Source organism: Kitasatospora sp. NPDC043950, assembly GCF_056435345.1.
This window is the reverse complement of record NZ_JBWKER010000002.1, coordinates 93,500-208,842: the sequence shown is the minus strand read 5'-3', so window position 1 is coordinate 208,842 and position 115,343 is coordinate 93,500. Positions and strand designations below refer to the sequence as shown.

Genomic DNA, 115,343 nt, shown 5'->3' with positions numbered 1-115,343 from the left:
GGTGCAGGCGCTGCCGGACACCCTGCGCAAGCTGGCCGACGCCCTCGGCGCCACGCGCAGCACGTTCGAGAGGGCCGACGAGCACGCCACGGAACTCGCCTGGACGTTCCCGGGGCCCGGTAGCGGCGGCGCGTGATGGCGGTCGACGCCCCCAATGCCTCGCTGCCGGACGGGTTGCAGAACCTGCTGATGATCCTGGTGGGCAACAAGTGGCCCACCGGGAACGAGAGCGCGCTGCGGGCCGAGGCGGATGCCTGGGCCGAGGCGGCGAAGTCGATCCGTGCCTGCGTCCTGGACCTGGCGGACGCCAAGTCCCAGCTCGACCAGGGCCTGAGCGGCGCCAGCAAGGACGCGTTCGACGCCTATCTGGCCAGGCTCGCCGTCGCCGACGACGCCGCGCTGCCGCTCATCGCCCAGTGCTGCGACTCCGCCGCCGACGCGCTGCACAACCTGGCGAACCAGATCGAGACCCTGCGCATCGAGATCATCGGTGCGCTGGTGGTCCTGGCGGTTCAACTGGCCATCGACGCCGTGATGTTCCTCTTCGGCGGGGCCGAGGCGGCGCCCGTGGAGATCGCCTTCACCAGGGCCCTGGTGTGGGCCTTCCTGCGCAAGGCGCTGATCAGCGCGGTGACCCGGGTCGCCGAGTCGGTGCTGGCCCAGGTGGGCTTCGACCTGCTGGCCCAGGTGATCGAGCTGGGCCAGGGCCACCGCACGTCGATCGACGGCGGTGAGCTGGGCACGGCCGCCATCAACGGGGCGGTGGGCGGCGCGGTCGGTGTCGGTGCCGGGTGGCTCGGCAAGGGTCTGGGCAAGGGCCTGGGAAAGGGGCTCGGGAAGGGCTTCACGTCGCTGACCGGCAAGGAGGCCGGCGCGTTCGCCAAGGGCGCGGCCGGGTTGGTCTGGAACACCGGCTACGGGGCGCTGACCGGGATGGCCGAAGGCGCGGCGCAGGACGCGGTGTTCGGGCTGTCGGGTGACTACGTCTCCGGCGCGGCCAACGGCGCGTTCGCCGGGGCGTGGGGGTGGCGGCACGGGGCGATGAATCCCGGGAACAAGTTCTCCATCTCGCCGGGCGATCACATCGAGGGCTGGCTGAACGGCAGGCTGGAGGGCCCGCGCCCACCGCGCGGCGGTACGACGGGGGGCGGTACGACGGGGGACGGTACGCCAGGGGGCGGCCCGTCGGAGATCGAGCTCGTCCCGGTGGGGGACCTGCCCCATGAGCTGCCGCCGCTGCCGCCGCAGGACACGGACCTCTCGGGCCTGTTCCACGAGATGGGCCACTTCCCGGCCCCCGTCGGCGACTTCAGATCGACGCACGGCGGCACCCCGGCTCCGCAGCGCCCGCTGCCGCGGACTGTCTCCGACGCCATCCTGGAGGAGCTCAATCCGGGCGTGCACCAGCCCTCCTGATGGAGCGTCAGGAGGGCTGGCGTCGGTGCGGGGGAGGGGGCTGGGGGGGGGTGTTACTGGCTGCCCGCCGGGGCGAGGGGGGCCAGGGTGCCGGGGTAGAGGTACTCCTTCGCGGGGAGTGTGGTGCCGTGGGCCCAGGCGTCGAAGAAGCCCTTGAGGTCCTTGCCCGAGACCTTGGCGGCGAGGGCCTCGAACTGGGGGAAGGAGGCGTTGCCGTAGGCGTGGTCCGCGGTCCAGCGCTTGAGGGTGGCGAAGAACGCGTCGTCGCCGACGGTGCGCCGCAGGGCGTGCATCATCAGGGAGCCCTTGAAGTAGAGGGCCGAGGCGAGTTCCTGGCCCTGCCCGGGGTCGTACAGCTTGGTGGACCAGAACTCCGGCTTGTTCCGGTTCTCCTCGACGGTGGGGGTGTAGAAGCCGGTGTCGAGGTTGCTGCCCTGGTGCTCGTCCCACAGCTGGTTGGCGTACTGGGCGACGCATTCGGCGATGCAGCCGTCGCGCCAGTCGGTGAACGAGACGCTGTCGCCGAACCACTGGTGGGTGATCTCGTGGACCGCCGCGGAGTCCCAGAAGTAGTTGGTGTAGGTGGGCCGGCTCTGGGTCTCCAGGTCCGGCGCGCCGGTGCCCGTCTCCTTGGTCCAGCTGCGGACGATGGCGCCCGCGGAGGAGAACGGGTAGGGGCCGAACTTGGAGGCCAGGAAGGCGATGATCTCGGGCTGCTGGGCCTCGGTCGCCTTGGCCATGTCGTCGATCGGCACGTCCGGGCCGTAGGCGGTGATGACCGGCGTCCCGTCGGGCAGCGCCGAGCGGTGGACGGTGAACTTGTCGATGGCGACGGTGCTGAGGTAGGTCGCCATCGGCTTGTCCTCGCGCCAGCGGAAGGTCGTCGAGCCGTCCTTGCTGGTGGTCTGGCCGGGCCGGCCGTTGCCGATGGCGGTCCAGCCGTCGGGGACGGTCGCGGCGAGCGAGAAGGTGGCCTTGTCGGACGGGTGGTCGTTGGACGGGAACCAGGAGGTCGCCGAGTGCGGCTCGCCCATCGCGTTGACGCCGCCGGACACCAGTTGGTGCCAGCCCTCGGGGTCGGGCTTGCCCGCGTACACCACCCGCACCGCGAAGGTGGCGCCGCCGGCCACCCGGCGGGCGGGCACGATGTCCAGCTTGTGCGTGCCGGAGCGGGAGAACGACTTGGCCGGGGTGCCGTTCACGGTGACGGAGGCGACCTGGAAGCCCTTGAGGTCCAGGGAGAGGCGGTCGAGCGACTGCAGGGCCCGGGCGGTGACGGTCGTGTCGCCGTTCAACTGGTCGGGGTGAGCCGGGTCGTAGGCGATCCGGACGTCGTAGTTCGCCACGTCGTAGCCGACGTTGCCGTCCTCGGGGAAGTACGGGTCCCCGATCCCGGTCGCTCCCGCGGGGGCGGCGGTCAGGGCGACTCCGAGGGCGGTGGCGGCGGCCACCAGGGTGACGGCCTTGCGGCGGTGGCGACTCGGCGGTGTGCGCATCTGTGGCTCCTGGGGACGGGCGGTCAGGACCGGGGGGCGGCGGGGACGGTGGCCGGGGCGGTGGTGGCCGGAACGGCGGGGGCGGCGGGCTTGGCGGCTGCGGGCTTGGCGGTGGCGAACTGCCACACCACGCCGATCATGGCGTTGGTGCTGGTCGCCTGCGTCGCGGGGTCGACGTTGGCGAGGTTGTCGCACGCGCTGTGGAGGCAGTCCGAGACGCCGCTGCTGAAGCCGGACGACGGGATGCCCGCGTCCCCGAACGGCTGGCTGTCGGAGCTGTCCAGCGGGATGTCGAAGGTGGCCAGGCCCCGGTCGGTGAACCACTTCTCGAAGGCCTGGAAGGCCGCGGTCTCGTTGTTCTTCGCGTCCTTCACCAGGAGGTACTGCTGGAGGTTCTTGCTGCCCGCCTGGTCGAGGTTGAGGTACAGGTCGATGGCCTTGCGGTCGCCGGCGGACAGGTTCTTGACGTAGTCCGCCGAGCCGACCATCCCCAGCTCCTCCGCCCCCCACCAGGCGAAGCGCAGGTGCCGCTCGGGCTTCAGCTTGGCCTTGGCCACCTGGAGGGCGGTGGTCAGGACGGCCGCCGAGCCGGAGCCGTTGTCGTTGATCCCCGGGCCCATCGGGACGCTGTCCAGGTGGGCGCCGGTGAGCAGCACGTGGTCGGGGTCGCCGCCCTGCCAGTCGGCGATCAGGTTGTAGCCGTCCTTGCCGTCGTGGGAGAAGCGGCGCAGCTGCGTCTGGAAGCCGGCCCGGTCCAGCGCGTGCTTCACGTACGCCACCGACTCCGCGTACCCCTTGGTGCCGTGCGCGCGGTTGCCGCCGTTGCGGTCCGCGATCCGCTGCAGGGCCTGGAGGTGCGGCATCACCTCGGCCGCCTCGACGGTGGGCGCGGCCGGGGCGGGCCTGTGCTCGGCGGCCGTGGCCGCGGCGGCGGGGACGGTGGACAGCAGCAGGGCGGTCCCGATGACGTGGGCGGCGAGGGACACCAGGCGGCGGGAGGGCATCACACGGGAGCCTTTCGGAGGCGGGGCCGGGGGGCTTCCCCCGGCGGACTCCGTCCACCCTGGTCCGTCGATGTCAGGAACTTGTCGAGAGGCTGTCGGGAACCGGTAGGGGTGCTTCCGGAGGGCGACTTACGATCATCCTCATGTGCGCACATGTCGTGGTCGCCGAGGACGATCCCAAGCAGGCCGACCTGGCCCGCCTGTACCTGGAGCGGGAAGGGCATCGCGTGGTCGTCGTCCACGACGGCCGGGCCGCGCTGGAGCAGGCCCGGCGCGGCCCGGCGGACCTCCTGGTCCTCGACGTGATGATGCCCGTCATGGACGGGCTCGACGTCTGCCGTGCCCTGCGTGCCGAATCCGCCCTGCCGGTGCTGATGCTGACGGCCCGCACCGCCGAGGAGGACCTGCTGCTCGGCCTCGACCTCGGCGCCGACGACTACCTCACCAAGCCGTACAGCCCGCGCGAGCTCGTGGCCCGGGTCCGGGCCCTGCTGCGCCGCGGGTCCCGGCCGCTGACCCCGGGTGCTCCCGCGCCGCCGGCCGCGCCCACCCTGCCGCCGACCGCGCCGCCCGCCGCCGCGCCCCCGGCCGTACTGACCGCCGGGGCCCTCACCGTCGACCCCCTGCGCCACGAGGTCACCGCCGACGGACGGCCCGTCAGCTGCACGCCCGGCGAGTTCCGGCTGCTCCAGGTGCTGGCCGCCCAGCCCGGCCGGGTCTTCACCCGGGCCCAGCTGCTGGAGCACCTGCACGGCATCGACCGGTACATCACCACCCGGACCGTCGACACCCACGTGATGAACCTGCGCCGCAAGATCGAGCCCCAACCGCGCCGCCCCACCCGCCTGCTGACGGTCTACGGCATCGGCTACAAGCTCGCGGAGGGGCCGCGCGGTGCGTCGTGACGCCCCGCCGCGCCGCAGCCTGCTGATCCGGCTGCTCGCCCTCTCCGCCCTGGTCTCGCTCTGTTCGATCGCCGCGACGGCCTGGCTGACCGCCCGCACCACGACGGGCGCGATCAGGCAGGAGCAGCGCCAGGTCCTCGCGGACCAGGCCCGGATCTACCACGAACTGCTCGGCTACGCCGCGACCCACCCCGACTGGACGGGTGCGGAGAGCACCGTGCGGCGGCTCGCCGCCGACACCGGGCAGCGCATCCTGCTGACGACTCCGCGCTTCGAGCCGGTCGTCGACTCCGCGGCCACCGCACCCGGGTCACCGGCCGCCACCTCCGGGACCCCCGCCACCGCCCCCGGGTCACCGCCCCCGGCCGCCACGCCGTCGGCACCGCCCCCGGGCGCCGCCGACCGGACGGTGCTGCCCCGGACGCCCACCACCACGGTCGACCCGCTCTCCGTCGACCTCGCCATGCTGCCCGACGCCCCGGCCGACCGGATCGACGCCCGTGCCGTGGGCCCGTTCCGGCTGACGACCGCCGAGCGCGCGGCCATGGAGGAGGCCGCGCGGAACCGGGCCGGCTGCCTGCGGTCGGAACTGGGCGTCGAGGCGACCGTCACCGACGACGCCGCCGGCCGCCCCGTGGTGAGCGTCCCCGGCGGCCGGCCGCTCGGCGTGCGCTGCGCGCCCCCGCTGGTGCTGGACGCCCCGACCCGCACCGAGAGCGCCGCCCTCGCCGACCTCACCGCGCTCGTCAACGCCTGCCTGGAGCGCCAGCAGATCCGGCCCGTGACGCTGTCCCTGGGGTTGCAGTGGGCCCCGGCCCGCGACCGGGAGCAGGAGCAGGTGATCTCCGCCTGCCTCGCCAACTCCCGCCGGCAGCAGCTCGTCCGGTACGTGGCGCCGCCCGTGCTGCTGTTCGTCGGCGCGCCCGCCGGCGCGGCGGACCAGGCCCCCGTGCTGTCCGCCCCGCACCGCGGGCGGGTCGCCGAGGTCGCCGCGCTGGTGCTGGCGGTCACCGTGGCGATCACCACGATCGTCGGCCTGCGGCTCTCCCGGCCGCTGAACGCGCTCACCCGCGCCGCCCGGCGGATGACCGACGGGGACCTCTCCGCCCGGGTGACCGCGACCGGTCGCGACGAGATCGCCGGACTCGCCGCCGCCTTCAACGCCATGGCGCAGCGCCGCGAACAGCTGGAGGAGATGCGCCGGGCGATGGTCGGCGACATCGCGCACGAGCTGCGCACCCCGCTCAGCAACATCCGCGGCTGGCTGGAGGCCGTCGAGGACGGCGTCGTCACCGCCGACGGCGCCTTGACGAGTTCGCTGCTGGAGGAGGCCCTGCAACTCCAGCACCTGATCGACGACCTGCGGGACCTCGCCGCCGCCGACGCCGGTGAACTGGCCCTGCACCGCGAGCCCGTGGACGTCGAGGACCTGCTGGCCCAGGTCGCCACCGCGCACGGCGCCCGGGCGCAGGCGTCGGGCGTGGCCCTGGTCGTCGAGGCGGTCGCGGACCGGACGGGGCCCGAGACGGCCGGCGCCCCGGCCGGGTACGAGACGGCCGGGTACGAGACGGCCGGGTACGAGACGGCCGGGTACGAGACCGCCGGGTACGAGGTGTTCGCCGACCCGGTGCGCCTGCGCCAGCTGGTGGGCAACCTGGTCGCCAACGCCGTCCGGCACACCCCGGCGGGCGGCACGGTCACCCTGCGGACCCGGACGGAGTCCGACGCCCTGCTCATCGAGGTCGCCGACACCGGCGGCGGCATCGCCGAGGCGGACCTGCCGTTGGTGTTCGAGCGCTTCTGGCGGGCCGACAAGTCCCGCAACCGGCAGAGCGGCGGCAGCGGTCTGGGCCTCGCCATCGTCCGCAAGCTCGCCGAGCTCCACGGCGGCGGCGTTCACGCGGCCAGCAGCCCCGGCGCGGGCTCGGTGTTCACCGTGCGCCTGCCCGCTCCGACGGCCGCCGGGTACGGGGGTGGAGCGGGCCGATAGCTAAATCATCGACATATGTTTGCCATTGATCTATGCTCACGGCCATGGCTAACCGTCAACTACAGGAGCCGACCCGGCTCGTGCTCACCGCGCTCGCCGATGCCCCGCGGCACGGCTACGCGATCGTCCAGGAAGTCCTGGCCATCTCCGACGGCCGGACCAAGCTGCTCACCGGCACCCTCTACACCGCGCTGGACCGGCTCCTCCAGCAGGGGCTGATCCGGATCGACCACGAGGAGGTCGTCGGCGGCCGGATGCGGCGCACCTTCGCCCTCACCGAGGACGGCCGGGACGTCCTGGGCGCGGAGACGGAACGGCTGCGGGCCGGAGTCGTCGAGGCCGAGCGCAGGCTCGCGCTCGGGCGGGGGCCGCGTCTCGGGGCGCTCCGGTTGAGCGGCGGTGCGGCATGACCGCGCAGCAGGCCGGGGCGCTGCCCGGCAGGCTCCCGCTGATCGGCATCTACCCCGCCGCCTACCGGGCCTCGCACGGCGAGGAGATCGCCGCCGTCTTCGCCGAGTCCGTCGAGGGCGCCGACCGGCGCACCGTGCTGCGCGAGTGGGTCACCCTGGCCGCGCACGCCGCCCGGCTGCGGACCCGGCTCAGCTCCGGAGACCCCGCGGGCCGGGCGCTCGCCGGCGCCGCGCCGTACCTGCTGGCCGGAGGGGCGGCGCTGGCCTTCGTCCAGCTGGTGATGACCTTCTTCGTCGCGGACACGCGCTTCGAGCTGATGGGCCTGCACACCACGGCCGCGACCGCGGTGGGCGCGGTGCAGGCCGCCCCCTGGGTCCTCGCGCTGCTCGGCGCCGGCCTCGGGCACTGGGGCGCCGCCCGCCTCCTGGTGCTGGTCGGCGTCCTCGCCCGGATCGGCGCCGCGGTCGGCTACGCCGTCCACCCGGCCGGGGTGCTCTTCCTGTCCCTCCACCAGCTGCCCCTCTGGCTCCTGCTCGGGGTGCCGCTGCTCATCGCCCCGCCCGACGGCGTCGACCAGCGCGTCCGCGCCCGGGTCGGGACGGTCGTCGCGGCGGCCGTCATCGCGCTGCCGATGAGCGCGCTCGTCCTCGCCTGGCCCTGGCGCGACCTGGAGGACTACTCCGAGGTCATCTTCCCGCGCAGCACCCAGATGCTGCTCGACGCGTCGTCGGCCTGGCCCGCCGTGGTGATGGCGACCGCCTTCTTCGTCCACTTCGCCGCCCGCCGGCCCGACCGGCCGCGCGCCGTCGGCGTGGCGCTGGCCGCCCTCCCCTGGGCGGTCATGCTCCCCGCGCCCTACTACTTGGCACTGCCGCGCGACCTCGCCGACCTCGGGCGCAACCTCGCGGTCGTGGTCGGCCTGCTGGCCGTCGCCGCCGCCCTCGCCGCGTTCGGCCGCACCCTGGCCGCCTCCCGGAAACCGGAGCCGGTCGAGCCGGCCTGACCGCGGGGGCGGCGCCCCGAACCGACCGCCGGTGTCGGGCCGGCCGGTCCGAGGATCCCCGAGTCCCTTCTTCCGGAAGGGGCTCGGGGATCCTTCGTCGATGGTGCGGCGGCCCGGCGCGGTGTGGCGTGGATCACGGCAACGGGTGGCGGCGGCGGGACAGGAGCTGGTGTGGAGAATTCGATACGCGCCCGGGTGCGCGCTGGGGACGCGGCGGCGTTCGGGCTGGTCTTCGAGGACCACGCCCAGGCGGTGTACCGGCACGCCGTGCGGATGACCGGGGACTGGGCCGTCGCCGAGGACGTGGTCTCGCTGACGTTCCTGGAGGCGTGGCGGCTGCGCGCGCGGGTCGATCCCGAGGGGGAGAGCCTGCGGCCGTGGTTGCTGGGGATCGCGGGCAACGTCATCCGCAACACCCGTCGGGCCGCGCGGCGCCACCAGCGGGCGCTGGCCAAGCTGCCGCCGCGCGAGGCGGTGCCGGACTTCGCCGGGGAGCTGGCGGGTCGGATCGCCGACGCCGAGGAACTGGCCGCCGCGAAGGCCGCGCTGGAACGGCTGCGGCCGGCGGAGCGCGAGGTGTTCGCGCTGTGCGTGTGGGAGGGCCTGGACCACGCGGCCGTCGCCGAGGCGCTGGGCCGGCCGGTGGGGACGATCCGCTCGCGGTTGTCGCGGGCCCGGGCCCGGCTGCGGGAGTTGACGGCGAAGGAGCTCGCCGCGTCACGGTCCGCGGGCTCGGGAAGAGGTGCGCAACGCCCGGGCGCCGGCGGACAGGTAGCAGGTGACCGCGACCTCGCGGTCCGGCCGTACAAGGAGACGACCCGATGAACGCCACCCCCCGGGACCGGTCCGAGCAGACCGAGCGGGAGGAACTGGTCCGGCTGCTGCCGGCCCCGGCGGCCCCGGAGCTCCCCCCGGGCCGCCACCTCCTGCTGAAGGAACACCTGATGGACACCGTCACCGACAACTCCCGGCGCACGGCCCGGCGGCGCAGCCTGGCGCTGCGCCTGGCCCTCCCGGCGGGCCTGGCCGCCGCTCTGGTCGGCGCCCTCCTCGCCACAGGCCCCGGCCGCCCCGCCCCGGACGCCCGGCACCAGGACGCCCAGCACCAGGACGCCCAGCACCCGGCCGACGGCACCGGCCACGCGCTGGGCCGCGTCGACAACGCCGCGTACACCCTCGAAGGCGGTGACGACCTCGTCAAACTCACCATCCTGGAGCAGTACAAGCCGGTGGACCCGGACCAACTGCAGCGCGACCTGGACCGGTTCGGGATCCCCGCCCGGGTCTACGCCGGCCAGCCCGGCTGCCGCGCCTCCGAGCCGGAGACCCCGGACAACCAGGAGGGCCAGGACAGTTGGGACATGCATACGGAGGGCGCCGGCCCGCTCGTCCTCACCGTCCGCCCCCGCGCCGTCCCGGCCGGCCTCAAGCTCTTCATCTACCTGCCCTTCGCCGGGACCGACCCCGCCCACAGCTCGCGCGAGATGCACACCGGCCTCATGCGGAGCCCGGGCCCGGCCTGCATGCCGTCCAAGGTCTACTTCAACCCCCTGGCGAGCCTGATCCCGACCCCGCCGCACTGAGCGGCTGACGGCTGACGGCTGACGACCGGCGGCTGACGACCGACGGGTGCGCGGCGGCAGCGGTAGCCGGCCGAGGCAGGCGATGGCAGGGGTGTCCGCCCGGGGCCTGCCGGGGGGCGTCGCCGGGCGGGCCGGCGGGTGCGGGGCTGCGGTCCGGGATGCGCCGGCGCGGTGCGCCGGAGGACGCACGGGGCGCGGGGGCCGCGGCTGGGGAAGCGCTGTGCACCGCTTGACCGGGGGGCGCCGGGGAGGGCGAGGGGCGCCGGGGAAGGGGCGCCGGGGGCGCCCTGGGAGAGGGGCGCCGGGGAAGGCGGGGCGGATCAGGTGGTCGAGCCTCTTCGGAGGTGCTGGAGGCAGTCGGCGATCTCGGCGGGGGTGGAGGGTCCGAGGGCGTCGGCGAGGCGGCCGTGGTGGAGGAAGACGACGCTGTCCGCGTACGCGGCGGCTTCCGGGTCGGTGGTGACGAGGACCGCCGTGAGGTCGAGGGCGCGGACCGCGCGGCGGAGTGAGGCGCCGATGGCGCGGGCGAGTTCGGGCGAGTCGTCGTGGCCGGGGGTGTCGACCAGCAGCAGGCGCGGGGAGCCGGCCAGCAGCCGGGCCAGCATGGCGTTGTGCTGCTGGACCCGGCCCAGCCTCCGGAGCGGCCGCCGCCAGAGCCACAGTCGGGTGATCCGACTGATCTGCCAGGCCTGGCGGCGGCCGAGTGCGGAAACGCCCGGATCGACGAATTCACGAACCGTCACATTTGGGTGGACGGGCTCGTGTTGGCCCCAGAGCGCGCCGACGGAACCCCGTTCACCGTCGGCCCAGTGGACCGTTCCGGTGGACGGGGTGGTGACGCCGGCCATGCACTCCAGGAGTGCCGTGGTGCTGGCGCGTTCGTCTCCCATGACGGCACAGAAGCGGCCTTTTCGTACGCCGAGTGAGAACTCGCGCAGGACCGCTGTGGGACCGTTCGTGCCCGGGTGGATTTTCGACACGTTTTCCAGCGTGACGGCACAGTCTGGGGCGGCTTCCCGCTCAGCTGGTCCACCTCCCATCATGAATCCGCTCCCAGGCTTCCGTAAATGATGCGTGCGGCGACAAGGCATCGTGCTTGCATGCCCAGAACCTACTCGCTCGTAATGGGTTTAGGCCATGCTGCCCGCATCCGTATGTATGGTGCACTTTCCTAGACCATCCGTGTCAGATCGAGATCGCTCCTCGGGGCGTGTTGCGGGTTCGTTACTTCGGGAATCGTCGGTATAGGGCGAATTGTCAGACCAGTGGATCCCCACGAAGAAGAGCCCCGCCCAGGGGGGTCAGGGTGTGGTGCACTTTGTTGAGCGAGCGCAGGGTGGTGATAAGTCCGGCCGCCCGCAGGACGGCGGTGTGCTGGCTCGCGGCGGCGGTGGAGATGCCCACCAGCTCGCCGACCTCGGTGGTGGTGCAGGTGGTCGTCAACACCTGGAGGACGGCCGCCCGGGTGCGTCCCAGCAGGGCCCCCAGGGCCTGGTCGCCGTCGGGTGCCGGGTCCCACAGGTTCTCCCGGTCGCGCGGGACGGGGATCGGGTAGAGCAGCAGCAGGGGCCGGTCGCCCTGCTGTTCGACCAGGATCGGCGATCGGGAGAACAGGAACAGCGACGGCGCTATCTCCAGGCCGGTCGACTCCAGTTTGATGTCGTGCCCCGTCCCGGGGACCTCCAGCACCGGGGGACGCCAGCGGATCGCCGGGTGCAGGGTGCTGAGCAACTGGTCGACGCCGCCGCTCATCATGATCTGGGCCCGGGCGTTCCGGTCGACTTCGAGCAGGGTCGACACCTGGCTCCAGTAGGGCTCCACGGCGATCCGGTGGAATGTCTCCAGATCGCGCAGAACCCGCGGTCGGAATTCGTTCCCGGATCCGGCCGCGGAGGAGTTTTCGAGAATTCGGTAGAGATCCGGGAAAGGTCGTACGGTGCGGGCGAGTTCGGCCAGTGCCCGGCCGTCCCGTTCACCCGCGACCCGTCGTCGCCAGGAATGGAAGACGGGGCCTCCGCCGCCCGTCGCGAAGGTTTCGAGGGCGCACAGCGCCTCTCGCATCGGATCCAGATGAGCGGCCGACGATACTTTGGCCAGGCTCGCCGGACTGAAGAATATGCGTCGCATTGCTGTTTTCCCCCTTGAAGTTCCGATGCTGTCGCGATCGGAGGTCATCGGTCTCAGGCCGGCATCGCTGCCGCTTCGATCACGCCCTCGGTCGCACAGTTCGGTCCGTCGGGGAGAATGGGGTAGAAGAGCGTCGGTCCGTCGGCAATGGTGTGGTCGTCCACCAGGACCGGGGAATCGGGTGCCAGGAAGTAGGACGGCGCAATGGTCAGCCCGACCTCCTCCAGTTGCACGTCCTCGTTCTGTCCGGGTATCTCCAGCGAGCAGGTGGAGAGCCGGACGGTCGGGTGAAGGGTGCTCAGCAGGCTGCGCGCGCCGCAGTCCTGGAGGATTTCCAGTCGCTTCTTCCGGTCGCTCTGGACGGTGAGGGAGATCACGTCCCAGTGCGGGGCGACCATGATGCGGTAGAAGGACTCCAGGTCCCGGAGCAGGCGCAGGTCGGCGCCGTTCCCGGAGTGCCGGGCGCGCCGGACCATAGTGTCCATGTCGGGGAACGGGCGGATGGTCCGGGCGAGTTCGACGAGCCGCTGGGTGGACCCGAGCCGGTGGGTGGGACCCAGCCGGCGGGCCGGCCCCACGGGGCGGGTTTTATGCCATCGGAGCCGGCGTTTCGCCTGGCGGTGCCGGGAAGAGAGCAGGTCCAGGGCGAAGAGTGATTCGCTGACCCAGTCCGGGGTCGGCATGATACGCGTTCTCAACAGGCTTGCCGACGTGAAGTGCAGACGTGGCACGAGTCCCCCATGAATGCCGTTGATGTAGGCGGGCCGGGAGCCGGGATCCACGGTGAGGTGGATGGTCGATCGTGCGTGACCGCATCTTCGACATGGCCATGCCCGTTCCCGTACCGACTACGCTACGTGGCGCTTTAGGGGGGTGACAGTCGAGTCTTCGCCAGTTCGAAGGTGCAGTTCTCTGCACCTGATCCGGATAGCGGACTCGACTCGGTTCGACCGCCCCCTGAGGGGTCATGTGACCCGTGGGGCGGTTGGGGAGAGAGGGGTCTGTTGGGGCCGGAGTCGCGCCGGACGTGGGTCCGCGCTCTCGGCCTACCTGCCAAGAGCGCGGAAGTTCCTCAGGCGCGGATTCGATCTGCTCGTCAGATCGTGATAAGCACGTTGATCAGAACGCCAACGGCGACCACCGCGAGGACGACCCAGGGCCACATCGGGCGTTCCTTAGTGGGCTTCCAGCCGGTCGAATCGGGCATGACTGCTCCTGGCTTGTATTGGTACGGGGAGATTTACGGCCGGGCCCCCCGGAAGACGGGGGACCCAACGAGGGGCCCGGCCAAGGGAATCGGCGGGGGAACTGTTAGTGCCCTGTTCACCGATTCCGGTCTGTGGTCACCGTGCGCGCTCTGGGAGGCTCAACGGTGACGCTGGTTCGGAAGCCCAGTCATCACGGGTAGTCGTGGTGGTCGAGGCAGGTCTGGCGCAGTTCCTTGATGCGGTCGTTCTGCTCACCGATGTAACCGACCACGGTGCGCACCGCACCCTTCTCGCGGATGTCGGCGTTGCGCATCTTGTCGGCGGTCGACTGGATCGCATTGCGGAGCTTGTCGTCCCCGGCCTGCTTGGCCAGCCCGTCGAGCTCGTCGGCCCGGTCGCGCATCTTCTTGCGGGCCTCCTCCACGTTGTCCGGGAACGGATCGGTGAAGGTCTTGCCGAAGATCTTCGCGCACAGCTCGATCCGGTCGGCGGCCTTGGTACTGACCTGGCAGGCGGATGTTCCGGCGCCGACCAGGAGGACGGCGGCCAGGGTCAGCACGACCGTCCTGCTCCGCCGGCGTCCGGGTTCGGCCCCGTGGCTCCTGCGCATCGGGTACATGCTTCCTCCCTGGGTCCCGTGGGATCCGATGATCTTCTGCCCGTCGTCCCGGCGTTGGTTCCGCCTTCGATGACTCCATCCTGAACCCGGGCGCCGCCGATTTCATGGGGGCTTACTTCCGATCCGAGGTGCAGTTCTCTGCACCTTTCTTCGTGCACGTGATCGCCTGTGCTGGGCGTTTTCGCACCGGCTTAAAGACGTGGTGGGCGGTGGGTGGCGCCATGGAGGCTGAGGTCCGTACGGCCGGGACGGCATGCGGTGGCCGGGGTTCCGCCCCAGGGCCGTGGCGCACGGACAGCGCAGGGGAGAGAGGGACGACGATGGGCCCAGCACGGACACTCGCGGAGAAGCTGTGGGAGCGCCACGTCGTGGCGTCCCGGCCCGGCGGACCGGACCTCCTCTACATCGACCTCCACCTCACCCACGAGGCCACCTCCCCGCAGGCCTTCGACGGGCTGCGGCTGGCCGGCCGCGGCGTCCGGCGGCCGGGGCTGACCCTGGCGCTGGAGGACCACAACGTCGCCACCACGGCGACCGCGGTGCTCGACCCGGTCAGCCTGGTCCAGTTGGACACGCTGCGCCGCAACTGCGCCGAACAGGGCGTCGAGCTCTACTCGGTCGGCCACCGGCGGCAGGGGATCGTGCACGTCGTCGGACCCGAACTCGGCCTGGTGCAGCCCGGGATGACGATCGTCTGCGGGGACAGCCACACCGCCACGCACGGCGCGTTCGGCGCGCTCGCCTTCGGCATCGGCACCAGCGACGTGGAGCACGTCCTGGCCACCCAGTGCCTGGAGATCGGCCGGCCGCGCACCCTGGCCGTCGAGTTCACCGGCCAACTCCCCCCGGAGGTCGGGGCGAAGGAGATGATCCTCGCGCTGATCGCCCGGATCGGGGCCAACGGGGCGCAGGGCCACCTCATCGAGTACCGGGGCGACGCGGTGCGCGGGCTCTCCATGGAGGCCCGGATGACGCTCTGCAACATGAGCATCGAGGCCGGCGCCCGGGCCGGGATCGTCGCACCCGACGAGACCACCCTGGAGTACCTGCGCGGCCGTCCGCACGCCCCCGCCGGGGCGGACTGGGACGCCGCCGTCGCCGACTGGTCCACCCTGGCCACCGACCCCGGCGCCGTGTTCGACCGGACGGTCGTGCTCGACGTGGGCGGGCTCACCCCGCTCGTCACCTGGGGCACCAACCCCGCGCAGACCGTGCCGCTCGCCGCCGCCGTGCCCGACCCGCAGACCTTCACCGACCCGCTCGAACGCGCCTCGGCGCAGAAGGCGCTGGCCTACATGGGCCTGCGGCCCGGGACCTCGATGCGGGACCTCGCGATCGACGTCGTCTTCGTCGGCTCCTGCACCAACGGCCGGATCGAGGACCTCCGCTCCGCGGCCGGGGTGCTGCGCGGGCGCACCGTCGCCGGCGGCACCCGGATGCTGGTCGTCCCCGGCTCGATGCAGGTGCGGGCCGAGGCCGAGGCGGAGGGGCTGCACGAGGTCTTCCTGGCCGCCGGCGCCGAGTGGCGGCTGCCCGGTTGCTCGATGTGCCTGGGGATGAACACCGACCGTCTCGAGGGTGTCGAGCGCTGCGCCTCCACCTCGAACCGTAACTTCGAAGGCCGCCAAGGGGCGCGGGCCCGCACCCACCTGGTGTCGCCCGCGGTCGCCGCCGCGACGGCGGTGGCCGGGCGGCTCGCGGCCCCGGCCGACCTGGCCTGACAGCGCCGGCCCGGCCGGAGAGAGGACAGCTGAGTATGGAACCCTTCGTCGAACACCACGGTCGCGCGGTCGCCCTGCGCCGCGACGACGTCGACACCGACCAGATCCTGCCCGCGGAGTACTGCAAGCGGGTCACCAAGAGCGGCTACGAGGACGCGCTGTTCGCCCGCTGGCGCGCCGAGGACGGCTTCGTCCTGGAGCAGCCGCGCCACGCGGGCGCGACGGTCCTGCTGGCCGGCCGGGACTTCGGCATCGGCAGCTCCCGCGAGCACGCCGTCTGGGCGCTGCGCGACTGGGGGTTCCGCGCCGTCGTCGCCACCGGCTTCGGCGACATCTTCCGCCGCAACGCCCTCAACAACGGCCTCGTCCCGGTCGACCTGCCGACCCCCGTGGTCGAGGAGCTGATGGACCTCGCGGAGTCCGCCGAGGGCCTGCGGCTCACCGTGGACCTGCGGGCCGGCCTGCTGCGCCGGCCGGGCGGCGAGCACCCGTTCACGGTCGACGCGCGGGCCCGGGCCCGGCTGCTCGAAGGGCAGGACGTGATCGCGGAGACCCTGCTCAGGAGCGGGGAGATCGAGGCGTACGAGGCGGGCCGCCCGTCCTGGCTGCCCGAGATCCCGCGCGGCGCCTTCGACCGGGCCGAACAGCGGCTCCGGGGCGAAGCGCCGCTCCAGACCGAACAGCGGCTCCGGACCGACGCCGCGGGAGTGAGCCGATGAGCGCCACCACGCACCATGACACCCCGGCCCGCCGCGCCCTGGGCGCCGAGCGGGTGGCCGGGCTGCCCGGCGGGGGGCTGGCCGCGCTGCTGCTGGAGGGGCTGCCGCCGGACACCGTCGACCTGGCGGTCGGCACCCCGGCCTACCCCGACACGCCGCCCGGGCTGGTCGAGGCGGCGGTCGCCGCGCTGCGCGCCGGCGTCCACCAGTACCAGGACCCGGCCGGGTTGGCGCTGCTGCGCGAGCGGATCGCCGCGGCCCTGCCCGGCGCCCCGGACCCGGGCTCCGAGATCACCGTCACCGTCGGCGGCAGCGAGGGGCTGGCCGTCGCCCTGCTCTCGTTCGTCGACCCCGGCGACGAGGTGATCGTGTTCGAGCCCTTCTACGAGAACTTCCTCAGCGCCATCGCCCTCACCGGCGCCCGCCCGCGCCCGGTCCGGCTGCGGGAGCCCGACTGGAGCGTCGACCCGGACGAGCTGGCCGCGGCCTTCGGACCGCGCACCCGCGCCGTCATCGTGAACAGCCCGGCCAACCCGACCGGCGTCGTCCTGGAGCGCGGCACCCTCGACCTGCTCGCCGAGCTGTGCCGGCGCTGGGGCGCCGTGGTGATCTCGGACGAGGTGTACGCCGGGTACGTCTACGAGTCGGCCGGCTACCGCTCGGTCGCCGAGATCGAGGGCCTGGCAGACCGCTCCGTGGTGGTCGGCAGCCTCTCCAAGAGCCATGCGATCAGCGGCTGGCGGCTCGGCTTCCTGCGCGCGGCGCCGGAGCTCACCGCCCTGCTGCGCAAGGTGCACGTGGCCACCACCGGCGGCGCGGCGGCCGCGCTCCAGCACGCCGCGGCCAACGCGGACCTGCTGCTGCCGGAGCGCTGGGACCACGCGGCGGGGATGCGTGAGCGGCGCGACCGGACGGTGACCCTGCTGCGGGACGCCGGATTCGACTTCACGCCCCCGGCCGGCGGCTGCTACGTGCTGGCCCGGATCGACGGGCTGACCGACGAGCCCAGCCCGCGCTTCGTCCGCACGCTGCTCGCCGAGACCGGTGTGCTGGTGGCGCCGGGCACCTCGTTCTTCGTCGATCCGGCCGATGGCGAGCGCTACGTCCGGATCGCCTTCAACCGTCCACTCCAGACCCTCGACACCGCTGCCGAGCGGCTTCGCGCCCGCAGCCCGCAGAAGGGAGTCACTCCGTGACAACCGCCATCAGCATCTCGACCGAAGCGCGGCACGACGGACTGGTCCTCGGGATCACCGCCGAGACCGCGGGCAACCGGCTGGTCGACCTCGGCAAGGAGCAGGGGGAGTTCATCCGCCAGCGGATCACCGAGCACGGCGCGGTCGTGCTCAGCGGCTTCGACTGGCAGGAGTGGCCGGAGCTGGACACCTTCGTCAACGCCGTCGTCGGCCGGCCGCTCGACTACACCGAGCGCTCCTCGCCGCGCACCGAGCTGCACCCCGGGGTGTTCACGGCCACCGACCACCCGGCGACCGAGGAGATCTTCCTCCACACCGAGCAGTCGTACAACCTGAACGTCCCGCGCTACCTGTTCTTCTTCTGCCGCCAGGAGTCGCCCGACGGCGGCGCCAGCCTGCTGGCCGACTGCCGCGCCCTGCACGCCGGGCTGCCCCGGGAGACCGCCGAGCGGTTCGAGCGCGAGGGCTACCTGCTCGTCCGCAACTTCCGCCCCGGCCTGGGCCTCTCCTGGCAGGAGGCGTTCGGCACCAGCGACCCGGACGAGGTCAAGGCCTACTGCGACGCCAACAGCATCGAGCTGGAGTGGCTGGAGCGCAACCACCTGAGGACCCGTCAGCTCCGCTGGGCCGTCTCCACCCACCCGGAGACCGGCGTCCGCTCCTGGTTCAACCACCTGACCTTCTTCCACGCCCGCACCCTGCGCGAGGACGTCGCCGACTTCCTGCTGGAGGAGTACGGCCCGTGGGGGATGCCCACCAACACCTTCTACGCGGACGGCAGCGAGATCCCGGACGAGGTCGTCCGGCAGCTCCAGGCCGCCTACCGGGCGCAGCAGATCGACGTCAACGTGCACACCGGTGAGGTCCTGATCGTGGACAACATCAGCGTGGCGCACGGGCGGGCCCCCTTCGTGCCGCCGCGCGACCTGTTCGTCAGCATGGCCGGGGCGCACGCGTGGTCCGAACTCCGCCCGGTGGAGCGGACGTCGGCGCCCGCGGTGGCGCTGCCGACCCCGCCGCAGTGACCTCGGGCAGTACGACGGCCGATGCCGCCGTGGCAGCCGAGCCGGGCCCGCCGCCGCTGTCCCGCAACCGCGAGTACAACGTGCTGTGGACCGCGAACATGGTCTCCCAGCTGGGGGCGCAGGGCACGCTGATCGCGTACCCGCTGCTGGTGCTCGGGCTCGGCGGCTCCGCCTTCGAGGCCTCGCTGGCCGAGTTCGCGATCGCCGGGTCGCGGGCGCTCTCGGCGCTTCCCTCGGGGGCGCTGGCGGACCGGGTCAGCCGCAAGACGCTGATGCTGGTCTCGGAGTTCGGGCGGGCCGTGGCGCTGGGCCTGCTCGCGCTGCTGGTGGCGATCGGGCACGCGCCGCTGGCGGCCATCGTGGTGGTGGCGGTGGTCGAAGGGGTGTGCACCTCGCTGTTCGGCACCGCCGACCAGGCGCTGCTGCCGAGCGTCGTGCCGTCCTCGCAACTCGCCGACGCCGTCACCCGCAACACCGCCCGCTACTACCTCGCGACCATCGTGGGTCCGGGGATCGGCGGATTCCTGTACGGCGTCCAGCGGTTGCTGCCGTTCGTCGCCCAGGCGGTGACCTCGGCGATCGCCTTCGTCACGCTGCTGTTCCTGCGGCTGCCCGCGCCGGTGCCCGCACCGGCGCCGTCGCCCGAGGGCAAGGGCGAGGGCGGGGACGCGGAGCGGACCGAGGGGGCGTTGCAGGCGATGGCGTCGGGGCTGCGCTGGCTGCGCGGCAACCCGGCGGTGCGGGCCACCGTGCTGTTCGGCACCGCCTTCAACCTGGTGTTCAGCGGCCTGTTGATCGCCGTGGTGGTGATGGCCCAGCAGGACGGGCGGTCCGGTGCCGAGGTCGGCGCCATCGGCGCCCTGGTCGGCGCGGGCGGCGTGTCGGGTGCGCTGGCGGCCGGGCGGCTGCGCCGCTCGCTCTCGCCGTTCACGGCGCTCATGGTGCTGACCTGGGCCTCCGCGGTGCTGGTGCCGCTGCTCGCGGTGGTGCCGACCGGCTGGCCGGCCGGGCTGGTGCTGGGGGCCACCGCGTTCCTCGCGCCCACCGCCACCGCCCTGGTGGCCGGTCATCAGATGATGGTCACCCCCGATGAGATGCGCGGCCGGCTGGCCGGCCTGATCGGGGTCTCGATGGGCGCGGGCGCGGCGCTCGGCCCGCTGCTGTGCGGGCTGCTGCTGGAGACCGTGCACGCCGTGCCCACCGTCCTGAGCTGTGCGGCGGCGTTCCTGCTGATCGCACTCGGCGTGGCCGTCACCCCCGCGGTCCGTGCCTTCCCCGCCCTGCCCGACAACCGGGAGCACCCGTCCGGGAGTTGAGGAGGGGGACACGCAGGAGGGGCGGCGCCCGACCGGCGCCGCCCCTCTCCGCGTGTCTTCCTTCGGCCGTTCAGGCCCGCAGGTAGGTGAGCACGGCGAGCACCCGGCGGTGGCCGCTGTCCGGCGTGGGCATGTTCAGCTTGGCGAAGATGTTGCCGATGTGCTTGTTCACCGAACTCTCCGCGATGAACAGCATCTCGGCGATGGTGCCGTTGTTGCGCCCCTCCGCCATCAGCGCCAGGACCTCGCGCTCGCGCTGGGTCAGCGAGGACAGCGGGTCGTCGCCGGCCCGGCGGACCATCAGCTGCGAGATGACCTCCGGGTCCATCGCGGTGCCGCCGTCGGCGACCCGCTCCAGCGCGAGCAGGAACTCCTCGGCGCGCCCCACCCGGTCCTTCAGCAGGTAGCCGACCCCGGAGGCGCTCTGCGCCAGCAGCTCCGTCGCGTACGCCCGTTCGACGTACTGCGAGAGCACCAGGACGGGCAGGTTGGGCAGTTGCTTGCGGGCCTCGACGACGGCGCGCAGGCCCTCGTCCCGGAACGTCGGCGGCAGCCGGACGTCCACCACGGCGACGTCCGGGCGGTGTGCGAGCAGCGCGGGCAGCAGGTCGTCCCCGTTGTCCACGGTGGCGCACACCTCGTGCCCCTCGCTGTTCAGTAACAGGACCAGCCCCTCACGGAGCAGGGCGTTGTCCTCGGCGATCAGGATCCGCATGGAATCTCCACCTTCAGTACGGTCGGGCCCCCGGGCGGGCTGAACAGGTCGGTGGTGCCGTCGAAGGCGGCGACCCGGCGCCGGAGTCCGAGGATCCCGCTCCCCGTGCCCTCGGTGGCGCCGCCCTTGCCGTCGTCCTCGACCCTGATCGAGATGGCGTCCGACGCGATCCGCAGCCACACCAGCGCGCTGCGCGCCCCGCTGTGCTTCGTGATGTTGGTGAGCGCCTCGGAGATCACGAAGTAGGCCGCGGCCTCGGCGGCGGCGGGCGCGCGGGGCGCCGCGCCGGCCGACTCGTCGATGTCTATCCGGGTCGGGACCCCGCACAGCGCGGTGAGCGCCCGGACGGCGTCGGTCAGCCCGCGGTCGGCGAGCACCGGCGGGTAGATGCCGCGGACGAGGTGGCGCAGCGACTCCAACGCCTGCTCGGCGAGGTTCTGGGCCGCGTCCACCATCTCCGGGACCTGCTCGGGCCGTTGGCCGAGCGCGCGCTTGATCATGCCGAGGCGCAGCGAGACGGCGACGATGCCGGCCTGCGCCCCGTCGTGCAGGTCGCGTTCGATCCGGCGCAGTTCGGCGTCGTGCGCGTCGAGCGCCTCGGCGCGGGTCACCGAGAGTTCGCGGACCCGCTGCGCGAGCGCGACCCGGGGGCGGGCGGTCAGCAGCCGGCGGGACATCCGGGCGTGCACGAGGGCCAGCCCGCGCATCGCGGCCATCGCCACCACGGCGTAGCCGATGCCGATGAACACCGCGACGAAGGACTTCAGCCACGAGTCGACGTTCATCAGGATGATCGAGTTGCGCTCGCCCGACGCGAGCTTCCACCACACCGGTGCGGACAGCCAGTTGAAGGCGTTGCCGCAGATGCTCAGGGCGAAGATGCACAGGGCCGAGCCGACGACGCCGTGGGTGATCACCCAGAGCAGGTCCTTGCGGACGGCCGGGTCGCGCAGGGAGGGCTTGCGGGGGCCGGTGCGGCCGGGCTCCAGGTCGCGGTAGGGCGTGCGGACCTCGGTCTCCAGCAGCCGGCCGACCCACCGGCGGTGGACCTCGGCGTACCTGCGCAGCACCCGCAGTGTCCTGGGCAGCAGCAGGAAGCCCGTTCCGACCAGGCAGAGCGCGAAGATGATGGCGATCAGGTAGAACAGCAGCAGCCCGGCGAGTCCGGTCATCAGGCAGAGCAGGACGTAGCCCGCGGCCGGAGGGAAACGGATCACCGTCTGGCGGACCCACTGCTCGGGCTGTAAGCGTCGCAACTCGGCAATGCTGGGGGCGCGCACGGCTCCTAAAACCCTCCGAGTCGTCATCCCGATCACCCTACCACCGTCCCAAATGCGGCGGTGGGTGGCACTTTTCTGCACCATCGACTCTCCAGTTCGTGCCCTGGTTCCGTACCTGCTCCAGGACTTACCTTCGTGAACGTCAAGTAGTGCGTGCGAGTGGTGGAGGCCGGAAGTGAGCAGAAAGGGACGCGGAGCGCGGACGGAGGAGTTCCAGGGCGCGGCCGCGGAGGAGGAGTACGCGGCGCCGCCGCGACCGGACGGCAGTGCCGCGCTGGACGCTCACTGGGTCGTCCGCCTCGACGGGGTCCGGAAGACGTACGGCAAGGGCGCCGGGGCCGTGCACGCGCTGCGCGATCTGTCCCTCGCCTTCGCCCGGGGCACCTTCACCGCGGTGATGGGCCCGTCCGGGGCGGGCAAGAGCACCTTCCTGCACTGCGCCGCCGGGCTGGACCGCCCGGACGCCGGCTCGGTGGTGCTCGGCGGTACCGAGCTGGCGCAGCTCAGCGAGGTCGATCTGACCATCATGCGCCGGGAGCGGGTCGGCTTCATCTTCCAGGCGTACAACCTGATGGCGGCGTTGACCGTCGCGGACAACATCACCCTGCCGCTGATGCTGGCCGGCCGCCAGCCGGACCACCAGTGGTTGCAGCAGGTCGTGACGCAGGTGGGTCTCGCCGACCGGATGAGCCACCGGCCCTCGGAGCTGTCCGGCGGCCAGCAGCAGCGGGTGGCCATCGCCCGGGCGCTGGCGGCGCGGCCCGAGGTGGTCTTCGCGGACGAGCCGACCGGCGCGCTGGACACCCGCACCGCCAAGCAGGTGCTGACGCTGCTGCGCGAGGTCGTGGACAGCCTCGGACAGACGGTGATCATGGTGACCCACGACCCGATCGCCGCCTCCTACGCGCACCGCGTGGTGTTCCTCGCGGACGGGAGCTACGCGGAGGAGATGACGCATCCCACGCCGGACCGGGTGGCCGAGCGCATGACCCGGCTGGGGGAGTGGTGAGACGTGTTCAGGCTCGTCGTACAGACCGTCAAGGAGCGTAAGGCCGGGTTCGTCGGGGCGTTCGTCGCCCTGTTCGGCGCGTCCGTGCTCGTCACGGCCTTCGGAATCATCCTGCAGTCCGGCATCGGCAACGGGGTGCCGGTCCAGCGCTACTCCGGCGCTGCGGTCGTGGTCGGCGGTCAGAAGCACTTCACGGTCCACGAGGCCAAGAAGAGCAAGTCCAAGGACCTCAAGGACGCCGTCGGCGTCCCGATCGACCTGGTCGACAAGGTCGCCAGGACCGAGGGCGTCGACAAGGCCGTCCCGGTGCTCACCTTCCCCGCGCAGGTCGTCTCCAACGACGGCGAGGAGCTGGTCAAGGGCGCCGACGACCGGACGTCCAACGGCACCAACTGGGGCGCGGCCGCGCTCGGCCCGTACGACCGCAACGGCGACGAGCCGAAGCGGGCCGGCGAGGTGGTGCTGGAGAAGTCCGTCGCCGACCACCGCAAGGTGAAGGTGGGCGACAGCGTCAAGATCGCCTCCACCCGGGACGCCAGCTCGTACAAGGTCGTCGGCATCGTCACCTACAAGGGCGGCGGCGGTGCGCTGCGCACCCCGCCGGTGTTCTTCTCCGACGACGAGGCGCGCACCCTGTTCGGCCGCACCGACCAGGTCAGCGCCATCGGCGTGCTGGCGCCCAAGGACACCAACGCCGGCAAGCTCGGCGACCGGATCGACAAGGCGCTCAAGGGCTCCGCGATCGACGTCTACACCGGTGACGGGCGCAGCAGCGTCGAGAACCCGGACGTCGCCTCGGCCCGGGGCAGCCTGAAGGAGCTGGCGGGCTCGCTCGGCGGCACCGTCGTGCTGATCACCATGATGGTGGTGGGCAGCACCCTGGCGCTCAGCGTGCACCAGCGCCGGCGCGAGCTGGCGCTGTTGCGCGCGGTCGGCGCGACGCCCAAGCAGATCCACAAGATGATCTCGGGCGAGGCCCTGGTGATCTCGCTGGTGGCCTCGATCCTGGGCTGCTTCCCCGGCATGCTGGCCGCCGGGGTGCTGCGCGGGGCGCTCGGCGCGATCGGCATCCTGCCGGACGACTTCGAGTTCTCCTACGGCCCGATCCCGGCGATCGCCGCGGTCGGCATCGGCGTGATCGCCGCGCAGGTGGCGGCGTTCGCGGTGGCCCGCCGGGTGGTGTCGATCCGGCCGGTGGAGGCGCTCAGCGAGGCCCAGACCGAGCAGCCGGGCATCGGCGGCGCCCGGGTGGCCATCGGGATCCTGCTGTTCGTCCTCGGCTTCTGCGCGTCGCTGTTGCCGCTGTTCTTCGGCAGCATCTTCGCGGTGGCCGCGGCCGGCAGCGGCGGCCTGATCATGGTGATCGCGATCCTCATGCTGGCCCCGCCGGTGGTGGCGAAGGCGACCAGGCTGATGGCCGCGCCGTTCCAGCGCCGGTTCGGGACCCTCGGGTTCCTGGCCGTGGCCAACACCCGGGCCAACGCCCGGCGGCTGGCGGCCGGCATCGGCCCGCTGATCCTGGCGATCGGCTTCGCCTCGGTGCAGCTGTTCATCCCGACCACCACGTCGGGTGCGGCCGAGGCGCAGGCCCAGGCGGGCGTCGTCGCCGACTACACGGTGACCAGCGAGTCCGGCGGCCTGCCGGTCACCGCGCCGAAGTTCATCGCCGGCCTGGACGGGGTGGACGCCGCGGCCGGGACGGTGCGGGTGGACCTGTTCGCCTCGACGAAGATGCTCGGCTCGCCGGAGATCTTCGACTACAAGGCGCAGGGGCTGACCCCGGGCAACCTGAGCCGGGTCGTCGACCTGGACGTCTCCGAGGGCTCCCTGGACAACCTGTCCACGGACACGGTGGCGATCAGCAGCGGGGCTTCGGCCACGCTCGGCGCCAACGTCGGCGGCCAGATCAAGGTGCACATGCCCGACGGGCAGACGCTGGAGCCGAAGGTGATCGCCGTGTACAAGCGCGGCCTGGGCTTCGGCGACATCACCCTGTCCTACGACACCGTGCTCCAGCACAGTTCGCGCCGGATGTACGACTCGGTGCTGGTGCGGGCCAAGGACGGCGCCGACAAGAAGAAGGTGATCGGGGAGCTCACCGGGCTCAACGACCGCTACCCCGGGGTGCACGTCCAGGACAAGGGCGGCCTGTCCGCCGCCCAGGAGAAGGCCGGCACGGCCAACCTGTTCGGCAGCGCGCTGCCGCTGGTCCTGGTCTTCGGGTACATCGCGGTGGCCGTAGCCAACACCCTGGTGATGACCACGCTGTCCAGAGCACGGGAGTTCGCGCTGCTGCGGCTGGTGGGCGCGACCCCCGAACAGGTCATGCGGATGATGCGCACCGAGACGCTGATGCTGATCCTGATCGCGGTGGTGGTCGGCAGTCTGGTGCCCATCGTGCCGTTGATGACGGTGAGCATGGGCCTGACCGGGTCTCTGGTTCCGCACATTCCTCCGCTGCTCTACCTGGCGATCGTGGCGGCGACCTCGGCCCTGGCCGCGGCGGCCGTTCTGGTGCCGACCAAGCTCGCCCTGCGCGCCCGCCCGGTGGAGGCCATCGGACTGCGCGAGTAGCTCCGCCCGCACCATTGCCACACCGACCCGCCGATGGGGTCCGCGACCGCGGACCCCATCGGCGTTTTCGGGTTTCCGGGCAGGTCGAACGGCGTTTCGCAGTGCGGCAACCAGGGTCATTCGGCTGCCGCTTAACGACCCTGACCGGCCCCGCCGCCCGGTGTTAGCCTGCATTCACCAGAGCGAATTCCCCTTTTGCGTAATCCCCGTACCGACGAGCCGTGGACGGAACACGGCCGAACGGGGCTGTTGTGCTGCGCCTTTTTCGGATTCCGGTGAATGCGGTGGGTGGGTTTTAGTGAATTCACAGTCATGGCGTGAAAAGGCCGGACGGCTCGCGCGCGAACACGGTGTGCGCTCCCTCCGGTGCGCCTTCTACGACGCCGGCGAACTCCACGTCGCCGAGGCGGGTGCGGAGCCCGGGCCGGCGCCCGCCGCGCCGTTCGCCTCGCTCACCAAGCTCTTCACCGCGACGCTGGCCATGCAGCTGGCCTTCGACGGCGACCTCGACCTGGACCTGCCGGTCGGCGAGTACCTGACCGAACCACCCTTCGCCGAGCTGAGACTGACGACTCGTCACCTGCTTAGCCACTCCTCCGGGATGGTCTGCGACGGCCCCGGCGACGGCGGGCTGCGGGCCGCCGTCGCGGCCGGCCCGCTGTTCGCCCCCGGCACCGCGTTCTCGTACTCCAACGCCGGGTTCGCCCTGGCCGGAAAGGTCATCGAGGCCGCCGCCGGGGTGAGTTGGCGCAACGCCGTGACGGACTTCCTGCTCCGGCCGCTGGACATCGAGCCGGCCTTCCTGGCGGTCGGCGAGATCCCCCGCGACCTCGCCCCCGCCGCCGCGATCGCCGGCACCGTCACCGACCTGGTCGCGTTCGCCCGGCTTCACCTGGACGACCGCGACGCCTCGCACGCCGCCCTGCTCGACCAGGAGGCCGTCCGGGAACTGGCCGAACCGCCCTTCGACACCCTGCCGTTCGGCCTGGCCGACGGCTGGGGCCACGGCTGGGCCCGGTACGGCAACGGCGCCGACCGCTGGCTCGGCCTCGACGGCGTGGGCGCGGGCGCCACCTGCCACCTGCGGATCCAGCCGGAACGCGGCACCGTGATCGCCCTCCAGGCCGACTCCGCGGCCGGCCTCGGCGCCTGGCAGGACCTGCTGGCCCAGCTCCGGGCCGAGGGCGTGGACGTCGCCGGCTACGCGCCGGGCCCCGCCGCCGGCGCCGCGCAGGACCTGTCGGACCGCGTCGGGCAGTGGGCCAACGGCGAGACCGTGTACCGGATCCGCCCCGGCGCCGACGCGGCGGACGGCGCGCACCCCGGCGCCACCGTCCTGGTCGACGACGACGGGATGGAGTACGACCTGACCGGCCGAGGCGAGCGCTTCTTCGCCGCCCGGCACCCGCGGCTGCCCGAGGTGGAACACCTCGGCCGCTTCCTGCTCGACCCGGAGACCGGGCGCGCGGACCACATGCAGTTCGGCGGCCGCGTCCTGCGACGCGTCGCCTGAACAGGCTGGAGAGCGAACGTGACGATCACCAACGACAGTGTCCTGTCGCCGGCGCAGCAGCGCCTGTGGTTCCTGAACCGCTTCCAGGAGGGCGCCGCCGGCCACACCCACACGGTGGCGCTGCGGCTGGTCGGCGGCCTGGGTCCGGAGCAGCTGCGCGCCGCGCTGGACGCCCTGGTCCGGCGGCATCCGCTGCTGGGCACCGTGCACCGCGAGGCCGAGGGCCGCTGCCGCCCCGAACCCGCCCCCGACGGCGGGGCGTTCGCCGGGCTGCGGCCCGAGCCGGTCGCCCCCGACGAGCTCGACGAGGCGCTGACCCGGGCGGCCGGCCAGGGCCTGGACCTCACCCGGGAGCCCCCGCTGCGGGCCCGGCTGCTCGCCACCGGGCCGGACGCCCACGTGCTGGTCCTGACGGTGCACGAGATCGCGGCCGACGAGCGCTCGCTCGCCGTGATCGTCGACGACCTGGCCCGGGCGTACGCGGCGGCCACCGCCCCGGCCGCCCCCGGCGCGCCCGAGCCCGCCCCGCAGTACGCCGCGGCCGCCGCCGCCGACCGGGAGCTGAACGGCGCCCCCGAGCGGCCGACCGAGTACGCCGCGGCTGAACTCGCCCACTGGCGCGCCACTTTGGACGGCGCGCCGGCGCAGCTCGACCTGCCCGTCGACCGGCCGCGCCCGGCCGTCACCCGCTACGCCGCCGACGAGTACCGCAGCGAGCTGGACGGCCCGCTGACCGCGGCCCTCGCCGACCTGGCCGCCGACTGCGGCGCAGGCGTCGAGGCGGTGCTGCACGCCGCCGTCGTGGCGCTGCTCGGCCGCTTCGGCGCCGGCGCCGACGTCCCGCTGATCGGCAGCCTGCCCGGCCGCGACGGCGGGCGGCGCGCCGCCGTGGTCGGCCCGCTGGCCAACCCGGTGGTGCTGCGGGTCGTCCGCCGCCCCGGCGCCTCCTTCCGCGAGCTGGTCGGCGACTGCGCGGCGGTCGCCGCCACGGCCCGGCGCCACGGTGGCGTCCCGTTCGAGACCGTGGTCGGCGAGCTGCGGCCCGAGCGCGCGCTCAACCGCCACCCGCTGGCCCAGGTGGCCTTCGACCTCGCCGAGGACCTGCCGGCCCGGCTCGGCTTCGGCCCGCTCGACGCCCAGGTGGCCCAACTGCCGCTCCAGTACTCCCCGTTCGACCTCCAGCTGCGCTTCCGCAGCGCGCCCGACGGCTCCGGGCTGCGGCTGGCGGCGACCTTCAGTACCGAGCTGTTCGACCCGGCGACCGTCCGGCGGCTCGCCGACGCGCTGCCGCGCCTGCTGGCCGCCGCCGTCGCCGCGCCGGACGCCGACCCGGACGGTTACGAGGTGCTGGACCCGGCCGAGCGGCACGCCCTGCTGACCGCGTGGAACGCCACCGACCGGCCGGTGCCCGACGCCGACGTCTCCGCGCTGTTCCGGGCCCGGGCCGCCGCCCAGCCCGCGCGGACCGCCCTGATCGCCGGCGACACCGTGCTCAGCTACGCCGAACTCGACGACCGGGCCGAGCGGCTGGCCGGCGAGCTGCGCCGCCACGGCGCCGCCCCGGGCCGGCTCGTCGCCCTGGCGCTGCCGCGCTCCGCCGACCTCGTCGTCGCCCTGCTCGCGGTGGCCCGCACCGGCGCCGCCTACGTGCCGCTCGACCCCGACTACCCGGCCGACCGGATCGGCTACATCCTCGACCACGCCGCCCCCTCGGCGCTGGTCACCGACAGCGCGACGGCCGGGCGGCTGCCCGCCACCGCCGCCCACCGGGTGCTGCTGGACGACGAGCAGGTGCGCGCCAGGCTGGCGACGGAGCCCGCCGGGCCGCAGGGCCCCGCCGCGACCGCCGCCGACCCGGCCTACGTCATCTACACCTCCGGCTCCACCGGCCGGCCCAAGGGCGTCGTCATCAGCCGCCACGCGCTGACCAACTTCCTGGTCTCGATGGCCGACCTCTTCCCGCTCGCGGCCGAGGACGTCTGGACCTCCGTCACCACGATCGCCTTCGACATCGCCGCCCTGGAGCTCTACCTGCCGCTGGTCGGCGGCGCCACCGTGGTCCTCGCCGACCGCGCGACCGTCACCGACCCCGCCGGGCTGGGCGCCCTGGTCGGCCGCACCGGCACCACGATCATGCAGGCCACCCCCAGCCTCTGGCAGGCCCTGTGCGACGAAGTCCCGCAGGCGCTGCGCGGCCTGCGGATGCTGGTCGGCGGGGAGGCCCTGCCGGCCGCCCTCGCCGAGCGGATGCGCGCGCTCGGCAGCGAGGTCACCAACCTGTACGGGCCCACCGAGACCACCATCTGGTCCACCGCCGCCCGCCTGGACGACCGCCCCGGCGCGCCGACCATCGGCCGGCCGATCGGCAACACCCGGGTCCGGGTCCTCGACGAGGCGCTGCGCCTGGTGCCGATCGGTGCCGCCGGCGAGCTGTACATCGCCGGGGACGGCGTCGGCACCGGCTACCTGCACCGCGAGGACCTCACCCGGGACCGCTTCCTGCCCGACCCGTACGGCGCCGAGGGCGAGCGCATGTACCGCACCGGCGACATCGTCCGCTGGGCCGCCGACGGCAACCTGGAGTACGTCGGCCGCGCCGACTTCCAGCTGAAGGTCCGCGGCTTCCGGATCGAGCCCGGCGAGATCGACGCCGTCCTGGAGCAGCACCCCGCGGTGGCCCGCGCCGTCACCGTCGCCCGCGAGTACGCGGCCGGCGACACCCGGCTGGTCTCCTACGTGGTGCCGGCCGGCGAGGGCGGCGCCGACCCGGCCGAACTGCGCGCGCACGCCGCCGCCACGCTGCCCGGCTACATGGTCCCGGCCGTGGTGGTGCCGATCCCCGGGATCCCGTTGACCCCCAACGGCAAGACCGACCGGGCCGCGCTCCCGGACCCGGGCACCGCAGCGACCGGCAGCGGGCACGGGCCGCGCAGCGCCCGCGAGGAGCAGCTCTGCGACCTGTTCTGCGAGGTGCTCGGCGTCGCCTCGATCGGCGTCGACGACAGCTTCTTCGACCTCGGCGGCCACTCCCTGCTCGCCACCCGGCTGATCGGGCGCATCCGCTCGGTGCTGGACGTCGAGGTGCCGATCCGCACCCTGTTCGAGTCGCCCACCGTCGCCGGGCTGGCCGGCCGGCTGGGCAGCGAGCCCGCCCGCCGGGCCGGGCTGGTGCCGGTCGACCGTGACCGGCCGCTGCCGCTCTCCTACGGCCAGCAGCGGCTCTGGTTCCTGTACGACTACGAGTCCCAGGGCACCGAGTACAACTCGCCGCTCGGCCTGCGGCTGACCGGGCCGCTCGACCGGGACGCCCTCGGGCGCGCCGTCGACGCGCTGGTGGCCCGGCACGAGGCGCTGCGCACCACCTTCGCCACCGAGGGCGGCCAGGGCGTGCAGGTCGTCCACGCCCCCGCCCACCGGCCGGTGCGCTTCACCGACCTCGCGGCCGAGGGGCGCGTCGACGACCTCGACCAACTGCTGCGCACCGAGCTGAGCCGCTCCTTCGACCTGCGCGGCGGCCCGCTGCTGCGCCCCTGGCTGATCCGGCTGGCCGACGCCGAGTACCTGCTCGTCCTCGACATGCACCACGTCGTCACCGACGGCTGGTCCAAGGAGGTGATGGCCCGCGAGCTCGTCGCCCTGCTCGGCCAGGAGGCCACCGGCCGACCCGCCGCGTTGAGCGAACTTCCCCTTCAGTACGCCGACTTCGCCGTGCACCAGCACGGCGAGCGGGGCGCGCGGGAGGCCGCCGACCTCGCCTACTGGAAGCGCCGGCTGGACGGCGTGGTGCCGCTGGAGCTGCCGACCGACCGGCCCCGGCCCGCCACCCGCGCCACCCGGGGCGCCGGCCACTCCTTCGAGCTGAGCCCCGAGCTGGTGGCCGCCCTCACCCGGCTCTGCCGCCGGGAGGGCGTCACCCTGTTCACCGTCCTCACGGCGGGCGTCCAGCTGCTGCTGTCCCGGTACGCGCGCCAGCGCGACGTCGCCGTGGGCACCATCGTCTCCGGCCGCGAGCACAGCGAACTGGAGGACGTGCTCGGCTTCTTCGTCAACACGCTGGTGCTGCGCGCCCGGACCACCCCCGACACGACCGTCGGGGCCTTCCTGGCCGACGTCCGGCAGGGCGTGCTGGAGGCCTTCACCCACCAGCACCTGCCGTACGACCGGCTGATCGACGAGCTCAAGCCGGACCGCGACCCCAGCCGCACCCCGCTGATCCAGGCCGCGCTGATGCTCAAGCGGGCCCAGGACGCGCTGCCCGGCCCGGACGGCCTGCGGGTCGAGGAGAGCGCCCTGCCGCGGATGCACGCGCTGTTCGACATCGGCTTCGAGTTCGAGGAGCGCGACGGGCGGCTCGGCGGCCTGGTCGAGTACAGCACGGCGCTCTTCGACCCGGAGACCGTCGCCCGGATCGCCCGCCACCTCACCGTGCTGCTGGAGGGCATGGCGGCGGCCGACCCGGACCGGCTCGTCGACGAGCTGCCGCTGATGGACGAGCAGGAACGCCGGCTGGTCACCACCGGCTGGAACGCCACCGCGACCGGCGCCCGGTTCCACACGGCGACCATCCACGGGCTGGTCGCCGACCAGGCCCGGCGCACCCCGGACGCCGCGGCCGTCACCACCGAGGACCGCAGCCTGACCTTCGCCGAACTCGACGCGCTGACGGACGCGCTGGCCCACCGGCTGGCCGACCGCGGCGTCGGCCCGGGCACCGTCGTCGGCGTCCGCACCCGGCGCGCCGCCGAGATGACGATCGCCCAGCTCGCCGTGCTCAAGGCCGGCGGCGCCTACCTGCCGCTCGACCCCGAACTGCCCGACGACCGGACGGTCTACGTGCTCCAGGACGCCGGGGTGCCGGTGCTCCTCACCCAGCGCGACCTGCCCGGGCCCGAGGCGCCGGACGGCGTCGAGGTGCTGTACGTCGAGGACACCGGGCCCGGCACGCACGACGGGCCGCCCGAGGTCGCCGTCGGCCCGTCCGACCTCGCGTACGTGATCTACACCTCGGGCTCCACCGGCAAGGCCAAGGGCGTGCTGATCGAGCACCGCGGCGTGGTCAACCTGTGCGACTGGTACCGGGACTTCTTCGACGCCGGGCCCGGCGACCGGGCCACCCAGATGGTGCCGCCCGGCTTCGACCCGACGGTGCTGGAGCAGTGGGGCGCCCTCGCCTGCGGCGTGGAGGTCCGCTTCGCCTCCGACCGCGTCCTGGAGGACCCGCACCTGCTCGCCGGCTGGATCGTCGAGCAGGGGATCACCCTCATCCTCATCCCGGCGCCGCGCCTGGAGGCCCTGCTCGACCAGCCCGCACTGCACCAGGGCCGGGTGCGCCACATCCTCACCGGCGCCGACGTGGTGCGCCGCCGGCTGCCGCGCGGCTCGACGATGGCGCTGTCCAACCTGTACGGCCCGACCGAGACCACCGTGCTCACCACCGGCACGGTGCTGGAGGCGGAGGAGGACGCCCCGGTCGGGCGGCTGCCCTCGATCGGCCGGCCCATCGCCAACACCACCGGCTACGTGCTCGACGAGCACCGCGAGCCCGTCCCGGTGGGCGTGCCCGGCGAACTGTACGTCGGCGGCGCCGGGGTGGCCCGCGGCTACCTGGGCCGCCCGGAGCTCACCGAGGAGCGGTTCGTCCCGGACCACCTCGCCGCCACCGCCGGCGCGAGGCTCTACCGCACCGGCGACCTGGTCCGCTGGCTGCCCGACGGCACGCTCGAATTCCTCGGGCGGATCGACAACCAGGTCAAGGTGCGCGGCTACCGGATCGAGCTGGGCGAGATCGAGACCGCGCTGCTCGACGACGAGGGCGTCGAGCAGACCGCGGTGGTCGCCCGGACCCAGCCGTCCGGGCAGACCGTGCTGACCGGCTACGTGGTGCCCGCGGACGGCACCGCCGACCCGGAGAAGATCCGGGCCCGGCTCGCCGAGCGGCTGCCCGGCTACATGGTCCCGCCGGTCGTCATCGTCCTGGACGCGTTCCCGATGACCACGAGCGGCAAGATCGACCGGCGGGCCCTGCCGGAGCCGGAGGAGCAGCGGCCGGCCGCCGAGCCCACCGCGCCCCGGGACGAGACCGAGGCGGCGCTGGCCGGGATCTGGGCCGAGGTGCTGGGCGTGCCCGTCGTGGGAGCCGAGGACAACGTCTTCGACCACGGCGCCAACTCGGTGCTCACCCTCCAGGTCACCGCCCGGATCCGGGAGGTGTTCGGCGTCGGGGTCTCGGCCCGGCACGTGTTCGCCGCCCGCACCGTGGCGGCCCTCGCGGACCAGGTCCGCAAGCAAGTACTCGAAGACGTGCGCCGGACACCGGCGGACCGGACGACGACGCGCGGTGGCGCGCGGGGGAGCAACCGATGACAGACCAGCGACACAGCGAGGGCCAGGACGCCGACGAGATCCTGCGGCAGCGACTGGCGGCCGCCGGCGGCGGCGACCGCGACGCGATCCGGCCCGGCGGCGACGGCCCGGCCCCGCTCTCCTTCGGCCAGGAACGGCTCTGGTTCCTCCAGGAGTTCGAGACCGACGCGGTCGAGTACACCACCTCCTTCGGCCTCCGGCTGCGCGGCGGCCTCGACCTGGCCGCGCTGCGCACCGCGCTGACCGGCCTGGTCGAGCGGCACGAGCCGCTGCGCACCGTCTTCACCACCGAGGACGGCGTGGCCCGCCAGGAGGTCCGGCCCGCCTACGCCCCGGACACCGAGCCGGTGGACCTGAGCGCGCTGGGCGCCGAGGAGCGGGAGGCCGAGTTCGCCGCGCTGCTGCGCCGCGAACTCGCCACCCCCTTCGACCTCGCCAGCGGCCCGCTGCTGCGCTCCACGGTCGTGCGGCACGGCCCGGACGACCACGCGCTCTTCCTCAACCTGCACCACATCGCCGCCGACGGCTGGTCCAAGGGCCTGCTGACCGGCGAGCTCGGCGAGCTCTACCGGGCCGCCGTCGAGGGCCGCCCGCACACCCTCGCCCCGCTGCCGGTCAGCTACCGCGACTACTCCCGCTGGCAGCGCGAGCGCTGCACCGAAGACCGCCTGTCCGGGCAACTGGACTACTGGCGCGACGAGTTGGCGGACATCCAGCCGCTGGAGCTGCCCACCGACCGGCCCCGCCCGGCGGTGCGCACCACCGTCGGCGCCCTGCACGCCTTCCAGGTCGACGCCGAGGTCGCCGCCGGGCTCGACACGCTCGGTGCCGAACGCGGCACCACGCTCTTCGCCGTGCTCGCCGCCGCCACCCAGGTGCTGCTGGCCCGGCACACCGGCCAGCGCACCGTGGGCCTGGGCACCGTGTCGGTGGGCCGCGACCGCACCGAACTGGAGCCGCTGGTCGGCTTCTTCGTCAACACCCTGGTCCTGCACGGTCGGATCGACCTGGACGAGGCCTTCGGCGACCTGCTGGAGCGCACCACCGACCAGCTCTGGGACGCCCTCAGCAACCAGGACGTCCCCTTCCACCGCCTGGTGGACGAGATCCAGCCCGAGCGCGACCCGAGCCGCACCCCGCTGGTGCAGGCCGCCCTCGTGCTCCAGAACGACCCCGGCGCCCTGCCCGACTTCGGCGGCCCGGCCGTCGAGGAGTTCCGCGCGCCCTCGGTGTCCTCCATCTTCGACCTGACGCTGGAGTTCACTCCGGCCGCCGACGGCACGCTGGGCGGGACGGTGGAGTACAACACCGACCTGTTCGACGCCTCGACCATCGACGCGCTCTGCACCCGGCTGCTGCTCCTGCTGGCGGGCGTCGCCGCCGACGCCGACCGCCCGGTCGGCGACCTGCCGCTGCTCACCGCCGCCGAACTCGACACCGTCACCCGCGACTGGGCCGAGAACCGGGTGCCCTACCCGGCCGACCGGACCGTCCACTCGCTGGTCGCCGAGCAGGCCGCGGCCACCCCCGACGCCATCGCCGTCACCGCCGCCGAAGGTGAGCTGACCTACCGTCAACTTGACAAGCGGGCCGACCGGTTGGCCCGGCTGCTGCTCGACCACGGCGCCCGCCCCGGCCAGCACGTCGCGGTCTGCCTGCCCCGCGGCACCGGCCTGGTCGTCGCCCTGCTGGCCGTGCTCAAGGCCGGCTGCGCCTACGTGCCGCTGGACCCGGACTACCCGGCCGACCGGCTGGAGTTCATGCTCGCGGACACCGGGGCCGCTCTCTGCGTCACCGACCGGGAGCTGCTCGAACGGCTGCCCGACCTGGCCGTCCCGGCCCTGCTGCCCGCCGAGCGCACCGCCGAGCTGGCCGCCCTCCCGGCCGGTCCGCCGGCCACCGACGCGGGGCCGCGGAGCGCCGCCTACGTCATCTACACCTCCGGCTCCACCGGCCGACCCAAGGGCGTCGTGGTCGAGCACCGCTCCATCGTCCGGCTGGTCCGCGGCGCCGACTACGCCCCGCTGGCGGCCGACGACGTGGTGGCTCAGGTCGCCGACGCCACCTTCGACGCGGCGACCTTCGAGTTCTGGGGCCCGCTGGTGGCCGGGGCGCGGATCGCCGTCATCACCAAGGACGTCCTGCTCGACCCGCCGGCCTTCGCGGCCGCACTGCGCTCGACCGGCGCCACCGCGATGTTCCTCACCGCCGGCGTCTTCAACCAGGTCGTCGGCCTGGAGCCCACCGCCTTCGGCGGCATGCGCCACCTGCTGGTCGGCGGCGAGGCGCTCAACCCGCGCCGGATCGCCGAACTGCTGGCCGGCGGCGCCCCGCCGCAGCGGCTGGTCAACGGCTACGGCCCGACCGAGACCACCACCTTCGCCGTCTCCCACCTGATCCGCGAGACCGACGGCGTGCGCGCCATCCCGATCGGACGCCCGATCTCCAACACGGCGGTGTACGTCCTCGACGAGCGCCGCCGCCCCGTCCCGCCCGGCACGCCCGGCGAGCTCTGGATCGCCGGCCCCGGCGTCGCCCGCGGCTACCTGGGCCGCCCGGAACTGACCGAGGAGCGCTTCCAGCCCTCGCCGTTCGCGGCGGAGCCCGGCGAGCGGATGTACCGCACCGGGGACGTGGTGCGCTGGGCCGACGGCCTGGTCGAGTACCTCGGCCGCGCCGACACCCAGGTCAAGGTCCGCGGCTACCGGATCGAGCCCGGCGAGGTCGAAGCCGTCCTGGAGGCCCACCCCGCGGTGGCCGAGGCCCTGGTGGTCGCCCTCGCGGACGGCGACCACAAGCGGCTGGTCGGCTACCTGCGCGCCGAGCCCGGCGCCGTCATCGCGCCGCAGGACCTGCGGGCCTTCGCCGAGCAGCGGCTGCCCTCCTACAGCGTTCCGACCGCCTTCGCCACCCTCGACACCTTCCCGCTCACGTCCAACGGCAAGGTCGACGTCCGGGCCCTGCCGGCGCCGGACGCCCCCCTGGAGCGGGAGGACTACCGGGCCCCCGAGGACCCGGCCGAGCAGGCGCTCGCCGAGGTCTGGTCGGAGGTGCTCGGCATCGGCAAGGTCGGCGTCGACGACAACTTCTTCGAACTCGGCGGCGACTCCATCCTGAGCATCCAGGTGGTCGCCCGGGCCCGCCGGGCCGGACTCGTCATCACCTCGAAGGACATCTTCTCCCGGCAGTCGCTCGCCGACCTCGCCCGCGCCGCCCGCCCGGTGGAGGAGGCCCCGGTCGTCCAGGCCGACGCCGACGACCACGAGCCGGCCCCGCTCGGCCCCGTCCAGGAGTGGTTCTTCGCCCACCACACCCGCGGCGCCCACCACTTCAACCAGTCCGTGCTGATCACCCTGGACGGCGCGGTCGACGAGCCCGCGCTGGCCCGCGCTCTGGCCGGCCTCGTCCGCCGGCACGAGGCCCTGCGCACCCGCTTCGCCACCGGCCCCGACGGCCGGCGGGTCCAGACCGTCAGCGCGCCGGACGCCGACGCCGTGCCGGCCGAGGCCCGGATCGAGCGGATCACCCTCGACCAGGCCGCCCCCGGGGAGCGCGCCGCCGCCATGCGCACCCTCGCCGAGGCCGCGCAGGCCTCGCTGGACCCGGCCGAAGGGCCGCTGGTGCGCACCCTGCTGTTCGACCACGGCGTCGGCGAGCCCGCGCGGCTGCTGCTCACCGTGCACCACCTGGCCGTGGACGGCGTCTCCTGGCGGATCCTCCTGGAGGACCTGGAGAGCGCCTACCGGCAGGCCGTCCGCGGCGAGGACGTCGACCTCGGCCCGGCCGGCACCTCGTACCGCGGCTGGGCGCGCCGCCTCGCCGCCTTCACCCAGGACGGCGGCCTGGACGACGAGCTGGCGCACTGGGCCCGCCCGGTGCCGGCCGGCTCCGCCGACCTGCCCACCGACCGGGAGGGCCGCAACAGCGTCGGCGACACCCTCGCCGTCAGCGCCGGCCTCGACGCCGAGCGCACCCGGCAACTGCTCCAGGACGTGCCCGCCGTCTACCGCACCCAGGTCAACGACGTCCTGCTGACCGCGCTCGGCCGCGCGCTCGCCCGCTTCACCGGCCGGGCCCGCACCCTGATCACCCTGGAGGGCCACGGCCGCGAGGAGATCCTGGACGGCACCGACGTCTCCCGGACGGTCGGCTGGTTCACCTCGATCTTCCCGGTGCTGCTGGAGTCCCCGGCCGACCGCCCGCTCGGCCGGCTCATCCGCGACACCAAGGAACTGCTGCGCGCCGTGCCCGGCCGCGGCGCCGGCTACGGCCCGCTGCGCTACCTGCGCGGCGACCAGCCGCAGGCCGCCGCCCTGGCCGCGGCGCCGCAGCCCCAGGTCAGCTTCAACTACCTCGGCCAGTGGAGCGACGCCGCGGCCGGGAGCGAGCTGTTCCGCGCCGTCGAACCCGACTACGGCCTGGACCACCACCCGGACGAGGAGCGGCCGCACCTGCTGGACATCGTCGGCGAGGTCCGGCACGGCGTGCTGACCTTCGACTTCCACTACGCGCCGCAGCGCCACGACCAGGCCACCGTGCAGCGGCTCGCCGACGACTTCGCGGCGGCCCTGACCGAACTCGTCGAGCACTGCCTGACCCCCGGCGCCGGCGGCGCCACCCCCGGCGACTTCCCGCTGCTCACCCTCGACCAGGCGACCGTCGACCGGCTGGTGCCGGCCGGCTCCACCGTCGAGGACATCCACCCGCTGACCCCGATGCAGAGCGGGATGCTCTTCCACACCCTCAACCAGGACGGCGTCGGTGCCTACTCCGACCACGTCGCCTTCCGGCTGGAGGGCGTCCGCGACGTCGACGCGCTGGCCGCCGCCTGGCAGCACGTGGTCGACCGCACCCCCGCGCTGCGCACCCGGCTGGTCTGGGACGGCGTCCCCGAGCCCGTCCAGGTGGTCGAGCGCTCCGCCCGGCTGACGGTGCGCCGCCTCGACTGGACCGGCCTGCCCGCCGCCGAACTGGACCGCCGGCTCAAGGCGCTGATCGACGAGGAGCGCGCCACCGGGATCGAGCTGTCCCGGGCGCCGCTGATGCGCCTCGCCCTCGCCCGCGAGGACGAGCGGACCGTCCGCGTCGTGTGGACCTTCCACCACGCCGTCCTGGACGGCTGGAGCACCTCGCACCTGTTCGCCGACCTCTTCGCCGCCTACCAGGCGCTCACCGACGGCAGGGGCAAGGCCCCGGCGCTGCCCGAGCGCCGGCCGTTCCGCGACTACGTCGCCTGGCTGGCCCGGCAGGACAAGGACGCGGCCGCCGCCCACTGGAGCGCCCTGCTGGGCGACCTGGACGCGCCGACCCAGCTGCCCTTCGGCCGCTCGGTGCCCCAGGGCCACGAGTCCCAGTCCGCCGGGCAGGTCCGGGTGGGCCTGTCCGGCGCCGAGACCGACGCGCTGGTCGCGATGGTCCGCCGCCACCGGCTCACCCTCAACACCGCCGTCCAGGGCGCCTGGGCGATCCTGCTGGCCCGCCACTCCGGGCAGCGCGACGTCTGCTTCGGCACCACCGTGGCCGGCCGCCCGACCGAGCTGCCCGGCGCCGACACCATGGTCGGCAACCTGCTCAACACCCTGCCGCTGCGCACCGAGGTCGACCAGGACGCCCCGCTGGTGGAGTGGCTGGCGGCCCTCCAGGCCGAGCAGGCCGAATCCCGGCGCTTCGAGTACTCCTCGATCGCCGAGATCCAGCGCAGCAGCAAGGTCCCGCGCGGCAGCGCGCTGTTCCAGACCCTGGTGGTGTTCGAGAACTACCCGGGCAACGGGGCCGCCGCCGAACGCCACGGACTGCGGCTCAGCGACGTCCGCGCCGTCGACACCACCAGCTTCACGCTGGACCTCACCGCCTACGACGACGACGGCTCGCTGACCCTGCTGCTCTCCTACGACCCGGCGCTCTACGACCGCGCCCAGGCCGAGGTGCTGGCCGACCAGCTCGCCGTCCTGCTCGGCAGCATGCCCACCGCCCCCGGCCAGCGGGTCGGCGACGTCCCGATGCTGTCGCTGCGCGCCCGCGACCGCGTCCTGTACGAGTGGAACGACACCGGCACCCCGGGCGCCGACGCCTGCCTGCACGAGCTGATCGCCGAGCAGGCGCAGCAGACCCCGGACGCCGAGGCGGTGGTCTTCGAGGAGACCGTGCTGACCTACGCGGACCTGGAAGCCCGGGCCAACCGGCTGGCCCAGCACCTCGTCGGCCAGGGCATCGGCCCGGAGACCGTCGTCGCCATCTGCCTGGACCGAGGCCCGGACACCGTCGTCGCCGCCCTCGGCGTCCTCAAGGCCGGCGCCGCCTACCTGCCGCTGGACCCCACCCACCCCGCCGAGCGGCTGCGCCTGGTGCTGGACGACAGCGCCGCCGCGATGCTCGTCACCCAGCGGGACCTCGCCGAGCGGCTCCCGCTGTGCGACGCGACCGTGCTCTGCCTGGACGCCGACCGCGAGGAGATCGACAGCTGGCCCGCCGAGGCGCCCAGCACCGAGGTGACCCCGGACAACCTCGCCTACGTCATCTACACCTCCGGCTCCACCGGCAAGCCCAAGGGCGTCACGGTCGAGCACCGCAGCATCGCCCGGGCCGCCGCGGCCTGGCGCGAGGCCTACCGGCTCGACCGCGGCCCCGTCCGCCAGCTCAACCTCGCCAGCATGGCCTTCGACGTCTTCGTCTCCGACCTGACGCACGCGCTGACCACCGGCGGCGCCCTGGTGCTCTGCCCGAAGGACGCCACCACCGACCCGGTGCGCCTGCTCGACCTGATGGAGCGCCAGCGCGTCACCCACGTCGAGACGGTGCCCTCGCTGGCCAACGCGCTGGCCGACGAGGCCGCCCGCAGCGGCCGGGCCTTCCCGCCGCTGCGCTACCTGGCCGTCGGCTCGGACAACTGGCGCACCGACGACTGCCGGCGGCTGCTGAAGAGCGTCGCCCCCGGCACCGTCGTGCTCAACTCCTACGGCGTCACCGAGGCCACCGTCGAGTCCTCCTACTTCACCGTCACCCCGCAGAGCCTGCCGGACGTCGCGTCCGTGCCGATCGGCCGGCCCATCCCGGGCACCCGGATGTACGTCCTGGACGCGGACCTGGAGCCGCTGCCGGTCGGCGTCGTCGGCGAGCTCTTCCTCGGTGGCACCGGCGTCACCCGGGGCTACCTGGGCCGTCCCGACCTCACCGAGGAGCGCTTCTCCGCCGACCCGTTCACGCCCCACCCCGACGGCCGGCTCTACCGCACCGGCGACCAGGCCCGCTTCCTGCCCACCGGCGACGTCGAGTTCCTCGGCCGCGGCGACGACCAGGTCAAGATCCGCGGGTTCCGGGTGGAACTCGCCGAGATCGAGGCCGTCCTGCGCCGCCACCCCGACGTCCTGGAGGCCGTCGCGGCGCTGCGCTCCGAGCCGGGCGCCGTCCTGACCGGGTACGTCGTGCCCCGGCCCGGCACCGCTCCCGAGAGCGCCGAGCTGCGCCGCTACCTGGAGGGCTCGCTGCCCCGCCACATGGTGCCGCAGGCCTTCGTCCGGCTCGACCGGCTGCCGCTGAACGCCAACGGCAAGGTGGACCGGCGGGCGCTGCCGGCCGCGGCCGCCGACGACCGCCCGGTCACCACCAGGACGGCCCCCCGCAACCCCGCCGAGCAGGCGCTCGCCGGGCTCTGGGCGGAGGTCTTCCGGGTGCCCGAGGTCGGCGTCGACGACAACTTCTTCGACCTGGGCGGTGACTCGATCCTGAGCATCCAGGTCGTCTCCCGGGCGCGGCAGTTGGGACTGCGCCTCAGCTCGCAGGACATCTTCAGCCACCAGACCATCGCCGGGATCGCCGCGGCGATCTCGACCCACGAACCCGAGGAGCCGGCCGGCGTGAACACCGAACCCGTCACCGGAAGGGCGCCGCTGACCCCGATCCAGCGCGCCTTCTTCCACCACCACACCGAGGCCCCCCAGCACAGCACCATGTCCGTGCTGGCCGAGCTGCGCGAACTCCCCGACGAGGCGCACCTGCGCACCGCGCTCGACGCCCTCCTCACCCACCACGACGCCCTGCGCACCCGCTTCCGCACCGTCTACGGCCGCTGGCAGCAGGAGATCGCCGCCCCCGGCGACGGCTGGCCGCTGGAGCGGCTGGACCTCACCCTGGAGGCCGACCCGGAGGGCGCGCTGCTGGCCGCCGCCACCGCCGCCCAGTCCGGCTTCGACCTGGCCGAGGGCCCGCTGGTGCGGGCCGTGCTGGCCGACCTCGGCGGCACCGCCGGCGCCCGGCTCTTCCTCACCGCCCACCACCTGGTGGTCGACGCGGTCTCCTGGCAGACCCTGCTGGGCGACCTGGAGACGGCCTACCGGCAGGCCGCCGAGGGCCGGCCGGTCGACCTCGGCTCGCGCGGCACCTCCTTCCTCGACTGGTCCCGCCGGCTCTCCGAGCACACCGCGGTCGGCGGCTTCGACGAGGAGCTGGACCACTGGTTCGCGGCCGGCCGCGCCGGCGGCGAGCCGCTGCCCGCCGACCTCACCGGCACCCCGACCGTCGCCACCGCCGCCGCCGTCCGGGTCGGCCTGGACGCGGAGAGCACCGACGCGCTGCTGCGCGAGGTCCCCGCGGTCTACCGCACCCAGGTCAACGACGTGCTGCTGACCGCGCTCGCCCGGGTGCTCGCCGACTGGACCGGCCGCTCCGCCGTCCTGGTGGACCTGGAGGGCCACGGCCGCGAGGAGATCTTCGACGACGTCGACCTGAGCCGCACCACCGGCTGGTTCACCACCTCCTTCCCGGTCGCCCTGGACACCGCCGACGGCGCCGACTGGGGCGCCCGGCTCCGCTCCGTCAAGGAGCAGCTGCGGGCCGTCCCCCAGCGCGGCATCGGCTACGGCGCGCTGCGCCACCTCAGCCCGGCCGGGGCGCCCGGCGAGCTGCTCGCCGAAGGCCCCCGCGCCCAGGTCGGCTTCAACTACCTCGGCCGGGTCGTCGACGGCCACGACGGCGGCCTGCTGCACGACGTGCGGCTCGGCTACGGCACCGAGCAGGCGCCCGGGGAACTGCTGGAGTACCCGCTCGACATCGTGGCGTACGTGCGCGACGGCAAGCTCGGCTTCGAGCTGTTCCACTCCACCGCGACCCACACCACCGAGACCGTCCAGCGGGTCGGCGACCAGCTCGTCGAGGCCCTGCGCGGGATCGTCGCGCACTGCCGCGAGGCCGGCGCCGCCGCCTCCGGGGCCACCCCCTCGGACTTCCCGCTCGCCCGGGTCGACCAGCCGCTGCTGGACGAGCTGACCGCCCTGGGCCGGATCGCCGACCTCTACCCGGCCACGCCGATGCAGCACGGCCTGCTGTTCCACAGCCTCACCGAGGAGGGCGAGGGCGTCTACCTCGGCCAGCTGTCCTTCCTGCTGGAGGGCGGCGTGGACGCGGACGCCTTCGCCGAGGCCTGGCAGCGCCTCGCCGACCGGACCCCGATGCTGCGCACCGCCTTCGCCCGGGTCGACACCGACCAGCCGCTCCAGGTGGTCCGCGAGCACGTCACCGTGCCCGTCGAGCGGCTGGACTGGAGCGCCCTGCCGGCGGCCGAGCGCGAGCAGCGGTTCGCCGCGTACCTCGCCGAGGACCGCACCCGCGGCATCGACCTGGCCGTGGCGCCGCTGATGCGCCTGGCCCTGATCGACGAGCCGGACGGCGCCCTGCGGGTCGTCTGGACCTCGCACCACCTGCTCCTGGACGGCTGGAGCAGCGCCGAACTGGTCTCCGAGGTGGTCGACGACTACCTCCGGCTCACCGGCCACGACCGGCCCGGCCCGACCGCCCGCCGCCCGTTCCGCGACTACGTCGCCTGGCTCGGCGAGCAGGACCTGGCCGACGCCGAGCGCTACTGGCGCGAACTGCTCGACGGCTTCACCGCCCCGACCGCGCTGCCGGCCGACCGGGCCGGCGAGGAGGCGGCCCGCCAGGGCAGCGAGGCGACCAGCGTCTTCCAGCTGGAGCCCGAGGTCACCGAGCGGCTCGCCGAGGTCGCCCGGCGCCACCGGCTCACCACCAACACGCTCGCCCAGGGCGCCTGGGCGCTGACGCTCTCGCGCTACGCGGGGGAGCGGGAGGTCTGCTTCGGCTCGGCCGTCTCCGGCCGCCCCGCCGACCTGCCCGACGTCGAGTCGATGATCGGCCTGTTCATCAACAACCTGCCGGTGCGGGTCGAGGTCCGCCCCGAGCAGCCCGTCCTCGACTGGCTGGGCGACCTCCAGCGCGACCAGGTCCAGGCCCGCAGCTACGAGTACGTCTCGCTGGCCCAGATCCGCGGCTGGACCGGGCTGCCCGCCGGGGTCGACCTGTTCGACAGCTACGTGGTCGTCGAGAACTACCCCTTCGACGGCGAACTGGGCTCCGACCAGGGCATCCGGATCCGCGACGTGCGCTCCCAGGAGCCCACCAGCTACGCCATGGTGCTCGCGGTCTTCGCCGGCGAGCAGCTCTCCTTCCGGCTCGCCTACGACCCCGGGCTCTTCGACGCCGACACCGCCGACCGGGTCACCGGCGACCTGCGCGCCCTGCTGGAGGAGATCGCGGCCGAGCCCGAGCGCACCCTCGCCGAGCTGCGCGCGCTGGCCCCCGCCCACCGGGAGCGGCTGCTCACCGGCCACAACGAGACCGCCACCGCGCTCACCACCGACGCCCTGGTGCCCGAGCGGTTCGCCCGCCAGGCCGCCGCCACCCCGCAGGCCGTCGCCCTGGTCCACGGCGGCGAGCGGATCACCTTCGCCGAGCTGGACGAGCGGGCCAACCGGCTCGCCCACCACCTCGCCGACCGGGGCGTCGGCCCCGAGGTGCCGGTCGCGGTCTGCCTGCGGCGCGGCCCCGGCCTGATCACCGCGCTGCTCGCGGTGCTCAAGGCGGGCGGCGTCTACACCCCGCTGGACCCGGCCGCCCCGGCCGAGCGCCTGCGGCTGCTGGTCGAGGACGTCAAGCCCCGGGTGGTGATCGCCGACGAGGCCGCGAGCACCACACTGGCGCTGCCCGCCGACGTCGCCCTGGTCGTCCCGGAGCGCGAGCGGGACGCGATCGCGGCCCGGCCCGCCACCGCCCCCGACCCGGACCTCGCCCCGGAGCACGCCGCCTACGTCATCCACACCTCCGGCTCCACCGGCAAGCCCAAGGGCGTGCTGGTCGAGCACGGCAGCCTGGCGAACCTGCTCGACAGCCACCTGCGGACGGTCTTCGAGCCGCTGCGCGAGGCCTGCGGCGACCGCCAGGTCCGGGTCGCCCACCTGGCGCCCGCGTCCTTCGACGCCTCCTGGAACCCGGTGCTGTGGATGGTCGCCGGCCACGAGCTGCACCTGGTCGACGACGAGGTGCGGCGCGACGCGCACGCCCTGGTCGCCTACCGCGCCGAGCAGCGGATCGACTTCCTGCAGACCACCCCGTCCTGGTTCCGCCAGCTCGACGACGCCGGACTGCTCGCCCCCGGCAGCCACCCGCTGCGCGGCGCGGCGCTCGGCGGCGAGGCGATCGGCCAGGCCCAGTGGGACCGGCTGCGCGCCCAGTCCGACCTGATCGCCTACAACTTCTACGGGCCCACCGAGGCCACCGTGGACGCGCTGGTCTGCCGGGTCGCCGACAGCCCCCGGCCCGTCCTCGGCCTGCCCGTCCAGAACGTCCGGGCCTACGTCCTGGACCCGGAGCGCAACCTCGCCCCGGTCGGCGCGCCCGGCGAGCTGTACCTGGCCGGCGACGGCCTCGCCCGCGGCTACCTGGGCCGCCCCGACCTGACCGAACAGGCCTTCCTGGCCGCGCCGTTCGACCCCAAGGAGCGGCTGTACCGCACCGGCGACCGGGTCCGCCGGCTGTCCGACGGCCGGCTGGAGTTCCTCGGCCGGCTCGACGACCAGGTCAAGCTGCGCGGCTACCGGATCGAGCCGGGCGAGATCACCGCGGCCCTGGACGCCCACCCGGGCGTCGCCGAGTCCGTCGTCCTGGTCCGCGGCGAGGCCGAGCACGCCCGCCTGGTCGCCTACCTGCGGCCGGCCGCGGGCGGCGTCCCCGGCGCCGCCGAGCTCGCCGGCTACCTCGCCGAGCGGCTCCCGGCCCACCTGGTGCCGGCCGCCTTCGTCGAGGTGGAGTCCTTCCCGCTCACCCGGCACGGCAAGATCGACCGGGCCGCGCTGCCCGACCCCGCCGAGACGGTCGTCGAGGCCGCCGAGGAGTGGGTGGAGCCGCGCGACGAGACCGAGAAGCTGATCGCCGGGATCTGGTCCGAGACCCTGCACGTGGAGCGGGTCGGCGCGCACGACAGCTTCTTCGCCCTCGGCGGGCAGTCCCTGACCAGCGTGCAGGCGATCACCAGGATCAAGCAGACCTTCGGCATCCGGATCGCCTTCCGCAGCCTCCTGGAGAACCCCACCGTGGCGGGGGTGGCGCGACTCGTCGAGGACGCGCTGCTGGAGGAACTGGAGCGAGAGGCCGCGCGCCAGTCGGCGCCGGCGGCGGAGTAGGGGCAACCGACATGAGTGAGACCCAGACGTCCACGTCCCGCGAGGACCGCATCGCGGCCCTGCCCGAGCACCTGCGGGCCCTGCTGCGGGACCGCCTGGCGGGCGCCGAGGCGCCCGCCCCCGAGGCCGCCGCGAGCACCGCGCTGCGCCCCGCCGACCGTTCCCGCCCGCTGCCGATGTCCTTCGCCCAGCAGCGGATGTGGTTCCTGTACGAGTTCGACCCGGAGTCGGTCGGCTACAACTCCTCCTTCGCGCTGCGGCTGCGCGGCGACCTCGACCGCGCGGCGCTGCACGGCGCGCTGGCCGCCGTCGTCGACCGGCACGAGGCGCTGCGCACCACCTACGACCAGGTGGACGGCGTCCCGGTGCAGGTCCCGCACCCGAGCGTGGACATCCCGCTGCCGGTCGTGGAGGCCGGCGGCGGGACGCCCGAGGAGCGGGAGGAGGAACTGCTGCGGCTGGTCCGCGAGGAGGCCGGCCGGCCCTTCGACCTGCGCACCGGCCCGGTGCTGCGGACCCTCCTCGTCCGGCTCTCCGACCGCGAGCACGTGCTCGTCCTGAGCATCCACCACATCGCGCACGACGGCTGGTCGCTGTCGATCGTCACCCGCGAGCTGGGCCAGTACTACGCGGCCGCGCTCCAGGGGCGCGAACCCGACCTGCCCGCGCCGGGGCCGCAGTACGCGGACTACTCGGTGTGGCAGCGCGAGCGGGCCTCCGGCGGGCGGCTCGACGAGCAGCTCGACTACTGGCGCGAGCAGCTCGACGGCGTCCCCGTGCTGGAGCTGCCGACCGACCGGCAGCGCCCCGCCGTGCCCACCGGGGCGGGCGCCTTCCACGAGTTCAGCGTCCCGGCAGAGACCGTCGCCGGGCTGCGCGAGCTCACCGAGTCCGCCGCGGCGACGCTGTTCATGACGCTCACCGCGGCCACCCAGCTGCTGCTGGCCCGGCTCTCCCGGCAGGAGGACGTCGCGATCGGCACCCCGGTGGCCGGCCGCGACGAGCCCGAACTCGCCGACCTGGTCGGCCTGTTCCTCAACACCCTGGTGCTGCGCGCCCGGACCGAGCCGGGCCTGGGCTTCCGGGACTTCCTGGGCCAGGTCCGCGACACCGTGCTGGCCGGCTTCGACCACGCGGAGGTCCCGTTCGAGCGGGTGGTGGACGCCGTCCAGCCCGAGCGCGACCCCAGCCGGATGCCGCTCGCCCAGGTGCTCATCGTCCTGCAGAACGCCCCCGAGGCGGTCCTCGACCTGCCCGGGCTGACCATGGAGCAGCTGGCCCTGCCGCAGGCGAGCACCGGCTTCGACCTCGTGGTGGCCTTCGAGGAGCGCCCCGACGGCAGCCTCTGGTCCGCCCTGGAGTACAGCACCGACCTGTACGACGAGGCCACGGTGCGCCGCTTCGCCGGCCACCTGACCACCCTGCTCGGCTCGATCGCCGCCGACCCCGACCAGGAGCTGGGCCGGCTCGACCTGCTCGACCCGAAGCAGCACAACCGGCTCACCGTGGACTGGGCCCGCAACCCGGTGGCCTTCCCCGAACAGGACCCGGTGCACCTGCTGGTGGCCAAGCGGGCCGCCGAACGCCCCGACGGCCTCGCGGTGGTGCGCGGCGACGAGCGGCTCAGCTACGCCGAACTCGACCGCCGGGCCGGGCTGTTGGCCGAGGTGCTGCGCTCCCGCGGCACCCGCCCCGGCGACGTCGTCGGCGTCTGCTGCGAGCGCGGTCCCGACCAGGTGGCCGCCACCCTCGCGGTGCTCAAGGCCGGCGCCGCCTTCCTGCCGCTGAACCCGCGCTTCCCGGCCGCCCGCCGGGAGCTGATGCTGGCCGAGACCGGCGCCGGGTTCGTCTTCACCGAACGCGCGCTGGCCGCCGACGCGGGCGAGTCCGCCGCCGAGCCGCTGATCCTGGAGGACCTGCGCCCGCAGCTCGACGCACACACCGGACCGGTGCCCGAGGGCGACTGGGTGGGGCCGGACGCGCTCGCCTACATCGTCTACACCTCCGGCTCCACCGGGACGCCCAAGGGCGTGCTGCTGGGCCACGGCGGCCTGACCAACGTGGTCAACGCCTCCCGGCTGATCGTCGGCACCGGCCCCGAGAACACGGTGACCCAGCTCTCCTCGCCCAGCTTCGACGGCGCGGTCTGGGAGACCTTCCTCGCCCTCGTCTCCGGCGCGGCGCTCGCCCTCCCGGCGAACGAGTCCGAGGCGCTGGGCAGCGAGCAACTGCGCGCCATGGCGGGAGGCCGGCCCACCGTCCTCGCGCTGCCGCCCGCGGCCCTCGCGGCGGTCGAGCCCGAGGCACTGCCCGCCGGCTCGGTGGTGCTCGCCGTCGGCGACCGCTGCCCGGTCGGCCTGGCCCGCAGGTGGTCGCGGGTCCACCGCTTCATCAACGGCTACGGCCCGACCGAGAACACCGTCGGCGCCACCATGTTCGAGGTCCAGGACGAGGAGGCCGGCAGCCGGCTGTCGATCGGCCGGCCGCTGCCCAACACCGAGGTCTACCTGCTGGACCCGCACGGCAACCCGGTGCCGCCCGCCGTCACCGGCGAGATCCACCTCGGCGGCCGCGGCGTCGCCCAGGGCTACCTGGGCCGCCCGGAGCTGACCGAGCAGCGGTTCGTCCCGCACCCCTTCGCGGACGACCCCGGGGCCCGGCTCTACCGCACCGGCGACCTCGGCGCCTGGCTGCCCGACGGGCGGATCGACTTCCGCGGCCGCGCCGACGACCAGGTCAAGATCCGCGGCTTCCGGGTCGAGCCCGGCGAGATCGAGTCGGCGATGCAGCGCCACCCCACGGTCGACCAGGCCGCCGTGGTGGTCCGCGAGAGCGACCGCGGCAAGCAGCTCGTCGGCTACCTGGTCGCCGCGCCCGGCCGCGACCGGGGCGAGGCGGTCCGCGAGGTCCGCGAGGCCCTGACCGAGGAACTGCCCGCCTTCATGGTGCCGGCCGCGCTGATCCCGATGGACGCGATGCCGCTCACCACCAACGGCAAGGTCGACCGGGACGCCCTGCCGGACGCCCGGGAGGCCCTGACCAGGGTCTCCACCCCGCCGTCCGGCCCGGTGGAGACCGCGCTGGCCGAGGTGTTCCGCTCGGTGCTGGGCATCGAGGACGTCGGCGCCGAGGACGACTTCTTCCTGCTCGGCGGCGACTCCATCCTCTCCACCCAGGTGGTCGCCCGGGCTCGCCAGGAGGGCCTGCACTTCACCGCCCGGGACCTCTTCCAGCACAAGACCGTCGCCGCGCTCGCCAAGGCCGCCGGGACGGGGGAGAGCGGGCCGGCCGAGGAGGACCCGTACCGCACCGGGCCCGTGCCGCTGACCGCCGTGCAGCAGTGGTTCTTCGAGCACCACACCGTCAACCCGGGCCACTTCAACCAGTCGCTGCTGTTCGAACTCGTCCCGGGCACCGACGCCGAGGCCCTGCGCGCCGCCCTGGCCGCGCTGGTCGGGCAGCACGACATGCTGCGCGCCCGCTACACCCGCGACGCCGGGGGCGCCTGGTCCCAGGAGGTGGCGGCCGAGGCCGACGGCTGCTGGGACTTCCAGCGGCTCGACCTCGCCGGGGCGCAGGACGCCGAGGAGCGCGCCACCGAGGCGTTCCGGCAGGCCCAGAGCGGCCTGCGGCTGGCCGACGGGCCGTTGCTGCGCGCCGTCCTGGCCGACCTGGGACCGGACCGCCCGGCCCGGCTGTTCCTCACCGCGCACCACCTGGTGGTCGACGGCGTCTCCTGGCGCATCCTGCTCGACGACCTGCGCTCCGCCTACGCCGACCTGGCGGCCGGCCGGCCCGTGCGGCCCGCCCCGCGCTCCACCTCCTTCGGCCAGTGGTCCCGCCGACTGCGCGAGCACGCCCTGACCGGCGGCTTCGACGACGAGCTGGCGCACTGGCGGTCGCTGCCCGAGCCCGCCGGGGAGCACCTGGACACCGGCCGGTTCGGTGACCGCCGCACCGCGCGGCACACCCTGACCGAGGACGAGACGGAGGCGCTGTTGCGCCGGGTGCCCGGCGTGCTGCGCGCGCAGGTCCACGAGGTGCTGCTGACCGCCCTCGCCCAGGCGCTCGCCGCCCAGGGCCACGCCGGCGACGGCGGCACCGTGATCGACCTGGAGGGGCACGGCCGCGAGGAGATCCTGGACGGCGTCGACCTGTCCCGCACCGTCGGCTGGTTCACCACGATCTACCCGGTGCTGCTCGACGTGCCCGCGGACCTGGCGCCGACCGCCGCCGTCCGGGTGGCCAAGCGCCGGCTGCGGGCCGTCCCGCGCCGCGGCATCGGCCACGGCGTCCTGCGGCTGGCGGCGGCCGTCGAGGCCCGGGAGGACCTGCTGGTCCCGGTGCCCAGGGCCCGGATCGGCTTCAACTACCTCGGCCAGTGGGACAACCAGCTGCCCGAGGGGGACCGGCTGATCCTGCGCCACCTGGACCACGGCGGCGGCGACCACGAGCCGGGCGAGACCCGCACCTACGAGCTGGACGTCGCCGCCGCGGTCGAGGGCGGCCGGATGGAGCTGTCCTGCGTGTACGCGGGCGGCCGGTTCGACGAGGCGGCGGCCACCGCCCTGCTCCAGCGCATGCACGAGGCCCTGCGCGAGATCGTCCGGGCCTGCGGATGACCGGCCGGGCCGGTACGGACACGGCCCCGCGGGGCCGACGGAAGGAAGTGACCGTTTGAACGACGACCAACCCTGGCTGGTGATCCCCCGGCCGCGCCCGGAGGCGACCCGTCGGCTGGTCTGCCTGCCGCACGCCGGCGGCAGCGCGGGCTTCTACCGGCCCTGGGCCAACCACCTCTCGGCGGCCGTCGAACTCCAGCTCGTCCAGTACCCGGGGCGGGAGGAGCGGATCGAGGACCCCTTCGTCCAGGACGCCGCGACCCTGGTGGCCCAGCTGACGCGGGCGCTGCTGGAGACCGACCGCCCCGGCGTCGAGACGGTCGTCTTCGGCCACAGCATGGGCGCGCTGCTCGCGTACGAGACCGTGCAGTCGCTGCATGCGCAGGGCCTGCCGGTGGCCCGGCTGGTGCTCTCCGGCTACCCGCCGCCGCAGGCGCCGGCCGGCTCCGGCGACGGACCGGCCGGGCGGGCGCCGGCCCTGCCCCGTGGCGACGACGAGCTCCTCGCCACGGTCGCGGGCCACGGCGGGACCCAGATGTCGATCTTCGACGACCCGGACATCCGGGAGATGGTGCTGCCGATCCTGCGCAACGACTACCTGCTGATCGACTCCTACCGGCCCACCGCGCTGCGCCCGGTGGACTGCGGGGTCGTGGTGCTCACCGGGGACTCCGACGTCACGGTGAGCGTCGAGCGGGCCCGCGGCTGGGAGGCGCTGGCCGGCAAGGAGTTCGCGTTCCACGTGCTGCCCGGCGGGCACTTCTACCTGACCGCGCAGCGGGCCCGGGTCATCTCCTTGCTGCACGACTACCTGCTGGACGGGGACTGAGCCGGCCCGGCCGGGCCGCGAACCCCCGCCGAACGCCCGTCGAACCCCCGCCGAATTCCGGCGAGTTCCGCCGAACAGATGGCACCCCCAACCATCGGGTGCCATCTGTTCGGCATGTCGGAAAACCCCCGGCGAACGCCGGGACGCGCTGGAGTGCGTGTTTCCGCTGAGGCTTAAAAGCCTGTTTTCCGGAGGCTCCGCTGCCGCAGGATTTCGAGCCATGGGACAGCCCGGGGCTCCGGGTTGAACGACCGGCTGAGAGGGTCAGGAATGCTGGGCAACGTCGTCATCGTCGGTGGTGGGACATCCGGTTGGATGGCCGCCTCGTACCTGCGCGCCGCATTCGGCGATCGTATTTCCGTCACGCTGGTGGAATCCAAGCGAATCAAGTCCATCGGGGTCGGCGAGGCGACCTTCAGCACCGTCCGGCATTTCTTCAACTACCTGGGCCTGCCGGAGCACGTCTGGATGCCCAAGTGCAATGCCACCTACAAGCTCGGCATCCGATTCGAGAACTGGCGGCGCAAGGGCCACTACTTCTACCACCCCTTCGAGCGCCTCCGGGTCGTCGACGGCCTGCCGCTCACCGACTGGTGGCTGAACAGCCGCTCCGGCGACCGCTTCGACCAGGACGTGTTCCTGATGGCCGCGATCTGCGACGCCGAGAAGTCCCCGCGCTACCTCGACGGCACCCTCTTCGAGCAGGACTTCAAGGAGGGCGGCAACACGACCGAGCGCGACACCCTCACGGAGCAGGACACCCAGTTCCCGTACGCCTACCAGTTCGACGCCTCGCTGCTGGCCGACTTCCTCTCCGGGTACGCCACCGAGCGCGGCGCCAAGCACATCGAGGACGACGTCGTCGAGGTCGTCCAGGACGAGCGCGGCTGGATCAGCGGCGTGCGCACCAAGGAACACGGCCTGATCGAGGGCGACCTCTTCATCGACTGCACCGGCTTCCGCGGCCTGCTGATCAACCAGACCCTGGAGGAGCCGTTCACCTCCTTCCAGGACACCCTGCCCAACAACCGCGCGGTGGCGCTGCGCGTCCCGGTCGACATGGAGAAGCGCGGCCTGCGCCCCTGCACCACCGCCACCGCCTCGGACGCCGGCTGGATCTGGACCATCCCGCTGTTCGGCCGCATCGGCACCGGCTACGTCTACTCCGACGAGTACGCGACGCCCGAGGAGGCCGAGGCCACGCTGCGGGCCAAGGTCGGCCCGGAGGCGGAGGGCCTGGAGGCCAACCACATCAGGATGCGGATCGGCCGCACCCGCAACGCCTGGGTCAACAACTGTGTCGCCATCGGCCTGTCCAGCGGCTTCGTCGAGCCCCTCGAGTCGACCGGCATCTTCTTCATCCAGCAGGGCATCGAGGAACTGGTCAAGCACTTCCCGGACGCCGACTGGGACCCGGGGCTGCGCCGCTCCTACAACCGCATCGTCGGCAACACCATCGACGGCGTACGGGAGTTCCTCGTCCTGCACTACAAGGCCGCGGCCCGCGAGGACAACGCCTACTGGCGGGACGCCAAGACCCGGGTGATGCCCGACGGCCTGGCCGAGCGGATCGAGCTGTGGAAGGCCAAGCCTCCGACGGAGGCCACCATCTTCCCGCACTTCCACGGGTTCGAGTCCTACTCCTACCTGGCCATGCTGCTCGGCCTCGGCGGCATCGAGCTCAAGGCCCCGCCCGCGCTCGCCCTTCAGGACGGCAGCCGCGCGGAGAAGGAGTTCCAGCTGCTGAGCGACCAGTCCGCCGAGCTCCTGAAGCGCCTGCCCAGCCAGTACGAGTACCTCGCCCAGATGCACTGACCCTTCGGCGCCCCGAGAAAGGAGGCACCATGGACAGTCTTCCGTACGTACCGGCCGCGGTGACGCTCGCTCTGCTCGTCCCCGTGGCACTGCTCGGACGCCGGCTGGCGAAGCTGCTGCGGCAGCCGGAGATCGTCGGCGAGATCATGGCCTGCCTCCTGCTCGGGGCGCTGCTGGCGAGCCAGTGGCACTGGAAGCCGGCCACCATGGACGGCGGGGCCGTCCTGGAGAAGGCGGGCCACCTCGGCCTCGCGCTCTTCCTGGTGGGCGCCGTCCACGAGATCCGGGCCGGCGGCAGCCGGCTGGGCGGGCGCACCATCGCGATGACCGCCACCGGTTCGCTGCTGCTGCCGCTCGGCTGCGGCGTCGCGTTCGCCGCGTGGGTGCTGGCCGACGGCTCCCCGGCCCTGCGCGGCGGCGCCCCGGCCGGGGTGCTGGTCCTGATGCTGGCGATCGCGCTGGCGGTCACCGCCGTACCGGTGCTGGCCGGCATCCTGGACGACCGCGGCATGCTCAACACCGCGATCGGCCGGCTCTGCATGGCGGTCGCGGTCTCCATCGACGCCGTCACCTGGTCGCTGCTGGCGATCGCGGTCGGCCTGGCGCACGGCGGCGGGAAGATCACCCCGTACCTGGTGTTCGTCGTCGGCCTGCTGGGAGCCTGGCTGCTCCGCCGGGCCGGAGCCCTGCCCGGGCCCCGGGCCTGGGCCGAGCGGATCCCGGTGGCGGTGCCGATCGGGCTGACCGCCGCCGCGGCCGTGGCCGCCGCCCTGACCACCTCGCGGCTGGGCCTCACCGACGTGCTCGGCGCCGTCCTGGTCGCCCTGGCGCTGCCGGGCGACGACGGCGCCGGCCCCTGGACCAGGGCCGCCCACACCGTCGGCGGCTGGGGCCGGATCGTGCTGCCGCTGCTGTTCACGGTGACCGGCATGGGCCTCGCCTCGGCGCCGCTCAGCGTGTTCTCCTGGCAGGCCGTCGTCCTGTCCGTGGTGCTCGCGATCTTCGGCAAGCTGGTCGGCAGCTACTACGGCGCCCGGGCGGCCGGCCGGCCTCCGGTCGAGTCCATGCGGATCGCGGTGTTTCTCAACGCCCGCGGCCTGACGGAGCTCGCCGTCCTCCAGACGGGTTACCAGGCCGGGATCCTCACCCCGGCGCTCTTCCTCGCCCTCGTCGTGATGGCCCTGTTCACGACGGTGCTCAGCGGTCCGCTGCTGTGGGTCATCGACCGGCGCACGGCGAGCGTGGACGCGCCCCGGACCGCGGAGCCGGTCCCCTACCCAGTCGAGCGGTGAATCACGTGGAACTCGTCACCTCAACCCCCTCCGATTTCCGGACCTTCATGTCCGGCTTCCCGAGCGGCGTCGCCATCGTCACCTCGCTGGACGACGCGGGCCGGCCCTGGGGCATGACCTGCTCCGCCCTGTGCAGCGTCACCGTCGAACCGCCCACCCTGCTGGTCGGCATGCGGGCGGAGAGCCCGACCCTGAAGGCCGTGCTGCGCAGCGGCCAGTTCGCGGTGAACCTGCTGCACGCCGAGGGCCGCGGCACCGCCGAACTGTTCGCCTCCGGCGACCCGGACCGGTTCGACGCGACCACCTGGCGGCTGCCCCCCGGCGCCGGCGGACCCCACCTCGTCCACGACGCCCACGCGGTGGCCGACTGCCGGGTCAGCCAGCTGGTCCCCGTCGGCGGCCAGCGGATGGTCTTCGGCGAGGTCATCCGGATCACCGAGCTCAGCGACGCGTCGCCGCTGCTCTACGGGAGGAGACAGTTCAGCACCTGGCCCGCCTAGCAGAGCTAGCAGAGCGTCCCCACAAGACGCCCAGACCACCGTTGTGGAGGAGAGATGACCGCTCAACCCACCGACGCGGACACGCCGCAGGGCACACCCGCCCGCGACCAGGGCATCCAGCGCCACAGCGCGATGCCGGTCCGGAAGTACCAGCCGTACCAGGCGGTCGGGCTGCCCGACCGCGGCTGGCCGGGCCGCCGCGCGGAGCAGGCCCCGCTGTGGTGCAGCGTCGACCTGAGGGACGGCAACCAGGCCCTGACCGACCCCATGGACATCACCCGCAAGCGGCGGATGTTCGACCTGCTGGTCGCCATGGGGTTCAAGGAGATCGAGGTCGGCTTCCCCACCTCCTCGCAGGACGACCACGCCTTCCTCCGCCACCTCGTCGACACCGGCGCGATCCCGGACGACGTCGTCGTCCAGGTCATGACGCCGATCCGCGGCGACTTCATCGAACGCACCGTCAAGGCCCTGGAGGGCGTGCCGCGCGCCGTCCTCCAGATCTTCAACCCGACCTCGGAGGTCCAGCGCCGCCTGGTCTTCCGCAAGGACCGCCGGCAGACCACCGCCATGGCGCTCGACGGGGCCGAACAGGCCCTCAAACTCCAGGACTCGATCCCCGGCACGGAGATCTACCTCCAGTACGCGCCGGAGTCCTACACCCAGACCGAGCCGGACTACGCGCTCGAACTCTGCAACGCCGTCCTCGACTTCTGGGCCCCGCGGGCCGCGCACACGCTGCGGATCAACCTGCCCTCCACCGTCGAGGTGTTCCCGCCGCAGGAGTTCGCCGACCGGATCGAGTACACCCACCGCAACCTGCTCCACCGCGAGCGCACCATCCTCGGCGTGCACCCGCACAACGACCGCGGCAGCGGCGTCGCCGCCGCCGAACTCGCCGTCCTCGCCGGGGCGGACCGGGTCGAGGGCACCCTGTTCGGCAACGGCGAGCGCTCCGGCAACGTCTGTCTGGTCACCCTGGCCATGAACCTGTTCTCCCAGGGCGTCGACCCGATGCTGGACCTGAGCGACATCGACGGCATCCGCCGCATCGTCGAGAGCTGCAACCAGATGCCCGTCCACGCCCGCCACCCGTGGGCCGGCGACTTCGTCTACACCTCCTTCGCAGGCTCCCACCAGGACGCCATCGCCAAGGGCCTGCGCGCCCGCGAGGAGTCCGGGCAGGAGGTCTGGGACGTGCCGTACCTGCCGATCGACCCGCGCGACATCGGCCGCGACTACCAGGCGCTGATCCGGATCAACACCCAGTCCGGCAAGGGCGGCATCGCCCACCTGCTGCGCACCGAGTACGGCATCGAGCTGCCGCGCCGCCTCCAGATCGACTTCGCCGCCGAGATGCAGGCGGTCTGCGAGGAGATCGGCGGCGAGATCACCGGCGACCAGCTGTGGGAGCACTTCGTCGAGCGGTACGTGGCGCTGGGCACCGAGACCGTGCCCGGCCTGCCGGAGCCGGAGCCGCTCGTGGCGGAGCCCGGCGACACCCGCTGGAGCGGGGCCACCGCCGAGGCGGTGGCCGGCTACGGGCTCGACGCCGTCGTCCAGGGCCTCGTCGTGGAGCGGGCCGGCGCACCGCTGAACGCGGTCACCGCCGCCTTCGAGATCGTCGTGGACTCCCACTCCTACTGGGGAGTCGGCATCGCCGAGGAGGAGGGCGAGGCCGTCGGCCGGGCCGTCCGGGCCGCGTCCCTGCGGGCGCTGCTGGACACCGAGCGGTCCGGTCTGTCCGAGGCCCGCTAGGGCCACCGGGCTGACGGGCCGGGCAGGGCCGGGCCGACGGGCTGAACAGGTCCGGAGGGCTTAGACAGGGCCGCCGTGGGCGGGGGAGGGAGGAACCAAGCATGCCCTGGAACACCTTGATCGACGTGGCACGGGAGGACGTGCTCCCGCTGACCGCCCAGATCCGGGACGGCATCAAGCGGGAGATCGCCGAGGGGGCGCTGCACCCCGGCACCCGGCTGCCGTCGAGCCGTCAGCTCGCCGAGGACCTCCGGGTGTCCCGCAGCGTCGTCGTCGAGGCCTACGGGCAACTCGTCGCCGGCGGCTACCTGGAGGCGACCCGGGGGTCGGGCACCCGGGTCGCCACCCACCTGGACCGGGGCACCCGGATGCCGACCCTGCTCGGCGACGCCCGCCCCGCCCCGGTGATCCGCTGGGACCTGCGGGCCGGCGGCGCCGACGCCTCCGCCTTCCCCCAACGCGAGTGGCTGGCCGCCTACCAGCGGGCCGCGCGCCGGCTCGGCCCGCGCGACCTCGGGTACCCGCCGGTGTCCGGCGTCCCGGCGCTGCGCGCCGAACTCGCCCGCTACCTCGGGCGGGCGCGCGGCGTGCACACCACCCCCGAGCACGTCATGGTGGTGTCCGGGTTCGCCCAGACGCTCGGCCTGGTCTGCGCCACGCTGCCCCGCACCGGCCTCGGCGCGCTCGCCGTCGAGGACCCGTGCCACCCGCAACAGCGCCAGTTCATCGTCGAGTCGGGCCTGGACTGCCCGTCCGTCCCGGTCGACGAGCAGGGCATCGACGTGGCCGCGCTGGCCCGCACCGGCGCCCGCGCGGTGCTGGTCACCCCCGCCCACCAGTTCCCCACCGGCGCCGTGCTCAGCGCCGAGCGGCGGGCCGCCCTGGTCCGCTGGGCGGAGGACGTGGACGGCTGGATCATCGAGGACGACTACGACGGCGACCTCTGGCTGGACCACGGCCGCCGGCCCACCGCGCTGCAACGGCTGTCCCCCTCCCGGGTGCTCTACGCGGGCACCGCGAGCAAGTCGCTGGCCTCCGGGATGCGGCTGGGCTGGCTGGTCGCCCCGCCCCGGCTGCGCCGCCGCCTGGAGGAGGTCCGCTCCCAACGGGACCTCGGCTGCGACGTGTTCACCCAGCACGCGTTCGCCGAACTGCTGGACGGCGGCGAACTCGACCGCCACCTGCGGCGCCAGCGCGAACGGCTGCGGGCCCGCCGCGAGGTCTTCCACGAGGCCGTGCGGCGCCGGCTGCCGGGGGCCCGGATCGTGGGCGCCTTCGCCGGGCTGCACGCCTACGTCCAGCTCCCGCACCGGGTGGACGAGGCCGCGCTGGTCGCCCGGGCGCTGCGCCGCTCGGTGCTGGTGCGCGGCGGCCGCTCGTACCACCACCGGTCCTGGCAGTCCGGGCCAGCCCTGGTGGTGGGGTACGCCGGGGTGCCCCGCAGCGGCGTCGCCGAGGCGGTGCGGGAACTGGGCGAGGCCTACGCCGAGTCGGCGGCGGACGGCTGCCTGCGCAGTGCCTGAGCCGCGCCCCGGCTCGGCCCGGAACGCGACCGTACGACACCGAGAGACGCCCGGACGGACAGTGGAGAGTCGAGGACACGGCATGGTGACGACGAGGACGGGCGGCGCCGCCGCGCCGCTCGCGGTGCGCGAGGCGGCCTGGCATCTGCCGGAGCAGCGGGTGCCGGTCGGCGAACTGCCCGAACTGGCGGGCCTGGACGGCGAGCGCCGAACCACGCTGGCCGGCCTGGGGATCGACACCGTGGCCGTCGACCGCGAACTCGGCCCGACCGGGCTGGCCGAGCGGGCGGCCCGCAGCGCGCTCGCCGGCGCCGGGCTCGCCGCCCAGGACCTGGACGCCCTGATCGTCGTCGACTCCCGGGCCCCCGAGACCCTGCTCAGCTCCGAGGCGACCAGGCTCCAGGCCCGGCTCGGCGCCGACCAGGCCGTCACCTTCGGCGTCGGCGGCCTCGGCTGCGTCTCGCTCGGCCCGGCCCTGCTCGCCGCCCGCGGACTGCTCGCCGCCGACCCGGACGTCCGGCACGTCCTGGTCGCGCACGCCTCCACCCCGGCCACTCCCGGCCGCTACCGGCACCCCGTCACCGTCAACGGGGACGCCGGGCAGGCCCTGCTGCTCGCCCGCACCGGCCCGGTGCGGGTGCTCGACCTGGTCCAGGAGACCAACGGCGCGTACTGGGACCTCTTCCGGGTGGACTACCGGGACCGCCCCTGGGAGCGCTGGCAGGAGGAGTGCCGGGACCTGCCCGGCTACTCCTTCCGGCTCGCGGTGGAGACCAGGAACCGGCTCACCGCGCTCCTGGAGCGGCTGCTCAAGCGGCACGGCCTCGACCGCGCCGACGTCGCCGGCTACGCCAGCCAGAACCTCTCGGCGGGCGGACTGCGCTTCCTGGCGGAGTCGCTGGGTGTCGAACTCCTGCCGGAGTGCCGGGAGAACCTGGCCCGGTACGGCCACCTGGGGCCGAACGACGTCTTCCTCAACCTCTGGACGGCGCTGGCGAACGGGCGGCTGGCCGAGGGCGACCGGGTCGTCCTGGTCAACGTCAGCCCGGTGGCGGCCTGGAACCTGCTGCTGGTGGAAATCGGACCCTGGGAGAGCACCGCGTGACCGACACGGCAATCGAGATACGGGAGTTCCTGACCGTCGCACTGCGCCGGCCGGTGGCGCCGGACGAGGACTACTTCGCACTGGGGCTCGCGGACTCGCTGTTCGCGCTGGAGCTGGTGGTCTTCGTCGAGGAGCGGTTCGACATCCGGATCGAGGTGGACGACCTCGACCTGGACTCCTTCCGCACCGCCGAGCGGATCGCCGCGCTGGTCGAGCGCAAGCGGGCCGGCCTGGGCGCGGGCGGGGAGACGGGGGCCGGCTGTGCCGCCCACGGCTAGCGAGACCCGTCCGTCCGCCCCGTCCGACCTGGGGGCTTCGGTGGTCGACGCCGCCGCCGAGCTGGCCGCCGCCGTCCGCGACGATGCCGCCCGCTGGGACGAGCAGGGCGCGCTGCCCGACGAGGCCGTCCGCGCGGTGGCCGCCGCCGGGCTGCTCGGCCTCGACCTGCCCGCCCGCCACGGCGGCGCCGGCGCCACCCCGGCCCAGCTGGGCGAGGCCGTCGCGCACCTGGGCGGCGTCTGTGGCGCCCTGCGCGCGCTGCTCACCGTCCAGGGCATGACGGCCGCGGCGCTGCTGCGCTGGGGCGGCGAGGAGCAGCGCGCGCGGTGGCTGCCCGCACTGGCCTCCGGCGAACGCCTCGCCGGCTTCGCCGCCACCGAACGGGAGGCCGGCAGCGCGCTCGCCGAGGTCGGGACGCGGATCGAGGACGACGGCGAACGGCTGGTCGTCACCGGCGCCAAGCGCTGGGTGACCTTCGGGCAGAGCGCCGACGTGTTCCTGGTGCTGGGGCGCACCGACGCCGGCCCGACGGCCGTCCTGGTGGAGGCCGACCGGCCCGGGATCGTCCGCGAGCCCGTCAGCGGCCAACTCGGCCTGCGCGCCGCGCGGATCGCCCACCTCACCTTCGACCGGGTGCGGGTGCCCCGGGAGAACCTGGTGGCGCCGCCCGGGCTGGGCCTGACCCACACCGCCGCCGTGGCGCTGGACCACGGCCGGTTCACGGTGGCCTGGGGCTGCGTCGGCATGGCGGAGGCCTGCCTGGCCGACGCCGCCGAGCACGCCGCGCGCCGGGTCCAGGGCGGCGTGCCGCTGGCCGGGCACCAGCTGGTGCGCTCGCTGCTCGCCCGCTCCGCCGTCGACACGGCGGCCGCCCGGGCGCTGGCCGAGCGGGCCGCCGAGGCCCGGGCCGGCTCGCCGCTGGGCGCCGCCACCGAGACCGTGGTCGCCAAGTACGCGGCGGCCGGGGCGGCGAAGGCGGTCGCCGACCGGGCCGTCCAGATCCTCGGGTCGGCGGGCTGCGAGCCCGGCGTCCGGGCCGGCCGGTTCTACCGGGACGCCAAGGTGATGGAGATCATCGAGGGCAGCCCGCAGGTCGCCGAACTGCACATCGCCGACCGCCTGTTGCGCCAGGGGGTGCGCCGATGACCGGGCCGCAGCAGAGCGGGGCGGAGCAGAGCAAGGCGGAGCAGAGTAGGGCGGAGCCGACCGTCAAGGTCCTGGTCTGGGATCTCGACGACACGCTCTGGGACGGCACCGTGCTGGAGGGCGACGATCCGGTGCCGTTCCCCGCCGCGACTGCCGCCCTGCGGGCGCTGGACGAGCGCGGCGTCCTGCACGCCGTCGCCAGCCGGAGCGACCGGGCCGTCGCCACCGCGCACCTGGAACGGCTCGGACTGCACGAGCTGTTCACCGTGCTGGAGATCGGCTGGGGGCCCAAGTCGGGCGCGGTGCGCCGGATCGCCGAGACCATCGGCATCGGGCTGGACACCGTGGCCTTCGTCGACAACGACCCGGTCGAGCGCGCCGAAGTGGCCGCCGCCCACCCCGTGGTGCGCTGCTACCCGGCCGAGCAGGTCGCCGCGCTGGCCGAACTGCCGGAGTTCCGGACCGAGTTCGTCACCTCCGACGCCCGTGAACGCCGGTTGCGTTACCGCGGCGAGGCGCTCCGCACCCAGGCCCGGGAGGATCACCAGGGCACCCCCGAGGAGTTCCTCGCCTCACTGGGACTGGAGCTGACGGTCCGTCGGGCCGGGTCGGACGACCTCGCCCGCGCCCACGAACTCACCGTCCGCACCCACCAGCTCAACACCACCGGCCGGACCTACGGCCTGCCGGAGCTGCGCGCGCTGTGCGACTCGCCCGACCACCGGGTGCTGGTGGCCGAACTGACCGACCGGTTCGGCGACTACGGCACCATCGGCCTCGCGCTGAGCGAGCGGACCGGGCACCGGGAGGGCGACGGCCCGGCCGGGCCGGCCGAGGTGCTGCGGCTGCTCCTGCTGTCCTGCCGGGTGATGTCCCGGGGCATCGGGCCGGCGCTGATCGGGCACGTCGTGCGCGCGGCCCTCGCCGAAGGGCGCCGCCCGCTGGCCGAGTTCGTGCCCACCGACGTCAACCGGGTGATGCTGGTGAACCTCCGGTTCGCCGGGTTCACCGTGGTGGGCCAGGAGGGGGAGGGTCGGCTGCTGCTCGGCTACCCGCCCGCCGCTCCGCCGCCCCCGCCGCCGGGCCACCTGCGGCTGATCACCCCCGAGGCCCCCGCGGCGCCCAACGCCCCTGTCGCCCTCGAGGCCCCCGACGCCCCCGACGCCCGGAACCGGCCGTGACCGGGCCGGAATCCGTCGTGACCAGGAAGGACACCGTGCACCCGCAAGACACCCAGAACCGCGAGGCAGGCGAGGCCCGGGCGGCCCGCACCGACCGGATCCCGGTCGGGATCGTCGGCGCCGGCACGATGGGCACCGCCGTCGCCCAGGTCTTCGCCGCGGCCGGGCACCCCGTGGTGGTGGTCGACCGGCAGCGGGCCGCCCTCGACGCCGGCCCCGGCCGGCTGCGGGACGGCCTGCGCGCCGCGCGGCTGCTCGGCCGCCGCCCGGCCCCCGGGGAGGCTCGTGCCGAGACCCCCGGCGAGGCCCGCCCCTCGGCGGCGGAGACCGTCGAACTGGTCGACTGGACGGACGAGTTCGGACGGCTCGCGGTGGCCGGCTTCGTGGTGGAGTGCGCCTCCGAGCGGCTGGCCGTCAAGGAGCGGGTCCTCCGGGAGCTCGACCGGGTCTGCGCCCCCGCCACGGTGTTCGCCTCCTGCACCTCGGCGATCCCGGTCGAGCGGCTCGCCTCCTACACCGACCGGGCCGACCGGGTGCTCGCCACGCACTTCATGAACCCCGCGTACCTCAAGGAGACGGTCGAGGTGGTGCGCGGCCCGGCCACCACCGCCCGGACGCTGGAGACCACCCTCGCCCTGCTCGCCGGGGTCGGCCGCCGCGCCCACGTCGTCCGCGACTCGCCGGGTTTCGTCTCCAACCGGGTGCTGATGCCGATGGTCAACGACGCGGCCGCCCGGGTGCAGGAGGGCGTGGCCGACGCGGAGACCGTCGACCTGATCTTCCAGGAGTGCTTCGGCCACGCCATGGGCCCGCTGCGCACGGCGGACCTGATCGGGCTCGACACCATCGTCGACACCCTCGACGTCCTGCTGGAGACCACCGGCGACGAGCGGTTCCGGCCCTGCGACCTGCTGCTTGACCTGGTGCGGCGAGGACACTTCGGCCGCAAGACCGGGCTGGGCTTCTACGCCTACGGGACCCGCCCGTGACCGCCGGCCGCCCTGCCCCCGACGTGCTCGACCTGATGCGCGAGCGGTTCCGTACGCTGCCCGACCGGACCGCCGTGACGGTCGGCGAGCAGAGCCTGACGTATCGTCAACTCGATCTCGAAGCAAGCGTGTTGGCCGATCGGCTGGCCGCCGTCGGGGTCGCCCCCGGTCGGCTCGTCCTGATCCACCGCCGCCAGGGCGTGCGCACCGTCGTCGGCATGCTGGCCGCGCTGCGGCTGGGCGCCGCCTGGTGCGTCCTGGAACCCGAGCGCCCCGCCGCGATGGTGCGCGCCCTGCTGCGCGACAGCGGCTGCGCCGTCCTGGTGTACGACGACGGCGACCCGGCCACCCCGCCCGCCGCCGTACGGGAGTTGACGGCCGGCTGCGGGCAGCCCGTCACGGTGGTGGCCGAGAGCGGACCGGCCCCGGCCCCGGCCGTGTCTCCGGACGCAGGCCGGTCGGACGCCGTGGTGCCCCCGACCGCACCGGCCTACGCCGTCACCACCTCCGGGACCACCGGGGAGCCCAAGGCCGTCCTGGTCTCCCGCGGCGCGCTCGCCCACCTGGTCGCCTCCCGCGCCGAGGGCCCCGCCGCGACCACCTTCACCGCCTCCCGGCTCTCCTGGGACGCGCCGCTGCTGATGCTGTTCCACACGCTCTGCGGCGGCGGCACGGCGGTGCTGCCCGACGAACGGGCCCTGCCCGACCCGGAGGCCGCCGCCGCGCTGATCCGCCGCCACCGGGTCGAGGTGGCGGTCAGCCCGCCCTCGTTCCACGTGCTGGTGCTGCCCCACCTGGCCGGCGCCGACGCCCACCTGCGGCAGTGGATCGTCGGCGGGGAGGCGCTGTCGGCCGCGCAGGCCGAGCGGCACCGGGCCGTCCTGCCCGGCACCCGGCTGGTCAACGAGTACGGCGCCACCGAGACCACCGTCACCGTGCTCGCCCAGCCGGTCGCGTCCGCGCCGCTCGACCCCGTCCCGATCGGGCGGTCCACCCCGGGCAACCGGATCCACCTGCTGGACGAACGGCTCGCCCCGGTCGGGCCCGGGCGGACCGGCGAGCTGTACGTGGCCGGGCCGCAGGTCGCCGAGGGCTACGCCGGGCGCCCGGCCGAGACCGCGCTGCGCTTCCTCCCCGACCCCTTCGCCACCACCCCCGGCGCCCGGATGTACCGCACCGGGGACCTCGCCTCCGCCGACCCCACCGGGGCGCTGGTGTTCCGCGGCCGGGCCGACGGGCAGCTCAAGGTGCGCGGCGTCCGGGTCGAACGCGAGGCCGTCGAAGCGGCGCTGGAACGCCACCCCGCCGTCCGGCAGGCCGCCGTCCTCGCCGTGACCGGCCCCGACGGCACCACCGCGCTGGCCGCGTGCTGGCTCCCCGCCGACCCCGCCGCCCCCGCGCCGGACACCGCCGAACTCCTGGCGCACTGCACCGCCCTGCTCGGCGGCCAGGCCCGGCCGGAGCGCTTCGTCCGGGTGGCCGGCTTCCCGCTCGCGCCGTCCGGCAAGACCGACCTCCAGGTGCTGCGCGCCCTACTCGCCGAAGACCACGGCGAGACCGGCGACCCCGGCGAGACCGGCGGGCCGGACGGTCTCGGCGGACGCGACGAGCCCGCCGAGGCGGACGGCGCCCCGCGGCTCGTGACGCGTTACTGGACCGAGGTCCTCGGGCACGGCGACTTCGGACCGGACGACGACTTCTTCGCCGTCGGCGGCAACTCGCACCGGATCGTCGAACTCCACCTGCGCCTCGAAGGCCGCTGGCCCGGCGCCGTCCGCGTCGGCCGGCTCTTCGACCTGCGCACCGTCGCCGAGCAGGCCGCGGCCGTCGCCCCGGAGCCCGCCACCCCGGAGCCCGTCGCCCCGGCGGCCGGAGCGCCCACGGGCGGCGCCCGGCCCGACGCCGCGTACGAAGTCTGACGAACGGGAGAGAGCAGCAGTGACCAGGACCCCAGCGACGGCCCCCGCCGACACCGACATCGCCGTCGTCGGCATCGGCGCCCGCTTCCCCGACGCCGACGACCTGGCGGCCTTCCGGGCCAACCTCGCCGCCGGCCGGGACTCCGTCGGGGACATGCCCGCCGCCCGGGCCGCTGCCACCGGACTCGACCCGGACGCGGGCTACCTGCCGATGGGCCACCTCGCCGACGTCCACACCTTCGACCACGCCTTCTTCGGCCTCTCCCGGCGCGAGGCCGCCCTGATGGACCCCCAGCAGCGGATCGCGCTGGTCCTCGCCCACCAGGCCGTCGAGGACGCCGGCTACGCCGCGAGCGCCCTGCGCGGACGCCAGGTCGCCGTGGTGCTCAGCGCCGCCGCCTCCGGCTACCTCGGCGCCGCCACCGAGCCCGGCCCGCTCAGCGCCCTCGGCAACGTGCCCTTCGCGCTGCCCGCCCGGATCGCCCACGTGCTCGGCTTCGAAGGCCCCTGCTACGCCGTCGACACCGGCTGCAACGGCTCGCTCGTCGCCGTCCACCAGGCCTGCCGCGAACTGCGCGACGGCGAGGCCGAGTACGCGCTCGCCGGCGGCTTCAGCCTGCGCCCCGGCGGCCTGCCCGCCCGGCAGACCGAAGGCATGACCGAACTCGTCTCCCCGAGCGGCCGCTGCCGGGCCTTCGACGCCGACGCCGACGGCACCGCCAGCGGCGAGGGCGGCGCCGTCCTGCTGCTCACCACCCTCGGCCGGGCCCGCGCCGACGGCACGCCCGTCCACGCCGTGATCCGCGGCAGCGCCGTCCGGCACAACGGCCGCGCGGCCGCCACCATCAGCACCCCGAGCGCACCCGCGCACGCGGCGGTGATCGGCGCGGCCTGGCGCGCCGCCGGGCTCGACCCCGCCCTGGCCGGCTACCTGGAGGCGCACGGCTCCGGCACCCGGCTCGGCGACGCCGTCGAACTGGAGGGCCTGGCCCAGGTGTTCGGGCCGCGCGGGTTCGGGGCGCGGGGCCGGCGGCTGCCGATCGGCTCGGTGAAGACCAACGTCGGCCACCTCGACCACGCGGCCGGGATCGCCGGCCTGGTCAAGGCCGTCCTCGCGGTCGGCCACGGCGAGCTGTACCCGTCCCTGCACTTCCGCCGGCCCGTCGACGAGGCCGCCCTCGAACCCGTCGAGGTGGTCACCGCGCTGCGCCCCTGGGAGGGCGAGGAGCGGATCGCCGGCGTCAGCTCGTACAGCCTCGGCGGCATCAACGCCCACTGCGTGGTCCAGCGGCCGCCCGTGCCCCCGCGCGCCGACCGGCCGGGCACCCCCCGGCTCGTCGGTGTCTCCGCGCGCAGCCGCACCGCGCTCGCCCGGCTCTGCGCCGACCTCGGCGCCGCGCTGACCGGCCCGGCCGCCCGCGACACCGACCTCGACGACGTCGCCCTCACCCTCAACTCCGGGCGCACCCACTACGGACACCGGGTGGCGGTGCGGGCCCGCGACACCGCCGAGCTCGGCCGGGCCCTGCTCGAACGGGCGGCCCGGCTCGACGCCTCGGCACCGGCCGGCGGCGCCCCGCGCGGCGGCCGGACCAGGCCGCCCGCCGTCTGCCTGCTGCTCTCCCCGGACGCCGCGCCCGACGCCCCCGGCCCGGCGGAGCTGCCCGACACGCTGCCCGACACGCTGCCCGCCACCGGCCCGGCGGCCCGGCTGCTCGCCGGCCAACTCGCCCTCCACCGCGAGCTGTCGCGCTGCGGCGTGCCCGTGGAGACCGTGCTGAGCAGCGGCGTCTCCCGGTACGCCGCCCGGTACCTGCTCGGCACCCTCACCGCCGAGGACACCCGCGAACTCGCCACCGCCACCGGCACCGGTGCCGAGGCCGCGCCGCCCGACCGGGACCGGCTCGTCGCGGCGGCCGAACGGCTCGCCGCCGCCGGACCGGTGGTGTTCCTCGACCCCGGCCCCGGCGGGGTCCTCGGCCGGCTGCTCGCCGAGCGGTTCGGCCCGGAGGGGCAGGACGGCGCCCGGTTGGTCACGGCCGCCGACGACGGGTTCGCCGCGCTGCTCGGCCGGCTGTACGAATGCGGCCTGGACCTGGACTGGACGGCGCTCGGCCCCGAGCCCGGCACCGCCCGCCGGCTGCGCCTGCCCGGACACCCGCTGGCCGCCACCCCCTGCTGGATCCGGCCCGCACCGGCGGCCCCCGCGCTGCCCGCCGTGCCCACCGCGCCCGTCGCGTCCGCGGCACCCGCCGTCGAGCGCACCGGGACCGGCCCCGCCGAGGACCCCGAACGCTGGCTCGCCGAAGTCCTGGGAGAACTCCTGCACAGCGAGCAGCCGCCCGGCCCGGAGGCCGACTACTTCGAACTCGGCGGCAACTCGATCATCGCCCTCCAGCTCGCCGACCGGATCCAGACCCGCTTCGGCTTCCGCCCCCGGCTGCTCGACGTCTACGAACACCCCGCCGTCGGAGCGTTCGCCGACCTCATCCGCCGCCGGGCCGGCGCCCCCGCGGCCCCCGCCCTGCCGCCGATCACCCCGCGCGACACGCCCCCGGTCACCTCCTTCGGCCAGGACCGGATCTGGTTCCACCACCAGCTCGACCCCGGCACCACGCTCTACAACCTCCCGATGGTCAGCCTGATCAGCGGCCCGCTCGACGTCGACGCCGTCCGCGGCATGTGGCACGACCTGATGCTGCGCCACGAGGTGCTGCGCTCCAACTTCGCCGAGGAGGACGACGAGCCGGTGCTGCGCATCCGCCCGGAGCCCGGCGACTTCTTCACCTTCCATGACGTCTCCGCGGATCCGGACCCGCTCGCCGCCGCCCGCGAACTCGTCCGGCAGGCCGCCGAGCACCGCTTCGACCTCGCCCACGACCCCCTGGTGCGGGTGCTCGTGGTCCGGACGGCCCCCGAGCAGCACGTGCTCCAGGTGACCATGCACCACGCCGTCAACGACGGCGCCTCACCGCGGATCTTCGAACGCGAGCTGCCCGAGCTGTACGCCGCCCGCCGCGAGGGCCGCCCGCACCGGCTCGCACCGCTGCCGGTCCAGTTCGCCGACTACGCGGCCTGGCAGCGCGAACTGGTGGCCGGCCCGGCCCTGGACCGCGAACTCGCCTACTGGTGCGAGACCCTGCGGGACGCGCCGGTGCTGCGGCTGCCCACCGACCACCCGCGCCCGGCCCGCAAGGACCACGCCGGCGACCTCGCGGTGTTCACCGTGGACGCCGCCCTGATGCGGGAGCTGCGGCGGCTCGCGGCCGACCGCTCCGTCACCCTCTTCGTGGTCCTGCTCGCCGGCCTCTACCTGCTGCTGGCCCGCCGCAGCGAGCAGGACGACCTGGTCGTCGGCATCCCGACCACCGGGCGCAACCGGCCCGAACTCGAAGGCCTGATCGGCTTCTTCAACAGCACCGTGGCGCTGCGCGCCGACCTGTCCGGCGCCCCGTCGGTGACCGCCTTCCTGCACCGGGTGCGCGCCGTGGTGCTGGAGGCCCTGGAGCACCAGGAGATCCCCTTCGACCGGGTCGTCCAGGCGCTGACGGACGAGCGCGATCCGGGCCGGAGCCCGCTGTTCGACGTGTTCTACGTGCACCAGGAGCTGCCGCCGATCCAGCAGATCGAGGGCACCTCGACCGGGTACTTCGACATCGGCCACAGCGCCGGCAACCTGTTCGGCGGCCTGCCGGCGGGCACCGCCAAGTTCGACCTCACCCTGATCACCTCCGACCGGGTCGGCGACGACGCCATGACCGCCTGCCTGGAGTTCAGCACCCAGTTGTTCACGAGCGAGACGGCGGCCGCGTTCGTCGAGGAGTACACCGAGCTGCTCCGTGAACTCGCCGCCGCCGATGGCGAGTTGCCGATCTCCCGGCTGTGGGCCGGGGCGCCGGCGGCCGTCTCCGCCGACGCGGTCCCGACCGCCCCCGCCGAGGTGCCGGCGGGCGGCCCGCCCGGGCCCGTCCGGCTCGACGTCCCCACCGACCGCCCCCGCCCGGGCCGCCCCGACTACACCGAGCGCAGCGTCACCGTCCCGGTCGACGAGTCGCTGCGCGGCGCGATCGCCCGGTCCGGCCCGCACCCCGACCGGGTGCTGCGGGCCGGCTGGCTGGTGCTGCTCTCGTGGATCTCCGGCCAGGACGAGGTGGCGGTCGGCCTGCCCGGCGGCGCCCTGCTGCGGGCCGACCTCGCCGACGAACCCGCCTTCACCGACCTGCTCGGACGGACCACCCCCGACGGGACGGCCGGCCCCGGAGTCGAGCCCCCGGTCCGCTCCCGGGGCGACAGCGACAGCGACGGCGGTGGCGGTGGCGGTGGCGGTGGCCACGGCGTCGGCCCGCGCGGGGCCGAACTCGACCTGGGGTGGCGGGCGGAGAACGGCGCCGCCCCCACGGCGCTGACCGTGCACTACGCCCCCGAACTCTTCGATCCGCCGACCGCGACCGGCTTCGCCACCGGCCTGCGCGAGCTGCTGCGCGGCCTGCTCGCCGAGCCCGACCGCCCGGTCCACGATGTGGCGGCCGACTACGCCGACTACGCGGGCCAGGCCGACTGCGCGGACCACGCCGACCACGGCGACGCGCCCGAGACCGTGACCCCGCACTCCGACGACGACACCGTGAGGGCCCTGTGAGCAGCTTCATCGCCACCCCGCTCGACGCCGCCCGGCGTGCCGTCCTGCGGGACACCCCGTCCCTGCCCGCCGACTGCGTGGCGCGCCTGGTCCGCTTCGAGGGCCCGGTCGGGTCGGACCGGCTGCGCCGCGCCGTGGCCCGGGCCCTGGCCGAGCGCCCGGACCTGCACACCGGCTACCGCGCCGCCGCCGGGGGCGGCCCCGGCCTGCTCCGCCCGGCCGACCCGGCCCAGCCGCCCGCCGTCGCGGTGATCGACCTCGACCCGGAGGAACTGGACGGCTGGCTCGCCGCCGAGCTCGTCCGCCCGCTCGACCTGCTCGGCGGGCCGCTGCTGCGCCACGTGCTGATCCGCCGCTCCGACGGCGGGCTCAGCTGGTTCCTGCGCCACCACCGGCTGGTCGACGACGACGCCGGGCTGGCCGCGCTCGTCCGCCGGGCCGGCGCGCTGTACGCGGGAGACGGCGGGACGGCCCCCGCCTCCCTCGGCACCCCCGCCTCCCTCGGCACCCCCGTCCCCGCCCCGGACCCGGACGCCGACCGGCCCGCCGACCGGGCGTACTGGCGGGAGGTCCTGGGGGCCGCCGGCCCCGAGCCCGCCGCCGCCCGCCCGGCCGGTGCCGTCGCGCCGCCGGCCGAACTGTCCTGGTTGCCGGTGGCCGACCCGGCCGCACTGGCCCGGGTCGCCCGGGCCGGCGGCGCGGGCCCCGCCGCGGTGCTGCTCGCCGCCGCCGCCGTCCACGCGCACCGGCTGACCGGCACCCGGGAGCTGCTGCTCGGGCACTGGCGCCCCGCGCCCGGCCCGGGCGGCCGCGGCCTGGTCGTCCCGGTGCGCCTCGCCCCGGCCCCCGGGCTCAGCTTCACCGCCGTCCTCCGGCAGGCGGGCCGCGCCCTGCGCGCGGCCCGCCGCCACGGCCACCGGCCGGACCTCGACCTGCCCTGGGGCCCGTCCTCCGGGTACGGCCTGGTCACCGGGATCGCCGACAGCGCCGAGCGGGTGGCGTACGGCCCCGGTACGGTCGCCGTCCTGGCCCGCGCCTGGGGCGAGCCGCTGCCCGGCCTGTTCCTGCGCGCCGACCCCACCCCCGGCCCGGCGGACCCGGACGGGGCGTGGCGGGTCGCCGCCGGCGGCCACGGCGCCGACCCGGCGGCCCACCGCCGACTGGTCCGGCTGCTGGCGCGGCTGGCGGCCCGGCCCGACGAGCCGATCCACTCCTTCGACCTCGCCGGCGAGGACGAGCTCGCCCTGCTGCGGAAGGCCAACGCCACCGGACACGCGGTGCCCGAGACCACCGTGCCCGCGGCGTTCGCCGCCCAGCTGGCGCGGACCCCGTCCGCCGTCGCGGTGCGCGGCGGGGGCGAGGTGCTGGACTACGCCGAACTGGACGGGCGCTCCGAGCGGATCGCCCGGTTGCTCGCCGGCCTCGGCGTCGGCCGCGAGGACGTCGTCGCGGTGCTGCTGCCCCGCACGCCCGCCCTGGTCGCGGCCGTGCTGGGCGTGCTGAAGGCCGGCGCCGCCTACCTCCCGGTCGACCCGGGCCACCCGCGCGGCCGGGTGGAGTTCGTGCTGGCGGACGCCCGTCCCCGGGTGGTCCTGACCACGGCGCAGCTGGCCGCCGCCGTGCTTCCGGAGCCGGCCGCCGACGGCCCGTCCGTCGTCCTGCTGGACGAGCCCGCCGCCGTCGAGCCCGCTCCCGTCGAGCCCGCCGGCACCGCTCCCGCCGAGGCGAAGCCCACCGGCCCGCTGCCCGGCAACGCGGCGTACGTCATCCACACCTCCGGCTCCACCGGGACGCCGAAGGGCGTGGTGGTCACCCACCGGGCCGTGGCCAACCTCGCCGCCTGGGCGGCGGCCGAGCTCGGCCCCCAGGCCCTCTCCCGGGTGCTCGGCTCCACCTCGCTCTCCTTCGACCTGTCGGTCTTCGAGCTCCTGGTGCCGCTGTTCGTCGGCGGCAGCGTCGACCTGGTGGACAACCTGCTCACGCTGCTGGAACGCCCGGACTGGTCCGGCAGCCTGGTCAACACCGTCCCGTCGGTGTACCAGCAGGTCGCCCGGGCCGAGTGGGTGCGCGAGCGGGCGACGACCTACGTGTTCTGCGGCGAGCCGCTGCCCGCCGCGCTGGTCCGCCAGGTGCACGCCCGCAACCCGGACGCCCGGGTGCTCAACCTCTACGGCCCCACCGAGGCCATCGTGTACGCCACGGCCGGGGCGTGCCCGCCCGGCGCGGACGGGGAACCGTCGATCGGCGTGCCGATCGGCAACGTGCGCGCCCACGTCCTCGACCCGGCCCTGCGGCCCGCGCCGGTCGGCGTCACCGGCGAGCTCTACCTGGCCGGCGACTACCTGGCCCGGGGCTACGCCCACCGGCCGGGGGCCACCGCCGAGCGCTTCCTGCCCGACCCGTTCGGCCCGCCCGGCGCCCGGATGTACCGCACCGGGGACCTCGCCCGCTGGACCGCCGCCGGGGAGCTGGAGTACGCCGGCCGCACCGACCACCAGGTGAAGATCCGCGGCCACCGGATCGAACTCGGCGAGATCGAGGCCCGGTTGACGGAGCTGGACGGCGTCCGGCGGGCCGTGGTGGTCGCCACCGACGACGGCGAGGGCGACCGCCGCACGACGGCCTTCCTGGTCGCCGCCGAGGGTCGCCCGGCCGATCCGGAGGCCGTCCGGGCGGCGCTGCGCGAGGTGCTGCCCGCACCGGTCGTCCCGGCCGCCCTGGTCTTCCTCGACGACCTCCCGACCAACGCCAACGGCAAGACCGACCGCGGCGCGCTCGCCGCCCTGGCCGCCGGAGCCGCGCCGGGGACCACGCCCGAGCCCCCCGCCGTCCCGGCCGCCGGCCCCGTCGAGGTGCTGCGCGAGCTCTTCGCCGGCGTTCTCGGCCTGCCCGAAGTCGGCCCGGACGACAGCTTCTTCGCCCTCGGCGGCGACAGCATCCGCTCCATCAAGCTGCTCCGCCGGGCCCGGCGGGCCGGGCTGGCGCTCGCCCCGGAGGACGTGTTCGCGCACCCGACCCCGGCCGGACTCGCGGCCGTCGCCACCGTGCTCGACCCCGCCGACCAAGGCGCCGGCCGGCCCGCCGACGGCGAACTGCTCCCGCTGGACGCCGCCGAACGCGCCTGGTTGCGGGCCCGGTTCCCGGGCCACCGGGACGTGCTGCCGCTGACACCGCTCCAGGAGCGGCTGCTCTTCCCCACCCAGCACAGCCAGGGCGGCGGCGGGGCCTACGTGATGCGGCTGTGGATGCTCTTCGACGGGCGGCTCGACCCGGTGGCGCTGCGCCGCGCCGTCGAGGCGCTCTGCCGCCGCCACCCGAACCTGGCGGCCGGGTTCGTCCGCCTCCCCGACGGCCGACCCGTCCAGGTCGTCCCGGACCGCCTGCCGCCGTTCACGGAGCTGGACCTCAGCGGCCTCACGGCGGCCGAACAGGAGGCGGAGACCGAGCGGTTGGCCGCCGAGGCCAGGACCACCCGGTTCGACCCGGCCGACCCGCCGCTGATCCGCTTCACCCTGCTCCGGCTGGGCCCCGGAGAGGGCGTGGGAGCGCAGCGGTACCGGCTGGAGGTGGTCGCCCACCACACCCTGATCGACGGCTGGTCCAACCAGCTCCTCCTGCCGGAGCTGTTCGCCCTGTACCGCGACCCGGCCGGACTGCCCGAGCCGGTGCCGCTGCGCGCCCACTTGGCCTGGCTGGCCGGCCGGGACCACGAGGCCGCCCGCCGGGCGTGGCGCGAGGCCCTGGCCGCGCCGATCGAACCCACCCTGGTGACGCCGCCCGGGCTGCCGCCCGCCGACGGGTGGCCGGGCCGCCGCTACCGGCCCCTGGGCGAGGAGCGCACCGAACGGCTCGGCGCCCTCGCCGCCGGGCTGGGCATCACGCTCAACACCGTGCTCCAGGCCACCTGGGCGCTGCTGCTGGCCGAGCGGACCGGCCGCCCCGACACCGTGTTCGGGATCATCGTCAACGGCCGCTCGCCGGAGCTGCCGGGCTCCGAGTCCGTCATGGGCTTCCTGATCAACACCCTGCCGCTGCGGATCACCCTGCGGCCGGAGGAGCCGCTGGCCGGGCTGCTGACCCGGGTCCAGCGCGAGCAGGTCCGGATGATCGCCCACCAGCACCTGGGAATCCCCGCGATCCAGCGGGCGACCGGCCTCGGCGAACTCTTCGACACCGTCATGGTGTACGAGAACTTCCCGCAGTCCGGCGACCAGGGCGACGCGCTCCCGGGGGTGCGGATCACCGGCTCGGGCAGCGAGACGGCCGCGCACTACCCGCTGTCGCTGATGGCCATCCCGAGGGACGGCGGACTGGAACTCGACATCCTGCACCGGGAGGATGCCGTCGACGCCGAGGCCGCCGACGCCCTGCTCGCCCGGCTGCTGGGGCTGCTCGACACCCTCGTCGCCGAGCCGGACACCACCGTCGGCGCCCTCGGCCTGCTCGACTCCTGGCCCGCGACCGCCGGGCCCGCCCGCACCCCGCTCCCCGCCGACGCCACCGCCGACGCCGCCGAGCCCGCCCCGCCCGCGGACGGCCTGGAGCCCATGCTGGCCACCCTGCTGCCGCTGCGCTCGACCGGCACCGGCGCGCCGCTGTTCTGCGTGCACCCGGCCGCCGGGATCGGCTGGACGTACGCGGCGCTGCTGGGGCCGCTCGGCGACCGGCCGCTCTACGTCCTGCAGTCCCGCGGCCTCGACGGCCGGGGGCCGCTGCCGGCCAGCCTGGAGGAGGTGGCCGAGGACTGCGTGCGGGAGATCCGCGCCGTCCAGCCCGACGGGCCCTACCACCTGCTCGGCTGGTCGTTCGGCGGCCTGGTCGCCTACGCCGTGGCCGCCCGGTTGCAGGAGCAGGGCGCGGAGGTGGGCCTGCTCGCGATGCTCGACAGCTACGTGCTCGCCGACCTGCCCGCCCGCTCGGAGGCCGAGGTGCTCGCCGAGCAGGGCCACGTCCGCAACGCCCTGCTGCGGCTGACCGGCGTCGACCGCCCCGCCGACGCGCCCGCGCCGACCGCCGAGGAGTTCCTCGCCCTCGCCAAGGACTCCGACTCGCCGCTCTCCGTCTTCTCCGAACACCACCTGACCGCGCTCGCCGAGGTCTACGACAACAACGTCCGGCTCGGCCGGGCCTTCCGCCCCGGCGGGTACCGCGGCGACCTGCTCCTCATCGAGGCCGTCCCCGAGACCAGCGGGCCCGTCCAGGACCCGGAGAGCTGGCTGCCCCACCTCGACGGCGGCCGGCTGCTGCGGCACCGGACCGACCACGGCCACCAGGAACTCGGCGGCCCGGCCGCCCTCGTCGACCTCGCCCCGGCGCTGCTCGACCGACTCGGCGACCCGGCCGGGCCACAGGGTCCGCAGGGGCCGCACCAGCCGCACGAGCCGGAGAGGAGCTGAACCGGATGTCCGCCATGCCCGCCACGCCCGCCACGCCCGCCCGACGACGGCCGCTCACGGCCCCGCAGTCGGGAATCTGGTTCGGCCACGAGGCCGACCCCACCCGGCGGCGGTTCACCGCCGGCCAGTACGTCCAGTTCCACGGCGCGATCGACGAGGAGCTGTTCGAACGCGCGCTGCGGGGCGTGGTGGCCGGCAGCGAGAGCCTGCGGGCGCGCTTCGAGCCGACCGCCGACGGCGCCGTCCAGATCATCGAGGACGCCGCCGACTGGCCGCTGCACCGGCAGGACCTGCGCCACCACGAGGACCCGGCCGCCGCCGCCCGCGCCTTCCTCGCCGCCGAACTCGCCCACCCCTACGACCTGACCGCCCGCCCGCCCTTCGACCACTTCCTGCTGCGGACCGGCGAGGCGGAGTACCTCTGGTACCTCCGGATCCACCACATCCTGTGCGACGGCGTGGGCGGGGCCGGGCTGATGCGCCGGGTGGCGGCCGAGTACACGGCGCTGCACGCGGGCGAGCCGCCCTCCACCGGCGTGCACGACCCGCTCCAGGCCCTGCTGGACGACGACGCCGCCTACCGCTCCTCCGCCCGGTTCCGCACCGACGCCGCGTTCTGGGCCGAGGAGTCGGCCGGCCTCGGCGACCCGCCCCGCCTCGCGGGCGGACGCAGCGCCCCGACCGGCTCGGGCCCGCGCCCGCCGGTCGCCGTCCGGACGGAGCTGTCCGCCGAACGCTGGGCCGCTGTCCGCGAGCGCGTCGGCGCGGGCTGGACGGCGCTGTTCCCGGCCGCGCTCGCCGTCGCGCTGCACGCCGACACCGGCGAGGGCACGGCGGTGATCGGCCTCGGCGTCCGCGGCCGGGACGCCGCGCTGGCCCGGCGGGCCCTCGGCATGACGGCGAACGTCGTCCCGCTGCGGCTCGCCGTCGACCCGGCCGCCACCGTCGGCGGCCTGGTGGCGGCCACGGCGGACCGGGTCCGGGCCGCGCTGCGCCGCCAGCGGTACCGCTTCGAGGACCTGCTCCGCGACACCGCCGCCGCCCGGGGCGACCGGCCGCTGATCGGCCCCACCCTGAACCTGCTGCCGCTCGACCTGGGCCTGCGGTTCGGCGGGATCCCGGCCACCGTGCACGAGGTCTCGCCGGGCCTGCCCGAGGACTTCGCGCTCGGCGTCTACGACAACGGCCGCGCCACCCTGCCGGTGTTCGCCGACGCGGTCGGCGACTACCCCGAGGACACCGTCCGGGCCCACCTGGACCGGGTGCTCGACCTCGTGACGGCGCTGGCCGAAGCCCCCGAGGGGCTCCCGGTCGGCCGGCTGCGCACCGGCAGCGCCGTCGCCCTGCCAGCGCCGCGGCCTGCCCCCGCGCTGGCGCCGGACCGGACCGGCCAGGACGGCGACACCCTGGTCTCGCTGTTCGAACAGCAGGCCGCCACCCGCCCGCGGGCACCGGCCGTGGTGCTGGGGGAAACCGTCCTCACCTACCGCGAACTCGACCAGCGCGCCGACCGGTTGGCCCGCCGGCTCGCCGCCCGGGGCGTGCGCCGCGGCGACCTGGTGGGCGTCGCCCTGCCTCGCTCGCCGGACCTGGTGGTCGCGCTGCTCGGAGTCCAGAAGGCCGGCGCCGGCTACCTGCCGCTGGATCCGGACTACCCGGTCGAGCGGCTGCGCGCGACCATCGAGGACGCCGCGCCCCGGCTCGTGGTGACGGACGACTCCGCCCGGGCGGCGCTGCCCGACGGCGTCGAGACCCTGCCCGTCGACGGCGCGGACGAGCCCGCCGACCGGACGCGGCCGCAGCGCCCCGGCCCGGACGGTGTCGCCTACGTCATCCACACCTCCGGTTCCACCGGCCGCCCCAAGGGCGTCCTGGTCACCCACCGCAACGTCACCCGGCTGCTCGCCACCACCGCCGACCGGTTCGGCTTCGGACCGGACGACACCTGGACCCTGTTCCACTCCTACGCCTTCGACTTCTCGGTCTGGGAGCTGTGGGGAGCCCTGCTGCACGGCGGCCGCCTGGTCGTCGTCCCCCGGGACACCGCCCGCTCGCCCGAGGAGTTCCTGCGCCTGCTCGCCGACGAGCGCGTCACGGTGCTCAACCAGACCCCCTCGGCGTTCACCCAGCTGGCCGCCGCCGACGCCGCCCACCCCGGCCCGAGCGCCCGGCTCGCCCTGCGGTACGTCATCTTCGGCGGTGAGCAGCTCGAACCCTGGCGGCTCGCGGACTGGTACCTGCGGCACCCGCAGGACGCGCCCCGGCTCGTCAACATGTACGGCATCACCGAGACCACCGTGCACGTCACGGCCGGCGACCTCGACGCCGCCGCCGTGGCCTCGGGCGCCGCCACCATCGGCCGCCCGCTGCCCGACCTGCGGGCGTACCTGCTGGACGCCGCCCTGCGGCCGGTGCCCGACGGCCTGCCCGGCGAGCTGTACGTGGCCGGCCCCGGCCTCGCCCGCGGCTACCTCGGCCGCCCCGCGCTGACCGCCGCCCGCTTCACCGCCGACCCGTACGGCCCGCCCGGCAGCCGGATGTACCGCAGCGGGGACCGCGCCCGCCGCCGCCCCGACGGCGAACTCGAACACCTCGGCCGCACCGACCGGCAGGTGAAGATCCGCGGCTACCGCATCGAGCCGGGGGAGATCGAGGCCGTGCTCGCCGCGCTGCGCGGCATCTCCGGCGCCGCCGTCCTCGCCACCGAACGGGAGCCCGGGCACAAGGCGCTGACCGCCTACCTGCTCGGCACCGAGGAGGCCGTCCGCGCGGCCGCCGACCACGCCCGCGCGTCGCTCCCGGACCACCTGGTGCCCGCGGCCTTCGTCGCCGTCGAGGCCTTCCCGCTGACCGCCAACGGCAAGCTCGACGAGCACCGGCTGCGGGCCCTGGAGGCCAGGGCGGCGGACGGCCGGGGCCGGGCGCCCAGCGGCGAGCACGAGACCCGGCTGCACCGGCTGTTCGGCGAACTCCTCGGGGCCGAGGGCTTCGGCGCGGACGAGAGCTTCTTCGCCCTCGGCGGCGACTCCCTCTCGGCGAACCGGCTGGTGGTCCGCGCCCGGGCCGAGCTGCCCGCCGAGCTGTCCGCCGGACTGACCATCCGGGACGTCTTCGCGGCCCCCACCGTGGCCGGCCTGGCCGCCCGGATCGGCGCCCGTGGCGCCGCCCGCAGGGGGGAGGCGGCGGCCGGCCGGGAACTCCCGCAGCGCCCGCAGGCCGGCCCCCGGCCGGAGCGCATCCCGCTCTCCCACGCCCAGCGCGGCCTGTGGTTCCTGCACCGGCTCGGCGAGCAGGCGTCGACCTACCACATCCCGCTCGCCGCCCGGCTGACCGGGCCGCTCGACCTGGCCGCGCTACGGGCCGCCGCCGGCGACGTCCAGCAGCGGCACGAGAGCCTGCGCACCGTGTTCCCGGCCACCGACGGGCAGCCGTACCAGCGGATCCTCGACGACCCGCCCCTCCCGCTGACCGTCCGGCAGCTGGACCCCGCCGGCCTGGACGCGGCGGTGCACGAGGAGGTCCACCGGCCCTTCGACCTCGAACAGGGCCTGCCCTGGCGGCTGGTGGTGTTCACCGCCGGGCCCGGCACCCACCTGCTGCTGATCGTCCTGCACCACATCACCGCCGACGAGCAGTCGCTGGGCCCGCTGACCCGCGACCTCGCCGTCGGCTACGCCGCCCGGGCCCGCGGCCGGGCCCCCGAGTGGCCCCGACTGCCGCTCCAGTACGCCGACTTCACGCTCTGGCAGGGTCGGGAACTCGGCCCGGCCGACGAGCCCGACAGTCCGCTGGCCACCGAACTGGCGCACTGGCGCCAGACCTTGCACGGCGCGCCGGAGCGCACCGCGCTGCCGGTGGACCATGAGCCGCCGCCCGGAGCGGCCCTGCGCGGGGCCGCCGCCGAGTTCCAGTGGGACGCCGAACTGGTCGCCGCAGCGGCCGAATTGGCGGCCGGCCGGGGAGCCACCCTGTTCATGGTGCTGCACGCGGCCGTCGCCTGCCTGCTGGCCCGCTCCGGAGCGGGCGCCGACCTCGTCCTCGGCACGGTCACCGCCGGCCGCGCCGACCCGGCCCTGGACGACCTGGTCGGCTACTTCGCCCAGCCGCTCGCCCTGCGCACCGACCTCTCGGGCCGCCCGGGCTTCGCGGAGCTCGTCGACCGCGTCCGGCACGCCGACCTCACCGCCTTCGCCCACGACCAGGCGCCCTTCGACCGGGTGGTGGACGCCCTCGCACCCGACCGGGAACTCGGCCGCCACCCGCTGTTCCAGGTGATGATCACCCTGCACGGCGGACGCCGACCCGCGCTCACCCTGCCCGGACTGTCCGGCGCACCGCACCGATTCGAGCGGGTGATGGCCAAGTTCCCGCTGCTCTTCGAGTTCGCCGAACAGCCGGACGGCACGGTGCGCGGCGTCCTGGAGTACAGCACCGGCCACTTCCGTCCCGAGACCGCCGACCGCCTGGCGCAGGGCCTCGGCCGCCTGCTGGCGGCCGCCCTGGCCGACCCGGCGGCACCCGTCGACACCCTTGGCCCCCTCGACCTGCCCGGCAGCCTCGACCTGCCCGGCACCCTCGACCTGTCCGACACCCCGGGCCCGGCCGGCCGCCCGCTCCCGGCGTCCGCCGCCGCCCGCCCGCAGCCTGTCACCCGCCCGGAGGGCGGCTCGCCCGCCGAGGAGCAGCTGCGGACCCTGTTCGGCAGCGTGCTCGGCCGGTCGCGGCCCGGGCCGTCGGAGGGGTTCTTCCGGCTCGGCGGGGACAGCATCCTGGCCATCCAACTGGCCACCCGGGCCCGGTCGGCGGGCGTGCTGATCACGCCGAAGGACGTGTTCACCCACCAGACCCCGCGCGCCCTCGCGGCCGCCGCGGCCGTCGTCCCGGACGGTGTCCGCGCCCCGGCCGCCCGCCCGGCGGCGCCCGCGCCCCCGGGCGGGGTGCTGCCGCCCACCCCGATCGCGGACTGGCTGGCGGCCCGCGGCGGACCGATCCACGGCTACGCCCAGTCCCTGCTGTGCGAGGTGCCGCCCGGCGCCACCGAACACACCCTGAGCGCCGCCCTCCAGCAGCTCGTCGACCACCACGACGCGCTGCGGACCCGCCTGACCGGGGCCCCGGGCGAGCCGCTCGCCTTCGAGATCCGGCCCGCCGGGACCGTCCCGGCGGCCCCGCTGCTGCACCGGATCGACCTCGCCCGCGAGGGCCTCGCCACCGCCCCCGGCCGCGACCCGGCGCCCGCCCTGCTGGAACTCGTCGCGGAACAGCGGCACGACGCCCGCCGCCGCCTCGACCCCTACCGGGGCGAACTGCTGCGGGCGGTCTGGTTCGACGGCGACCAGGGCGGCCTGCTGCTGATGGTGATCCACCACCTCGCCGTCGACGGCGTCTCCTGGCGGATCCTGCTCGACGACCTCGCCCGGGCCCACCGGGCCGCCGCCGACGGCCACCCGGCCGACCTCGCCGCCGTCCCCGTCACGGCCGCCGACTGGGCCCGTGCGCTGCGGGCCGCCGAGGCCGACCCGGCGGTCGCCGCCGACCGCGACCACTGGCACGGCCTGCTGACCGCCGGCACCGGGACCATCGGCACCCGGCCGCTGGACCGCACCCGGGACACCGTGGCCGGGGCCGCGACCCTGCGCACCACCCTGGGCGGCGGCCCGACCGCCGCCCTGCTGACCGACCTGCCCGACCGACTCGGCGCCGCCGTACCGGAGATCCTCCTCGGTGTGCTCGCCGCCGCCCTGCGCGGCTGGCGCGCCCGCGGCGCCGACGGTCCGCTCCTGGTGGACGTCGAGGGCCACGGCCGCGACCCGGAACTCGCGGCCCTCGACGGCCTCGACCTCTCCCGGACGCTGGGCTGGTTCACGGTCATCCACCCCGTCCTGCTGGACACCGGCCCGGCCGGACCCGACACCGGGGGAGCGGCCCGCGCCGACGACCTCGCCCCCGCCGACGACCTCGCCCCCGCCGACGACCCGGCCCCCGCCGACGAACTGGCCCGCGCCGTCGCGGCCGCGCGGCGGCGCCTGCGTGCCACCCCCCACCGGGGCCTGACGTACGGGCTGCTCCAGCGGTCCGGCGCGCTGCCCGACCGCCCGGCCCCGATCGCCTTCAACTACCTGGGCCGCTTCGACACCACCCGACGCGGCCCCTGGCAGCCCGTCCCCGGCACCCTGCGGGGCGAGGCCGACCCCACCCTGCCGCTCGCCCACACCCTCTCGGTCGACGCCTTCGTGGAGACCGGCCCGGACGGCCCGCGGCTGCGGGTCGAATGGGCTTGGCCGGCCGGCGTGCTGGCCGCCGACGCGGTGGCCGAACTCGCCGCCCGCTGGGAGCAGGCCCTCACCACCCTGTCGTCCGCCGGCCCGCCCCGGGCCGGGGGGCCCGCAGCCGCCGCCCAGCCCGAAGCGCCCGCCGAGGCGCCCGTCGAAGCGCCCGCCGAGGCCGCCGTCCTGCTGCCCGCCACGCCGCTCCAGGCCGGACTGCTGTTCCACTCCCGCTACGCCGCCCACGACGGCCGCCGCGACCCGTACCTCGTGCAGCTCGTCCTCGACCTCACCGGCGCGATCGACCCGGAGCGGCTCCAGGACGCCGCCCGGCGGCTGCTCGCGCGCCATCCGCAGCTCGCCGGGGCCTTCACCAGCGGCGAGTCCGGCCCGCCGCGGCAGGTCGTGCCGGTCGAGGTGACGCTGCCCTGGCGCACCGTGGACCTCACCGGGCGGGCGGAGGGGGAGCAGTACGCCGACGCCCGGCGGCTCGTGGCGGAGGACCGCCGGCCGTTCTCGGTCGACACCCCGCCGCTGATCCGGTTCACCCTGCTGCGGCTGGCCGCCGACCGGTGGCGGCTCGTCTTCACCCACCACCACCTGCTGCTGGACGGCTGGTCGGTGCCGATCGTGCTGCGCGAGCTGCTCGCGCTGCACCAGGGCGTCGACCTGCCCCCGGCGCCGTCCTACCGCCGCTACCTCGACTGGCTGGCCGGGCGCGACGACGCGGCCGCGCGCGGCGCCTGGCGCGTCGCCCTCGCCGGGGCCGAGCCCACCCGGGTCGGCCGGCCCGCGCCGGCCGGCGGCGAGGGCGCCGACGACGGCCCGTCGACGAGCGTCTTCACCCTGCCCGCCGGGCTCACCGCCGGGCTGCGGGCGCGCGCCGCGCAGTGGGAGGTGACCCTCGGCTCCCTGGTGACGACGGCGTGGGCGCTGGTGCTCTCCCACCTCACCGGCCGCGACGACGTCCTGTTCGGCACCACCGTCGCCCAGCGCCCGGCCGAACTGCCGGAGGCGGACCGGCTCGTGGGCCTGCTGATCAACACCGTGCCGGTCCGGGCCCGGCTGCACCCGGGCGAGCCGCTGCGCGAGCTCGCCGCCCGGCTCCAGCGGGAGCGCACCGCGTTGCTGGACCACGAGCACCTGGGCCTCACCGAGGTGGAGGAGGCCGCCGGTGCCGGGCGACTCTTCGACAGCTCACTGGTGTTCGAGAACTACCCGCTGGACGAGGCCGGGTTCGTCGAGCCCGCGCCGGGCCTGCGGATCGGTGCCGTCGAACCGTTCGACGGCACCCACTACCCGCTCTCGCTGGTGGTGCTGCCGCGCCGGGGCGGCCTGGACGTGCGGCTCCAGCTGCGGCCCGCCGAACTGGACCGGTACCTCGACGCGGACCGGCTGCGCACCTTGCTGACGGCCGCCTGCGCCGCCCTGGCCGGTCCTGGCGCGGACGCGCTGACCACCGGCCGGGTCGACCTGCTGCCGCCCGTCCAGCGGGCGGGGCTGCGGGCCTGGGGCACCGGCCCGGCGGCCGACGCCGAACCGGTGTCGGTGGGCGCGCGGTTCGAGCGGCTGGCGGCCGACCACCCGGACCGGATCGCCCTGCGACACGTCGACGGCGCCGGTACCGCCGCCACCACCACGAACGCCACCACCACGTACGGCGCGCTCAACGCCGACGCCAACCGGCTGGCCCACCACCTGGCCGGCCTCGGGGTGCGGCCCGGCACCCGGGTCGCCGTACGGCTGCCGCGCTGCCCGGAGGTGCCGGTGGCGATGCTGGCGCTGGCCAAGCTCGGCGCCGTCTGCGTCCCGCTGCACCCGGGGTTCCCGGCCGAGCGGCTGCGCGCGCTCGCCGCCGAGGCGGGCGCCGAACTGCTGCTGGACGCCCAGGTGTTGGCGGCGGTCCGGCGGGCGGGCGGGAGCGCGGGCAACCCCGGCGTGGAGGTGCCGCCCGGGCAGGTCGCCCAGTTGCTGTACACCTCGGGCTCGACCGGCCGCCCCAAGGGCGTGGCGGTCACCCACCGCAACATCCTCGCCCTGGCCGACGACCCGCTGTGGCACGGCCCCGACCACGACCGGGTGCTGTTCCACTCGCCGCACGCCTGGGACGCCATGGTGTACGAGCTGCTCATGCCGCTGCTGACCGGCCGTCAGGTGGTGGTGGCCCCGCCGGGAGAGCTGACCCCGGCGGACTACGCCCGGGCCGTCGAGCGCGGCGGCGCCACCGCGGCCTGGCTGACGGCGGGCCTGTTCGACCTGCTGACCGAGCAGGTCCCGGCGGCCCTGGCCCGGTTGCGCCTGATCTGCACCGGCGGCGACGTCGTCCCCCCGGCGGCGCTCGCCCGGGCCCGGCGGGCCGCGCCCGGGCAGCGGCTGCTGGACCTGTACGGGCCGGTGGAGAGCACGACCTTCGCCCTGGGCCACGAAGTCCCGGCGGGCCCGGTCCGCGAGGGCGAGGCCGTCCCGATCGGCCGCCCGCTCGCGGGGACGAGGGTGCTGCTGCTGGACGCCGCGCTGCGCCCGGTGCCGCCGGGCGTCCCCGGCGAGATCCACCTGGGCGGCGAGGGCCTGGCCGCGGGCTACCACGGCGCCCCGGCCCGGACGGCCGAGCGCTTCGTCGCCGACCCGTACGGCCCGCCGGGCGGCCGGCTGTACCGCACCGGGGACCTGGGCCGGTGGGACACCGAGGGCCGGCTGCACTTCCTGGGGCGCGTGGACCGGCAGGTGAAGATCAACGGGTTCCGGATCGAGCCGGGAGAGATCGAGGCCGCGCTGTGCGCCGAGCCGGAGGTCACCGCCGCCCGGGTGGTGCCGCACGGGGCGGGCCCGGCGGGCCGCTCGCTGGTCGGGTACGTGGTCGCCGACCGGCCGGTGGCCGCCGGCGAACTGCGCCGCCGGCTCGCCGGGCGGCTGCCGCGCCACCTGGTGCCCGCCGTGCTCGTCCCGGTCGACGCGCTGCCGCTGGACGCCAACGGCAAGGTCGACACGACCGCCCTGGGCCCGCCGCAGCGGTCGGCCCCGGGGCCGACCCGCTCGCCCCGCCGGGAGGTCCTGGCGGCGCTGTTCGCGGAGGTGCTGCGGGTGCCGGCGGTCGCGCCGGAGGACGACTTCTTCGCGCTCGGCGGCAACTCGATCGCCGCGATGCGGCTGGCCGGGCGGATCCGGTCCACCCTGGGGGTCGACGTGCCGCTCGGCGAGCTGTTCGACGCGCCCACGGTAGCCGGGCTGGACCACCGGCTCGACCGCGCCGCCCGTACCGACGGCACCGGCGGCAGCGCCCCGGCGCTCGGCGACCGGACGGCCCGGCCCGACCGGCTGCCGCTCGCCCCCGCCCAACTGCGCCTGTGGACGGCCAACTACCTGGGCGAGCACCGCCCGGACTACCTCACCACCCTGGCCCTCGACCTCACCGGCGGGCTCGACCCCGCCGCGCTGCGGGCCGCCCTCGGCGACCTGGTGGCCCGGCACGAGGCCCTGCGGACCGTCCTGCCGTACGGCCCGGACGGCCCCGAGCAGCGCATCCTCGCGCCCGCCGATGCCCCGCCCGGCGCCCCGCCCGCCGACGCCGACCTCGCCGAGGCCTTCCTCACCGCCGTCCCGTCCGCCGCGCCCCGCTTCCTCGACGTCCCGCCGGAGCGGCTGGACGCCTGGATCGCCGCCGAACTCGACCGCGGCTTCGACCTGTTGACCGAACCGCCGCTGCGCACCGCCCTGCTGCGCAGCGGCCCCGACCGGCACACCCTGCTGCTGGTGCTGCACCACGCGACGGTGGACGGGCACGCGCTCGAACCGCTGCTGGCCGACCTGCGGTCCGCCTACCGGGCCCGGGCGGCCGGCGGGGCGCCGTGCTGGCCGTCGCCCGCCGTCCAGTACGCCGACCACGCCCTGTGGCTGCGGCGGCGGCTCGGCGACGAGGACCGCCCGGAGAGCCCGGCCGCCCGGCAGGCCGCCTACTGGAAGGGCGCGTTGGCCGCCCTGCCGCCGTGGCGGGGCCTGCCGGACGCCACCGGCGCCTCGGGCGCCGGGCCGGGCGCGGCCGGCACCGTCCGCTTCGCCCTGGACCTGCGGGAGCACCGCCGGCTGGCGGCCGCCGCCCGGGCCTGTTCGGCCGGCACCGGGATGGTGGTGCAGGCGGCGTTCGCCGCCGCGCTGGGCGACCTCGGCGCGGGGCACGACCTCCCGATCGGAGTGCCGCTGGCCGGGCGGGACGACGAGGTGCTGGACGGCGTGGTCGGCTGCCTGGTCAACACCGTGGTGCTGCGGGTCGACACCTCCGGCGCCCCGACGGCCCGCACCCTGGTCGGGCGGGTCCGGGAGCGGCTGCTGGCCGCCCACACCCATCAGGACCTGCCGTTCGACCGGGTGGTGGAACTGGTCAACCCGGCCCGGCAGGCGGGCCGCCAGCCGCTGTTCGGGGTGGCGCTCTCCCATCTGGTGCGGGCCGAACCGGCCGACGGCGGGCGGTGGGCCGACGCCGTGACGGTCGCCGAGCGGCCCGTCCCGGTGGCCCGCACCGCCGTCGACCTGCTGCTCCAACTGGTGGAGCGGCGGACCGCGGACGGCGCACCCGGCGGGCTGGAGTGCGCCCTGGTACACGCGCTGGACGGCTGCGACGAGCCGACCGCCCGGCGGGTGGTGGCCGCCTTCCGACGGCGGGTCACCGAGTTCTGTGACGAGTTGAACAACGAGTCGAACGACGAGGTCAACGTCGAGGTCAACGTCGAGCTCAACGTCGAGCTCAACGTCGAGCTCAACGGCGAGCTCGACGACGAGTCGGCCGACGAGTTGAACGACCTTGCCCACGTGCACGACCACAACCATGAAGTGAGGGCCCGATGAGCAGCACCAACCCCTTCGACGACGAGCAGGGCGCGTTCCTGGTCCTGGCGAACGAGGAGAACCAGCACGCGCTCTGGCCCGCCTTCGTCGACGTGCCCGCCGGTTGGCGCAGCGTGTTCGGCGAGGAATCCCGGCAGGCCTGCCTGGATTACGTCGAGAAGAACTGGACCGACCTGCGTCCGCGCAGTCTGGCCGAGGCGATGGACGCCCGCGTCGACTGAGCGCGATCGGCCGGTCCATCAGGGCTGTTCCGCCCTGACTTAAGGATCTTCCGTCCCCCGCAAGCGAACTGACAGCATGTCAGGGACGGGCGCGGGGCCGACCCGCAGGAACGAGTGCGGCGCGCCTGGGTTTCCCCCACGCCCGGCCGCGCCGCCGGCGAGCCGGCCCCGGAGCCCCGCAGGCACCCGATTGCCGCCCGTCCGGACCGCAGCGGCACCGCCCGTTGTCCGAAGCCCTCACGAGGAGTCACCGATGAACGCTGTCACCCCGCGCCCCGCCGAGCGCACGGCCCGGCCCCGGCACTACCTGATGTGCCGCCCCAGCCACTTCGAGGTCACCTACGCGATCAACCCGTGGATGGACCCGGCGAAGCCGGTCGACACCGGGCTCGCCGTGGCGCAGTGGGAGCGGCTGTACGCGCTCTACCAGGAGCTCGGCCACCGGGTCGACCTGATCGACCCGATCCCGGGCCTGCCCGACATGGTCTACGCCGCCAACGGCGCCACCGTGGTGGACGGCAAGGTGCTCGGCGCCCGCTTCCGCAACGCCGAGCGGGCCGCCGAGGGCCCCGCCTACCTGGAGTGGTTCCGCGCCAACGGCTACCCCGAGCTGCACGACCCGGAGCACGTCAACGAGGGCGAGGGCGACTTCCTGGTCACCGCCGAGTACGTGCTCGCCGGGCGGGGCTTCCGCAGCACGCCGGCCGGCCACGCCGAGGCCCAGGAGTTCTTCGGGCGCCCGGTGATCGGCCTGGAGCTGATCGACCCGCGCTACTACCACCTGGACACCGCGCTGGCCGTCCTGGACGGCGACGAGATCATGTACAACCCGGAGGCCTTCTCCGCGGGCAGCCGCGAGGTGCTGCGCCGGCTGTTCCCGGACGCGGTGCTGGCCGACGCCGGCGACGCCGCCGTGTTCGGCCTCAACGCGGTCAGCGACGGCCTGCACGTGTTCCTGCCGGAGGCGGCCACGGGCCTCGCCGACAAGCTGCGGGAGCGCGGCTTCGAGCCGATCGGCGTCGACCTGTCCGAGCTGCTCAAGGGCGGCGGCAGCGTCAAGTGCTGCACGCTGGAGCTGCGCCACCGCGCCTGACCGCTGCCCGTCCGCCCCTTCGCCCGCCTCCGTGACGCCGGGGGCGGACGAACGGGGCGGACGCGGGCCGTGCGACCACCCCGTACCAACGCGACGGGCCGCGCGGGCCTCCCCCCGAGGAGGTCCGCGCGGCCCGTCGGCGTCGCGCCCCGGTGCCGCCGCCCGACGGCGGCGGCCCGGTGGCGGCTCAGTCCGGCCGCCCCGCGCGCGGCGGCCCGCTCTCGGCCCAGCGCTTCAGCAGGGCGGCCGCCGCGCCCGAGTCGACCGCCTCGGCGGCCCGGGGCAGCACGGCCGCCAGCCGCTCGACGACCGGCCGCTCGGAGGGCGTCAGCGCCGCCAGGCCGGCCGCCGCGGACAGCAGGACGGCGTCACGGACGGGGCCCTGCTCGCCGTCCAGGACGGCGTGGACCACGCCCGCGTTGTGGGCCGCGTCGCCGCCGCGCAGCGCGTCCGGGGCCGCCGTCGCGATCCCGAGCTCGCGCGGGTCGAGCCGCTCCTGCACGAACCGGCCGGTGGTCGCCGTCCAGACCGTCGAGGTGGTGGAGACGGACAGTTCGTCGAGGCCGTCGTCGCCCCGGAAGACCAGCGCGTCCACGCCCTGGCGGGCGAACACGGCGGCGATCAGCGGGCCCAGCCGGGGATCGGCGACGCCGACCGCCATGGCCGTGGGCGAGGCCGGGTTGGTCAGCGGGCCCAGCGCGTTGAACGCCGTCGGCACGCCCAACTCCTTGCGGGCGACGGCCGCGTGGCGGAACGCCGGGTGGAAGGCCGGGGCGAAGCAGAAGCCGATCCCGACCTCGCGCACCGAGCGGGCCACCTCCTCGGCCGAGAGCTCCAGCGCGATGCCGAGCCGCTCCAGCACGTCCGCCGAGCCGGAGGCGGAGGAGGCCGAACGGTTGCCGTGCTTGACCACCCGGGCCCCGGCGGCCGCCGCCACGATCGCGGCCATGGTGGACACGTTCACGGTCTTCGCGCCGTCCCCGCCGGTGCCGACGATGTCCAGTGTCGGCCCCGGCACGTCGACCCGCACCGTGTGCTCGCGCGCGGCCCGGACCAGCCCGTCGACCTCCTCGGCGGTCTCGCCCTTGGCCCGCAGCGCCACCAGGAACCCGGCCAGCTGCGCCGGCGCCGCCTCGCCGCGCATCACCCGGTCCATCGCCCAGGCGGTGTCGGCGGTGCTCAGGTCCGTCCCGCCGATCAGCGCCGTGAGCAGCTGCGGCCAGCTGCGCGATTCACCATTCCCTGTCACTGGTCACCCATTTCCGCTCGTCGGTTCCGATGTGCGTGCGGTCAGCGCCCGGCGCCGACCGCGAGGAAGTTCTCCAGCAGCTGCATGCCGCCGGTGGTGGTGATGCTCTCGGGGTGGAACTGCACCGACTCGATGGGCAGGCTGCGGTGCCGCATGCCCATGACGTAGCCGTCGTCGTCGGCGGTCGCGGTGAGTTCCAGGTCCTCTGGCAGCGGCTGGGTGACGATCAGGGAGTGGTACCTGGTCGCGGTGAGGCTGTTGCCGAGGCCGGCGAACAGGCCGCGCCCGTCGTGCGTCACGGTGCTGGTGCGCCCGTGCATCAGCCGGTCGGCGACCTGGACCCGCCCGCCGAACGCCAGGCCGATCGCCTGGTGGCCCAGGCACACGCCGAGCAGCGGGACCTTCCCGGCGAAGTGGTGGACGAGCTCGACGTGGCCGGAGGCCGCCGGGTGCCCGGGGCCGGGGCCGAGCACGACCGCGTCGGGCGCGGTCGCGGCCAGCTGCTCGGGGGTGCGGGTGTGCGAGCGGACCACCTCGGTGTCCGCGCCGAGCGCCCGCAGGTACTGGTCGATGATGTGGACGAAGCTGTCCCGCGCGTCCACCAGCAGAACCTTCACGCCGTCAACTCCTCACCCGTCAGCGCCCAGTAGGCGGCGCCCAGCTTCGCCAACGTCTCGTTCCACTCGCCCTCGGGGGTCGAGTCGGCGACGATCCCCGCGGAACTCTGCACGGAGTACACCGCGCCGTCGTGCGCGATCGTGCGGATGCACAGGGCCAGTTCGCTCCAGCCGCCGACGTCGATCAGGCCGACGGCACCGGCGTAGGCTCCGCGCGGCTCCCGCTCGATCTCGTGGATGATCTCCATGGCGCGCAGCTTCGGCGCGCCGGTCATGGTGCCGGCCGGGAAGGTCGCGCACAGCGACCGCCACACGTCGGCGTCCTCCTCCAACTCGGCGCTGACCGTGGACACCAGGTGGAAGACGTGCGAGAAGGTCTCCACCACCATCAGGTCGTCGGCCGTCAGGGTGTGCGGCTTGCAGACCCGGCTGATGTCGTTGCGGGAGAGGTCGACCAGCATGACGTGCTCGGCCTGCTCCTTGGTGCTCGCCAGCAGGGCCTTGATCCGCCGCTCGTTCTCCTCCTCGTCCTGGTCGCGACGGGTGGTGCCGGCGATCGGGCGCATCACGATCCGGCCGTCCTCGATCCGGAACAGCAGCTCGGGGCTGGCGCCGATCAGCGTGCCCTCGCCGTTCGGGAGCAGGTACATGTGCGGGGAGGGGTTGCGCGAGCGCAGCCGCCGGTAGACCTCGACCGGCGTCAGCGCGGTGCGGACGTCGATCCGGTGGCCGACCTGGATCTGGTAGATGTCGCCGACCCCGATGTGCTCCAGGCAGCGCCGGACCCAGCCGTGGAAGGTGTCGCGGTCCACGCTGTCGTGCACGGACTGCGGGCGGACGGCCGGCGGGCACGCGGCCTGCGGCTCCTGCCCGGCCGCTTCCCGGGCCGCGCCCGCGAGGTCGTGGCGGCCGTGCTCGCCGAAGGCCGGGCTGTCGGCGGTCCGCAGGACCGGCGCGCCGTCGGTGCCGTAGTGCACGCTGTCGCGGAACAGCGTCAGCACGGCGTCCGGGCGGGCCGGCGGCAGCGCCCGGGCGGGCAGGTCCTCCATGTGCCAGGCCGCGTCGTAGCCGAACCGGGCCAGGAAGCCGAAGTGGAAGCGGTCGCCGGGCAGGCCCGGCTCCAGGCCGAACAGGCCCTGCGCGCGCCGCAGGAACTCCCAGACGCGGGCCGGCTCGGGGGCCTCCAGCCGCGCGGGGGCGTCCGCGGCGGGGGTGAGGCCCGCCGCCTCGGCGGTCGCCCGCAGCACCGGGGCGAGCTCCGCGATCCCGTCGATCTCCAGGTACGAGCCGTACAGCCGGATCTCGGCGAGCGGGCCGCAGCCGAGCACCGCGGGCCCGCCCTGCCGGCCGGACTCGGTCAGGCTCTCCAGCAGGTACACCTGCTCCGCGCCGAGCCGGTCGCCCAGCCGCGTGTACAGCTCCAGCGGGTCGTGCGGCGGCAGCGGCTCGGTGCCGAGCCGGACGGCGAACGGAGGGTGCGATGGCGCGTCTGGCATCGGAATCCTCATCGTGAATGGCCGGCTGGGTACGGCCGGTGAACCAATGGCCTCCAGTCAATCCGTTCGTCCCGGAAGGCGGTCAGACCAGTTCTCCGGTGCGGGAGCAGGCCAATTCGCGGACGCTTGACCTTCTTTCCGCGGCCGGGCTGCAATGAGCGGGCCAGCGATTTCCGTTCCCATCCGAGGGCCGTGATGAATCGAATTCCGCAGACCGGAGCACCTGCCGCCTGGCGTTCCCTGCCGGCGGCCCAGCAACCGCAGTGGCCGGACCGGGCGGCGCTGCGCGAGGTGGTCGCCGACCTGTCGGCCGCCCCGCCCCTGGTCCTCGCCGAGGAGTGCGACCGGCTGACCGACCGGATGGCCGCCGTCGCCGCCGGCGAGGCCTTCGTCCTCCAGGGCGGCGACTGCGCCGAGACCTTCGGCGGGCTCACCGCGGACGCGGTCACCGCCAAGCTGCGCACCCTGTTGCAGATGGCGGTGGTCCTGACCTACGCGAGCGGCGTCCCGGTCGTGAAGATCGGCCGGCTGGCCGGGCAGTACGCCAAGCCCCGCTCCCAGCCGGACGAGACCCGCGACGGCCTCAGCCTGCCCTCCTACCGGGGCGACGCGGTCAACGGCCCGGAGTTCACCGAGGCGGCCCGCCGCCCGGACCCGGCGCGGCTGCGGCGGATGTACGAGGCGTCGGCGGTCACCCTCAACCTGGTCCGCGGCTTCGCGGCCGGCGGCAGCGCCTCCCTCTACCAGGCCCACCAGTGGAACCGCGGCTTCCTGGAGGACTCCGCCGAGGCCCGCCGCTACGAGGAACTGGCCGACGGCGTGGACCGCGCACTGCGCTTCCTGCAAGCCTGCGGCTGCGACCCGGCCGGGCTGCTGGAGGCCGAGTTCTTCGCCAGCCACGAGGGACTGCTGCTGGACTACGAGCAGCCCCTCACCCGCACCGACCCGCGCACCGGGGCGCACTACGCCACCAGCGGGCACCTGCTCTGGGTCGGCGAGCGGACCAGGGGCCTGGACGACGCGCACATCGCGTACTTCGCCGGGATCCACAACCCGATCGCCGTCAAGCTCGGCCCCACGACCACCGCGGACGAGGTCCTCGGCTACGTCGACCGCCTCGACCCCGACCGCCGGCCCGGCCGGCTGACCTTCGTGGTGCGGATGGGCGCGGGCCGGGTGCGCGAACTGCTGCCGCCGCTGGTGGAGAAGGTCACGGCGGAGGGCGCCCGGGTCGCCTGGATCTGCGACCCGATGCACGGCAACACCGTCCAGACCGACGACGGCCGCAAGACCCGCCGCTTCGACGACATCCTGGGCGAGGTCGCCGGCTTCTTCGAGGTGCACCGGGAGCTGGGCACGCACGCCGGCGGCATCCACGTCGAACTCACCGGCGACGACGTCACGGAGTGCCTCGGCGGCGGCGACCAGGTCCGCGCCGAGGACCTGCACCAGCGCTACGAGACGGCCTGCGACCCACGGCTGAACCACCGCCAGTCCCTCGACCTCGCCTTCCGGGTCGCGGAGCTGATGAAGGCCTGAGAACCGCCCCGGGCCGCGGTTGGCCGGATCGGTGCGCGCCGATCCGGCCAACCGGCCTTTCCGCGCCGATTCCCCGTCGGTCACCCGGGGGCGCGGACGCCGATCGCAGTCCGTCAGGCGGCGTCTTTTGGGGAGAACTGAATATCGTTGACCCATTGACCGGGCCGTCCTTAGAGTGCCTTGCGATCCTGCGCCTATTCCTCTGGGGGGAGTGGAAACGGTGGGGTACCGACCTGGTTCCGGCATACGCCACGACGGCAGTTCCTCACCCGTGCCCCGGGTCGAGTACCGCATTCTCGGCCCGCTCGAAGCGCTCGTCGACGCCAGGCCGCTGAACCTCGGCGGGATCCGGCAGCAGACGGTGCTCGCCGCGCTGCTCCTCGACGTCAACCGGGTGGTCAGCGTGGACCGCCTGGTCCGCGCCCTCTACGAGGAGGCCCCGCCGGCCACCGCCCGCGCGCAGTTGCAGATCAGCGTCTCCGCCCTGCGCCGGCTGTTCGCCGTGCACGGCCTCTCCGACGTCATCACCACCCACCCGCAGGGCTACATGGTGAAGGCGGCGGACGCCCAGCTCGACCTGCTCCAGGCCCGCGACCTGGTCGGGAAGGCGCGGGCGCTGCGCGACCGGAAGGCGGCGGACCGCGACCGGACGGCGGAGGACCGCGACCGCAAGGCGGAGGCCGCCGCCCTCTTCCGGCAGGCGCTCGGACTGTGGCGCGGCGACCCCCTCGGCGGCCTGCCCAGCGAGGCGCTCCGGTCCGCCGCCGGCCAGCTCACCGAGCAGTGGGTCGGCGCCACCGAGGAGTGCGTCCAGCTCGAACTCGCACTCGGCCGGCACGGCGCGGCCGTCGGCGAACTCATCGGCCTGGTCGACGAGTTCCCGTTACGGGAGCGGCTGCGCGGCCAGCTGATGCTGGCGCTCTACCGCTCCGGGCGCCAGACCGAGGCGCTCCAGGTCTACCGCGACACCCGTCAGTGGATGATCGACGAACTCGGTGTCGAACCCGACCCCCGGCTTCAGCGGCTCGAACTCTCCATCCTCGCCGGCGACCCCCGGCTCGACCTGCCCGACGGCCGTCCGGCCGCCGCCCACGCCACCCCGGCCGCCGAGTCCGCCGCCGCGCCGCCCGTGGCCACCGCCGCCCCCGTCACCGTCCCGGAGATGCTCCCCGCCGACCTCGCCGACTTCACCGGCCGCGAGCACCTGCTCGCCGGCCTGCGCGAACGGCTGCTGCTCTCCTCCCACGACCAGTCCCGGCTCGCCGTCCCGATCGTCTCCGTCGTCGGCAAGGCTGGGGTCGGCAAGACCGCCGTGGCCGTCCACGCGGCCCACCAGATCGCCGCCGAGTTCCCCGGCGGGCAGCTCTTCGCCGACCTGCACGCCGGGGCCCCCGACACCGTCGGCCCGGCCCAGGTGCTGGAGCGCTTCCTGCGCGCCCTCGGAGTCAACGGCACCGCCATCCCCGACGGGCTGGAGGAGCGGGCCGAGATGTACCGGGCCCTGCTCGCCGAGCGCCGGGTGCTGATCGTCCTCGACAACGTCGCCACCGAGAGCCAGATCACCCCGCTGCTGCCGGGCAAGCCCACCTCGGCCGTGATCGTCACCAGCCGGCGGCACATCGGCAGCCTCGCCGGAGCCGTCCGGGTGGACGTCGACACCTTCGACCCCGACCAGTCCGCGGAACTGCTCGGCCGGATCGCCGGCCCCGCGCGGGTGGCGGCCGAACCGGAGGCGGCGAAGGCGCTGGCCGAACTCTGTGACCACCTGCCGCTGGCGCTGCGCATCGCCGGCGCCCGGCTCGCCGCCCGGCCGCACTGGGAGATCACCGAACTGGTGGAGCGGCTGGAGGACGGGACCCGCCGGCTCGACGAGCTCAAGTACGCCGACGTCGGCATCAGGGCCGGCCTCTCGCTCACCTACGAGAGCGTCAGCGAGGACGCCCGCCGGCTGCTGCGGCGGATCGCCCTGATCGACGAGGGGCCGTTCTCCACCTGGGTCGGCATGGCGCTGCTCGACCTGCCCGAGTACCAGGTCCAGGACCTGATCGACGAACTCTCCGACGCCCAGCTGCTGGACGCCGTCGGCACCGCGCCCGGACGCCACACCCAGTACCGGCTGCACAACCTGGTCCGGGTCTTCGCGCGCGAACGCCTCGTCGACGAGGAGAGCGTCGAGGAGCGGGAGTCCGCACTGGCCCGGGTGATCGGCTGCTTCCTCTACCTGCTGATCGAGGCGAGGCAGCGCGAGTACGGCCGCGACGTGCTGATCCGCGGCCGCGGCACCGCCCTGCACCCGCTGCCCGCCCGGACGGTGGACCGGCTGCTGGCCGAGCCGCTGCGGTGGTTCGCCCGGGAGCGGCCCATGCTCGTGCCCCGGGTCAGACAGGCGGCCATGATGGGCCTCACCGCGCACTGCTGGGAACTCGCCGTCACCGCCGTGACGTTCCTGGAGACCCACGGCCGGCTCGACGACTGGCGCGACACCCACGAACTCGCCCTCGCGGCCGCCCGCAAGGGTGGCGACCGGCTCGGCCAGGCCGCCGCACTGCACTCCCTCGGCTCGCTCGCGCTGACCCGGCAGAACTTCGCCGCCGCCGAGGAGCGCTTCCGCCAGGCCGCCGGGATCTTCACCGACCTCGGCGACGACCTCGGCTCCGCCCTCACCGCCCGCGGCCTCGGCTACCTCGCCCGGGTGGACGGCCGGATCGACGAGGCGACCGCCCACTACCAGGCCGCCCTCACCGTCCTGCGGGCGAGCGGCGGCTCCGTCGCCGTCGCCTACGTGCTGCACAACCTGGCCCAGCTCAAACTGGGCGAGGGCGACGAGGAGGGCGCCGGAGAGCTCCTCGACGAGGCGTTGCGGCTGAGCCGGGAGGGCCGCGGCCGGCGGGTCGAGGCCCAGGTGCTGCACCGGATGGGCCAGAGCCACCTGGAACGCGGCGGCTACGACCGGGCCCTGGAGGCCTTCTCCCGCGCCCTCGACGTCGTCCGGCTGATCGGCGATCACACCGGCGAGATCTACGCCCTGCACGGCATCGGGGCGGCCCGCCACCGGCTCGGCGAGAGCGGCGAGGCCGCCCACGCCCTGCACCGCGCCCTGCTCCTCGCGGAGGGCTCCAACGAGCGGCTGATCATGGGCCGGATCCTCGTCACCCTCGGTGAGTTGGCGCTCGGCACCGGGGAGGCCGACCTGGCGGTCCAGCACCTGCGGCGGGCCCGGCTGGTGTTCCGCCTCATGCGGACCCCCGCCGAGGAGGCCCGCACGCTCGACCTGCTGCGCTCCGCCCGGCTGGCCGCCGGCGACCCGGAGCCCCCCGCAGGCCCGGGTCCACCTTCCTAGTCGGCGATGAAGGCCACCGCGTAGTGGTTCAGCGAGAGGGTGAGGCTCACCCGGTGCCCCGACTCGCCGTCGGAGACCCGGAAGGTGGCCGCCACCTCGGGGTGCACGGTGAACAGGCCGAGCCCGCTGAAGTACCGGTCGACGTCGAACACCAGCCGGTAGAGGCCGCGCCCGCCGTCCGTCCCGCCCCACTCCTCGATCCGGCCGCTCGCGTCCGTTCTGCGCTCGACCACCGGCACCCACTCGTTGTCGACCAGCGACTCCAGTCTCGCGTCGAGGCCGACGGCGGTGCGCCCGTGGACGCTGTCCAGCGCTTCGACGATGACCCTCGCCATCAGCCCACCCGCCCCGGGCGCGGTAACCGGGCCGGCGGACGTTCCTCGGACGGGATATCTCGCATGAAAACCACTCCTTGCCTCAGTACACGATGCATTGGGAAAAGGGCGCGTCAAGCCTATTGTCAGGGGTCCCGCTATCGGCCCGCCATCGAATGATTATTTGTTCGAAAAGTCTTGACGGGCAGTGATTCCGGACCAGTAAAGTCACCGCTGCCAGCCACAATCCTCCGCCGCCGCACACCGCGACCTCCCGTCCGGTCGCCCGTCCGGCGGCGTTCCCGAAAGAGGCGGAAAATCCATGTCTTCGAAATCCGTCCCCACCGCACGGCGGCTCCGGGTATTCGACTCGACACTGCGCGACGGCGAACAGGCCCCGGGCAACGCGATGAACCCCGACCAGAAACTGGAGCTGGCCCTCGCCATCGAGGCGACCGGCGTGGACACCATCGAGGCCGGCTTCCCCAGCTCCTCACCGCGTGACTTCGAGGCGACCAGACTGATCGCGGGCGCGCTCACCACCGCCAAGGTGGCGACTCTCAACCGGGCCGTCCGCGCGGACATCGAGCTGGCCGCCGAGGCCGGCGGCGTCGAGCGCCACCAGGTCCAGATCATGGCCACCGGCAGCGACGTCCACCTGGAGCACAAGCGCGGCCTCACCCGGGCCGAGGGCCTGCACGAGATCATCGACAGCATCCGGTTCGCCCGCGAGCTGGGCTTCACCGACATCACGCTCGGCATCGAGGACGCCAGCCGGGGCAGCGACGACCTGCTGCGCCCGATGATCGAGGCCGGCATCGAGGAGGGCGCCGGCACGGTGGCGCTCGCCGACACCACCGGCTGCCTGATCCCGGCCGAGTTCGGCGCCCAGGTGGCGCGGGTCCGCTCCTGGATCCCGGACCACATCATCCTGTCCACCCACTGCCACCAGGACCTCGGGCTCTCCCTCGCCAACGCCCTGGCCGGCGTCGAGGCGGGCGCGGACGAGGTGCAGGCCACCATCGCCGGCATCGGCGAGCGCGCGGGCAACACCCCGCTGGAGGAACTGGCGGCGGTACTGCTCTACAAGGGCGAGCAGCTCGGCCTGACCAGCCGGCTGCGCACCGAGAAGTTCTACGAGGCCTACCAGCTGCTGGCCCGGATCATCGGAATGTCGACGCCGCGCAACAAGGCGATATTCGGGGAGAACGCCTTCGCCACCCAGGCCGGAATCCACCAGGCCGGAATGCTGCGCAATCCGGTGACCTACGAATACGTCGAGCCGCACAGCTTCGGCCGGGAGCGCGGAATTCTCATCGGCCGGCACTCCGGGCGCAATGTGGTCCGCAACCTGTTCGACCAGATGGGAATCGGCGCCGAGCGCGACCTGCTCGACGAGATCTACGAGACCTACATCGCGGGCCGCGCCGACGGCACCTGCATCGAACTGGGCGAGCTGCGCGAGATCATCGCCGAGCGCCTGGAGCGCACCAGCGAGATGGCGGTGGCCAGCTGATGGGCGGCACCGAGCGCAACCTGATCGAGAAGGTCTGGCAGAGCCACGTCGTCGACCAGGCACCGGGCGAGCCCGACCTGCTCTACATCGACCTGCACCTGCTCCACGAGGCGAGTTCCCCGCAGGCCTTCGACGGCCTCCAGCTGGCCGGCCGCCGGGTCCGCCGGCCCGACCTCGCGCTCGCCCTCGAGGACCACAACGTGCCCACCAACACGCTGCTGGTCAAGGACGCGATGGGCAGCGCCCAGCTGGAGCGCCTGCGCGAGAACTGCGAGGAGCAGGGGATCGAGCTGTTCTCGCTCGGCGACGATCGGCAGGGCATCGTGCACGTGGTGGCGCCCGAACTGGGCTTCGTGCGCCCCGGCATGACCGTGGTGTGCGGTGACAGCCACACCTCCACGCACGGCGCCTTCGGGGCGCTCGCCTTCGGCGTCGGCACCAGCGACGTCGAGCACGTGCTCGCCACCCAGACGCTGGCGCTCCAGCGCCCCCGGACGATGTCCGTCGAGTTCGTCGGCGAGCCGCCGGCCGACGTCACGCCGAAGGACCTGATCCTCGCGCTGATCGCGCACATCGGCGCCAACGGCGCCAACGGCTACGCGATCGAGTACCGCGGCAAGGCCGTCGAGGACCTCTCCATGGAGGGGCGGATGACGGTCTGCAACATGAGCATCGAGGCGGGCGCCCGCGCCGGCCTGATCGCCCCCGACGACACCACGCTCGCCTACCTGCGCGAGCGCTGGGACCCGGCCGCCGAGGCCGACTGGGACGAGGCCGTCCGCTACTGGCAGTCCCTGCGCACCGACGAGGGCGCCGCCTTCGACCGCGTGGTCGAACTGGACGTCACCGGGCTCAAGCCCTTCGTCACCTGGGGCACCAACCCCGGCCAGGCCGTCCCGCTGGACGCCGCGGTGCCGGCGCCCGAGACCTTCGCGACCCCCGCCGAGCAGCAGGCCGCGCGCCGCGCCCTGGAGTACATGGGCCTCGAACCGGACGTCGCCCTGCGGGACGTCGAGATCAACACGGTCTTCCTCGGCTCCTGCACCAACGGCCGGATCGAGGACCTGCGGGCCGCGGCCGACGTGCTGCGCGGCCGCAAGGTCTCCGACCGGATCACCATGCTCGTCGTCCCCGGCTCGATGGCCGTCCGGGCCCAGGCCGAGGAGGAGGGCCTGGACCAGGTCTTCCTCGACGCGGGCGCGCAGTGGCGGCTCTCCGGCTGCTCGATGTGCATGGGCATCAACGCCGACCGCCTCCAGGGCATCCAGCGGGTCGCGTCCACCTCCAACCGCAACTACGAGGGCCGGCAGGGCACCCACGCCCGCACCCACCTGGTCTCGCCCGTCGTCGCCGCCGCCACCGCCGTGGTCGGCCGCCTGGCCGCGCCGACCGAGCTGTGACCGCGCCCGCCGGGCACACCCGCCCGACCCGTTCCACCCGACCGGCCTGTTCGACCCGTTCGACCGACCGCAGCCAGACCGACCAGCAGGGGGCAGAGGCATGAGGGAGCCGCTCACGGCGCACACCGGACAGGCCGTGGCCCTGTCCCGGGACGACGTCGACACCGACCAGATCATCCCGGCCGAGTTCTGCAAGCGGCTGACCAAGACCGGCTACGCCGACACCCTGTTCGGGCACTGGCGCAAGGAGCCCGGGTTCGTCCTGAACCAGCCGCAGCACCAGGACGCGAGCGTCCTGGTGGCGGGCCACAACTTCGGCACCGGCAGCTCCCGCGAGCACGCCGTGTGGGCCCTGCGCGACTGGGGTTTCCGGGCCGTCATCGCCACCAGCTTCGGCGACATCTTCCTGCGCAACGCGCTGAAGAACGGTCTGCTGGCCGTCGCCCTGCCGGTGCCCGTCGTCGCCGACCTCGCCGAACGCGCCCAGGCCGACCCGAAGTTCGAGATCACCGTCGACCTGGAGCAGCTGACCGTCGGCACCGACCTCGGGACCTGGGAGTTCGAGGCCGACCAACGCGCCCGCTGGCTGCTGCTCAACGGCCTCGACGACATCGACGTCACCCTGCGCAAGGCCGACGCGATCGCCGCCTTCGAGCAGGGCCGCCCGGCCTGGATGACCAGCATCACCCGCGGCGCCTTCTCCTCCCCGGACACCGCGAAGCAGCGCCGGGCCTCCTGACGACCGCACCCCCCGGCGCAGCTCCCAGGGCCGCGCGGCGGTGACCCTGCCCGACGCCCCCGGCCCGGCCGACCCGACCCACACCCGGCCGGCCCCACCCCAGAAACGGTGAGAGACCCATGACCAAGACAGTGACCGTCATCCCCGGTGACGGCATCGGCCCCGAGGTGACCAAGGAGGCCCTGGAGACCATCGAGTCGCTGGGCCTGGACCTCGCGGTCGACGTGCTCGACCACGTCAACGCCGACACCTACCTGCGGACCGGGGTCTCCCTGTCCGACGAGGACTTCGAGCGGATCAAGGCGAGCGACTCGGTGCTCTTCGGCGCCATCGGCGACCCCCGCGTGAAGACCTCGGACTACGGCCGCGGCGTCCTGCTGCGTCTGCGCTTCGACCTCGACCTGTACGTCAACCACCGCCCGGCCACCCTGCTCCAGGAGCGGCTGAGCCCGCTGCGCGACGCCCGGACCCGCGCCATCGACGCCGTGATCGTCCGGGAGAACACCGAGGGCCTCTACACCGACATCGGCGGTGTGCTGCGCGGGAACACCGTGCACGAGATGGCCGTCGACGCGGACGTCAGCACCTACATGGGCGTCTCGCGGGTGATGGAGTACGCGTACTCGATCGCCGAGCGCGGCGTCTGCATGGTCGACAAGTCCAACGCCGTCCGGCACGGCGGCCAGGTGTGGCAGCGGGTGTTCCGCGAGGCCGCCGCGAAGTACCCCGCCATCAGCTCCACCCACCTCTACGTCGACGCCGCCGCGATGAAGCTGATCTCCGACCCGTCGCAGTTCGACGTGATCGTCACCAACAACTCGTACGGCGACATCCTCAGCGACCTGGCGGCCATGCTGGCCGGCGGCCTGGGCAACGCGGCCTCGGCCAACATCAACCCGGACACCGGGTTCGGCCTCTACGAGCCGGTGCACGGCAGCGCGCCCGACATCGCCGGCCAGGGCATCGGCAACCCCTTCGGCGCCATCCTCAGCTCCGCGCTGATGCTGGAGCGCCTGGGCTGGGCCGCCGAGGCGAAGGCGATCCAGCTGGCCGTCGGCACGGCCGTGGCCGAGGGCGCCTGCACGCCGGACCTCGGCGGCTCCCTCACCACCGAGCAGGTCGGCGCCGCGGTCAGGGCGGCCCTCGCGGCGGCCTGACGGCATGACCCGCCCCCACCCCCCAACCGCCGCCGTGGTCGCCCCACCGACCACGGCGGCCGGGTCCGTCCTCCCCGACACCGCCCGGCGGGCGGGCGTCCGAAGGCGGACCCAGGCCGCTCAGCCCCAGGGATTGTGCTCGTGCGATTCGCTGACCGCGGTACGGAACGTGGTGTGCTCGATCATCTCGTACGGACTCCAACTCCTGGACGGCGCGGCCGGTCGGCAGCGGTTGAAAGGATGGCTGAAGCCTGGCAGCTCCGGCCATCGGCCCGCTATCGACGCCCGCTGGGCACGCCTGCTGTCGACGCCCGCCGGGTACGCCCGCTGTCGACGCCCGCGCCCGGCCGGACGGCACCGGGTTCGGCGCCGCCGGGGCGGCGGGGCCGGCTCGGTAGGATCCTGGCATGGGTGCGCAGGAAGAGGCGTGGGACACGGACGCGGCGGAGCGGGCGGTCGCGGTGCTGAAGGCGGTCGCCGACCCCTCCCGGTACCGGCTGCTCTGGGCGCTGACCCGGCGGGAGCTGCCGGTCAGCGAACTGGCGGAGCTGCTGGGCGCGCACGTGGCGGCGACCTCGCAGCACCTGGCCAGGCTGCGGGCGGCCGGGCTGGTCGTCTCGCGCCGGGAGGGCACCCGGATCTTCTACCGGGCCGCCGAGGTGCGCGGCCTGCTGACGGAGGCGGCGCTGATCGCCAACGACCTGCCCGGGCGCGGTGACGGCGGTGACGGCGGCGGTACCGGCCCGGCCGCCGCGACGGCCGAGCAGCCGTTCGCCCGCGCCGTCCGCTCCGCCCGCCGCCGCCCGGCCACCGGCCAGGCCTGAGGCCCGTCCTAGGGCGTCTCCTCGTCGAGCCGGTACTCCCGCAGGGCGGCGTCGTAGCCGAACAGCCCGGCGTAGCGGCCCCAGTCGGTGGCGGTCTCCAGCTGCCGGTCGACCTGTTCGCTGGTGTAGTGGTGGGCGAGCAGGTCGCGGAAGAAGCCGGCGTGCACGGCGGTGCCGGGGCGGCCGCGCAGGCCGTTGGTGATCAGCCGGACCAGCGGGACGTCCACCGCGGCTCCGGCGAAGATGGTCCGGGACTCCTGGACGTCGGCTCCGGCGAAGGCGGTGCCGGCCTCGGTGAGCAGCAGGTCGTCGCCGTGGATCTCGGCGAAGCCGAGCAGGTCGAGGGCGTCGAGCTGGGGGAGCATGTCGTCGATGTCGAGGCCGAGTTCGTCGGCGAGGTCGGCGAGGTCGCAGCAGCCGCCGCGGTGGGCGATCATCGCGGCGAGGCCGGCGAGGCCGTCCACGCTGGCGGTGGGCAGCGGGGTGTTGGCGACGGTGCGCCGGTCGGGCCGGGCGCCGTCGGCGCGGCCGGGCAGGCGGGTCTCCTTGGGGCGTCCGGTCATGATCCGGTAGACCCGGTCGACGAGTTCGTCGAAGGCGGCGGCGTCGCGGTCGCGGGGCCGGTCGAGGTCGACCTCGACGGTCTCCCGGATGGTGCCGTACGGGCGGGAGCCGAGGACGACGATGCGGTCGGCCATCAGGACCGCCTCCTCGATGTTGTGGGTGACCAGTACGACGGCGCGGGTGGGGAACTGGCCGGACTCCCACAGTTCCAGCAGTTCGCCGCGCAGGTTCTCGGCGGTGAGGACGTCCAGCGCCGAGAAGGGCTCGTCCATCATCAGCACGTCCGGTTCGACGACCAGGGCGCGGGCGAAGCCGACGCGCTGGCGCATGCCGCCGGAGAGCTCCTTGGGGTAGGCGGACTCGAAGCCGGCCAGGCCGATCAGGTCGATGGCCTGGACGGCGGCCTCGGTGCGCTCCCGGGGCGGCACGCCGCGGGCCTCCAGGCCGAGTTCGACGTTCTGCCGGACGGTCAGCCAGGGCAGCAGCGCGAAGGTCTGGAACACCAGGGCGCTGCCCGGGTTGGCGCCGGTGAGCGGGGTGCCGCGGTAGGCGACGGTGCCGGAGCTGGGCGGGATCAGTCCGGACAGGCAGCGCAGCAGGGTGGACTTGCCGGAGCCGGAGCGGCCGAGCAGGGCGACGATCTCGCCGGCCCGGACGGTGAGGTCGATGCCGGACAGCACGGGCAGCGCGCCGTCGGCGCCGGCGTAGGCCTTGGTGAGGCCGACGGTCTCCAGCAGGATCTCGCCGTCGGCGGGGGAGCCGGGGGAGCCGGGGGAGCCGGGGGAGTCGGAGGAGTCGGAGGAGTCGGCGGGGGAGAACACAGCGGCGGCGGGCGGCGCGGTGCGGGCGGCGCGCGGGAACGGGAAGCGCATGCGGGGACCTCCGGGGCGGGGAGCGGGCGCGGGTCAGAGCGAGTAGCGGCGCTCGGCCAGGCGGTAGAGGCGGCGCCAGAGCAGCCGGTTGAGGGCGACGACGTACAGGCTCATCACCGCCACCCCGGCGAGCAGGTGCGGGTAGTCGCCGTGCTCGGTGGCCCGCGCGATGTACGCGCCGAGGCCGGTGGCGGTGAGCGTGGTGCCGCCGAAGGTGACGACCTCGGAGACGATGGAGGCGTTCCAGGCGCCGCCGGAGGCGGTGAGTCCGCCGGTGACGTAGGCCGGGAAGATCCCGGGGATGATCAGCCGCCGCCAGCGCTGCCAGCCGCGCACGCCCAGGTCGTCCATGGCCTCGCGCAGGTCGGTGGGGATGGCCATGGCGCCGGCGATGGTGTTGAACAGGATGTACCACTGGGCGCCGAGGGCCATCAGCAGGACGCCGCCGAGGTCGATCGACAGCCCGGTCCGCAGCAGCAGCCACACGACCAGCGGGAAGAGGAAGTTGGCAGGGAAGCTGGCGAGCACCTGCACCAGCGGCTGGGCGATCCGGGTCAGCCGGGGGGAGAAGCCGATCCGCACGCCGACCGGCACCCAGACCAGGGTGGCGACGGTCACCAGGACGACGACCCGGGCGAGGGTGGCGAGGCCGAGCAGCAGCGGTTCGCCGAACACGCCGAGGCCGGTCGCGCCGTGCAGGTAGCGGCCGAGGTCGACCAGGCCCCAGAGCACGAGGCCGCCGGCGACGGCGGCGAAGGCGGTGTCCCCGGCGCGCCGCCGCCCGGGGTCGACGGCCAGCGGGCGGTCGTCGGTGCCCAGCAGGCGCCCGGCCCGGGAGAGCGCCCGCCACCCCGGGCGCAGCAGCCGGCCGAGCAGCCCGGGCCAGTGGGAGCGGCGCAGCAGGTCCAGCACGACGGAGCGCTGCACCTCGGTGGCCTCGGACTGCTCGTTCTTGAAGCGTTCGGCCCAGGCGGTGAGCGGGCGCCAGAACAGCAGGTTGACGCCGACCACCAGGACGGCCATGGTGGCGATCGCCCAGCCGACCCGGCCGAGGTCGCCGGCGGCGATGGCCGCGCCCGCGTAGGAGCCGACCCCGGGCAGCGCGTAGCGCTGGTTGTCGACGCTGATCGCCTCGGAGGCGACCAGGAAGAACCAGCCGCCGCCGAAGCTCAGCATGCCGTTCCAGACCAGGCCGATCATGCCCGAGGGCAGTTCGACCTTCCAGAACCGCATCCACCGGGTGAAGCGGAACGAGCGCGACAGCTCGTCGAGTTCGGGCGGCAGCGAGACCAGCGAGCAGTAGAAGCCGAAGGTCATGTTCCAGGCCTGGGAGGTGAAGATGGCGAACACCGCCGCGCACTCCAGGCCCAGTACGGAGCCGGGGAACAGGGCGAGGAAGCCGGTCACCGCGACGGTCAGGAAGGCGAGCACCGGCACCGACTGGAGGATGTCCAGGGCCGGGATCAGGACCCGCTCCAGCCGGCGGCTGCGGGCCGCGGCGTAGGCGTAGCCGAAGGTGAAGACCACCGACACGGCGAGCGCGGCGAACATCCGCAGCAGCGAGCGGGCCGCGTCGTACGGCAGCCGGGCCGGGTCGGTGTCGACCGCCGCGTTCCGGCCGGTGGAGAACCGGACGGTGGTGCCCTGCCCGACCCGCAGCGCGAGGTAGAGCAGCACCAGGACGGCGGCCGCGACGAGCGCGTCCACCCAGGTCATCCGGGCCAGGCGGGCGGCCGTCCGGGACGGCAGTGAGCCCCGGGCGGCGCCCGGGGCCGGCTTCGGCAGGGTCATGGGGTGCACCTCCGGCGCGCACCCGGGGCCCCGGGGTCGGGAGAGGTGCGTGCGACGTCAGCGGGATCGGGACGAACGCCGCGTCCCCCCGGGCCGTTGCGTCAGGCGCGCGGTCGGGCGTGGGGGAGGCGGCCGGTACGGCGGCGCGTACTGGGAGGGTCTTCGCCCATGGCCGCCTCCTCCGGTGGTGTCGTCTGGTGTCGTCCCGGGCCCGTCCTGCGGGCCCCGGGCAGTCTGCTCCTCGGGTACGTCCGTAGGCAAATGGATCCGGGGTTCCTCCGCGCGCCGGCTCAGGCCGCTTCGACGAACTCCAGCAGGTTGCCGACGGGGTCGGTGGTGTAGAAGCGGCGCCGGGGCGGCAGGCTGTCGTCCCACACCACGAGCGCGCCGAGCTCGGACAGCCGCGAGGCGAAGTCGTCGATCTCGGAGACCGCGATCCCGGGGTGGGCCTTGGTGCTGGGGCGGAAGCGCTCCTCGATGCCGAGGTAGAGCCGGACCCGGCCGCCGTCGGCGGCGAACCAGCAGCCGCCGCCCCCGGTCAGCGGCCGGGGCTTGGGGATCTCGGCCATCTGCAGGACGTCGCCGTAGAAGGCCCGCAGCAGGGCCTCGCTGCCGGGGGGTGCGGAGAGCTGGACGTGGTCGAGGGCCGTGATCACTGCGGCCTCCTCTCGGGAGCGGTGTGGTGCCGGGCCGCGGTGACCAGCAGCCGGGCGGTCGGGGTGGACAGGTCGAGGTGGTGGGCGATCCACTGGGGGTCGTGCCCGTGGGTGGCGAACACCCAGGCGGTGTAGAGCCGGTTCAGGCCGGGGGCGCCGGGCGACAGCAGCAGCGGTCGGACCTGCTCCATCGGGAACCCGTCCAGGGAGCGGGCGCTGAACCACTGGGTGTCGTCCTCGTCGGGGGCGGCGGGTCGGGCGGTGCCGCGCCCGCTGCGGGCGAGCAGCAGGGCGAGGAGCAGCCCGGCCGCCGAGGCGCCGATGAGCACGCCGGAGAGGAAGATCCGCAGCCGCCCCGGGGCGACGCCGACGGCGATCCCCTGGAGGGTGAGGAGGAGCAGGACGCCGCACAGCGCCGTCCCTCTGCTGGTCCAGGGGAACAGGGCGGTTCTGGTCACGACGGTGTCCTCCTTCGGTGGGGTGGCGGCCGGCGGGGTGCCGCCGGGGCGGGCGATCGGGCCTCGGTCGGTGCGATCGGTCGGCGGTCAGGCGACGCGGGTCAGGCGGGGGTCGTACTTGTAGCCGATCTGGCGAACGGTGGCGATCGCCTCCCGGTGGCCGGGGCCGAGCTTGCGGCGGATCCGGGCGATGTGGGTGGCGATGGTGCGGGTGTCGCCGGTGTCCGGCCGGCCCCAGACCGTCTCCATCAGCTGGCGGCGGGAGTGGACCCGCAGCGGGTTGTCGACCAGGTGCGCGAGCAGCTCGAACTCCAGGTAGGGGAGGGTCAGTTGCTGCCCGTCGACGGTGACGGTGCGCTGTTCGGGGTCCACCACCAGGCCGGTGTCCGGGTCGACGGCGGGCCGGGGGGCCGGGGCGGGGCGCGGACGCCGGGGCGGGGCGGCGGCGGTGTGGTCCGAGAAGATGGCTTCGAGCCTGGGGTAGCGCACGGCCATGGCGGATGCTCCTTCGGCGGGTCGGTGCGGAGTCGGTGCGGATCTGTACGAATCGGGACGGGCCGGTCAGCGGGCGGGGTGCCAGGGGTGCCAGGAGGCTTCCAGTCGGGCGGTGCTGTCCGGGGCCGTGACGGTCCGCCAGCTGGCCCGCAGCCGGGCGGGGCGGTCGGCGGAGGCGGCGGCCGGTGCCGGGGCCTGGGTCGTGACGGCGTGCAGGACGGGGCTGTCCAGCGGGCTCTCCGCCAGGCGTCGGCCCACGGCGGCGAGCGCGGCGCGCAGGCGGCCGCGGCCGGCGGACGGGAGGGAGGGGTGGAACGCGGCGACGATGGACATGGCAGGTCACCTCCGTGACGGGGCGGCGGGTGGAGGGGGTGCGCGAGGGCGCGGGTGGTGCGGTCGGCGGGGCGTCAGCCGTGCGGCCGGTGGCGGGCGGCGGCGCGGCTGAGGCGGCGCGCGGCGGCCGGCGGGAGGTCCGCGAAGTCGGCGAGCCAGTCCGGGCGGTGGCCCTGGCGGGCCAGCAGGTAGGTCAGGTGCACGCGCGGCTCGTACGCGGAGGCCCGGGTGTTGGGTGTGCCGGAGTGCGGGCAGGCGCCGGGGTCGTCGAGGCGGTAGTCCCTCTCGACGCCGTCGTGCAGGGCGAGGCGGACGCGCGGGCAGTGGTGGTGAAGGGCGGTGCGCATGGCCGTACTTCCTTCCTTCCCCGGGTGCGGGGCGGTCGAGGTTTCCGGGTCGGGGCCGGGGCGGCGGCACTGTCGGGCGCCGCCCCGGCGGCGGCTCAGTGGTTGAGCGCGGTCTGGACGATCTTGATGATGACCATCACCATCGCGACCAGGAGGTAGGCGCGCAGGGCGCCCATGCCGACCTTGCGGGCGGTGGACATGACCGGCTTGCCGAGGGTCTCCAGCGGGGGCATCCGCCACTCCTCGCGGCCGGTGCGGTCGATCGGGTCCTCCTTGGTGGCGGTGCGGCCGAAGGTGAAGAAGTACCCGGCGACCAGCACGCCCGCCACGCCGCAGCCGGCCATGATCCACAGGATGGCCTGCGAGCTGATGTCGGGCCAGACCACGGCGGCGGTCAGGATCAGCGACAGCATCACCAGGACCCCGACCACGGCGGAGGTGAAGGCGTTGGTCTTGGGCCCGTTGACCCACGGCCCCAGGACGGCCTTGTCGTTGCAGAGCAGCAGCAGGAACACCGTCGCCGAGGGCAGCAGCACACCCGCCAGCACCTGGACGAACTGCGTCATCAGGCCCTGGGTGTAGCCGGTGGACAGCAGCGTGATCGCGGCCGCCGCGACCACCAGGCCCGCGTAGATCGCGTAGAAGCCCCTGGCGCCCTTGACGCCCCGGTGCAGCGAGTGCCTGATGCCGAACACGTCGCCGATCGCGTAGGCGGTCGACAGCGACACGGCGAAGGCGCCGATGATCGAGGCGTCCAGCAGGGCGATGGCGAACAGCACGCCCACCACGTGCCCGGCCTTGTCCTCAAGGCCCTTGGCGACGGCGGCCGCGTCGGAGAACTGGCCGAAGCCGTCGGTGCCGGCGAAGGCCGCGGCGGTGAAGCCCATCATCGCGGCGGCGCCGATGATGACGATGGCGATCCCGATCCACAGGTCGACCTTCTCGTACTTCATGAACCGCGGCGTGATCCGCTTGTCGATGACGTACGACTGCTGGAAGAACAGCTGCCACGGGGCGACGGTGGTGCCCACGATGGAGACGATCACCAGCATCACGGCCGCCAGCTGGCCCGAGCCGCCCGGCATGCCGGGCACCACGAAGTCGTGCGCCATCTGCGAGGTCTTCGGGTGGACCATGAAGTAGATCGGCACCAGCAGCAGCGAGCCCACGCACAGCGTGACCGCGACGCGCTCGAAGCGCTGGAACGAGCCGGTGAACGCCGAGGCGATGATCACCACTGCCGCCAGCACCACCGCGGCCACCTTCGGCAGCCCGAGGTATCCGGCCGCCAGGGTGACGCCGATGAACTCGGTGACCAGCGTCAGCGCGTTCAGCAGGAACAGGTCGATGACGCTGAACGCGCCCCAGAACTTCCCGAAGCGCTCCAGGATCAGCCGGGCGTGGCCGACACCGGTGACAGCGCCCAGGCGCAGCACCATCTCCTGGTTCACGTACAGCACCGGGACCAGCATCAGCAGCGTCCACAGCAACTGCGTGCCGTAGTTCTGCCCCGCCTGCCCGTACGTCGAGAAGGCGCCCGCGTCGTTGTCGCCGACCATCACGATCAGGCCGGGGCCCACGATGGCGAGCAGGGTCTTGAGTCTTGCGGACAGGCCGCGGCGCGGCGTGGTGTCGTCGAGCCGGATGGTGCCGAGCGCACCCTTGATGTCGCCGACGTGGGCGTCGTCCAGTACCGCTGAACGCGGGGCGGGGACCTTGGAGTTGAGCGTGGCGTTGGTGGTCATGACGATCCTCCCGTGGGCCCCGGGGCAGGCGGGGCGATCGGGGGCGCACGGCGGCGATCCCCCTGCGGACGGGCGCGGCGCATCGCCACCCGGCGGTGCGGGCCCGTTCGGGCACGGCGAAGCCGGGTGTTGAGGTGATGTACCGTCAGAAATGTTCGCAGGGAGGGTCGTTACCGCGTGCCGGGAGTGTGCGAGGACAGGCGGGGGTAGGGGCAACTGTGGCCCGGACTACTGCAATCCATGTCTCTCGCCTCCTCCCGGTCGACGCACCCCGTGGTGCGTGTGATCGACGCGGCAAGGAGTTCGCCGGCGCGCGAAGCGACCGCCGGTTCACCCCAACTCGTCAGAGCTTTGGCACTCCACGGCGTGTCCAGCCCGGTCGGGCCGGAAGCCACTTCGGATCAACCCTTAGGTCGGGAAGATCTGTCCTAACCCTGGGCGTCTCTCGACGTCGTCGGATCAGTGGCCTGTGTCCGTGAAGAAGCCTCACCGAACGAGGTGCCTTCTTCAAACCTCCAGAAGCATAGACCGCGCGGAGGCCGATACTTGCGTACTTGGTAGAACCTTTACCTTCTGTCTCCGGTCGTCCCGGCCGAGGCGCGGCGAGGGGTGGCGGGGGGCGGCGGGGCGGATCGGGTGACGTGGGGTTTTGCCGCCGGGCCGCCACGGAACGACTTCCCACCGCATCGGCAGCAGCACCAGGTTGCGCCCGAATCCGAGGGGTGGCATGGCGTCCGCAGGCTCCCAGGGTGGTCCCCGGCAGGCGCGGGCCCTCGTGCTCGCCCGCCACGCGAAGCTGTGGCTCGTCCCGAGCATCCTGTGCGGCCTGCTGGCCGTGGTGCTCTCGCTGCTCTACATGGGCGGCATCCTCAACCCGACCGGGCACCTGCACCGGCTCCCGATCGCCCTGGTGAACGCGGATCAGGGCCCGCCGCCGCCGGGCCGGGCGGAGACCCTGGGCGCGCGGCTCAGCCGGGAGATCGTCGCCGGGACGCCCGGCAGCACCGTCGACTGGCGCCAGGTCGACCAGGCCGAGGCGATGGACCAGCTCTCCACCGGGAAGGTCTACGGCGCGCTGCTCGTCCCGCAGGCGTTCACCGCCGACGTGGCGGCACTGACCACCGGCCGGGCCACCGAACGGCCCACCCTGACGGTGCTCACCAACCCCGGCCTCGGCAGCCTCGGCTCCTCGCTGGCCTCCCAGATCACCCAGTCCGCCGCCCACCAGGCCTCGCTGGCGCTCGGCAAGGAGCTGACCGCGGCCGCGCCGCCGTCCGGTTCCGCCGGCTCCGGCTCCGGCACGGGCACCAGCGCCACCGCGCGGCTGCTGCTCGCCGACCCGCTCGCCGTCACCACCCGGGTCGGCCACCCGATCGGCGCCCACAGCGGGCTCGGCCTGAGCGCCTTCTACTACACCCTGCTGGCCGTGCTGACCGGCTTCATCGGCGGCAACATCATCCACAACGGCGTCGACACCGCGCTTGGCTACAGCGACAGCGAGCTCGGCCCCTGGCACACCCGGCGCCCGACCGTCCCGATCACCCGCACCCAGACTCTGCTGCTGAAGATGGTCATGACGGCCGGCATCATGCTGCTCACCACCACCCTGGTGATGCTCTGCTCGGTCACCGTCCTCGGCATGGACGCCCCGCACCAGGCGCTGCTCTGGGTCTTCGCCTACTGCGCCAGCCTCGCCGTCGGCCTCGGGGTCCAGGCGATCAACGCGGCGTTCGGCGGGATCGGGCAGCTGGTGTCCATGTTCGTCTTCATCGCGCTGGCGCTGCCCTCCTCGGGGGCGACCATCCCGCTCCAGGCGGTGCCCGGCTTCTACCGCTTCCTCAGCGTCTTCGAGCCGATGCGCCAGCTCAGCGACGGCATCCGGGCGATCCTGTTCTTCGACGCCCGGGCGGACGCGGGCCTGGCCCGGGGCTGGACCATGATCGCGGTCGGCGTGCTGCTCGCCCTGGCCTTCGGCTTCGGGATGACCCGGTACTACGACCGCAAGGGCCTGCACCGCTGGACGCCGCAGCCGTCGGAGTAGGCGTTCAGGAGTGGGCGTTCAGGAGTGGGCGTTCAGGAGTGGGCGCCGTCCTCGGTTCCTACGCCTTGGTGACGGTGACCTTGAGGTGCTTCATGATCGGCTGGTCGCTCTGGGTGCTGTGGTCGGCGATCGCGCACAGCACGTTCATCTCGGGCATGTAGCCCGCCGCGCAGCCGCGCGGGATGTCGTACGGGATCGCGAGGTAGCCGTTCAGGGTGCGGGTGCTGCCGTCCTTCGCGGTGCTGGTGATGTCGACCGGATCGAACTCGGCGATGCCGCGCTCGCGCATGTCGTCGGTGTTCAGGAAGACCAGCGTGCGCAGGTTCCGCACGCCCCGGTAGCGGTCGTTGTCGGAGTAGATCGTGGTGTTCCACTGGTCGTGGGAGCGCATGGTGCCCAGCGCCAGGGTGCCCGGGGCGGGGACGACGTCGGGCAGCGGGGCGGTGGAGAACTCGGCCCGCCCGGAGGGGGTGAGGAAGACCAGTTCGCGGGCCGGCTGCTTGATCCGGAACCCGAGGGGCAGCCGCACCCGGCGGTTGAAGTCCTCGAAGCCGTCCAGGGCCCGGGACATGGTGTCGCGGATGCGGTCGTAGTCCTCGATGTACCACTCCCACGGTGTCCCGCTGTCCGGCAGCGCCGCGCGGGCCATCCCGGCGACGATGGCGGGCTCGGACAGCAGGTGCGGGGAGGCCGGGCGCTTCATGCCGACGGACAGGTGCACCATGCTCATCGAGTCCTCGACCGAGGTGCTCTGCACCCCGCCGCGCTGGTGGTCCTTCTCGGTGCGGCCCAGGCACGGCAGGATCAGCGCCCGGCGGCCGTGCACCAGGTGGCTGCGGTTCAGCTTGGTGCTCACCTGGACGGTCAACTCGCAGCCGCGCAGCGCCTCGTGGGTGTAGGGCGTGTCGGGCGCGGCGAGCGCGAAGTTGCCGCCCATGGCGACGAAGACCGTCACCTCGCCGCGCCGCATCGCCTCGATGGCGGAGACGGTGTCCAGGCCGTGCGCGCGTGGCGGGTCGATCCCGCAGGCCTCGGCGAGGCGGTCCAGGAACTCGGGTGAGGGGCGGTGGTCGATGCCGCAGGTGCGGTTGCCCTGGACGTTGCTGTGCCCGCGCACCGGCGACGGGCCGGCGCCCTCGCGGCCCAGGTTGCCGCGCAGCAGCAGGAGGTTGACGATCTCCCGCACGGTGTCCACGCCGTGCTCGTGCTGGGTGACGCCCAGGCACCAGCTGACGATGGAGCGGTCGGCGTCGCGGTAGACCCGGGCGGCCTTGAGGACCTCGGCCCGGTCGAGCCCGCTCTGCCGCTCGATCTCCTCCCAGGGGGTGGCCCCGCACAGCGCGCGGTAGGCCTCGAACCCGGTGGTGTGGCGCTCGATGAACTGCCGGTCCAGGGCCCGGGGGTCGGCCGTGGCCTGCTCCAGGATCGCCTTGGCCATGCCGCGCACCAGTGCCATGTCGCCGCCGATGCGCGGTTGGAGGTTCAGGGTGCTGGTCTTCGTGGACTTGAACAGCGCCATGTCCACGAAGTCGTGCGGGACGATGGTGCGGGTGGCGGCCGCCTCGATCAGCGGGTTGATGTGCACGATCTGCGCGCCGCGACGGTGCGCGTCGGCGAGGGCGGTGAGCATCCGGGGCGCGTTGGAGGCGGCGTTGACGCCCATGATGAACAGCGCGTCGGTGACCTCCCAGTCCTTGAGGTCGACCGTGCCCTTCCCGGTGCCCAGCGAGGCCTGGAGGGCGCGTCCGCTGGCCTCGTGGCACATGTTGGAGCAGTCCGGCAGGTTGTTGGTGCCCAGTTCGCGGGCCATCAGCTGGTAGAGGAAGGTGGCCTCGTTGCCGAGCCGACCGGAGGTGTAGAAGGCGGCCCGGTTCGGGTCGTCCAGCTCGCGCAGGGTGCGGCCGACCAGCTCGAAGGCGTCCTTCCAGCTGATCGGGACGTAGTGGTCCGAGGCGGCGTCGTACACCATCGGCTCGGTGAGGCGGCCCTGGTCCTCCAGCGCGAAGTCGCTCCACCCGGACAGCTCGGTCACCGAGTGGGCGGCGAAGAACTCGCGGCCGACCCGCTTGCGGGTCATCTCCCAGGTGACGTGCTTGATGCCGTTCTCGCAGATGTCCAGGTGCAGGCCCTTGGTGTCGTCCGGCCAGGCGCACCCGGGGCAGTCGAACCCGGTGTTCTCGTGGTTCATCCGCATGATCGCCCGGGGCCCGTCCACGTACGCGCCCTCCTTCACCAGGAAGCGCGTCACGCTCTTCGCGGCACCCCAGCCGGCGGCCGGGTGGTGGTACGGCGCGAACTGCGGCGGCCCGACGGGGTCGGGGCCCACGGCCGGCTCGTCCCGGGCGGGGCGGTTCCGGGCGGCGTGGTTCTGCGCGGGGTCCTGCGCGGAGTCGTCCCGCGCGCGGCCGTCGGGGGAGTTCACGAAGCCCTCCGTCCGCCGACCGACAGCACGACCGCGCTCGCCGCGCCGTTCGGCGCCTCGTAGTTCACGGTCTCCCCGGCATGCCGCCCGAGCAGCGCTCGCCCGAGCGGGCTGTCTGCGGTCACCAGGGTCTCCTCCCGCACCTCGGCGAGCTCCGCCACCTCGACGGTCTCCTCCACCCCGTCCGCGAACCGCACGGTGACGGTGGAGCCCACCCCCACCACCTCCGTGGACGGCGGCCCGGCGGCGGCCCCCTCGCGGACCCGGGCCTCCAGCTCGGCGATCCGCTCGTCCAGCCGGGCGACGTCGTCGGCCCGCTGCAACTCGTCCGCCGCGTCCGCCCGGTCGCCGACGTCCTCCCCGCGCAGCGTCCCCACCACTTTCGCCCGCTCGCCGCGCAGCTCGGCCAACTCCTCCTGCACGGCGCGCAGGGCCTCGGCACTGATGGGCTCGGGACCGTCTGTCATGGCTGCTCCCGGGTCGTTCGCGGAACGCTCAAGCACGGGTCGCTTCCATTACCCCACCACCCCGCACCCCCGGCAAATCCGCCGTGGGCGAGGCTCCCGCGACCGGCCCCGGGGGTGGCGGTGATCACCTTCGCGGTGGGCGGGCGTCGGGGCGGTGGGCCCCGGTCGGGACGAAGCCGCAGGTCCGGGCGGTGCGGGCGGGGCGCGGCCGGGCAGGCGGGGGGAGGGACCGGCCGAAGGGGTGGGGGCGGGCGAAGCTACCATGTGCGCAACACCCTCAGCTCGAAAGATGGACTTGTGACTGTCAACGACGACGTGTTCACGGACTGGAAGAACCGCGAGGAGATCGCGGAGTCGATGATCCCGATCATCGGGCGACTGCACCGCGAGCGGGACGTGACCGTCCTGCTGCACAGCAGGTCCCTGGTGAACAAGTCGGTGGTCAGCATCCTGAAGACGCACCGCTTCGCCCGCCAGATAGCCGGCGAGGAGCTCTCGGTCACCGAGACGATGCCCTTCCTGAGTGCGCTGACCACCCTGGACCTCGGCCCCTCGCAGATCGACATCGGCATGCTCGCCGCGACCTACCGGGCCGACGACCACGGCCTGTCGGTCGAGGAGTTCACCGCCCGGGCCGTCTCCGGCGCCACCGGCGAGAACAAGCTGGAGCGCCGCGACGCCCGCGACGTCGTCCTCTACGGCTTCGGCCGGATCGGCCGCCTGGTCGCCCGCCTGCTGATCGAGAAGGCCTCCGGCAACGGCCTGCGCCTGAAGGCCATCGTCGTGCGCGACAGCGGCGGCGACGACCTGGTCAAGCGCGCCTCGCTGCTGCGCCGGGACTCCATCCACGGCCAGTTCCAGGGCACGATCACCGTCGACGAGGCGAACAACAAGATCATCGCCAACGGCAACGAGATCACCGTGATCTACTCCGACGACCCGACCAAGGTCGACTACACGGAGTACGGGATCAAGGACGCCATCCTGATCGACAACACCGGCCGCTGGCGCGACCGGGAGGGCCTGTCCAAGCACCTGCGCCCCGGCATCGCCAAGGTCGTGCTGACCGCGCCGGGCAAGGGCGACGTCCCGAACATCGTCCACGGCGTCAACCACGACACGATCAAGCCCGACGAGCAGATCCTGTCCTGCGCCTCCTGCACCACCAACGCCATCGTCCCGCCGCTGAAGGCGATGGACGACGAGTACGGCGTGCTGCGCGGGCACGTGGAGACCGTCCACTCGTTCACCAACGACCAGAACCTGCTGGACAACTACCACAAGGCCGACCGTCGCGGCCGCTCGGCACCGCTCAACATGGTGATCACCGAGACCGGCGCCGCCTCGGCCGTCGCCAAGGCCCTCCCGGACCTCCAGGCGAAGATCACCGGCAGCTCGATCCGCGTCCCCGTGCCGGACGTCTCGATCGCCATCCTCAACCTGCAGCTGGCCCGCGAGACCAACCGCGAGGAGGTCCTCGACTACCTGCGCGACGTCTCGCTGACCTCGCCGCTGAAGCGCCAGATCGACTACACCGACTCCCCGGACGCGGTCTCCAGCGACTTCATCGGCTCGCGCCACGCCTCGATCGTCGACGCCGGCGCCACCAAGGTCGAGGGCGACAACGCGATCCTCTACCTGTGGTACGACAACGAGTTCGGCTACTCCTGCCAGGTCATCCGGGTCGTCCAGTACGTCTCGGGCGTCGAGTTCCCGACCTACCCGGCCCCGGCGGTCTGATCCTCAGGTAGTTCAGGTAGTTCCGGCAGTCCCGGGGGGGGGGGGGGGGGGGGGGGGGGGGGGGGGGGGGGGGGGGGGGGGGGGGGGGGGGGGGGGGGGGGGTGGGGGGGGGGGTGGACTGCCGGCGGCAGCGTAGCAGAGTATGAGAG

The 115,343-nt window shown here is 74.5% G+C and carries 67 protein-coding genes and 1 riboswitch (1 of these 68 cut by a window edge); of the genes, 45 read left to right on the top strand and 22 right to left on the bottom strand.

The features are described from left to right. Positions 1 to 136 carry the 3' portion of a hypothetical protein gene (locus AC07BF_RS01940; RefSeq protein WP_478317179.1) on the top strand. Its footprint begins 287 nt before the window's first position, so only the last 136 of its 423 coding nucleotides appear in the window; the start codon falls outside the window, past its left edge; the stop codon is at positions 134 to 136. Continuing rightward, positions 136 to 1,416: a WXG100-like domain-containing protein gene (locus AC07BF_RS01935; RefSeq protein ID WP_478332776.1), complete on the top strand. Its 1,281-nt coding sequence runs from the start codon at positions 136 to 138 to the stop codon at positions 1,414 to 1,416. The genes AC07BF_RS01940 and AC07BF_RS01935 overlap by 1 nt, the downstream gene beginning before the upstream one ends. A 53-nt stretch (positions 1,417 to 1,469) precedes the next feature. On the opposite strand, the gene AC07BF_RS01930 is transcribed toward AC07BF_RS01935, so the two are convergent. Next, positions 1,470 to 2,912, bottom strand: coding sequence for a M1 family metallopeptidase (locus AC07BF_RS01930; RefSeq protein ID WP_478332775.1), 1,443 nt, complete (start codon positions 2,910 to 2,912; stop codon positions 1,470 to 1,472). A 23-nt stretch (positions 2,913 to 2,935) separates the two neighbouring features. Next, the gene (locus AC07BF_RS01925; protein WP_400810091.1) at positions 2,936 to 3,916 is read right to left on the bottom strand and encodes a M20/M25/M40 family metallo-hydrolase; all 981 of its coding nucleotides are present in this window, start codon (positions 3,914 to 3,916) and stop codon (positions 2,936 to 2,938) included. Positions 3,917 to 4,059: 143 nt separating this feature from the next. On the opposite strand from AC07BF_RS01925, the gene AC07BF_RS01920 reads away from it, so the two are divergent. The 6 genes from AC07BF_RS01920 (at position 4,060) to AC07BF_RS01895 (ending at position 9,808) form a co-directional block, all read left to right on the top strand. Continuing rightward, the gene (locus tag AC07BF_RS01920; protein WP_363630399.1) at positions 4,060 to 4,821 is read left to right on the top strand and encodes a response regulator transcription factor; all 762 of its coding nucleotides are present in this window, start codon (positions 4,060 to 4,062) and stop codon (positions 4,819 to 4,821) included. Next, positions 4,811 to 6,811, top strand: a complete 2,001-nt coding sequence (locus tag AC07BF_RS01915; protein ID WP_478332774.1) for a sensor histidine kinase — start codon at positions 4,811 to 4,813, stop codon at positions 6,809 to 6,811. Before AC07BF_RS01920 ends, AC07BF_RS01915 begins: the two co-directional genes overlap by 11 nt. 44 nt (positions 6,812 to 6,855) lie before the next feature. Further along, positions 6,856 to 7,221, top strand: a complete 366-nt coding sequence (locus AC07BF_RS01910) for a PadR family transcriptional regulator (RefSeq protein WP_363585158.1) — start codon at positions 6,856 to 6,858, stop codon at positions 7,219 to 7,221. Further along, positions 7,218 to 8,225, top strand: a complete 1,008-nt coding sequence (locus AC07BF_RS01905) for a hypothetical protein (RefSeq protein ID WP_478332773.1) — start codon at positions 7,218 to 7,220, stop codon at positions 8,223 to 8,225. Before AC07BF_RS01910 ends, AC07BF_RS01905 begins: the two co-directional genes overlap by 4 nt. A gap of 171 nt (positions 8,226 to 8,396) precedes the next feature. Continuing rightward, positions 8,397 to 9,050, top strand: a complete 654-nt coding sequence (locus tag AC07BF_RS01900; protein ID WP_363630405.1) for an RNA polymerase sigma factor — start codon at positions 8,397 to 8,399, stop codon at positions 9,048 to 9,050. Beyond that, positions 9,047 to 9,808, top strand: a complete 762-nt coding sequence (locus AC07BF_RS01895; RefSeq protein ID WP_363585152.1) for a hypothetical protein — start codon at positions 9,047 to 9,049, stop codon at positions 9,806 to 9,808. Before AC07BF_RS01900 ends, AC07BF_RS01895 begins: the two co-directional genes overlap by 4 nt. Positions 9,809 to 10,128: 320 nt before the next feature. On the opposite strand, the gene AC07BF_RS01890 is transcribed toward AC07BF_RS01895, so the two are convergent. The 4 genes from AC07BF_RS01890 to AC07BF_RS01875 all read right to left on the bottom strand — a co-directional run bounded on the left by AC07BF_RS01890 (position 10,129) and on the right by AC07BF_RS01875 (position 13,753). Further along, a complete protein-coding gene (locus AC07BF_RS01890) occupies positions 10,129 to 10,848 on the bottom strand; it encodes an ATP-binding cassette domain-containing protein (RefSeq protein WP_363585188.1) in 720 nt (239 codons plus the stop codon). A gap of 217 nt (positions 10,849 to 11,065) precedes the next feature. Continuing rightward, entirely contained in the window at positions 11,066 to 11,629 is a 564-nt protein-coding gene (locus tag AC07BF_RS01885; RefSeq protein WP_363585150.1) for an ArsR/SmtB family transcription factor, read from the bottom strand. A 359-nt stretch (positions 11,630 to 11,988) separates the two neighbouring features. Further along, complete coding sequence (locus AC07BF_RS01880; protein ID WP_063349701.1) at positions 11,989 to 12,618, bottom strand: hypothetical protein; 630 nt, start codon at positions 12,616 to 12,618, stop codon at positions 11,989 to 11,991. A gap of 715 nt (positions 12,619 to 13,333) precedes the next feature. Next, positions 13,334 to 13,753 (bottom strand): hypothetical protein, encoded by a 420-nt coding sequence (locus tag AC07BF_RS01875; RefSeq protein ID WP_363585146.1) that lies wholly within the window; start codon positions 13,751 to 13,753, stop codon positions 13,334 to 13,336. A gap of 329 nt (positions 13,754 to 14,082) precedes the next feature. Between AC07BF_RS01875 and leuC (AC07BF_RS01870) the strand changes: the two genes are divergently transcribed. From leuC (AC07BF_RS01870) to AC07BF_RS01850, 5 genes are read left to right on the top strand one after another with little or no spacing between them, the layout of a single operon-like run. Beyond that, the gene (leuC, locus tag AC07BF_RS01870; protein ID WP_363623338.1) at positions 14,083 to 15,483 is read left to right on the top strand and encodes a 3-isopropylmalate dehydratase large subunit; all 1,401 of its coding nucleotides are present in this window, start codon (positions 14,083 to 14,085) and stop codon (positions 15,481 to 15,483) included. A 35-nt stretch (positions 15,484 to 15,518) separates the two neighbouring features. Continuing rightward, the gene (gene leuD / locus AC07BF_RS01865; RefSeq protein ID WP_478332772.1) at positions 15,519 to 16,202 is read left to right on the top strand and encodes a 3-isopropylmalate dehydratase small subunit; all 684 of its coding nucleotides are present in this window, start codon (positions 15,519 to 15,521) and stop codon (positions 16,200 to 16,202) included. Further along, positions 16,199 to 17,398, top strand: a complete 1,200-nt coding sequence (locus AC07BF_RS01860) for a pyridoxal phosphate-dependent aminotransferase (protein ID WP_363623340.1) — start codon at positions 16,199 to 16,201, stop codon at positions 17,396 to 17,398. The genes leuD (AC07BF_RS01865) and AC07BF_RS01860 overlap by 4 nt, the downstream gene beginning before the upstream one ends. Further along, positions 17,395 to 18,423 (top strand): TauD/TfdA family dioxygenase, encoded by a 1,029-nt coding sequence (locus tag AC07BF_RS01855; protein WP_363623342.1) that lies wholly within the window; start codon positions 17,395 to 17,397, stop codon positions 18,421 to 18,423. Before AC07BF_RS01860 ends, AC07BF_RS01855 begins: the two co-directional genes overlap by 4 nt. Positions 18,424 to 18,452: 29 nt before the next feature. Continuing rightward, on the top strand, positions 18,453 to 19,739 hold the full coding sequence (locus AC07BF_RS01850; protein ID WP_478332771.1) for an MFS transporter: 1,287 nt from the start codon (positions 18,453 to 18,455) through the stop codon (positions 19,737 to 19,739). A 70-nt stretch (positions 19,740 to 19,809) separates the two neighbouring features. On the opposite strand, the gene AC07BF_RS01845 is transcribed toward AC07BF_RS01850, so the two are convergent. Continuing rightward, positions 19,810 to 20,454: a response regulator transcription factor gene (locus AC07BF_RS01845; protein ID WP_350880992.1), complete on the bottom strand. Its 645-nt coding sequence runs from the start codon at positions 20,452 to 20,454 to the stop codon at positions 19,810 to 19,812. Then, positions 20,442 to 21,710, bottom strand: coding sequence for a sensor histidine kinase (locus AC07BF_RS01840; protein WP_363585134.1), 1,269 nt, complete (start codon positions 21,708 to 21,710; stop codon positions 20,442 to 20,444). Before AC07BF_RS01840 ends, AC07BF_RS01845 begins: the two co-directional genes overlap by 13 nt. A 298-nt stretch (positions 21,711 to 22,008) precedes the next feature. On the opposite strand from AC07BF_RS01840, the gene AC07BF_RS01835 reads away from it, so the two are divergent. The 23 genes from AC07BF_RS01835 to ddaH all read left to right on the top strand — a co-directional run bounded on the left by AC07BF_RS01835 (position 22,009) and on the right by ddaH (position 87,072). Further along, on the top strand, positions 22,009 to 22,743 hold the full coding sequence (locus AC07BF_RS01835) for an ABC transporter ATP-binding protein (RefSeq protein ID WP_063351478.1): 735 nt from the start codon (positions 22,009 to 22,011) through the stop codon (positions 22,741 to 22,743). A 3-nt stretch (positions 22,744 to 22,746) separates the two neighbouring features. After that, a complete protein-coding gene (locus tag AC07BF_RS01830) occupies positions 22,747 to 25,317 on the top strand; it encodes an ABC transporter permease (protein ID WP_363585132.1) in 2,571 nt (856 codons plus the stop codon). Positions 25,318 to 25,477: 160 nt separating this feature from the next. Beyond that, positions 25,478 to 26,830 carry a serine hydrolase domain-containing protein gene (locus tag AC07BF_RS01825; RefSeq protein ID WP_478332770.1) on the top strand — a complete coding sequence of 451 codons (1,353 nt, stop codon included), beginning with the start codon at positions 25,478 to 25,480 and terminating at the stop codon, positions 26,828 to 26,830. A gap of 18 nt (positions 26,831 to 26,848) precedes the next feature. Continuing rightward, positions 26,849 to 33,193, top strand: a complete 6,345-nt coding sequence (locus tag AC07BF_RS01820) for an amino acid adenylation domain-containing protein (protein WP_478332769.1) — start codon at positions 26,849 to 26,851, stop codon at positions 33,191 to 33,193. Next, on the top strand, positions 33,190 to 45,660 hold the full coding sequence (locus tag AC07BF_RS01815) for a non-ribosomal peptide synthetase (RefSeq protein ID WP_478332768.1): 12,471 nt from the start codon (positions 33,190 to 33,192) through the stop codon (positions 45,658 to 45,660). The genes AC07BF_RS01820 and AC07BF_RS01815 overlap by 4 nt, the downstream gene beginning before the upstream one ends. Before the next feature lie 11 nt (positions 45,661 to 45,671). Then, positions 45,672 to 50,282, top strand: a complete 4,611-nt coding sequence (locus AC07BF_RS01810; RefSeq protein WP_478332767.1) for an amino acid adenylation domain-containing protein — start codon at positions 45,672 to 45,674, stop codon at positions 50,280 to 50,282. A 55-nt stretch (positions 50,283 to 50,337) separates the two neighbouring features. Further along, entirely contained in the window at positions 50,338 to 51,111 is a 774-nt protein-coding gene (locus AC07BF_RS01805) for a thioesterase II family protein (protein WP_400810067.1), read from the top strand. A 270-nt stretch (positions 51,112 to 51,381) separates the two neighbouring features. Then, complete coding sequence (locus AC07BF_RS01800; protein ID WP_363585120.1) at positions 51,382 to 52,926, top strand: tryptophan halogenase family protein; 1,545 nt, start codon at positions 51,382 to 51,384, stop codon at positions 52,924 to 52,926. 29 nt (positions 52,927 to 52,955) lie between these two features. Beyond that, complete coding sequence (locus AC07BF_RS01795) at positions 52,956 to 54,218, top strand: cation:proton antiporter (RefSeq protein ID WP_363585118.1); 1,263 nt, start codon at positions 52,956 to 52,958, stop codon at positions 54,216 to 54,218. A gap of 47 nt (positions 54,219 to 54,265) precedes the next feature. Beyond that, entirely contained in the window at positions 54,266 to 54,718 is a 453-nt protein-coding gene (locus AC07BF_RS01790) for a flavin reductase family protein (protein ID WP_363585116.1), read from the top strand. Positions 54,719 to 54,772: 54 nt separating this feature from the next. Beyond that, positions 54,773 to 56,476 (top strand): 2-isopropylmalate synthase, encoded by a 1,704-nt coding sequence (locus tag AC07BF_RS01785; RefSeq protein ID WP_363585114.1) that lies wholly within the window; start codon positions 54,773 to 54,775, stop codon positions 56,474 to 56,476. 101 nt (positions 56,477 to 56,577) lie between these two features. Beyond that, positions 56,578 to 57,999 carry a MocR-like pyridoxine biosynthesis transcription factor PdxR gene (gene pdxR, locus AC07BF_RS01780; RefSeq protein WP_363585112.1) on the top strand — a complete coding sequence of 474 codons (1,422 nt, stop codon included), beginning with the start codon at positions 56,578 to 56,580 and terminating at the stop codon, positions 57,997 to 57,999. Between the two features lie 82 nt (positions 58,000 to 58,081). Next, the gene (locus AC07BF_RS01775; protein ID WP_363630429.1) at positions 58,082 to 59,104 is read left to right on the top strand and encodes a 3-oxoacyl-[acyl-carrier-protein] synthase III C-terminal domain-containing protein; all 1,023 of its coding nucleotides are present in this window, start codon (positions 58,082 to 58,084) and stop codon (positions 59,102 to 59,104) included. Next, positions 59,101 to 59,382: a phosphopantetheine-binding protein gene (locus AC07BF_RS01770; RefSeq protein WP_363585108.1), complete on the top strand. Its 282-nt coding sequence runs from the start codon at positions 59,101 to 59,103 to the stop codon at positions 59,380 to 59,382. Before AC07BF_RS01775 ends, AC07BF_RS01770 begins: the two co-directional genes overlap by 4 nt. Continuing rightward, the gene (locus tag AC07BF_RS01765; protein WP_400810060.1) at positions 59,366 to 60,529 is read left to right on the top strand and encodes an acyl-CoA dehydrogenase family protein; all 1,164 of its coding nucleotides are present in this window, start codon (positions 59,366 to 59,368) and stop codon (positions 60,527 to 60,529) included. Before AC07BF_RS01770 ends, AC07BF_RS01765 begins: the two co-directional genes overlap by 17 nt. Continuing rightward, a complete protein-coding gene (locus AC07BF_RS01760; RefSeq protein WP_478332766.1) occupies positions 60,526 to 61,710 on the top strand; it encodes an HAD-IIIC family phosphatase in 1,185 nt (394 codons plus the stop codon). The genes AC07BF_RS01765 and AC07BF_RS01760 overlap by 4 nt, the downstream gene beginning before the upstream one ends. 128 nt (positions 61,711 to 61,838) lie before the next feature. Next, entirely contained in the window at positions 61,839 to 62,699 is an 861-nt protein-coding gene (locus AC07BF_RS01755; RefSeq protein ID WP_400326650.1) for a 3-hydroxyacyl-CoA dehydrogenase family protein, read from the top strand. After that, entirely contained in the window at positions 62,696 to 64,618 is a 1,923-nt protein-coding gene (locus tag AC07BF_RS01750) for a non-ribosomal peptide synthetase (protein WP_478332765.1), read from the top strand. The genes AC07BF_RS01755 and AC07BF_RS01750 overlap by 4 nt, the downstream gene beginning before the upstream one ends. Before the next feature lie 19 nt (positions 64,619 to 64,637). Next, complete coding sequence (locus AC07BF_RS01745; RefSeq protein ID WP_478332764.1) at positions 64,638 to 69,257, top strand: condensation domain-containing protein; 4,620 nt, start codon at positions 64,638 to 64,640, stop codon at positions 69,255 to 69,257. Beyond that, positions 69,254 to 74,653, top strand: a complete 5,400-nt coding sequence (locus tag AC07BF_RS01740; RefSeq protein ID WP_478332763.1) for a non-ribosomal peptide synthetase — start codon at positions 69,254 to 69,256, stop codon at positions 74,651 to 74,653. Before AC07BF_RS01745 ends, AC07BF_RS01740 begins: the two co-directional genes overlap by 4 nt. A gap of 5 nt (positions 74,654 to 74,658) precedes the next feature. After that, complete coding sequence (locus tag AC07BF_RS01735; protein ID WP_478332762.1) at positions 74,659 to 85,758, top strand: amino acid adenylation domain-containing protein; 11,100 nt, start codon at positions 74,659 to 74,661, stop codon at positions 85,756 to 85,758. After that, positions 85,755 to 85,979 (top strand): MbtH family protein, encoded by a 225-nt coding sequence (locus AC07BF_RS01730; protein WP_063349723.1) that lies wholly within the window; start codon positions 85,755 to 85,757, stop codon positions 85,977 to 85,979. Before AC07BF_RS01735 ends, AC07BF_RS01730 begins: the two co-directional genes overlap by 4 nt. A 253-nt stretch (positions 85,980 to 86,232) precedes the next feature. Then, positions 86,233 to 87,072 (top strand): dimethylargininase, encoded by an 840-nt coding sequence (gene ddaH / locus AC07BF_RS01725; RefSeq protein ID WP_363585092.1) that lies wholly within the window; start codon positions 86,233 to 86,235, stop codon positions 87,070 to 87,072. Between the two features lie 187 nt (positions 87,073 to 87,259). Here ddaH and trpD read toward each other — a convergent pair whose 3' ends face one another. From trpD to AC07BF_RS01710, 3 genes are read right to left on the bottom strand one after another with little or no spacing between them, the layout of a single operon-like run. Next, positions 87,260 to 88,321, bottom strand: coding sequence for an anthranilate phosphoribosyltransferase (gene trpD, locus AC07BF_RS01720; protein ID WP_363585090.1), 1,062 nt, complete (start codon positions 88,319 to 88,321; stop codon positions 87,260 to 87,262). 41 nt (positions 88,322 to 88,362) lie between these two features. Then, the gene (locus AC07BF_RS01715; protein WP_063349726.1) at positions 88,363 to 88,938 is read right to left on the bottom strand and encodes an anthranilate synthase component II; all 576 of its coding nucleotides are present in this window, start codon (positions 88,936 to 88,938) and stop codon (positions 88,363 to 88,365) included. Next, positions 88,935 to 90,434: an anthranilate synthase component I family protein gene (locus tag AC07BF_RS01710; RefSeq protein ID WP_363585088.1), complete on the bottom strand. Its 1,500-nt coding sequence runs from the start codon at positions 90,432 to 90,434 to the stop codon at positions 88,935 to 88,937. Before AC07BF_RS01710 ends, AC07BF_RS01715 begins: the two co-directional genes overlap by 4 nt. Positions 90,435 to 90,629: 195 nt before the next feature. Between AC07BF_RS01710 and AC07BF_RS01705 the strand changes: the two genes are divergently transcribed. Together AC07BF_RS01705 and AC07BF_RS01700 are read left to right on the top strand one after the other, a co-directional pair. Beyond that, the gene (locus AC07BF_RS01705) at positions 90,630 to 91,973 is read left to right on the top strand and encodes a class II 3-deoxy-7-phosphoheptulonate synthase (protein WP_363623385.1); all 1,344 of its coding nucleotides are present in this window, start codon (positions 90,630 to 90,632) and stop codon (positions 91,971 to 91,973) included. A gap of 271 nt (positions 91,974 to 92,244) precedes the next feature. Then, the gene (locus tag AC07BF_RS01700; RefSeq protein ID WP_400810047.1) at positions 92,245 to 95,313 is read left to right on the top strand and encodes an AfsR/SARP family transcriptional regulator; all 3,069 of its coding nucleotides are present in this window, start codon (positions 92,245 to 92,247) and stop codon (positions 95,311 to 95,313) included. Here AC07BF_RS01700 and AC07BF_RS01695 read toward each other — a convergent pair. Next, entirely contained in the window at positions 95,310 to 95,648 is a 339-nt protein-coding gene (locus tag AC07BF_RS01695) for a hydroxyisourate hydrolase (RefSeq protein ID WP_363585084.1), read from the bottom strand. The two genes, AC07BF_RS01700 and AC07BF_RS01695, sit on opposite strands and share 4 nt — an antisense overlap. 301 nt (positions 95,649 to 95,949) lie before the next feature. Here AC07BF_RS01695 and AC07BF_RS01690 point away from each other — a divergent pair, with 301 nt between their 5' ends. The 5 genes from AC07BF_RS01690 (at position 95,950) to AC07BF_RS01670 (ending at position 101,263) form a co-directional block, all read left to right on the top strand. Then, positions 95,950 to 97,143, top strand: a complete 1,194-nt coding sequence (locus AC07BF_RS01690; RefSeq protein ID WP_478332761.1) for a LeuA family protein — start codon at positions 95,950 to 95,952, stop codon at positions 97,141 to 97,143. After that, a complete protein-coding gene (gene leuC, locus AC07BF_RS01685; protein WP_363630445.1) occupies positions 97,143 to 98,543 on the top strand; it encodes a 3-isopropylmalate dehydratase large subunit in 1,401 nt (466 codons plus the stop codon). The genes AC07BF_RS01690 and leuC (AC07BF_RS01685) overlap by 1 nt, the downstream gene beginning before the upstream one ends. 100 nt (positions 98,544 to 98,643) lie before the next feature. Beyond that, complete coding sequence (gene leuD / locus AC07BF_RS01680; protein ID WP_363630447.1) at positions 98,644 to 99,282, top strand: 3-isopropylmalate dehydratase small subunit; 639 nt, start codon at positions 98,644 to 98,646, stop codon at positions 99,280 to 99,282. Between the two features lie 119 nt (positions 99,283 to 99,401). Next, positions 99,402 to 100,439, top strand: a complete 1,038-nt coding sequence (locus AC07BF_RS01675; protein ID WP_363630449.1) for an isocitrate/isopropylmalate dehydrogenase family protein — start codon at positions 99,402 to 99,404, stop codon at positions 100,437 to 100,439. A gap of 407 nt (positions 100,440 to 100,846) precedes the next feature. After that, complete coding sequence (locus AC07BF_RS01670) at positions 100,847 to 101,263, top strand: ArsR/SmtB family transcription factor (protein WP_063349734.1); 417 nt, start codon at positions 100,847 to 100,849, stop codon at positions 101,261 to 101,263. Positions 101,264 to 101,271: 8 nt separating this feature from the next. Here AC07BF_RS01670 and AC07BF_RS01665 read toward each other — a convergent pair whose 3' ends face one another. The 8 genes from AC07BF_RS01665 to AC07BF_RS01630 form a co-directional block, all read right to left on the bottom strand. After that, the gene (locus tag AC07BF_RS01665; RefSeq protein WP_478332760.1) at positions 101,272 to 102,699 is read right to left on the bottom strand and encodes an ABC transporter ATP-binding protein; all 1,428 of its coding nucleotides are present in this window, start codon (positions 102,697 to 102,699) and stop codon (positions 101,272 to 101,274) included. A gap of 33 nt (positions 102,700 to 102,732) precedes the next feature. Continuing rightward, positions 102,733 to 104,490 (bottom strand): ABC transporter permease, encoded by a 1,758-nt coding sequence (locus AC07BF_RS01660; protein ID WP_363589665.1) that lies wholly within the window; start codon positions 104,488 to 104,490, stop codon positions 102,733 to 102,735. A 290-nt stretch (positions 104,491 to 104,780) separates the two neighbouring features. After that, positions 104,781 to 105,146, bottom strand: a complete 366-nt coding sequence (locus AC07BF_RS01655; RefSeq protein WP_363623397.1) for a VOC family protein — start codon at positions 105,144 to 105,146, stop codon at positions 104,781 to 104,783. After that, entirely contained in the window at positions 105,143 to 105,604 is a 462-nt protein-coding gene (locus AC07BF_RS01650; protein WP_363589661.1) for a hypothetical protein, read from the bottom strand. Before AC07BF_RS01650 ends, AC07BF_RS01655 begins: the two co-directional genes overlap by 4 nt. An 87-nt stretch (positions 105,605 to 105,691) precedes the next feature. Further along, positions 105,692 to 106,099, bottom strand: a complete 408-nt coding sequence (locus tag AC07BF_RS01645; protein ID WP_363623399.1) for a winged helix-turn-helix domain-containing protein — start codon at positions 106,097 to 106,099, stop codon at positions 105,692 to 105,694. Between the two features lie 66 nt (positions 106,100 to 106,165). Then, positions 106,166 to 106,432 carry a hypothetical protein gene (locus tag AC07BF_RS01640; protein WP_478332759.1) on the bottom strand — a complete coding sequence of 89 codons (267 nt, stop codon included), beginning with the start codon at positions 106,430 to 106,432 and terminating at the stop codon, positions 106,166 to 106,168. A 74-nt stretch (positions 106,433 to 106,506) separates the two neighbouring features. Then, positions 106,507 to 106,779 carry a hypothetical protein gene (locus tag AC07BF_RS01635; protein WP_478332758.1) on the bottom strand — a complete coding sequence of 91 codons (273 nt, stop codon included), beginning with the start codon at positions 106,777 to 106,779 and terminating at the stop codon, positions 106,507 to 106,509. A gap of 95 nt (positions 106,780 to 106,874) precedes the next feature. Continuing rightward, complete coding sequence (locus tag AC07BF_RS01630; RefSeq protein WP_478332757.1) at positions 106,875 to 108,524, bottom strand: NRAMP family divalent metal transporter; 1,650 nt, start codon at positions 108,522 to 108,524, stop codon at positions 106,875 to 106,877. A gap of 327 nt (positions 108,525 to 108,851) precedes the next feature. Further along, positions 108,852 to 109,029: riboswitch (M-box (ykoK) riboswitch) on the bottom strand. Between the two features lie 222 nt (positions 109,030 to 109,251). On the opposite strand from AC07BF_RS01630, the gene AC07BF_RS01625 reads away from it, so the two are divergent. Then, complete coding sequence (locus tag AC07BF_RS01625) at positions 109,252 to 110,565, top strand: YhgE/Pip domain-containing protein (RefSeq protein ID WP_363632540.1); 1,314 nt, start codon at positions 109,252 to 109,254, stop codon at positions 110,563 to 110,565. Positions 110,566 to 110,623: 58 nt separating this feature from the next. Here AC07BF_RS01625 and AC07BF_RS01620 read toward each other — a convergent pair whose 3' ends face one another. Next, complete coding sequence (locus AC07BF_RS01620) at positions 110,624 to 112,891, bottom strand: FdhF/YdeP family oxidoreductase (protein ID WP_363588327.1); 2,268 nt, start codon at positions 112,889 to 112,891, stop codon at positions 110,624 to 110,626. A 92-nt stretch (positions 112,892 to 112,983) separates the two neighbouring features. After that, positions 112,984 to 113,454, bottom strand: a complete 471-nt coding sequence (locus tag AC07BF_RS01615; RefSeq protein ID WP_363588321.1) for a GreA/GreB family elongation factor — start codon at positions 113,452 to 113,454, stop codon at positions 112,984 to 112,986. 297 nt (positions 113,455 to 113,751) lie between these two features. Between AC07BF_RS01615 and AC07BF_RS01610 the strand changes: the two genes are divergently transcribed. Then, positions 113,752 to 115,194 carry a glyceraldehyde-3-phosphate dehydrogenase gene (locus AC07BF_RS01610; protein WP_363588319.1) on the top strand — a complete coding sequence of 481 codons (1,443 nt, stop codon included), beginning with the start codon at positions 113,752 to 113,754 and terminating at the stop codon, positions 115,192 to 115,194. Positions 115,195 to 115,343 lie beyond the last annotated feature (149 nt).

Coding starts and splice junctions, on each gene's coding strand:
- AC07BF_RS01935 (WP_478332776.1), top strand. CDS start 136: ATGGCGGTCGACGCCCCCAATGCCTCGCTGCCGGACGGGTTGCAGAAC.
- AC07BF_RS01930 (WP_478332775.1), bottom strand. CDS start 2,912: ATGCGCACACCGCCGAGTCGCCACCGCCGCAAGGCCGTCACCCTGGTG.
- AC07BF_RS01925 (WP_400810091.1), bottom strand. CDS start 3,916: ATGCCCTCCCGCCGCCTGGTGTCCCTCGCCGCCCACGTCATCGGGACC.
- AC07BF_RS01920 (WP_363630399.1), top strand. CDS start 4,060: ATGTGCGCACATGTCGTGGTCGCCGAGGACGATCCCAAGCAGGCCGAC.
- AC07BF_RS01910 (WP_363585158.1), top strand. CDS start 6,856: ATGGCTAACCGTCAACTACAGGAGCCGACCCGGCTCGTGCTCACCGCG.
- AC07BF_RS01905 (WP_478332773.1), top strand. CDS start 7,218: ATGACCGCGCAGCAGGCCGGGGCGCTGCCCGGCAGGCTCCCGCTGATC.
- AC07BF_RS01895 (WP_363585152.1), top strand. CDS start 9,047: ATGAACGCCACCCCCCGGGACCGGTCCGAGCAGACCGAGCGGGAGGAA.
- AC07BF_RS01890 (WP_363585188.1), bottom strand. CDS start 10,848: ATGGGAGGTGGACCAGCTGAGCGGGAAGCCGCCCCAGACTGTGCCGTC.
- AC07BF_RS01880 (WP_063349701.1), bottom strand. CDS start 12,618: ATGCCGACCCCGGACTGGGTCAGCGAATCACTCTTCGCCCTGGACCTG.
- AC07BF_RS01875 (WP_363585146.1), bottom strand. CDS start 13,753: ATGCGCAGGAGCCACGGGGCCGAACCCGGACGCCGGCGGAGCAGGACG.
- leuC (WP_363623338.1), top strand. CDS start 14,083: ATGGGCCCAGCACGGACACTCGCGGAGAAGCTGTGGGAGCGCCACGTC.
- leuD (WP_478332772.1), top strand. CDS start 15,519: ATGGAACCCTTCGTCGAACACCACGGTCGCGCGGTCGCCCTGCGCCGC.
- AC07BF_RS01860 (WP_363623340.1), top strand. CDS start 16,199: ATGAGCGCCACCACGCACCATGACACCCCGGCCCGCCGCGCCCTGGGC.
- AC07BF_RS01845 (WP_350880992.1), bottom strand. CDS start 20,454: ATGCGGATCCTGATCGCCGAGGACAACGCCCTGCTCCGTGAGGGGCTG.
- AC07BF_RS01815 (WP_478332768.1), top strand. CDS start 33,190: ATGACAGACCAGCGACACAGCGAGGGCCAGGACGCCGACGAGATCCTG.
- AC07BF_RS01810 (WP_478332767.1), top strand. CDS start 45,672: ATGAGTGAGACCCAGACGTCCACGTCCCGCGAGGACCGCATCGCGGCC.
- AC07BF_RS01800 (WP_363585120.1), top strand. CDS start 51,382: ATGCTGGGCAACGTCGTCATCGTCGGTGGTGGGACATCCGGTTGGATG.
- AC07BF_RS01795 (WP_363585118.1), top strand. CDS start 52,956: ATGGACAGTCTTCCGTACGTACCGGCCGCGGTGACGCTCGCTCTGCTC.
- AC07BF_RS01790 (WP_363585116.1), top strand. CDS start 54,266: ATGTCCGGCTTCCCGAGCGGCGTCGCCATCGTCACCTCGCTGGACGAC.
- AC07BF_RS01785 (WP_363585114.1), top strand. CDS start 54,773: ATGACCGCTCAACCCACCGACGCGGACACGCCGCAGGGCACACCCGCC.
- pdxR (WP_363585112.1), top strand. CDS start 56,578: ATGCCCTGGAACACCTTGATCGACGTGGCACGGGAGGACGTGCTCCCG.
- AC07BF_RS01775 (WP_363630429.1), top strand. CDS start 58,082: ATGGTGACGACGAGGACGGGCGGCGCCGCCGCGCCGCTCGCGGTGCGC.
- AC07BF_RS01760 (WP_478332766.1), top strand. CDS start 60,526: ATGACCGGGCCGCAGCAGAGCGGGGCGGAGCAGAGCAAGGCGGAGCAG.
- AC07BF_RS01755 (WP_400326650.1), top strand. CDS start 61,839: ATGGGCACCGCCGTCGCCCAGGTCTTCGCCGCGGCCGGGCACCCCGTG.
- AC07BF_RS01735 (WP_478332762.1), top strand. CDS start 74,659: ATGTCCGCCATGCCCGCCACGCCCGCCACGCCCGCCCGACGACGGCCG.
- AC07BF_RS01730 (WP_063349723.1), top strand. CDS start 85,755: ATGAGCAGCACCAACCCCTTCGACGACGAGCAGGGCGCGTTCCTGGTC.
- ddaH (WP_363585092.1), top strand. CDS start 86,233: ATGAACGCTGTCACCCCGCGCCCCGCCGAGCGCACGGCCCGGCCCCGG.
- AC07BF_RS01710 (WP_363585088.1), bottom strand. CDS start 90,434: ATGCCAGACGCGCCATCGCACCCTCCGTTCGCCGTCCGGCTCGGCACC.
- AC07BF_RS01705 (WP_363623385.1), top strand. CDS start 90,630: ATGAATCGAATTCCGCAGACCGGAGCACCTGCCGCCTGGCGTTCCCTG.
- AC07BF_RS01695 (WP_363585084.1), bottom strand. CDS start 95,648: ATGGCGAGGGTCATCGTCGAAGCGCTGGACAGCGTCCACGGGCGCACC.
- AC07BF_RS01690 (WP_478332761.1), top strand. CDS start 95,950: ATGTCTTCGAAATCCGTCCCCACCGCACGGCGGCTCCGGGTATTCGAC.
- leuC (WP_363630445.1), top strand. CDS start 97,143: ATGGGCGGCACCGAGCGCAACCTGATCGAGAAGGTCTGGCAGAGCCAC.
- leuD (WP_363630447.1), top strand. CDS start 98,644: ATGAGGGAGCCGCTCACGGCGCACACCGGACAGGCCGTGGCCCTGTCC.
- AC07BF_RS01675 (WP_363630449.1), top strand. CDS start 99,402: ATGACCAAGACAGTGACCGTCATCCCCGGTGACGGCATCGGCCCCGAG.
- AC07BF_RS01670 (WP_063349734.1), top strand. CDS start 100,847: ATGGGTGCGCAGGAAGAGGCGTGGGACACGGACGCGGCGGAGCGGGCG.
- AC07BF_RS01665 (WP_478332760.1), bottom strand. CDS start 102,699: ATGCGCTTCCCGTTCCCGCGCGCCGCCCGCACCGCGCCGCCCGCCGCC.
- AC07BF_RS01660 (WP_363589665.1), bottom strand. CDS start 104,490: ATGACCCTGCCGAAGCCGGCCCCGGGCGCCGCCCGGGGCTCACTGCCG.
- AC07BF_RS01645 (WP_363623399.1), bottom strand. CDS start 106,099: ATGGCCGTGCGCTACCCCAGGCTCGAAGCCATCTTCTCGGACCACACC.
- AC07BF_RS01640 (WP_478332759.1), bottom strand. CDS start 106,432: ATGTCCATCGTCGCCGCGTTCCACCCCTCCCTCCCGTCCGCCGGCCGC.
- AC07BF_RS01635 (WP_478332758.1), bottom strand. CDS start 106,779: ATGCGCACCGCCCTTCACCACCACTGCCCGCGCGTCCGCCTCGCCCTG.
- AC07BF_RS01630 (WP_478332757.1), bottom strand. CDS start 108,524: ATGACCACCAACGCCACGCTCAACTCCAAGGTCCCCGCCCCGCGTTCA.
- AC07BF_RS01625 (WP_363632540.1), top strand. CDS start 109,252: ATGGCGTCCGCAGGCTCCCAGGGTGGTCCCCGGCAGGCGCGGGCCCTC.
- AC07BF_RS01615 (WP_363588321.1), bottom strand. CDS start 113,454: ATGACAGACGGTCCCGAGCCCATCAGTGCCGAGGCCCTGCGCGCCGTG.